At 66.4% G+C, this 112766-nt stretch carries 105 protein-coding genes, 1 tRNA gene and 1 pseudogene (2 of these 107 only partly in view); 71 read left to right on the top strand and 36 right to left on the bottom strand.

Features of this window, described 5'->3' with window-relative positions; all coding sequences use genetic code 11:
* Positions 1–53 carry the final stretch of a DUF945 family protein gene (locus tag C4S71_RS04210; RefSeq protein WP_086509428.1) on the top strand. Its footprint begins 1186 nt before the window's first position, so only the last 53 of its 1239 coding nucleotides appear in the window; the start codon falls outside the window, past its left edge; the stop codon is at positions 51–53.
* Between the two features lie 102 nt (positions 54–155).
* The gene (gene lon / locus C4S71_RS04215; RefSeq protein ID WP_086509429.1) at positions 156–2591 is read left to right on the top strand and encodes an endopeptidase La; all 2436 of its coding nucleotides are present in this window, start codon (positions 156–158) and stop codon (positions 2589–2591) included.
* A 20-nt stretch (positions 2592–2611) separates the two neighbouring features.
* Here lon and C4S71_RS04220 read toward each other — a convergent pair whose 3' ends face one another.
* Entirely contained in the window at positions 2612–3340 is a 729-nt protein-coding gene (locus C4S71_RS04220; protein WP_160113353.1) for an SDR family NAD(P)-dependent oxidoreductase, read from the bottom strand.
* Between the two features lie 139 nt (positions 3341–3479).
* Between C4S71_RS04220 and C4S71_RS04225 the strand changes: the two genes are divergently transcribed.
* From C4S71_RS04225 to C4S71_RS04245, 5 genes are all read left to right on the top strand, one after another.
* Positions 3480–4457, top strand: coding sequence for a TAXI family TRAP transporter solute-binding subunit (locus C4S71_RS04225; protein ID WP_086509431.1), 978 nt, complete (start codon positions 3480–3482; stop codon positions 4455–4457).
* 60 nt (positions 4458–4517) lie between these two features.
* Positions 4518–6323, top strand: a complete 1806-nt coding sequence (locus C4S71_RS04230; protein WP_086509432.1) for a TRAP transporter permease — start codon at positions 4518–4520, stop codon at positions 6321–6323.
* Positions 6324–6347: 24 nt separating this feature from the next.
* Positions 6348–6893, top strand: coding sequence for a hypothetical protein (locus tag C4S71_RS04235; protein WP_103968303.1), 546 nt, complete (start codon positions 6348–6350; stop codon positions 6891–6893).
* Between the two features lie 115 nt (positions 6894–7008).
* Positions 7009–8853: a dihydroxy-acid dehydratase gene (gene ilvD / locus C4S71_RS04240; protein WP_103968304.1), complete on the top strand. Its 1845-nt coding sequence runs from the start codon at positions 7009–7011 to the stop codon at positions 8851–8853.
* Between the two features lie 70 nt (positions 8854–8923).
* A complete protein-coding gene (locus tag C4S71_RS04245; protein ID WP_103968305.1) occupies positions 8924–10012 on the top strand; it encodes an oxidoreductase in 1089 nt (362 codons plus the stop codon).
* 45 nt (positions 10013–10057) lie between these two features.
* On the opposite strand, the gene nudE is transcribed toward C4S71_RS04245, so the two are convergent.
* Positions 10058–10645, bottom strand: a complete 588-nt coding sequence (gene nudE / locus C4S71_RS04250; RefSeq protein ID WP_010627185.1) for an ADP compounds hydrolase NudE — start codon at positions 10643–10645, stop codon at positions 10058–10060.
* 117 nt (positions 10646–10762) lie between these two features.
* On the opposite strand from nudE, the gene yrfG reads away from it, so the two are divergent.
* The 5 genes from yrfG to msrB all read left to right on the top strand — a co-directional run bounded on the left by yrfG (position 10763) and on the right by msrB (position 15225).
* Positions 10763–11476 carry a GMP/IMP nucleotidase gene (gene yrfG / locus C4S71_RS04255; RefSeq protein ID WP_086509437.1) on the top strand — a complete coding sequence of 238 codons (714 nt, stop codon included), beginning with the start codon at positions 10763–10765 and terminating at the stop codon, positions 11474–11476.
* On the top strand, positions 11469–11855 hold the full coding sequence (hslR, locus tag C4S71_RS04260; RefSeq protein ID WP_010627187.1) for a ribosome-associated heat shock protein Hsp15: 387 nt from the start codon (positions 11469–11471) through the stop codon (positions 11853–11855). The genes yrfG and hslR overlap by 8 nt, the downstream gene beginning before the upstream one ends.
* 17 nt (positions 11856–11872) lie before the next feature.
* Positions 11873–12748: an Hsp33 family molecular chaperone HslO gene (hslO, locus tag C4S71_RS04265; protein WP_086509438.1), complete on the top strand. Its 876-nt coding sequence runs from the start codon at positions 11873–11875 to the stop codon at positions 12746–12748.
* A gap of 315 nt (positions 12749–13063) precedes the next feature.
* A complete protein-coding gene (locus C4S71_RS04270) occupies positions 13064–14620 on the top strand; it encodes a phosphoenolpyruvate carboxykinase (protein ID WP_103968306.1) in 1557 nt (518 codons plus the stop codon).
* Positions 14621–14721: 101 nt separating this feature from the next.
* On the top strand, positions 14722–15225 hold the full coding sequence (msrB, locus tag C4S71_RS04275; RefSeq protein ID WP_086509440.1) for a peptide-methionine (R)-S-oxide reductase MsrB: 504 nt from the start codon (positions 14722–14724) through the stop codon (positions 15223–15225).
* On the opposite strand, the gene C4S71_RS04280 is transcribed toward msrB, so the two are convergent.
* Positions 15218–16069 (bottom strand): LysR substrate-binding domain-containing protein, encoded by an 852-nt coding sequence (locus C4S71_RS04280; RefSeq protein ID WP_103968307.1) that lies wholly within the window; start codon positions 16067–16069, stop codon positions 15218–15220. The genes msrB and C4S71_RS04280 overlap by 8 nt on opposite strands.
* A 147-nt stretch (positions 16070–16216) precedes the next feature.
* On the opposite strand from C4S71_RS04280, the gene C4S71_RS22580 reads away from it, so the two are divergent.
* The 5 genes from C4S71_RS22580 (at position 16217) to C4S71_RS04305 (ending at position 22082) form a co-directional block, all read left to right on the top strand.
* Entirely contained in the window at positions 16217–16471 is a 255-nt protein-coding gene (locus tag C4S71_RS22580; protein WP_235014187.1) for a DUF1127 domain-containing protein, read from the top strand.
* A gap of 71 nt (positions 16472–16542) precedes the next feature.
* Positions 16543–18912: a Tex family protein gene (locus C4S71_RS04290; RefSeq protein ID WP_103968308.1), complete on the top strand. Its 2370-nt coding sequence runs from the start codon at positions 16543–16545 to the stop codon at positions 18910–18912.
* 117 nt (positions 18913–19029) lie between these two features.
* Positions 19030–20646, top strand: coding sequence for a glutamate--cysteine ligase (gene gshA, locus C4S71_RS04295; protein WP_086509443.1), 1617 nt, complete (start codon positions 19030–19032; stop codon positions 20644–20646).
* Positions 20646–21194, top strand: a complete 549-nt coding sequence (locus tag C4S71_RS04300) for a disulfide bond formation protein B (RefSeq protein ID WP_086509444.1) — start codon at positions 20646–20648, stop codon at positions 21192–21194. The genes gshA and C4S71_RS04300 overlap by 1 nt, the downstream gene beginning before the upstream one ends.
* A 36-nt stretch (positions 21195–21230) precedes the next feature.
* Positions 21231–22082 carry an alpha/beta hydrolase gene (locus C4S71_RS04305; protein ID WP_103968309.1) on the top strand — a complete coding sequence of 284 codons (852 nt, stop codon included), beginning with the start codon at positions 21231–21233 and terminating at the stop codon, positions 22080–22082.
* Here the strand turns inward: C4S71_RS04305 and C4S71_RS04310 are convergent, their stop codons facing one another.
* The 13 genes from C4S71_RS04310 to C4S71_RS04370 all read right to left on the bottom strand — a co-directional run bounded on the left by C4S71_RS04310 (position 22083) and on the right by C4S71_RS04370 (position 34943).
* Complete coding sequence (locus C4S71_RS04310) at positions 22083–22496, bottom strand: RidA family protein (RefSeq protein WP_086509446.1); 414 nt, start codon at positions 22494–22496, stop codon at positions 22083–22085.
* Positions 22489–22914, bottom strand: a complete 426-nt coding sequence (locus C4S71_RS04315) for an acyl-CoA thioesterase (protein ID WP_103968310.1) — start codon at positions 22912–22914, stop codon at positions 22489–22491. The genes C4S71_RS04310 and C4S71_RS04315 overlap by 8 nt, the downstream gene beginning before the upstream one ends.
* Positions 22915–22926: 12 nt before the next feature.
* Positions 22927–23607: an ABC transporter ATP-binding protein gene (locus C4S71_RS04320; protein WP_086509448.1), complete on the bottom strand. Its 681-nt coding sequence runs from the start codon at positions 23605–23607 to the stop codon at positions 22927–22929.
* Positions 23601–24353 carry an ABC transporter ATP-binding protein gene (locus C4S71_RS04325; RefSeq protein ID WP_086509449.1) on the bottom strand — a complete coding sequence of 251 codons (753 nt, stop codon included), beginning with the start codon at positions 24351–24353 and terminating at the stop codon, positions 23601–23603. The genes C4S71_RS04320 and C4S71_RS04325 overlap by 7 nt, the downstream gene beginning before the upstream one ends.
* Positions 24346–25392 carry a branched-chain amino acid ABC transporter permease gene (locus C4S71_RS04330; protein ID WP_086509450.1) on the bottom strand — a complete coding sequence of 349 codons (1047 nt, stop codon included), beginning with the start codon at positions 25390–25392 and terminating at the stop codon, positions 24346–24348. Before C4S71_RS04330 ends, C4S71_RS04325 begins: the two co-directional genes overlap by 8 nt.
* On the bottom strand, positions 25385–26299 hold the full coding sequence (locus tag C4S71_RS04335; RefSeq protein ID WP_103968311.1) for a branched-chain amino acid ABC transporter permease: 915 nt from the start codon (positions 26297–26299) through the stop codon (positions 25385–25387). Before C4S71_RS04335 ends, C4S71_RS04330 begins: the two co-directional genes overlap by 8 nt.
* Positions 26300–26422: 123 nt before the next feature.
* Positions 26423–27565, bottom strand: a complete 1143-nt coding sequence (locus C4S71_RS04340) for an ABC transporter substrate-binding protein (protein WP_103968312.1) — start codon at positions 27563–27565, stop codon at positions 26423–26425.
* A 103-nt stretch (positions 27566–27668) separates the two neighbouring features.
* The gene (locus C4S71_RS04345; protein WP_235014189.1) at positions 27669–29372 is read right to left on the bottom strand and encodes a benzoate-CoA ligase family protein; all 1704 of its coding nucleotides are present in this window, start codon (positions 29370–29372) and stop codon (positions 27669–27671) included.
* A gap of 109 nt (positions 29373–29481) precedes the next feature.
* Positions 29482–30630 (bottom strand): acyl-CoA dehydrogenase family protein, encoded by a 1149-nt coding sequence (locus tag C4S71_RS04350; protein ID WP_103968313.1) that lies wholly within the window; start codon positions 30628–30630, stop codon positions 29482–29484.
* On the bottom strand, positions 30630–31439 hold the full coding sequence (locus tag C4S71_RS04355; RefSeq protein ID WP_103968314.1) for an enoyl-CoA hydratase family protein: 810 nt from the start codon (positions 31437–31439) through the stop codon (positions 30630–30632). The genes C4S71_RS04350 and C4S71_RS04355 overlap by 1 nt, the downstream gene beginning before the upstream one ends.
* The gene (locus tag C4S71_RS04360; RefSeq protein WP_103968315.1) at positions 31436–31903 is read right to left on the bottom strand and encodes a MarR family winged helix-turn-helix transcriptional regulator; all 468 of its coding nucleotides are present in this window, start codon (positions 31901–31903) and stop codon (positions 31436–31438) included. The genes C4S71_RS04355 and C4S71_RS04360 overlap by 4 nt, the downstream gene beginning before the upstream one ends.
* Complete coding sequence (locus tag C4S71_RS04365; RefSeq protein WP_103968316.1) at positions 31900–32655, bottom strand: SDR family NAD(P)-dependent oxidoreductase; 756 nt, start codon at positions 32653–32655, stop codon at positions 31900–31902. Before C4S71_RS04365 ends, C4S71_RS04360 begins: the two co-directional genes overlap by 4 nt.
* A 2-nt stretch (positions 32656–32657) precedes the next feature.
* Entirely contained in the window at positions 32658–34943 is a 2286-nt protein-coding gene (locus C4S71_RS04370; protein ID WP_103968317.1) for a bifunctional salicylyl-CoA 5-hydroxylase/oxidoreductase, read from the bottom strand.
* 211 nt (positions 34944–35154) lie between these two features.
* Here C4S71_RS04370 and rsd point away from each other — a divergent pair, with 211 nt between their 5' ends.
* Complete coding sequence (gene rsd, locus C4S71_RS04375) at positions 35155–35643, top strand: sigma D regulator (protein ID WP_103968318.1); 489 nt, start codon at positions 35155–35157, stop codon at positions 35641–35643.
* A gap of 131 nt (positions 35644–35774) precedes the next feature.
* On the opposite strand, the gene C4S71_RS04380 is transcribed toward rsd, so the two are convergent.
* Both C4S71_RS04380 and C4S71_RS04385 read right to left on the bottom strand, forming a co-directional pair.
* Positions 35775–38858 carry an efflux RND transporter permease subunit gene (locus C4S71_RS04380; protein WP_103968319.1) on the bottom strand — a complete coding sequence of 1028 codons (3084 nt, stop codon included), beginning with the start codon at positions 38856–38858 and terminating at the stop codon, positions 35775–35777.
* Between the two features lie 2 nt (positions 38859–38860).
* On the bottom strand, positions 38861–40012 hold the full coding sequence (locus C4S71_RS04385; protein WP_103968320.1) for an efflux RND transporter periplasmic adaptor subunit: 1152 nt from the start codon (positions 40010–40012) through the stop codon (positions 38861–38863).
* A 353-nt stretch (positions 40013–40365) separates the two neighbouring features.
* On the opposite strand from C4S71_RS04385, the gene C4S71_RS04390 reads away from it, so the two are divergent.
* The gene (locus C4S71_RS04390; RefSeq protein ID WP_103968321.1) at positions 40366–41340 is read left to right on the top strand and encodes a malate dehydrogenase; all 975 of its coding nucleotides are present in this window, start codon (positions 40366–40368) and stop codon (positions 41338–41340) included.
* Positions 41341–41471: 131 nt separating this feature from the next.
* Here the strand turns inward: C4S71_RS04390 and C4S71_RS04395 are convergent, their stop codons facing one another.
* Positions 41472–42128: a histidinol-phosphatase gene (locus C4S71_RS04395; RefSeq protein WP_103968322.1), complete on the bottom strand. Its 657-nt coding sequence runs from the start codon at positions 42126–42128 to the stop codon at positions 41472–41474.
* A gap of 197 nt (positions 42129–42325) precedes the next feature.
* On the opposite strand from C4S71_RS04395, the gene C4S71_RS04400 reads away from it, so the two are divergent.
* From C4S71_RS04400 to fnr, 11 genes are all read left to right on the top strand, one after another.
* Complete coding sequence (locus C4S71_RS04400) at positions 42326–42817, top strand: RNA pyrophosphohydrolase (RefSeq protein ID WP_026037963.1); 492 nt, start codon at positions 42326–42328, stop codon at positions 42815–42817.
* A gap of 128 nt (positions 42818–42945) precedes the next feature.
* Positions 42946–45207 carry a phosphoenolpyruvate--protein phosphotransferase gene (ptsP, locus tag C4S71_RS04405; protein WP_103968446.1) on the top strand — a complete coding sequence of 754 codons (2262 nt, stop codon included), beginning with the start codon at positions 42946–42948 and terminating at the stop codon, positions 45205–45207.
* A gap of 9 nt (positions 45208–45216) precedes the next feature.
* Complete coding sequence (locus tag C4S71_RS04410) at positions 45217–46011, top strand: NRDE family protein (protein ID WP_103968324.1); 795 nt, start codon at positions 45217–45219, stop codon at positions 46009–46011.
* A 59-nt stretch (positions 46012–46070) separates the two neighbouring features.
* Entirely contained in the window at positions 46071–47438 is a 1368-nt protein-coding gene (locus C4S71_RS04415) for a response regulator (RefSeq protein ID WP_103968325.1), read from the top strand.
* 105 nt (positions 47439–47543) lie between these two features.
* On the top strand, positions 47544–48338 hold the full coding sequence (gene lgt, locus C4S71_RS04420) for a prolipoprotein diacylglyceryl transferase (RefSeq protein ID WP_103968326.1): 795 nt from the start codon (positions 47544–47546) through the stop codon (positions 48336–48338).
* Positions 48339–48586: 248 nt separating this feature from the next.
* Positions 48587–49360, top strand: coding sequence for a thymidylate synthase (locus C4S71_RS04425; protein WP_235014204.1), 774 nt, complete (start codon positions 48587–48589; stop codon positions 49358–49360).
* Complete coding sequence (locus C4S71_RS04430) at positions 49357–49875, top strand: dihydrofolate reductase (RefSeq protein WP_103968328.1); 519 nt, start codon at positions 49357–49359, stop codon at positions 49873–49875. Before C4S71_RS04425 ends, C4S71_RS04430 begins: the two co-directional genes overlap by 4 nt.
* A gap of 121 nt (positions 49876–49996) precedes the next feature.
* Positions 49997–51151 carry a ProQ/FINO family protein gene (locus C4S71_RS04435; protein ID WP_235014197.1) on the top strand — a complete coding sequence of 385 codons (1155 nt, stop codon included), beginning with the start codon at positions 49997–49999 and terminating at the stop codon, positions 51149–51151.
* A 406-nt stretch (positions 51152–51557) separates the two neighbouring features.
* Positions 51558–52700, top strand: coding sequence for a porin (locus C4S71_RS04440; protein WP_160113354.1), 1143 nt, complete (start codon positions 51558–51560; stop codon positions 52698–52700).
* Positions 52701–52881: 181 nt separating this feature from the next.
* Complete coding sequence (locus C4S71_RS04445; RefSeq protein WP_103968330.1) at positions 52882–53685, top strand: sulfite exporter TauE/SafE family protein; 804 nt, start codon at positions 52882–52884, stop codon at positions 53683–53685.
* A 158-nt stretch (positions 53686–53843) separates the two neighbouring features.
* Entirely contained in the window at positions 53844–54590 is a 747-nt protein-coding gene (gene fnr / locus C4S71_RS04450) for a fumarate/nitrate reduction transcriptional regulator Fnr (protein WP_103968331.1), read from the top strand.
* Here the strand turns inward: fnr and C4S71_RS04455 are convergent.
* Positions 54565–55458, bottom strand: a complete 894-nt coding sequence (locus C4S71_RS04455) for a LysR substrate-binding domain-containing protein (protein WP_086509472.1) — start codon at positions 55456–55458, stop codon at positions 54565–54567. The two genes, fnr and C4S71_RS04455, sit on opposite strands and share 26 nt — an antisense overlap.
* Before the next feature lie 175 nt (positions 55459–55633).
* Between C4S71_RS04455 and C4S71_RS04460 the strand changes: the two genes are divergently transcribed.
* The 7 genes from C4S71_RS04460 to C4S71_RS04490 all read left to right on the top strand — a co-directional run bounded on the left by C4S71_RS04460 (position 55634) and on the right by C4S71_RS04490 (position 62421).
* Positions 55634–56449, top strand: a complete 816-nt coding sequence (locus C4S71_RS04460; RefSeq protein ID WP_103968332.1) for a citryl-CoA lyase — start codon at positions 55634–55636, stop codon at positions 56447–56449.
* Positions 56446–57588 (top strand): CaiB/BaiF CoA transferase family protein, encoded by a 1143-nt coding sequence (locus C4S71_RS04465; RefSeq protein ID WP_103968333.1) that lies wholly within the window; start codon positions 56446–56448, stop codon positions 57586–57588. Before C4S71_RS04460 ends, C4S71_RS04465 begins: the two co-directional genes overlap by 4 nt.
* Positions 57589–57676: 88 nt before the next feature.
* Positions 57677–58618, top strand: coding sequence for a dioxygenase family protein (locus C4S71_RS04470; protein ID WP_103968334.1), 942 nt, complete (start codon positions 57677–57679; stop codon positions 58616–58618).
* An 81-nt stretch (positions 58619–58699) separates the two neighbouring features.
* Positions 58700–59821, top strand: a complete 1122-nt coding sequence (locus C4S71_RS04475; protein ID WP_103968335.1) for a C4-dicarboxylate TRAP transporter substrate-binding protein — start codon at positions 58700–58702, stop codon at positions 59819–59821.
* Positions 59822–59870: 49 nt separating this feature from the next.
* Positions 59871–60452, top strand: a complete 582-nt coding sequence (locus C4S71_RS04480) for a TRAP transporter small permease subunit (protein WP_086509476.1) — start codon at positions 59871–59873, stop codon at positions 60450–60452.
* Positions 60449–61789 carry a TRAP transporter large permease gene (locus C4S71_RS04485; protein ID WP_103968336.1) on the top strand — a complete coding sequence of 447 codons (1341 nt, stop codon included), beginning with the start codon at positions 60449–60451 and terminating at the stop codon, positions 61787–61789. The genes C4S71_RS04480 and C4S71_RS04485 overlap by 4 nt, the downstream gene beginning before the upstream one ends.
* Positions 61790–61821: 32 nt before the next feature.
* Complete coding sequence (locus tag C4S71_RS04490; RefSeq protein ID WP_103968337.1) at positions 61822–62421, top strand: malonic semialdehyde reductase; 600 nt, start codon at positions 61822–61824, stop codon at positions 62419–62421.
* Positions 62422–62478: 57 nt separating this feature from the next.
* On the opposite strand, the gene C4S71_RS04495 is transcribed toward C4S71_RS04490, so the two are convergent.
* Positions 62479–62736, bottom strand: coding sequence for a hypothetical protein (locus C4S71_RS04495; RefSeq protein ID WP_103968338.1), 258 nt, complete (start codon positions 62734–62736; stop codon positions 62479–62481).
* Positions 62737–62922: 186 nt separating this feature from the next.
* Between C4S71_RS04495 and C4S71_RS04500 the strand changes: the two genes are divergently transcribed.
* Positions 62923–63666 (top strand): Crp/Fnr family transcriptional regulator, encoded by a 744-nt coding sequence (locus tag C4S71_RS04500; protein WP_103968339.1) that lies wholly within the window; start codon positions 62923–62925, stop codon positions 63664–63666.
* A gap of 31 nt (positions 63667–63697) precedes the next feature.
* Here C4S71_RS04500 and C4S71_RS04505 read toward each other — a convergent pair.
* Positions 63698–63774 (bottom strand) — tRNA-Arg (locus C4S71_RS04505).
* A gap of 119 nt (positions 63775–63893) precedes the next feature.
* On the opposite strand from C4S71_RS04505, the gene C4S71_RS04510 reads away from it, so the two are divergent.
* From C4S71_RS04510 to C4S71_RS04520, 3 genes are read left to right on the top strand one after another with little or no spacing between them, the layout of a single operon-like run.
* Entirely contained in the window at positions 63894–65402 is a 1509-nt protein-coding gene (locus tag C4S71_RS04510; RefSeq protein ID WP_103968340.1) for an amidase, read from the top strand.
* 34 nt (positions 65403–65436) lie between these two features.
* Complete coding sequence (locus tag C4S71_RS04515; RefSeq protein ID WP_103968341.1) at positions 65437–66243, top strand: methyltransferase domain-containing protein; 807 nt, start codon at positions 65437–65439, stop codon at positions 66241–66243.
* Positions 66240–67247, top strand: coding sequence for a methyltransferase (locus C4S71_RS04520; RefSeq protein ID WP_103968342.1), 1008 nt, complete (start codon positions 66240–66242; stop codon positions 67245–67247). The genes C4S71_RS04515 and C4S71_RS04520 overlap by 4 nt, the downstream gene beginning before the upstream one ends.
* 9 nt (positions 67248–67256) lie before the next feature.
* On the opposite strand, the gene C4S71_RS04525 is transcribed toward C4S71_RS04520, so the two are convergent.
* Genes C4S71_RS04525 through greB form a run of 3 tightly spaced genes read right to left on the bottom strand, consistent with a single transcriptional unit; the run spans position 67257 to position 68294 of the window.
* On the bottom strand, positions 67257–67511 hold the full coding sequence (locus C4S71_RS04525; protein WP_086511928.1) for a DUF2442 domain-containing protein: 255 nt from the start codon (positions 67509–67511) through the stop codon (positions 67257–67259).
* Positions 67480–67737 (bottom strand): DUF4160 domain-containing protein, encoded by a 258-nt coding sequence (locus C4S71_RS04530; protein WP_086511927.1) that lies wholly within the window; start codon positions 67735–67737, stop codon positions 67480–67482. Before C4S71_RS04530 ends, C4S71_RS04525 begins: the two co-directional genes overlap by 32 nt.
* Positions 67738–67754: 17 nt before the next feature.
* Positions 67755–68294 (bottom strand): transcription elongation factor GreB, encoded by a 540-nt coding sequence (gene greB, locus C4S71_RS04535; RefSeq protein ID WP_086511926.1) that lies wholly within the window; start codon positions 68292–68294, stop codon positions 67755–67757.
* Positions 68295–68459: 165 nt separating this feature from the next.
* Between greB and C4S71_RS04540 the strand changes: the two genes are divergently transcribed.
* From C4S71_RS04540 to C4S71_RS04610, 15 genes are all read left to right on the top strand, one after another.
* Complete coding sequence (locus C4S71_RS04540; RefSeq protein ID WP_103968343.1) at positions 68460–69095, top strand: tetratricopeptide repeat protein; 636 nt, start codon at positions 68460–68462, stop codon at positions 69093–69095.
* 188 nt (positions 69096–69283) lie between these two features.
* Positions 69284–69928 (top strand): NUDIX domain-containing protein, encoded by a 645-nt coding sequence (locus tag C4S71_RS04545; RefSeq protein ID WP_086511924.1) that lies wholly within the window; start codon positions 69284–69286, stop codon positions 69926–69928.
* A 1-nt stretch (position 69929) separates the two neighbouring features.
* A complete protein-coding gene (locus C4S71_RS04550; RefSeq protein ID WP_086511923.1) occupies positions 69930–70379 on the top strand; it encodes a DUF1249 domain-containing protein in 450 nt (149 codons plus the stop codon).
* Positions 70376–71113 (top strand): phosphodiesterase, encoded by a 738-nt coding sequence (locus tag C4S71_RS04555; protein WP_103968344.1) that lies wholly within the window; start codon positions 70376–70378, stop codon positions 71111–71113. Before C4S71_RS04550 ends, C4S71_RS04555 begins: the two co-directional genes overlap by 4 nt.
* A gap of 120 nt (positions 71114–71233) precedes the next feature.
* A complete protein-coding gene (cysD, locus tag C4S71_RS04560) occupies positions 71234–72202 on the top strand; it encodes a sulfate adenylyltransferase subunit CysD (RefSeq protein WP_103968345.1) in 969 nt (322 codons plus the stop codon).
* Entirely contained in the window at positions 72202–73641 is a 1440-nt protein-coding gene (gene cysN, locus C4S71_RS04565; protein WP_103968346.1) for a sulfate adenylyltransferase subunit CysN, read from the top strand. Before cysD ends, cysN begins: the two co-directional genes overlap by 1 nt.
* A 149-nt stretch (positions 73642–73790) precedes the next feature.
* Positions 73791–74873 (top strand): App1 family protein, encoded by a 1083-nt coding sequence (locus tag C4S71_RS04570; RefSeq protein WP_103968347.1) that lies wholly within the window; start codon positions 73791–73793, stop codon positions 74871–74873.
* A gap of 182 nt (positions 74874–75055) precedes the next feature.
* Positions 75056–75538 (top strand): 20S proteasome subunit A/B, encoded by a 483-nt coding sequence (locus C4S71_RS04575; protein WP_103968348.1) that lies wholly within the window; start codon positions 75056–75058, stop codon positions 75536–75538.
* A 134-nt stretch (positions 75539–75672) separates the two neighbouring features.
* A complete protein-coding gene (locus C4S71_RS04580) occupies positions 75673–76347 on the top strand; it encodes a zinc metallopeptidase (protein WP_103968349.1) in 675 nt (224 codons plus the stop codon).
* 665 nt (positions 76348–77012) lie between these two features.
* Positions 77013–78086 (top strand): HlyD family secretion protein, encoded by a 1074-nt coding sequence (locus C4S71_RS04585; protein WP_479688557.1) that lies wholly within the window; start codon positions 77013–77015, stop codon positions 78084–78086.
* Positions 78083–80875: a ribosome-associated ATPase/putative transporter RbbA gene (gene rbbA, locus C4S71_RS04590; protein WP_103968351.1), complete on the top strand. Its 2793-nt coding sequence runs from the start codon at positions 78083–78085 to the stop codon at positions 80873–80875. Before C4S71_RS04585 ends, rbbA begins: the two co-directional genes overlap by 4 nt.
* A gap of 3 nt (positions 80876–80878) precedes the next feature.
* On the top strand, positions 80879–82000 hold the full coding sequence (locus C4S71_RS04595; RefSeq protein ID WP_103968352.1) for an ABC transporter permease: 1122 nt from the start codon (positions 80879–80881) through the stop codon (positions 81998–82000).
* Positions 82001–82090: 90 nt separating this feature from the next.
* Complete coding sequence (locus tag C4S71_RS04600) at positions 82091–83467, top strand: alpha/beta fold hydrolase family protein (RefSeq protein WP_146064582.1); 1377 nt, start codon at positions 82091–82093, stop codon at positions 83465–83467.
* The gene (locus tag C4S71_RS04605) at positions 83464–84405 is read left to right on the top strand and encodes an MlaA family lipoprotein (RefSeq protein ID WP_103968354.1); all 942 of its coding nucleotides are present in this window, start codon (positions 83464–83466) and stop codon (positions 84403–84405) included. Before C4S71_RS04600 ends, C4S71_RS04605 begins: the two co-directional genes overlap by 4 nt.
* Before the next feature lie 152 nt (positions 84406–84557).
* A complete protein-coding gene (locus C4S71_RS04610) occupies positions 84558–85649 on the top strand; it encodes an alkene reductase (protein ID WP_103968355.1) in 1092 nt (363 codons plus the stop codon).
* A gap of 51 nt (positions 85650–85700) precedes the next feature.
* Here the strand turns inward: C4S71_RS04610 and C4S71_RS22865 are convergent, their stop codons facing one another.
* Genes C4S71_RS22865 through C4S71_RS04625 form a run of 3 tightly spaced genes read right to left on the bottom strand, consistent with a single transcriptional unit; the run spans position 85701 to position 87121 of the window.
* Positions 85701–86198, bottom strand: coding sequence for a MarR family winged helix-turn-helix transcriptional regulator (locus C4S71_RS22865; protein WP_103968356.1), 498 nt, complete (start codon positions 86196–86198; stop codon positions 85701–85703).
* A gap of 1 nt (position 86199) precedes the next feature.
* A complete protein-coding gene (locus C4S71_RS04620; RefSeq protein WP_103968357.1) occupies positions 86200–86685 on the bottom strand; it encodes a glutathione peroxidase in 486 nt (161 codons plus the stop codon).
* A gap of 19 nt (positions 86686–86704) precedes the next feature.
* Positions 86705–87121, bottom strand: coding sequence for an organic hydroperoxide resistance protein (locus tag C4S71_RS04625; RefSeq protein ID WP_103968358.1), 417 nt, complete (start codon positions 87119–87121; stop codon positions 86705–86707).
* Between the two features lie 165 nt (positions 87122–87286).
* Between C4S71_RS04625 and C4S71_RS04630 the strand changes: the two genes are divergently transcribed.
* From C4S71_RS04630 to C4S71_RS04645, 4 genes and pseudogenes are all read left to right on the top strand, one after another.
* On the top strand, positions 87287–88318 hold the full coding sequence (locus tag C4S71_RS04630; RefSeq protein WP_103968359.1) for an aldo/keto reductase: 1032 nt from the start codon (positions 87287–87289) through the stop codon (positions 88316–88318).
* 64 nt (positions 88319–88382) lie between these two features.
* A pseudogene (locus tag C4S71_RS04635) lies at positions 88383–88688 on the top strand (zinc metallopeptidase); the annotation flags it as partial.
* A gap of 63 nt (positions 88689–88751) precedes the next feature.
* A complete protein-coding gene (locus C4S71_RS04640) occupies positions 88752–88991 on the top strand; it encodes an AbrB/MazE/SpoVT family DNA-binding domain-containing protein (RefSeq protein WP_103968360.1) in 240 nt (79 codons plus the stop codon).
* Positions 88979–89305: a type II toxin-antitoxin system PemK/MazF family toxin gene (locus tag C4S71_RS04645; protein WP_200825229.1), complete on the top strand. Its 327-nt coding sequence runs from the start codon at positions 88979–88981 to the stop codon at positions 89303–89305. The genes C4S71_RS04640 and C4S71_RS04645 overlap by 13 nt, the downstream gene beginning before the upstream one ends.
* 7 nt (positions 89306–89312) lie before the next feature.
* Here the strand turns inward: C4S71_RS04645 and cmoB are convergent, their stop codons facing one another.
* Together cmoB and cmoA are read right to left on the bottom strand one after the other, a co-directional pair.
* A complete protein-coding gene (cmoB, locus tag C4S71_RS04650; protein WP_103968362.1) occupies positions 89313–90305 on the bottom strand; it encodes a tRNA 5-methoxyuridine(34)/uridine 5-oxyacetic acid(34) synthase CmoB in 993 nt (330 codons plus the stop codon).
* Between the two features lies 1 nt (position 90306).
* Positions 90307–91050, bottom strand: a complete 744-nt coding sequence (cmoA, locus tag C4S71_RS04655; protein ID WP_086511908.1) for a carboxy-S-adenosyl-L-methionine synthase CmoA — start codon at positions 91048–91050, stop codon at positions 90307–90309.
* A 200-nt stretch (positions 91051–91250) separates the two neighbouring features.
* Here cmoA and pgi point away from each other — a divergent pair, with 200 nt between their 5' ends.
* The 6 genes from pgi to C4S71_RS04685 all read left to right on the top strand — a co-directional run bounded on the left by pgi (position 91251) and on the right by C4S71_RS04685 (position 99401).
* Positions 91251–92927, top strand: a complete 1677-nt coding sequence (pgi, locus tag C4S71_RS04660; protein WP_103968363.1) for a glucose-6-phosphate isomerase — start codon at positions 91251–91253, stop codon at positions 92925–92927.
* A 55-nt stretch (positions 92928–92982) separates the two neighbouring features.
* Entirely contained in the window at positions 92983–93612 is a 630-nt protein-coding gene (locus C4S71_RS04665; RefSeq protein WP_086511906.1) for a YqiA/YcfP family alpha/beta fold hydrolase, read from the top strand.
* Between the two features lie 85 nt (positions 93613–93697).
* A complete protein-coding gene (gene parE, locus C4S71_RS04670) occupies positions 93698–95578 on the top strand; it encodes a DNA topoisomerase IV subunit B (RefSeq protein WP_103968364.1) in 1881 nt (626 codons plus the stop codon).
* A 7-nt stretch (positions 95579–95585) separates the two neighbouring features.
* The gene (gene parC / locus C4S71_RS04675; protein ID WP_086511904.1) at positions 95586–97838 is read left to right on the top strand and encodes a DNA topoisomerase IV subunit A; all 2253 of its coding nucleotides are present in this window, start codon (positions 95586–95588) and stop codon (positions 97836–97838) included.
* Positions 97835–99055, top strand: coding sequence for a phosphoserine phosphatase SerB (serB, locus tag C4S71_RS04680; protein WP_086511903.1), 1221 nt, complete (start codon positions 97835–97837; stop codon positions 99053–99055). Before parC ends, serB begins: the two co-directional genes overlap by 4 nt.
* Positions 99056–99140: 85 nt before the next feature.
* Complete coding sequence (locus C4S71_RS04685) at positions 99141–99401, top strand: TIGR02647 family protein (protein ID WP_103968365.1); 261 nt, start codon at positions 99141–99143, stop codon at positions 99399–99401.
* 72 nt (positions 99402–99473) lie between these two features.
* Here C4S71_RS04685 and C4S71_RS04690 read toward each other — a convergent pair whose 3' ends face one another.
* On the bottom strand, positions 99474–100328 hold the full coding sequence (locus C4S71_RS04690; RefSeq protein WP_103968366.1) for an SDR family oxidoreductase: 855 nt from the start codon (positions 100326–100328) through the stop codon (positions 99474–99476).
* A 376-nt stretch (positions 100329–100704) separates the two neighbouring features.
* Between C4S71_RS04690 and C4S71_RS04695 the strand changes: the two genes are divergently transcribed.
* The 5 genes from C4S71_RS04695 to leuA all read left to right on the top strand — a co-directional run bounded on the left by C4S71_RS04695 (position 100705) and on the right by leuA (position 105021).
* Positions 100705–101535, top strand: a complete 831-nt coding sequence (locus tag C4S71_RS04695) for an ion transporter (RefSeq protein WP_103968448.1) — start codon at positions 100705–100707, stop codon at positions 101533–101535.
* A 65-nt stretch (positions 101536–101600) separates the two neighbouring features.
* Positions 101601–102644 (top strand): M4 family metallopeptidase, encoded by a 1044-nt coding sequence (locus C4S71_RS04700; RefSeq protein ID WP_103968367.1) that lies wholly within the window; start codon positions 101601–101603, stop codon positions 102642–102644.
* Complete coding sequence (locus C4S71_RS04705; protein WP_103968368.1) at positions 102641–102982, top strand: protealysin inhibitor emfourin; 342 nt, start codon at positions 102641–102643, stop codon at positions 102980–102982. The genes C4S71_RS04700 and C4S71_RS04705 overlap by 4 nt, the downstream gene beginning before the upstream one ends.
* A 145-nt stretch (positions 102983–103127) precedes the next feature.
* The gene (locus C4S71_RS22455; protein WP_160113355.1) at positions 103128–103274 is read left to right on the top strand and encodes a hypothetical protein; all 147 of its coding nucleotides are present in this window, start codon (positions 103128–103130) and stop codon (positions 103272–103274) included.
* Between the two features lie 40 nt (positions 103275–103314).
* Positions 103315–105021, top strand: a complete 1707-nt coding sequence (gene leuA / locus C4S71_RS04710; RefSeq protein ID WP_103968369.1) for a 2-isopropylmalate synthase — start codon at positions 103315–103317, stop codon at positions 105019–105021.
* Between the two features lie 142 nt (positions 105022–105163).
* Here the strand turns inward: leuA and atzF are convergent, their stop codons facing one another.
* The 5 genes from atzF to C4S71_RS04735 all read right to left on the bottom strand — a co-directional run.
* Positions 105164–106990, bottom strand: coding sequence for an allophanate hydrolase (gene atzF, locus C4S71_RS04715; protein ID WP_103968370.1), 1827 nt, complete (start codon positions 106988–106990; stop codon positions 105164–105166).
* Positions 106987–110595: an urea carboxylase gene (gene uca, locus C4S71_RS04720; protein ID WP_103968371.1), complete on the bottom strand. Its 3609-nt coding sequence runs from the start codon at positions 110593–110595 to the stop codon at positions 106987–106989. The genes atzF and uca overlap by 4 nt, the downstream gene beginning before the upstream one ends.
* 87 nt (positions 110596–110682) lie before the next feature.
* Positions 110683–111321 (bottom strand): urea amidolyase associated protein UAAP2, encoded by a 639-nt coding sequence (locus tag C4S71_RS04725; protein ID WP_103968372.1) that lies wholly within the window; start codon positions 111319–111321, stop codon positions 110683–110685.
* A 15-nt stretch (positions 111322–111336) separates the two neighbouring features.
* Complete coding sequence (locus tag C4S71_RS04730; RefSeq protein ID WP_103968373.1) at positions 111337–112074, bottom strand: urea amidolyase associated protein UAAP1; 738 nt, start codon at positions 112072–112074, stop codon at positions 111337–111339.
* A protein-coding gene (locus C4S71_RS04735; RefSeq protein ID WP_103968374.1) for an ABC transporter ATP-binding protein crosses the window boundary here: on the bottom strand, positions 112071–112766 show its 3' portion. The gene runs 99 nt beyond the window's last position; only the last 696 of its 795 coding nucleotides appear in the window; the start codon falls outside the window, past its right edge; the stop codon is at positions 112071–112073. The genes C4S71_RS04730 and C4S71_RS04735 overlap by 4 nt, the downstream gene beginning before the upstream one ends.

A 112766-nucleotide genomic window follows, 5' to 3' on the forward strand; every position in this document is an offset into this window, starting at 1 on the left:
GCCGTGGTCAGGTGCGTGTCAACAGTCGTCCGTTGCCACCTTTATGGCGTTAACCGCCGTCCCGATCGCTCGCTCGACTTGAAGTTCGACTATGCTGCCCGCATTCCACAGGGCAGTGAACAATCCGGCTTCAACAGCTTCAGGATGAGATCTTCATGAGCGAACACGATCAGGACGAGCACAGCTGGCAGGCGCGAAGGGAATCCGACGAGGCGCTGGGGTCCGACGGTGAAATGGACGAGGTCGCCAACCACGCCGTGGTGCCGGCGAGCGACTACCTGCCCGAGCGTATCTATCTGCTGCCGATCCACAACCGCCCGTTCTTTCCGGCCCAGGTCCAGCCGCTGGTGATCAACCGCGAACGCTGGGAAGAGACCATGCGCCGGGTCGGCAACACGCCCCACCACACCTTGGGCGTTGCCTTCGTCGGCGACACCTCGGTCGACGAGCTCGGCCACGATCATTTCCCCGAGATCGGCACCGCCGTCAAGGTGCACAAGATGCACGGCGAGGAGGGGCAGCTGCAGTTCATCGCCCAGGGTCTGCGCCGCTTCCGTATCCAGCGCTGGCTGTCGAAGAAGCCGCCCTATCTGGTAGAGGTCAGCTATCCGCGAGAGCCGGTCAAGGCCGACGAGGACGAGACCCGCGCCTATGCCATGGCGATCATCAACGGCATCAAGGAACTGCTGCCGATCAACCCGCTCTACGGTGAGGAGCTCAAGCACTATCTCAACCGCTTCAGCCCCCATGAGCCGGGACCGCTGACCGACTTCGCTGCCGCCATCACCTCGGCCAAGGGGCGTGAACTACAGACCGTGCTGGAGACGCTGCCGGTGCAGGCGCGCATGGAGAAGGTGCTGCCGCTGCTGCGCAAGGAGATCGACGTCGCCCAACTGCAGACCGAGATCAGCGAGCAGGTCAACGCCCAGATGCAGGAGCGTCAGCGCGAGTTCTTTCTGCGCGAGCAGCTCAAGGTGATCCAGCGCGAGCTGGGCATCTCCAAGGACGACCGCGAGAACGACGTCGACACCTTCCGCGACCGTCTCGAGGGCCTCGTCGTGCCGCCCAAGGTGCTGACCCGCATCGAAGAGGAACTCGACAAGCTCTCGGTGCTGGAGACCGGCTCGCCGGAGTACGGCACCACGCGCAACTACCTCGACTGGCTCACCTCGATGCCGTGGGGCGTGCGCAGCCAGGATCAGCTCGACCTGACCCATGCCCGGACGGTACTCGACCGCGACCACGACGGCCTCAAGGACGTCAAGGAGCGCATCATCGAGTTCCTCGCCGAGGGCACCTTCAAGGGCGACGTGGGTGGCTCCATCCTGCTGCTGGTCGGCCCGCCCGGGGTGGGCAAGACCTCCGTGGGCCGCTCCATCGCCGAGGCGCTGGGCCGGGAGTTCTATCGCTTCTCGGTGGGCGGCATGCGCGACGAGGCCGAGATCAAGGGCCACCGGCGCACCTACATCGGTGCCATGCCCGGAAAGCTGGTGCAGGCGCTCAAGGAGGTCGAGGTCGAGAACCCGGTGATCATGCTCGACGAGATCGACAAGCTGGGCAAGTCGTTTCAGGGCGACCCGGCCTCGGCTCTGCTCGAGGTGCTCGATCCCGAGCAGAACGTCGACTTCCTCGATCATTATCTCGACGTGCGCCTGGACCTCTCCAAGGTGCTGTTCGTGTGTACCGCCAACACCCTCGATTCGATCCCGGGGCCGCTGCTCGACCGCATGGAGCAGATCCGTCTCTCGGGCTACATCGCCGAAGAGAAGGTGGCCATCGCCAAGCATCACCTGTGGCCGAAGCTGCTGGCGCGCGACAATATTCCGCGCAAGCGCATCAATCTCACGGATGCAGCCCTGCGCCAGGTGATCGAGGGCTACGCCCGCGAGGCCGGCGTGCGTCAGCTCGAGAAGCAGCTGCATAGCATCGTGCGCAAGTCGGCGGTCAAGCTGCTGGAGGGCGATCAGGCCTCGGTGCGCATTTCGGTCAAGAACCTCGAGGAGTTTCTCGGTGCTCCGCTGTTCCGTCAGGAGCAGGTGCTCAAGGGGGAGGGGGTGGTCACCGGGCTGGCCTGGACCTCGATGGGCGGCGCCACGCTGCCGGTGGAAGCCGGCAAGGTGCACTCGCTGACCCGCGGCTTCAAGCTCACCGGCAAGCTCGGCGAGGTGATGCAGGAGTCGGCCAACATCGCCTACAGCTACACTCTGGGCCATCTCGCCGAGTACGGCGTCGATCCCGACTTCTTCGATTCGGCCTTCGTGCATCTGCACGTGCCGGAAGGTGCCACGCCCAAGGATGGCCCCTCGGCCGGGGTGACCATGACCACGGCGCTGCTGTCGCTGGCACGGCATCAGGCCATTGGCCGGCCGTTGGCGATGACCGGCGAGCTGACCCTCACCGGCCAGGTGCTGCCGGTCGGCGGCATTCGCGAGAAGATCATCGCCGCGCGGCGCAGCAAGATCTTCGAGGTGATCCTGCCGGAGGCCAACCGCCGCGACTACGACGAACTGCCCGACTTCCTCAAGGAGGGCATGACGGTGCACTTCGCCAAGCGCTACAAGGACGTGGCCAGGGTCGCTTTCGGTATCTGACGTCGTGGCGTCGGCGCTCTCTACATGGCAGCGTTGGCGCCACCATCCACGACAAGGGTCTCGCCGTTGACGAAGGTGTTCTCGGCCGAGGCCAGGAAGGCCACGGCCGCGGCCACTTCCTCGGCGGTGGCCACCCGGCCGAGCGGGGTGGCCGCCTGCCAGCGCCGGCGTGACTCGGACTCGGCGTCCTGCATGCCGGCGCTCACCGGGCCGGGTGCCACGGCGTTGACCAGGATGCCGTGGGGGCCGAGTTCCACCGCCAGCGCCCGGGCGAGGGCCAGCATGGCGCCCTTGCACATGGCGTAGGCCGAGCGCTCGGCGGTAGTGCGCAAGCCATGGGCCGAGGCGAGGATGACCAGGCGTCCGCCGTTACCCTCCATCATCAACCTGGCGGCGGCCTGCAGCGCCAGATAGGCGCCGCCGACGTTGACCTGCAGCATCTCCCCGAGCTCTTCCCTCGGCACCTCGATGAAGCGCCCGCGGCGAATTACCCCGGCAGCATTGATACAGGCATCGAGACCCGTGCCATGGGCCGCGATACGGGAGAAGGCCGCCTCGATGCTGGCCGGTTCGGCCAGGTCGCAGGCAAGAAAGGCAGATTGATTCGGCCATTCATCGAGCAGGGCGCTGGCTCGCGCTTCCGTGCTGGCGTGATCTAGCAGATAGACGAAATTGCCCGCCTCCAGCATCTTGCCCACGACGGCGCTGCCGATTCCCCCGGTGGCGCCCAGTACGGCCGTGATTCGCATGTCATGTCCTAGGTATTCTTCGCTGGAAAAAATCGGCATTATAGACGTTTGCACGACATTTCTTTATAACGAATCGACCACTACAACAAAACACACGAGCCATCGCGCCGCGATGCTGGACGCCATAAGGGAGAGACCGATGTCAAACCGCAAGCTCACCTTCCCCCGCACCCTGCTGGCCACGGCCACGGCCGTACTGCTGGGTGCCACTGCGCTTTCCGCCCAGGCCGAAACCCGGGTCACCTACAAGTCCGCCTCGGCGGGCACCGCTTACTATCAGATGGGGGTCGAGCTCTCCGAAGCGATACGTCGCGGTACCGGGGGCGAAGTCGTGCTGACCCTGGAGGAGAGCCAGGGCTCGGTGCAGAACGTCATGGAAGTGATGGCGCGCCAGGGCAACTACGTGTTCACCACGCCGCCCGGCCTGGTCGATCAGGCCATGGCCGGCGAGGGACCGTTCGCCGAACGTCAGAGCCCGCGCTTCCAGGAGATTCGCGGTCTGTTCCCGATCCCCTCCATCACCATGCATTTCGTGGCGGCAGGCGATGAGGGCGTGATCGGCCTCGAGGATCTCGAAGGCAAGCATGTCCTGATCGGCCGCGGCACCTTCGGCGCGCGCGAGGCGGAGCGCTACCTGGAACTGTTCGGCATGCTGGACAAGGTGCGTGTGGCCAACGCCGAGATCGGTAGCGGTCCCGACGCGCTGAAGAACGGTCAGATCGATGCCTTCGTCACGGCCAGCTCCTTTCCCACGCCCAACGTGATCGAAACCGCCGCCAGCATGCCGATCAGCCTGGTCAGCCTCACCGACGAACAGATCGAGCAGACCGGCGCGGCGCGCCAGACCATCCCGGCCGGCACCTATTCCGGCATCGATCAGGACGTGGAAACCACTTCGCTGCCGGTGATCGCCTACACCACTACCGGCATGGACGAGGAGACCGCCTACACCCTGACCAAGACCTTCTGGGAGCGTCGCGATGCCATGGCCGACGAGACCGCCTGGTGGGGCAGCATCACCCACGACATGATCGGCAACATTGCCGGCACCCTGCATCCCGGTGCTGTGCGCTACTACGACGAAGCCGGCATCGAGATTCCCGACGAGCTGCGTTAACCACGGCTGACGGCGAGGGCAGGGAGGCCCCCGCTGCGGTCGCAAGGCATCCCCATTTTCATGCTATCGACACTCGCTTCTTCAACGACGGCCGGCGCCGCCGAGGGCGTGCCTCGCCTGCACCCCGCCTGGGTGGTGCTCGGCGCCGTCACGGTCTGCTTTCATCTCGGGCTGATCTTCTACGGCCTGACGCCGGCCCTGGTCAGCCGGCCCATTCACCTGGCGCTGGCGCTGCCGTGGATACTCATCCTGGCCGCCCGCACCCCCTTCGAGCGCTGGAGCGGCTGGCTGCTGACGGTGCTCGGTATCGCCGCCTGCGGCTACATCGCCTTCAACGAGGAGGCACTGGCCAACCAGTACGGCTTCATCGACAACAATTTTCAGATGGCGCTGGGGGTCTTCCTGATCGTGCTGACCCTGGAGACCGCGCGGCGTGCCATCGGCTGGCCGCTGCCGCTGGTGGCGGTGGCGGCGCTGGCCTACGCGGTGTTCGGTGAGCACATCCCCGGCCAGTTCGGTCATCCGGGGCTGCCGATGCAGAGCTTCGTCGGCACCCTGACCATCGCCGAGAGCGGCCTGTGGGGCTCGCTCACCGGGGTCAGCGTCGGCGTGGTGGCGATCTTCGTCATCTTCGGTGCGGTGCTCAACGCCGGCGAGGCGGGGCGCGGCTTCATGAACATGGCCAGCGCCTTCGCCGGACGCCTGACCGGCGGCGCGGCCAAGGTCTCGGTGATCTCCTCGGCGCTGATGGGCTCCATCTCCGGCTCCGCCTCGGCCAACGTGGCTTCCACCGGCGCCATCACCATTCCCTCCATGGTGCGCCTGGGCTATCCGCGTACCCTTGCCGGCGGCGTCGAGGCGGTGGCCTCCTCGGGCGGACAGATCATGCCGCCGCTGATGGGGGCGGGCGCCTTCGTCATGGTGGAGCTCACCGGCACACCCTACACCCAGATCATGGCGGCGGCGCTGCTGCCGGCGATCCTCTACTTCGCTACCGTGTGGATGGGCATCAACGCCTACGCCACCCGTCACGACCTGCGCCCCATGGCAGCGGAGGACCGCGCCAGCGGCAAGGAGGTGGCGATCACCTCGCTGTTCTTCGCCGTGCCCTTCGTGCTGCTGCTCGAGCGCATCTTCCTCGGCGGCTACACACCGCAGTACGCCGCCAGCATCGCCATCTTCGCCGGCATGCTGCTGCTGTTCTTCGACGTGACGCTCACCTTCTCCCTGCGCGGCTTCGCCTCGCGAATGGCCGAGGCGATGGTCACTGCAGGACGTCAGGTGGCGGTGATCGGCGCCATCATCATCTGCGCTTCGCTGGTGATCGGGGTGCTCTCGCTGACGGGGCTAGGGGTCAAGATCACCTCCGGGATACTGTCGCTCTCCAACGAGATGCTGTGGCCGGCGCTGTTGCTCACGGCCCTGGCCTGCCTGGTGCTGGGCATGGAGGTGCCGACCACGGCGGCCTACGTGATCTGCGTCTCGGTGGCGGGGCCCGCACTCACCGCGCTGGGCCTCGAGCCGCTGCTGGCGCACCTGTTCGTGTTCTGGTTCGCGCTGCTCTCGACCATCACGCCGCCGGTCTGCGGCGGGGTGTTCATCGCCGCCGGCATGGTCGGGGAGAACTGGCTCAAGGTGGCGCTGAAGGCCATGGCGCTGGGCATCGGGCTCTACATCATCCCGCTGGCCATGGTCGCCAATCCCGACGTGATTCGTCTGGCCTTCGACCCGTTCGGCGCCATCTTCGATGCGGTGAAGATCGCGCTGGGCCTGATGGCGATTTCCTACGGCGTGATCGCACGGCGTGCGGCCTGGCTGCGGGTGGTGCTGGTGATTGTCGGGGCGCTGGTGATCTTCGCCTTTTGAGATGGGTTCCTGGAGGAAAACAAGATGATCGTTGCCACGCTGGGGCCCGAGGGAAACAACCATGTACTGGTGCTGGGCCGCTACCTCGAGGCTCGCGGTCTGGCCGAGGCCGAGGTGAAGTTCTACGACGACTTCCCGACGGCCTTCGCGGCGCTGGTGGCGGGCGAGGTGGACCGGGTACTGCAGTGCACGGCCCACTTCAGCCACGCCGACTGTGTAGGGCGATACATGCACCGTGTCTTTCCTGTGGATGTCTTCGTCGCCGGCAGCCACCCGCTGGTGCTGCTGGCGCAACGCGACCTCGCCACGCCGCGCCAGGTGGCGCGTCAGCCGGCCACCCGCTACTACACCGATCTCTCGGGCTTCGCCGAGGAGATCGACGCGCCCACCACCGTGGCGGTGGCCGAGGGGCTGCTGGAAGGGCGCTTCGAGGCGGGTATCTGCGCCCGTCAGACCCTGGAAGCCCACCCGGACAAGCTGCGCCAGGTCGAGGAGCTGGGCCCGGCGCTGGACGTCTGGGTGCTCTACGGCACCGAGCCGCTTTCGGACGCTCATCCCCTCGTGGTCTAGCCGCCCCGGCTCGTGCATGACAGAATCGGGGCAGACTCGATACCTAGACCGTCGCCGCCCGCTGGTGGCAGAGACGGCATGAACCATATGGCGCAATGCGCACGAAGAGGACACCATGCCCCAATATCGCTCCCGTACCACCACCGCCGGCCGCAACATGGCTGGCGCCCGCGCCCTGTGGCGCGCCACCGGCATGAAGGACGAGGACTTCCACAAGCCGATCATCGCCGTGGCCAACTCCTTTACCCAGTTCGTGCCCGGGCACGTGCACCTCAAGGACATGGGCCAGCTGGTGGCGCGGGAGATCGAGAAGGCCGGTGGGGTGGCCAAGGAGTTCAACACCATCGCCGTGGACGATGGCATCGCCATGGGCCACGACGGCATGCTCTATTCGCTGCCGAGCCGTGACATCATCGCCGACAGCGTCGAGTACATGGTCAACGCCCACTGCGCCGACGCCCTGGTGTGCATCTCCAACTGCGACAAGATCACTCCCGGCATGCTGATGGCCGCCATGCGCCTCAACATCCCGGTGATCTTCGTCTCCGGCGGCCCCATGGAGGCCGGCAAGACCAAGCTGCTCGATCACGGTCTCGATCTGGTCGACGCCATGGTCATGGCCGCCGACGACTCGGTGGATGACGAGACTCTGGCCGAGGTGGAGCGCAGCGCCTGCCCCACCTGCGGCAGCTGCTCCGGCATGTTCACCGCCAACTCGATGAACTGTCTGACCGAGGCGCTGGGCCTGGCGCTGCCGGGCAACGGCACGGTGCTGGCCACCCATGCCGACCGCCGCCGCCTGTTCGAGACCGCCGGCCACCGCATCGTCGAGCTGGCCAAGCGCTACTACGAGGGCGATGAGGCGCACTTGCTGCCGCGCGCCATCGGCTCCAAGGCGGCGTTCAAGAACGCCATGACTCTGGACATCGCCATGGGCGGTTCCACCAACACCATCCTGCACCTGCTGGCCGCCGCCCAGGAGGCCGAGATCGACTTCACCATGGCCGACATCGACCGGCTATCGCGTGAGGTGCCGCAGCTGTGCAAGGTGGCACCCAACACCCAGAAGTACCACATCGAGGACGTGCATCGCGCCGGCGGCATCATGGCGATCCTCGGCGAGCTGGATCGTGCCGGGGTGCTCGATACCCGCGTGCCCACCGTCTACGGCGACAGCCTCAAGGAAGCGCTGGACGAGTGGGACATCATGCGCAATCCCTCGCCCGAAGTGGTGGAGTTCTTCAAGGCCGGCCCCGGTGGCGTGCCGACCCAGGTGGCGTTCTCACAGAGCGCGCGCTGGCCGACCCTCGACGGCGACCGGGCCAACGGCTGTATCCGCGACCTCGAACACGCCTTCTCCAGGGAGGGGGGCCTTGCGGTGCTCTACGGCAACATCGCCGTGGACGGCTGCGTGGTAAAGACCGCGGGCGTCGACGACTCCATCCTGGTGTTCGAGGGGGCGGCCCACGTGGTCGAGTCCCAGGACCAGGCGGTGGAGCACATCCTGGCCGGCCAGGTGAAGGAGGGCGAGGTCGTCGTCATCCGCTACGAGGGACCGAAGGGTGGTCCGGGCATGCAGGAAATGCTCTATCCCACTTCGTACCTCAAGTCGAAGGGGCTGGGCAAGGCCTGCGCACTGCTCACCGACGGTCGCTTCTCCGGCGGCACCTCGGGCCTCTCCATCGGTCACGTCTCACCCGAGGCGGCTGCGGGCGGCGCCATCGGCCTGGTGCGCAGCGGCGACATCATCCGCATCGACATTCCCAATCGTCGCATCGACGTGAAGCTCTCCGACAGCGAGCTGGCGGCGCGGCGCGAGGCGGAAGAGGCGCGCGGTAGTCAGGCCTGGAAGCCCAGCATCCAGCGCGTACGCAAGGTCTCGGCCGCGCTCAAGGCCTATGCGCTGCTGGCCACCTCCGCCGACAAGGGGGCGGTGCGCGACCTCAGCAAGCTCGACTGACGTATGCGACGAACCGGGCCCAGGCCCGGTTCGTCGTCCTGGGCTCTCCTCAGCAAGAAGGAACGACGACATGCGCAAGCAGACCTTCGGTGTCGGCCTGATCGGCTTCGGCACCGCCGGCCGCTTCTTTCATGCCCCGCTGATCCAGGCCACGCCGGGCCTCGAACTGCTGGCCGTGGTCAGCAGTGCACCCGAGCGAGTGCATGCCGTACTGCCCGACGTCGAGGTGCTGCCCAAGGTGGCGGCGTTGCTGAGCCGGCCGGACATCGATCTGGTCGTGGTGGCCAGCCCCAACGCTACCCACTATGCGTTGGGCAAGGCGGCGCTCGCCGCCGGCAAGCACCTGGTGGTCGACAAGCCGTTCACGGTGTCGCTCTCCGAGGCGCGGCTGCTCAAGGCCGAGGCCGACAAGGCCGAGCGGCTGGTCAGCGTGTTCCACAACCGCCGCTGGGACAGCAACTTCCGCACGTTGCAGGCGCTGGTGAAGGAGGAGGGCGTCGGCCGGCCGGTGTCGCTGGAGCTGCGCTTCGACCGCTTTCGCCCGCAAGTCGCCGAGCGCTGGCGCGAGCAGCACAAGCCCGGCAGCGGTATCTGGTACGACCTCGGCTCGCACCTGCTCGATCAGGTCCGCACGCTGTTCGGCATGCCGCGGGCGATACTGCTCGACCTGATGGCGGCCCGCGACGGCGCCGAGGTGGACGACGACTTCCACGCCCTGCTCGATTACGACGGACTCAGGGTCACCCTGCGCGCCAGCTCGCTGGTGGCGGAGCCGACGCCCCAACTGGCGCTGCACGGCACCCGCGGCAGCTTCGTCAAGTATGGCCGTGACCCGCAGGAGAACTGGCTGCGCGAGGGGCGTACGCCGGCCCGCGACTGGGGCATCGATCCGCGTCCGGGCCAACTGACGTTGGTCGACGAAAGCGGCGAGGGGGGCATGGTGCGTCGCGAGCACGGCGGCCTGCCGGGAGATTATCTGGCCTACTACACCGGCATCGTCGAAGCGCTGGAAGGCGGTGGCCCGCCGCCGGTCAGCGTGGAGGAGGGGATCGAGGTCATGACGCTGCTGGAGGCCGGGCTCGACAGCTACCGTCAGAGTCGCTGGATACGCTTCAAGGAGAACGGCGCCACGCTACCTCATCTGCATCGCCACGGCTGAGCGCGACGCTGAACAGCGCCGCCATCGCCCATGCGGCAGCAGGTGCTACCAGCCCAGGCGTGGTTCGTCGTAACGGCGCTGGCGCAGGGTGTCCCGGGCGATGAACAGCGCGGCGATGGCCCTGGCCTCGTGGAAGTCGTCGCGCATCAGCAGGGCCGGCAGCTCCTCCAGCGCATGGGTTTCGACCACCAGTGGCTCCGGCTCGTCGCCCGGCAGGCGTTTGGGATAGAGTTCGGTGGCCAGCAGTACCTGCATGCGGTGACGCATGTAGTTGGGGGCCAGCGACAGTTCCACCAGCGGTTCGATGCGCCGGGCGCCGAAGCCGCACTCTTCCATCAGTTCGCGATTGGCCGCGGTGACGATGTCCTCGCCCGGGTCGACCAGCCCCTTGGGCAGGGTCAGCACGTAGTCCTCGAAGCCCGCAGCATACTCGCGAATCAGCAGCACGTGGTCGGGGTCGGGCATGGCGATGATCATCACCGCGCCCTGGTCGCTGCCGGTCAGGCGCTCGAAGGTGCGCTCGGCGCCGTTGGCGAAGCGCAGCTCCAGCGACTCGATGTGGAACAGGCGGCTGCGTGCCACCGACTGGCGGGAGAGTACCTGGGGTTTTTGCAGGGGCAGCTTGTCTGACATGAAGACTCCGTTTCGTGCAGGTGGCCGTCGGCATGGCATCCTGCCGGGAATGCGCTGCCATTGTCCTTTGGGTACAATACCACGCCTTCCACCGCTCAGATGCTACCGGGAGTCGCCATGATCGACTGGCGCGCCATCGATACCGTTCTACTGGACATGGACGGCACACTGCTCGACCTTCACTTCGACAGCCACTTCTGGCTGGAGCATCTACCCCGCCGCTACGTCGAGCTGCATCGCCTCGACGAGGCCACGCAGGAGCAGCTGCGCTCGCGGATCATCCGCGAGAAGGGCACCTTGAACTGGTACAGCCTGGCCTACTGGAGCCGGGAGCTGGGTGTGGACATCGTCGCGCTCAAGCGCGAGATACAGCACCTGATCGGCCTGCGCGGCGACGCGCTGGACTTCCTCAAGTGGCTCAAGCAGGCCCACCCCAGGGTGGTGCTGGCCACCAACGCCGATCGCGAGAGCCTCGAGCTCAAGCTGCCCCTCACCGGTCTCGAGGAGTACCTGGACGCCATCGTCTCCTCGGCGGATCTCGGCGTGCCCAAGGAGGCGCAGGAGTTCTGGTTCGCGCTGCAGGACGTCGAGCCCTTCGACCCGGCCCGCACGCTGTTCATCGACGACAACCCCGAGGTGCTGGAAAGTGCCCGCGAGTTCGGCATCCGCCATCTGCTGGGTATCAAACAGCCCGACAGCACGCAGCCGGAAAAGGAGTTGAAGGAGTTCATCGCCCTGGACCGCTTCGCCACGATCCTGCCCGAAGCGCTACCCTCCGAGGTACGTGGCGACAAGGACAAGCCTGGCGAGACAGGAGGCGTCGGTGGATAACGTAAGACTCGACAAGTGGCTGTGGGCCGCCCGCTTCTTCAAGACCCGTGCCCTGGCCAAGAAGGCCATCGAGGGCGGCAAGGTGCATTACAATGGCGGCCGCGCCAAGACCAGCAAGAACGTGGAAGTGGGGGCGCTGATTCGCGTACCCCAGGGCTGGGACGTCTGGGAGGTGGAAGTCCTGGCGCTCTCCGACCAGCGCCGCGGCGCCCCCGAGGCCCGCGAGCTCTACCGCGAGACCGACGAGAGCGCCGAGCGCCGGGCGCGCGAAGCCGAAGGTCGGCGTCTGACCAATCAGGCCATGCAGCATCCTCTCAAACGACCCGACAAGAAACAGCGTCGGGACATTCAGCGCTTCCAGCGCCAGCATGACGAATGACTTTTCCGGAACCGACGATGAGCGATCAGATCCAGCGTTTTTTATTCGAACGCACCAATGTCCGTGGCGAAATCGTCACCCTGGAGCGAGCCTACGGCGAAGTGCTCGACCGGCACGGTTATCCGCCTGCCGTCAACCGTCTGCTGGGTGAGCTGCTGGCGGCGGTCGCGCTGCTCACCGATACCGTCAAGCTCGACGGCATCCTCAGCATCGAAGTGCGCGGGCAGGGGGCGCTGTCGCTGCTGATGGCGGAGTCCAATCCCGGCGGCGAGCTGCGTGCCATTGCCCGGCTGGCCGAGGATGCCAGCCTGCCGGAGGGCGAGGCGGCCTTTCGCGAGCTGGTGGGGGAAGGCCACATCGTCATCACTCTCGACCCCCGCGAGGGCAATCGCTACCAGGGTATCGTGGCGCTCGACCACGACAGTCTGGCGGGTTGTCTCGAGGCCTACTTTTCGCAATCCGAGCAGCTGCCCACCCAGCTGTGGCTGCGCGCCGACGGTGAGCGTGCCGGCGGGCTGCTGCTGCAGCGCCTGCCGGACGAGTCGCAGAACCAGGACGAGGACGCCTGGGAGCGCACCGTGCAACTGGCCAAGACCCTGAAAGACGACGAACTGCTGGGGCTCGAACAGCGTGAGCTGTTGTACCGTCTCTACCATGAGGAGACGGTGCGGGTGTTCGAGCCCAAGGCGCTGCGCTTCGGCTGCACCTGCTCACGTGAGCGCATCGGCGAAGCGCTGTTGACCCTGGGCGCCGAGGAGTTGCGCAACGTGCTGGCCGAGCAGGGCGAGATCGAGACCCAGTGTCACTTCTGCCATACCCATTACCGCTTCGGCGAGAGCGAAGTCGAGGCGTTGCTGCACGAGCAGGGCGGTGCTGCTCCCACTCTGCACTGATCCGTCTGACCAACATGACGAACGAGATGTCTCGAGGGCGTCTCGTTCGTTCGTCTGACGATGCTGCAATGCACAAGTTCGAGCGTCGTCAACCTGCGGCGATATGTCTCGATGTAGTAGTAAAACTACAAGAACTTCGGTCAAAGTTCTCGTTTCCTGATGGCTTCCTTTTTGCCATAATGGCGCCCGCTTAATGGCCGATCGCCTCATTACAAGACGGCATGCATCCGCACAGGGACGATCGGAAACGCAACGCAACGGCGTATCGACGCCTGGCACACGAGAGAGAACAGGCCGCAAGGCCCAGGAAACGACATGACCACATCCCAAGCCGCTCCTCAAGCACACGTCAATCTCAGCAGCGCCGAGCTCATCGAGCGTGCCGTGGCACGCGGAGAGGGCCACCTGGCTGCAAACGGCGCCCTGGTGGTGAACACCGGCCTGCGTACCGGCCGTTCGCCCAAGGATCGCTTCATCGTCGACGAGCCTTCCACCAGCGGCGACATCGACTGGGGCAGCGTCAACCGTCCCTTCGATGCCGGCAAGTTCGATGCTCTCTGGGCGCGTGTCGAGGACTACCTGAACAGCGGCGAACGCTTCGTTTCCGAACTCCACGTGGGCAGCGACCCGACCCACTACCTGCCGGTGCGGGTGACCACCGAGACGGCCTGGCACAACCTCTTCGGTCGCACCATGTTCGTGCGTCCCGAGGGCTACAACCCCTCGGCCAAGGAAGAGTGGACCATCCTCAACGCGCCCCATTTCGAATGCGACCCGAACCGTGACGGCACCAATTCCGACGGCACCGTGATCATCAACTTCGCTCAGCAGAAGGTGTTGATCGCCGGCATGCGCTACGCCGGCGAGATGAAGAAGGCGATGTTCTCGGTGCAGAACTTCCTGCTGCCGGCCTCCGACGTGCTGCCCATGCACTGCTCGGCCAACGTCGGCGAGGACGGCAATACGGCGCTGTTCTTCGGCCTTTCCGGCACCGGCAAGACCACGCTCTCCGCCGACCCGGCACGCTACCTGATCGGTGACGACGAGCATGGCTGGGGCCCCGGCACCGTGTTCAACGTCGAGGGCGGCTGCTACGCCAAGTGCATCGACCTTTCCGAGAAGAACGAGCCGGTCATCTGGAATGCCATCAAGTTCGGCACCGTACTCGAGAACGTGGTGCTCGACGACCGTCGCGAGCCCGACTACACCGACGACAGCCTGACCCAGAACTCCCGCGCCGCCTATCCGCTGGAGCACGTGGAGAAGCGCGTACCGGAAAACCGTGCCGGCGAACCCAACGCCATCATCTTCCTGACCTGCGACATGTCCGGCGTGCTGCCGCCGGTGTCGGTGCTGTCCAAGGAGGCGGCGGCCTACCACTTCCTCTCCGGCTACACCGCCAAGGTGGGTTCCACCGAGATGGGCTCTTCCGAAGGCCTGTCGGCGACCTTCTCCACCTGCTTCGGTGCGCCGTTCTTCCCGCGCCCGGCACGTGTCTATGCCGACCTGCTGATCAAGCGCGTCGAGGCCAAGGACGCTCAGGTCTACCTGGTCAACACCGGCTGGACCGGCGGATCTTACGGTGAAGGTGGCTCGCGCTTCTCCATCCCGACCACTCGCGCCATCATCAGCGCCATCCAGTCCGGCGTGCTGCGTGAAGTCGAGACCAAGCGCATCGAGGGCCTCAACCTGGACGTGCCGGTTGCGGTACCTGGCGTCGACTCGAGCCTGCTCGACCCGCGCGAGACCTGGGAAGACCAGGCCGCCTATGACCGCAAGCTGCGCGATCTGGCAGCCAAGTTCGTCGACAACTTCAAGAAGTTCGACGGCGTCAGCGAAGCCATCGTCAAGGCCGGGCCCAGCCTGACCTGAACCCGCGCTTCCTGCAGCGGTCTGAAACGGGGAAGAGGCATGTGCCTCTTCCCCGTTTCGTTCATGGGCATGCTGCGGCAGGCACGGGGGGGGCAAATCCGATGAAACGTCGTCACTTTCTCGGCGCGCTGGGTGCGGGTGGTGCCGCCTGGCTGCTGCCGGGGGTTGGCTGGGGGTTCCCGAGGCTCAGCCTCGAGCCGGCGCCGGGCCTGGAGCGAATCGAGCTGTCACGCGACGAATGGCGCGAGCGCCTCACGCCCGAGCAGTTCGAGATCCTGCGCGACCACGGCACCGAGCCGCCATTTTCGAGTCCGCTCGACAAGGAGTGGCGCGATGGGGAGTACCGCTGTGCCGGCTGCGATCTGGCGCTGTTCGAGAGCGCCATGAAGTACGACTCCGGCACCGGCTGGCCGAGCTTCTTCGATCACATCGAGGGGCACTTGCTCAGCCAGCTCGATTTCAGCCTGATCTGGCCGCGGCGCGAATACCACTGCGCCCGCTGCGGCGGCCATCAGGGGCATGTCTTCAGCGACGGCCCCGAGCCCACCGGCCTGCGCTGGTGCAACAACGGCCTGGCACTGACCTTCGTGCCGGCGGCTACCTGAACCCCTCGACGATATGCTGCGCCAGGCCATCCACCGCAGGTGAGGTGGCCTCGGGCGAGCGCAACAGCACGATGGAGCCGTCCGGCAGCGGAGGCAGGCCGTCGGTCTCGTCCAGCACGCGCATCCCGGGGGTGACCAGGCTCTTCATCAGCGCGGAGACGGCGAGCCCGGCGCCCACCACCGCCTGTAGCGTGGCCAGGCTGGGGCTGGAGTAGGCGATGCGGTACTGTCGTCCGGCGCGGGTCAGGGCGTTGCAGGCGTGCCTTCGGCAGAAGCAGGGCTCCTCGAACAGCGCCAGGGGCAGCGGCGACTGGCGATGCACCGGATGGCTCTCCGCCACTACCCAGACCGTCTCCTCACGGCGCAGGATGGTGCCGATCTCCTGACCCACTTCGCGGGTCACGATGCTCAGATCCAGGCTGCCCTGCTGCCGCCCGAGCAGCTCCGAGGAGGGGGCGCACTGTACCTCGACGTCCACCAGCGGCCAGGTCTGCGAGAACGATTTCAGAATGCCCGGCAGAAAGCGCATGACGAAGTCGTCGGGCACACCGATGCGCACTCGTCCCACCATGTCCGGCTCACGCAGCATGTTGAGCGCCTCACCTTGCAGCGCAAGGATGCGGCGGGCGTAGCCGAGCAGCGTGGTGCCTTCGCTGGTCAGATGCATCTGGCGTCCCTGGCGTTCGAACAGCGGACGCTGGATGACGTCCTCCTCGAGTCGCTTGATCTGCATGCTGACCGCGGACTGGGTGCGATTGACTGCCTGAGCCGCGCGGGTGAAGCCGCCGTGGTCGACGATGGCGACGAAGGTACGCAGCAGTTCATGGTCGATGGTGTGGAGCATGGTCGTTTCCCACGAGCGATTGCTTGGGGGCTGTGGAGTCAATCCATCAGCTGGGGTGATGGTGGGCATAATTACTATTCGTTGGATTGATTCTAACGCCTCGTCGAGACTTTCTCCATGGCATCATCCACAGGAGAAAAGACGAGCATGAACATGAAGGCAACGATAGCCCGAGAAGACGCCCCGACCCAGCGCGAGTCCAGCCCCCGAGGGCGCTTGCGCTTCATTCTGCAGCTATGGCGCTGGGCGCGGCGCATGGACCGTCTGGTGCAGCTGCGCCATGAGCGCAGCCAGCTGCTCGAGCTCAGCGATCACCAACTGCGCGACATCGGCCTGACCCGGCACGAGGCGGCCAGAGAGTCACGGCGCCACTTCTGGGACGACATCGGCTGGCGGCGTTGATCCAGGCGGCGGGGGCGTGGCGTTTGTGATACCTTGGCGCGATCTTTCGCCGTAGCAATACCAAGGAAGTCATGGACGCCACGACCCGGATCATTTCGCGCCTCGCCGAGGAACTCGCCGTTCGCCCGCAGCAGGTCTCCGCTACCGTGGAACTGCTCGATGGCGGAGCCACCGTGCCCTTCATCGCCCGCTACCGCAAGGAGGTCACCGGTGGCCTCGACGACACCCAACTGCGCAACCTCGACGAACGCCTGCGCTATCTGCGCGAGCTGGAGGAGCGCCGTGCCGCCGTGCTCGCCGCCATCGACGAGCAGGGCAAGCTGACGCCGGAGCTGGCCGGGCAGATCCAGGCTGCCGATACCAAGCAGCGCCTGGAAGACCTCTACCTGCCGTACAAGAAGAAACGCCGCACCAAGGCGCAGATCGCCCGCGAGGCCGGCCTCGAGCCGCTGGCCGATGCGCTGCTGGCCGATCCCACCCTCGACCCCGAGGCCGAGGCCGCCAACTATCTTCGTCCCGCCGAGGGCGACATCCCCGCCATCGAGGATGCCAAGGCGGCGCTGGACGGTGCGCGCCAGATTCTCATGGAGCGCTTTGCCGAGGATCCCGAGCTGGTCGGCGCGCTGCGTGAGCGGCTGTGGAGCGAGGGCGAGCTCAGCGCCCGGGTGATTGCCGGCAAGGAACGCGAGGGTGCCAAGTTCTCCGACTACTTCGAGCACGACGAGGCGCTGGCCAAGACGCCGTCGCATCGCGCGCTGGCGATGTTCCGCGGACGCAACGAGGGCGTGCTGACCCTGGCCATCCGTCTGCCCGGCGAGGACGAGGCGCCGGTCCATCCGGCTCAGGTGGCCATCGCCAGACACTTCGACATCCGCGACGAGGCCCGCGCCGCCGACAAGTGGCTGGCCGACGTGGTGCGCTGGACCTGGCGGGTCAAGCTCTACACCCACCTGGAAACCGAGCTGATGGGAAGGCTGCGCGAGCGCGCCGAGCTCGAGGCCATCGAGGTCTTCGCCGCCAACCTCAAGGATTTGCTGCTGGCCGCCCCGGCGGGGCAGAAGGCGACGCTTGCCATCGACCCGGGCCTGCGCACCGGCTGCAAGGTGGCGGTGGTGGACGCTACCGGCCAGTTCCTCGAACACGCCACGATCTTCCCCCATGCGCCGCGCAATGCCTGGGCCGAGTCCCTGGCGCTGCTGGCCAAGCTGGTGGAGAAGCACGACGTGGCACTGATAGCCGTGGGCAACGGCACGGCCAGCCGCGAGACCGACAGGCTGGCCGGCGAGCTGCTCAAGCTGTTCTCTTCACAAGAAGGGCGGGGCAAGAAACAGCTCTCCAAGGTGATGGTCAGCGAGGCCGGCGCTTCGGTCTACTCCGCCTCGGAGTACGCCTCGAAGGAGCTGCCCGATCTCGACGTCACCATCCGCGGTGCGGTCTCCATCGCCCGGCGCCTGCAGGATCCGCTGGCCGAGCTGGTCAAGATCGAACCCAAGTCCATCGGCGTGGGTCAGTATCAGCACGACGTTTCGCAGCTGCAGCTGTCGAAGAGCCTGGAAGCGGTGATCGAGGACTGCGTCAACGCCGTCGGCGTCGATCTCAACACGGCGTCGAGTGCGCTGCTCTCGAGGGTGGCCGGTCTCAACCCGGCGCTGGCCGAGGCCATCGTCGCCCGGCGCAACGTCGAGGGCGCCTTCAAGAGTCGCCAGCAGTTGCTCGACGTCAGCCGCCTGGGTCCCAAGACCTTCGAACAGTGCGCCGGCTTCCTGCGCATCATGAACGGCGACAATCCGCTCGATGCCAGCGCCGTGCACCCGGAGGCGTACCCGGTGGTGGAGCGCATCGCCAGCCGCAGCGGCCGCCCGGTGGCGAGCCTGATCGGCGACAGCGCCACGCTGAAGACGGTCAAGCCCGCCGAGTTCGCCGACGAGCGTTTCGGTGTGCCGACCATCAGCGACATTCTCAAGGAGCTCGACAAGCCGGGCCGCGACCCACGCCCCGAGTTCAAGGCCGCCGAGTTCCGCGAGGGGGTGGAGACGCTCCAGGACCTGGAGCCGGGCATGATCCTCGAAGGCAGCGTGACCAACGTCACCCACTTCGGCGCCTTCGTCGACATCGGCGTGCACCAGGATGGCCTGGTCCACATCTCGGCGCTGTCGGACAAGTTCGTCGAGGACCCGCGCTCGGTGGTCAAGGCCGGCGACATCGTCAAGGTCAAGGTAATGAGCGTGGATCTCGAGCGCGCGCGCATCGGGCTCTCCATGCGGCTCGACGATCAGCCGGGCGAGGCCGAGGGCGGCAGATCGTCGCGTGCTGGCCAGGGCGAACGGCGTGGCGGTCAGGGCAAGGCGCCGCGCAAGAGTGCGCCCCGCGAGCCGTCTCAGCCCAACCAGATGGGTGCGCTGGGGGCGGCTCTGCTCAAGGCCAGAAAGGGCAAATCTTGATCCTGGCGCCTGTGTCGCCATACTCTCGACATCATTGGCGTGTTCGGCCGTCCTGGGCGGCCGGCATGCTTCGACCGAGAGGCCCGTTGAAGGCCTCCTAGACACGGGGTCCACGCCTTGTCTGAGAATTACACTGCTACCGTTACACGCCTCACCGAGCTGGCGGCTCAGGGTCGCTTCGGGCGCCTGCGCCGCGGCCTGGAGAAGGAGGGGTTGCGGGTCGATGGCACGGGGCGTATCGCCGCCACGCCGCACCCGTATGCGCTGGGCTCCAAGCTGACGCATCCGCACATCACCACGGATTACTCCGAGGCGCTGCTGGAGTACATCACCCCGGTCTACTGCCGCCCCGGCGATGCCGTCGACTTCCTCGCCGACCTGCACCGCTTCAGCTATCGCCACCTGGGCGAGGAGCTGATCTGGCCGGCCAGCATGCCGGCCAGGCTCGACGGCAACGACAGCGTGACCATCGCCGACTACGGCAGCTCCAACGTGGGGACAATGAAGCACGTCTACCGCAAGGGGCTCGACGTGCGCTACGGCCGCATCATGCAGGCCATTGCCGGTATTCACTACAACGTCTCGCTGCCCGACGAGCTGTGGACGCTGCTGCGCGAGCGCGATGGGGCCCACGACGTCGATCTCGACGACTACCGCTCCAGCCGCTATTTCGGCCTGATCCGCAATTTCCGCCGTCACAGCTGGCTGCTGCTCTACCTGTTCGGTGCCTCCCCGGCGCTCGACCGCAGCTTCCTGCCCGAGGGCAACATTCCCGACAAGCTCCACGCGCACGGGCGCGATACCCTGGTGTCGCCCTATGCCACCAGCCTGCGCATGTCCGACCTGGGCTACCAGAACAAGGTGCAGGCGCAGTTGAAGATCTGCTTCAACTCGCTGTCCAATTATGTCGGTACGCTGCGCCATGCCATCCAGACGCCGTGGCCCGCCTACGAGGCATTGGGAGTGCGCCGCGGCAGCGACTGGCAGCAGCTCAATGCCAACATCCTGCAGATCGAGAACGAGTACTACAGCGACATCCGGCCCAAGCGCGTCACCCGTCACGACGAGACGCCGAGCCAGGCGCTGGAGGCGCGCGGCGTCGAGTACATCGAGGTACGCTGTCTCGATCTCGACCCCTTCCTGCCGCTGGGTATCGATGAGGCGCGGCTGCGCTTCATCGACGCCTTCCTGGTGTGGTGCCTGCTGGCCGAGAGCCCCTGGATTCCGGATGACGAATGCGACCGGCTTGACGACAACCGGCGCCTGGTCGTCGAGCGCGGCCGCGACCCCGAGCTCAGGCTGATGCAGAACGGGCGGCAGCGCAGCGTGGCCGATTGGGGTGGAGAGATCTTCGCCGAGATCGCTCAGGCCGCCGAACTGCTCGATTCACTGGAGCAGGGCACGCCCCATGTGGACGCCGTGGCGGCGCTGGCCCCCTGGCTCGAGGACCCGTCGCTGACGCCCTCCGGCCGGCTGCTGGCGCGGCTGGAGTCGACCGGCGAGGAGTTCATCGAGGCCTGCCTGGCCATCGCCGGCGAGCATGCCGAGCGGTTTCGTCGGGAACCCATCGAGCCGGCACGAGCGGCCAACTTCGAACAGCTGGTCGGTACTTCGCATCAGCAGCAACGCGATATCGAAGACGCCGATACGGTGCACTTCGACGCATTTCTCGATGAGTACTTCGCCAGCGCCCGCGAACCCCGGGTGGCCATGGCGAGTCAGGGAGGCAGATGATGCCCGATACCTTGCGGCGCCTCTCCGTGCGCCAGTGGAGCCTGGCCGGGCTGGCCTTCTGCGCCTTGATGATGGGCGTCGCGCTGGGCCTGGAGCACATCGGCGGGCTCGAGCCCTGTCCGCTGTGCATTTTCCAGCGGGTCGCCGTGCTGGCGGCGGCGGCGGTGTTCCTCGTGGCCGCCATCCACAACCCCCGTGGGCGAGTCGGCGCTGCGCTCTACGGCGGTCTGTCGCTTGCCGCGGTGCTGGGCGGCATCGGCGTGGCCTGGCGCCACCTGTGGCTGCAGTCGCTGCCGCCGGACCAGGTGCCGAGCTGCGGGCCCGGTCTCGACTACATGATGGACATCCTGCCCATGCGTGACGTGGTCGCCATGGTGCTCTCCGGCTCCGGCGAGTGCGCCGAGATCGATTTCCTCTTGATGGGCATCTCGCTGCCGGGCTGGACGCTGATCGGCTTCGTGATCCTGGCCGTGGCGCCCCTGGGCATCCTGCTCGGCGCCTTTCGCCAGCCTCGCTCGAGCCTGAACGGCAGCCACCGCCCGGCGTGACCGGGGCAAAATGACACAACAAGAACAAGGAAACGCATGCTCTACCGGGACTTCACCACCCAGGAAGCCATCGACCGGGAGTACGATCCCATGCGCGGCCGCGACCCGGCCGCGCTGCTTGGCGATTGGCAGGCACGCAGCGACGCGCTGCGCAAGCGCTGCCGCGTCACCGAGAACCTCGCCTTCGGGCCGACCCTGGCCGAATGCATGGACGTCTACCACGCCGAGGCCGAGGGTGCGCCGCTGCACCTGTTCTTCCACGGCGGTTACTGGCGCTCGCTGGGCCATCGGGAATTCGGCTTCGTGGCCGAGGGTCTGCTAGAGGCGGGCATCAGCGTGGCTGTGGTGAACTATGCGCTGTGCCCCACGGTGGCGTTCGGCGAAGTGGTGAGGCAGGCGCGCGCCGCGGTGGCGTGGGCCTATCGCCATGGTGCCTCGCTGGGCGTCGATCCTTCACGACTGAGCGTCTCGGGCCACTCCGCCGGCGGCCACCTGACCGCCATGCTGCTGGCCACCGACTGGCAAGGCGTGTACGGCCTGCCCGACGACCTGCTCGAAGGCGCCCTGTGCGTCAGCGGGCTCTATGACCTGCGGCCCTTTCCCTGGTCGTGGCTGCAGCCCAAGCTGCAGCTCACCGGCCGCGACGTCACCGACTACAGTCCGCTGTTCCAGCCCTGTCGGGTAGCCGCGCCGGTGCATCTGGTCGCGGGCGGCGAGGAGTCCACGGAGTTCGCCCGTCAGATGCATGCCCACGCCGAGCACCTCGAGGCCCAGGGCATGGCGGTGAGCGCCGAGCTCTCGCCCGGCGACGATCACTTCACCATTCTCGACCACTACGTGCCGGGCGGGCGCTTCGTGCAGCGTATCGCGGCCTTTCACGGCGGCTGATCAGGCGCTGGGGATGACGGCGGTCGCTTCTATCTCCACCTTGGCTCGATCCTCGATCAGGTCGGCTACCTGGACCATGGTCATGGCCGGGAAGTGCTTGCCCACCACCTCGCGATAGGCGGCACCCACCTCCTTGAGCCGGGACAGATACTCCTGTTTGTCGGTGACGTACCAGGTCAGCCGCACCAGGTGCTGGGGGCCGGCGTCGGCTTCCTTCAATACCTCGACGATATTGGTCAGTGCCTGATGCACCTGGGCGACGAAGTCGTCGCTCTCGAAGACCTGATCGCCGTTCCAGCCGATCTGACCGCCGACGAAGATCGTACGGCCGGTGGCCAGCACGCCGTTGGCGTAGCCCACGGCAGCTTTCCAGTGAGAGGGGTGAAGCAACTGGTGCAAGTTGGCGTCATTCATCTTGAGATCCTTGTTGGCAGTCCTTGGCGAAGTGCCGGCGCATGTCATCGGGCCAGAGCAGGGGGCGGCCACTGGCCAGGTCGACGAATACCAGGGTGGAATGGCAGGTCAGGCGCGGTTCGCCGTTGCAGTGGGCCACAGTGCGCAGGGTCAGGCTGGTGCGGCCGACGTCACGCAGCGTGAGCTCGAAGGTGAGCGTGTCGCCCAACCGGCTGGGGGCATGGAAGTCGGTCTCGATATGCGCCGTGGGCACGCCGGTACGGCTCTCCACGTGGAGCCGATTGAAGTCGTGGCCCACCGATTCGGCGAAATAGTCCTCCACCACCGAGTTGAGCATCTCGTAGTAGCGCGGATAGAACACGATGCCTGCCGGGTCGCAGTGCTGGAAGCGCACCTTGCGCTGAGTGACGAATGGCATGGCGGCTTCCTCTCAGACGCCCAGGTAACGGTCGCGCAGACCGTCGTCGAGTGCGGCCGGCTCTCCCGTCCACACCGTGCGTCCTTTCTCCAGGATGGTGCAGCGGTCGGCCACCGGCAGCAGCTCGGCCAGCGACTTGTCGACGATCAGGGTGGATTGCCCCTGGGTCTTGAGCTCGCGAATGGCGGCCCAGATCTCCTGACGGATCACCGGGGCGAGACCCTCGGTGGCTTCGTCGAGCACCAGCAACCTGGGGTTGGTCATCAACGCGCGACCGATGGCGAGCATCTGCTGCTCGCCGCCGGAGAGGGTGCGCGCCATCTGGGTGCGCCGCTCGGCCAGGCGGGGGAAGAGCTTCTCCACCCGCGCCAGGCTCCAGTAGCCGGGACGCGCCGTGACCACCAGGTTCTCGCGCACCGAAAGGTTGGGGAAGCAGCGCCGCCCCTCCGGCACCAGACCGAGGCCGGCCTGGGCGATGCGATACGACGGCAGGCGCCGCAGATCCTGCGACTCGAAGGTGATGCTGCCGCTGCGTGCCGGGGTGAGGCCGAAGATGGAGCGGATGGTGGTGGTCTTGCCCATGCCGTTGCGCCCCATCAGTGCCATCATCTCGCCGGCCCGAACGCTCAGGTCGACGCCGAACAGCGCCTGGGAGGGGCCGTAGAAGGTCTCGATCGCGGTGACGTTCAGCATGTCGCCTCTCCCAGATAGGCTTCGCGGACTTGCGGGTTGGCGCGGATCGCGGCGCTGTCGCCCTGGGCGATCACGCCGCCGGCCACCAGCACCGAGATGCGGTCGGCCAGGCGGAACACGGCGTCCATGTCGTGCTCGATCAGCAGGATCGGTACCTCGAGCTTGAGCGCCTCGAGCAGCTCGGTGAGGTGTGCCGTGCCCTCCGGCCCGAGCCCGGCCATGGGTTCGTCGAGCAACAGTACCCGGGGCTTGAGTGCCAGCGCGCAGGCCACCTCGACCTGGCGGCGCTCGCCGTGGGAGAGTTCGGCCACCTGGGTGTCGGCACGGTGGGTGAGCGCCATGCGCTCCAGTGCTTCCAGCGCCGGGGCCAGCAGGCTTTCGTCGCGCTGCACCGGTTTCCAGAAGCGGAAGCTGTGGCCCTGCAGCGCCTGTACGGCGATCATCACGTTGCGCTTCACCGACAGCGGCTCGGCCAGCGACGAGACCTGAAAGCTGCGCCCCAGCCCCAGTCGGGCCCGCTGGGCCACGCTGAGTGAGGTGATCTCCTGACCGGCCAGCACGATACGGCCGGAGTCGGGTTTCAGGCTGCCGGCGATCTGGCCGATCAGGGTCGACTTGCCGGCGCCGTTGGGACCGATCAGGGCATGGATCTCGCCGGGGTACAGATCCAGCGAGACGTCGCGGGTCGCCTGCAGGGCGCCGAAGCGCTTGTTGAGATCGATGAGTTCGAGCACGGCTTCACTCATGACGCTCCCTCCCGGCCAGCCAGCCCATCACGCCATGCTTGGCGAACAGCACCACGAACAGCAGCACCAGGCCGAGGAACAGCTGCCAGTACTCGGTCATGCCGCCCAGCAGGGTCTCCATCATCACGAACAGCAGCGCGCCGGCCAGCGGTCCGTAGAGCCGGCCCACGCCGCCGAGTATCACGATCACCATCAGCTCGCCCGACATGTGCCAGCTGAGCATGGTAGGGCTGACGAAGCCGTTCAGATCGGCGTACAGCGCTCCGGCCAGCCCGGTGATCATCGCCGAGATGACGAAGGCGACCAGGCGGATGGGGTAGGGCGAGATCCCGGCGGTGGCCAGGCGCGTGTCGTTGAGCCGCGCCATGGTGAGGGCGGCGCCGAAGCGCGACTTCATGATCCGCGAGGTGAGGGCGAGCGAGAGCACCAGTCCGCCGAAGCAGATCAGGAAGAAGGTCAGGGCGTCGTTGGTGTCGACCCACGGCAGGCCGTTGCGCAGGAAGATCGGCAGGCCGTCCTCGCCGCCGTAGGTGGGCCAGGAGTTGGCGAAGTAGTACATCATCTGGGCGAAGGCCAGGGTGATCATGATGAAGTAGACCCCGGTGGTGCGCAGCGAGATGGCACCGATGGCCAGCGCCAGCAGCCCGCACAGCAGGATCGCCGCGAGCCAGATCACCAGCATGCTGTCGCTGCCGGGAATGGCGATGGGCCAGCCGATCACCGGGGTGAAATCGAAGGCATGATAGGCGCTGATGCCGGCCACGTAGCCGCCCAGACCGAAGTAGGCGGCGTGGCCGAAGCTGATCATGCCGCCGTAGCCGATGGCCAGATTGAGGCCCACCGCGGCCATGGCGATCAGGGTGATGCGCGAGGCCAGATTGACGTAGTAGATGTGGCCGAGGAAATAGAGCGCCAGGGGCGCCAGCAGCAGGAAGGCCAGCAGGCCGATCTGCACCAGCCCCTTGCGGTCGTACCAGCTGGCCGCCGGTGTCGGCAGCCCCGGCTGGGGCGCGAGCGTCGAGGTATCGGACTTATTCATTGGCGGCAAACAGTCCCTTGGGTTTGAAGGCGAGGATGGCGGCCATCATGATGTAGATCAGCATGGCGGCGATGGCCGAGCCGACGCCGGCGGCCTCCGAGGGGCTCATGAACTGGCGGAAGAAGGCGGGCAGGAACACCCGCCCCAGGGTATCCACCACGCCGACCAGGATGGCGCCGTAGAGCGCGCCCTTGATCGAGCCGATGCCGCCGATCACGATCACCACGAAGGCCAGGATCAGCACCGGCTCGCCCATGCCCACCTGCACCGACTGCAGGGCGCCGACCATGGCGCCGGCCAGGCCGGCCAGCGCCGCGCCCATGGCGAACACCAGGGTGTAGAGCCGGGCGATGTTGACGCCCAGGGCGCCGATCATCTCGCGGTCGCTCTCGCCGGCACGGATGCGCATGCCGAGCCGGGTACGGGTGATCAGGAAGTACATGCCCACCGCCACGGCCACGCCCACGGCGATGATCACCAGCCGGTAGATGGGGTAGCGCAGCCCGCCGGGCAGGGTGACCGAGCCTGCCAGCATGGCCGGCGGGTTGAGCCAAAGCGGCGAGGAGCCGAACAGCCAGCGCGTACCTTCCGAGAAGATCAGGATCAGGGCGAAGGTGGCCAGTACCTGGTCGAGGTGCGGACGGTGATAGAGCCGGCGGATCACGATCAGCTCCACCAGCGCGCCCACCGCGGCGGCCACGGCGATGCCCGCGGCCAGGCCGACGAAGAAGGAGCCGGTGGCGGCGGTCACCAGCGCCGTGGCGTAGGCGCCCACCATGTAGAATGAGCCATGGGCCAGATTGATCAGCCCCATGACCCCGAACACCAGGGTCAGGCCGCTGGCCATCAGGAACAGCATGGTACCGAGCTGAAGGCCGTTGATGAGCTGTTCGATGAATAGTGTCATGAGATCGTCAGGCTTGGAGCAACGCTGCACGAAGCTCGGCGCTTCAGGCCGCTAGGTGCTTTACGCAGCGCTGCACGGGTTGGTGAAAGCACGGCCGGTCCGAGAGGGGCCGGCCGCGCCGGGTCACATCTGGCACTGTTCGTGATAGATGTCCTGGATGTCCTCCACGGCGATGCCAATCAGACGGTTGGTGGGCTGGCCGTCGTCACCCTCGACCACCTCGCGTACGTAGATGTCCTGGATCGGATGGTGGTTGGGGCCGAAACGGAATTTGCCGCGCACCGTGTCGAAATCGGCTTCGCGCAGGGCTTCGCGGAAGGCATCCTGATCGCTCGGGTGGGCCTTGTCCAGCGCGCTCAGGATCAGGTTGGCGGTGTCGTAGCCCTGGGCGGCATACAGCGTCGGCGTGCGGCCGTAGGCCTCACGGAACGCCTCGACGAAGGCGTGGTTGGCCTCGTTGTCGAGATCGTAGGCCCACAGCGAGGTGTTCATGGCGCCGATGGCGGCGCTGCCCACTGCCTTGATGATGGTCTCGTCGAAGGAGAAGGCGGCGCCGAACACCGGCAACTCGACGCCGGAATTCTCCCACTGCTTCATGAACGAGATGCCCATGCCGCCCGGTAGGAAGAAGAACAGACTGTCTGCGTTGCTGGCGCGAATCTGGGCGATCTCGGCGGCGTAGTCCGTCTGGCCCATCTGGGTGTAGATCTCGTCGACCACTTCACCTTCGTAGAGGTGCTTGAAGCCAGCCAGGGCATCGGTGCCGGCGGGGTAGTTGGGCGCCAGCAGGATGGGCCGCTCGAAGCCCTGTTCGCGCATGTAGGCGCCCATGGCCCCGTGCAGGTTGTCGTTCTGATAGGCGACGTTGAAGTAGTTCTCGTGGCACATACGCCCGGCCAGATCGGAAGGCCCGGCGTTGGGGGAGATGTAGAAGGTGCCCTGGCGCACCGCCGCGGGCACCACCGCCATGGCCAGATTGGACCAGATGATGCCGGTGAGGATGTCGACGTTGTCGCGCTGCATGAACTCGTTGGACAGGCTGCGGGCCAGGTCGGGGCGGTTGGCGTCGTCCTGGATCAACACGCGCACGTCATCGCGCCCCGAGCGCTCCATGGCCAGCATGAAGCCGTCGCGTACGTCCACGCCCAGGTGCGAACCGCCACCGGAGAGCGTGGTGATCATGCCGATTCTGACCTCATCGGCCTGGGCCGCCGTCATGCCGGCGGTCATCAGCAGGCCGAGGCCAAGGCTGGCTAGTCTCTTCATGGGGATAACCCTCTTCGTTCTCGTTTTTGTCTCTTCGGCGCAGCGTGTCCAGCGCCTCGTCATGTTGGCCTGTCAGCCATGGCTGTCGGGCCGATCTCCGCCTTCAAGCCGCTCCACTGCCGGGCCGCTTCCCGCTGTCTGGCCTTCCATCGTCTGGCCCGCCACTGTCCGGCCCGCTACGGTCTGGATAGTGCTCCTGACGCAGCCGGAAGCGCTGCACCTTGCCGGTGGCCGTCTTCGGCAGCGCCTCGACGAAGCGCACCGAACGCGGATACTTGTAGGGGGCGATGCGCTGCTTGACGAACGTCTGCAAGCGCTCGACGCACTCGGCATCCGGCTCGACCCCGGGAGACAGTACCACGAAGGCCTCGACGATTTGCCCACGCTCTCCACTCGGTGCGCCGATTACGGCACACTCCGCCACCGCCTCGTGGGCCAGCAGGGCGGCTTCCACCTCGGGACCGGCAATGTTGTAACCCGCCGAGACGATCATGTCGTCGTTGCGGGCGGCGAAGTGGAAGTAGCCCTCCTCGTCCTGAACGAAGGCATCACCGGTGATGTTCCAACCGTTGATCACGTACTTGCGTTGACGTGCATCGTCCAGATAGCGACAGCCCGTGGGGCCGCGCACCGCCAAGCGTCCCACTTCGCCGCGGGGCAGCTCGTTCATCTCGGCATCGACGACCTTGGCCTCGTAGCCGGCTACCGGCTTGCCGGTGCAGGCCGGGCGATGGTCGTCCAGATGGTTGGAGATGAAGATGTGCAGCATCTCCGTGGCCCCGATGCCGTCGAGGATCGGCTTGCCGGTCTTCTCGATCCATTCATGGTAGATCGGTGCCGGCAACGTTTCGCCGGCCGAGACCGCCAGGCGCAGGCTGTCGAGTTCCTCGCCGCTTTCGAGCGAGGCGAGCATGGTGCGATAGGCGGTGGGGGCAGTAAATACGACGGTGGCACGATGCTCGCGGATGATCTCCATCATGTTGGGCGGCGTGGCCTTCTCCAGCAGCACTGCGCTGGCGCCGAAGCGCAGCGGGAAGATGGCCAGCCCGCCGAGGCCGAAGGTGAAGGCCAGCGGCGGCGAGCCGACGAAGACGTCGTCCGCACTCACTTGCAGCACTTCGCGGGCGTAGCCGTCGGCGATGATCAGCAGATCGCGATGGAAGTGCATGGTGGCCTTGGGCTGGCCGGTGGTGCCGGAGGTGAAGCCGAGCAGGGCGACATCGTCGGCGGCGGTGGCGACCGCCTCGAACTCGGTGGGCTTGTCCAGCGCCAGTCGGTCGAGTTCGGCATCGTGGTTGGCCGTGCCGTCGAAGCCGACCACTCGCTTCAGGAAGGCGCTCCCGGCGGCGCAGGCCTCGAGCTCGTCGAGCAGGCGGGTATCGCACAGGGCCAGAGCGATCTCGGCCTTGTCGACGATCTGGGTCAGTTCGCTCGCGCGCAGCATCGGCATGGTGTTGACCACCACCGCGCCGGCCTTGGTCGCGGCCAGCCAGCAGGCGACCATGGCCGGGTTGTTGGCCGAGCGGATCAGCACCCGGTTGCCGGGGCGCACGCCGAGCTCTTCCACCAGGGCGTGGGCCAGGCGGTTGCTCCACTCGGCAAGCTCGCGGTAGCTGCGTCGTCGGCCGTTGCCGATCAGCGCCACGCGTTCGCCATGGCCACGCTCGAGCCAGCGGTCGCAGAGCTCCACCGCGGCGTTGAGCCGCTCGGGATAGTCGAAGCCGTCGAGCCTGAGCTCGGGCCATTCATGCACGGGAGGCAGGTTGTCCCGGGCAAAGGTATCGGCGTGAGCCGACGGTGCGTTCATGACCATTCTCCGTACGTCGTTGTTGTTGTTCGGCGCCGAAGCGTCGACAGGGGATACGGGTCTGGCTGGCGTGTCTCGTCGCTTTGGTTATTGGTCTTGTTTCGTTTGCTCAGTTCGTGCCCGGTCGGTTCTCCGCCAGTGCGCTGCGGGCGATCACCACCTTCTGCACGTCCGAGGCGCCTTCGTAGATGCGCAGCGCGCGGATCTCGCGATACAGGCTCTCGACGATGTGGCCCTTGCGCACGCCGTCGCCGCCGTGCAGCTGCACCGCCTGGTCGATCACCTGCTGAGCGCGGTCGGTGGCGTAGAGCTTGGCCATGGCCGCTTCGCGGGTGACCCGCTCGGCGCCCATGTCTTTGGTCCAGGCGGCGCGATAGACCAGCAGCGCGGCGGCGTCCACGTCCAGCGCCATCTCCGCCAGGTGGCCCTGCACCATCTGCAGGTCGGCCAGGCTGGCGCCGAACAGCTCGCGGTTCCTGGCCCGGTCCAGCGACTCGTCCAGCGCGCGGCGGGCGAAGCCCAGGGCGGCGGCGCCCACCGTGGAGCGGAACACGTCGAGCACCGCCATGGCGATGCGAAAGCCCTGGCCGGGCTGGCCGATCATGGCGCTGGCCGGCAGGCGCATGTCGGCGAAGCCGAGCCGGGCCAGCGGGTGGGGCGAGATGGTCTCGAGCCGTTCGCGGATTTCGAGCCCCGGCGTGTCGGCCGGCACCAGGAAGCAGGAGAGCCCCTTGGCCCCCGGCCCCTCGCCGGTGCGGGCGAACAGGGTGTACACATCGGCGATGCCGCCGTTGGAAATCCAGGTCTTCTCGCCGTTGATGCGGTAACCGTCGCCGTCGCGCTCGGCGGTAGTATCCAACTGGGCCACGTCGGAGCCCGAGCGCGGCTCGCTAAGGGCGAAGGCGGCCAGCGCCTCGCCGCGGCGGGTCCTGTCCAGCCACTGCTTTTGCTCGGCGCTGCCGAACAGGCTGATGGCCCCGGTGCCGAGCCCCTGCATGGCGAAGGCGAAGTCGGCCAGGCCGTCGTGGCGGGCCAGGGTTTCACGGATCAGACACAGGCTGCGTACGTCGATGGCGTCCCCCGCAGTGCCCTCGAGGAAGCCCGCCCGACCCAGGTCGCGCACCAGCTGGATGCAGGTAGCGTCGACGTCGGCGTGGTCGCGGGGCAACTCGCGCTGGCACCATGCTTCCAGGCGCTTGGCCAGGTCGCGATGGCGGGCCTCGAAGAAGGGCCAGTCGAGAAAGCTCGTATCGCTCATCAATCCCCCTCGAAGACCGGCTTCTGTTTGGCGGCGAAGGCGCGGTAGGCGCGCTCGAAGTCGCGGGTCTGCATGCAGATCGCCTGGGCCTGGGCCTCGGCCTCGATGGCCTGCTCCAGGCTCATCGACCACTCCTGGTTGAGCTGGGTCTTGGTGATGCCGTGGGCAAAGGTCGGGCCCTGAGCCAGACGGGTGGCGTAGGCGATGGCCTCGGCTTCCAGCGCATCGGGCTCGACCAGACGATTGTAGAAGCCCCACTGATGGCCCTCTTCCGCGCTCATGCTGCGCCCGCTGTAGAGCAGGTCGGCGGCGCGGCCCTGGCCGATGATGCGCGGCAACATGGCGCAGGCCCCCATGTCGCAGCCGGCCAGGCCCACCCGGGTGAAGAGGAAGGCGGTGCTGGCTCGAGGCGTGGCGAAGCGAATGTCCGAGGCCATGGCGATGATGGCGCCGGCGCCGACGCAGACGCCGTCCACCGCGCTGATCACCGGCTTGCCGCAGTGGATCATTGCCTTGACCAGGTCGCCGGTCATGCGGGTGAATTCGAGCAGCCCCTTCATGTCACGTCCTACCAGCGGGGCGATGATTTCGTGGACGTCGCCGCCGGAGCAGAAGTTGCCGCCGTTGGCGGCGAACACCACGGCCTTGACGTCCTCGGCATAGACCAGATTGCGAAAGGTGTCGCGCAGCTCGGCGTAGCTGTCGAAGGTAAGCGGATTCTTGCGTTCGGGGCGGTCGAGGCGGATCACCGCCACTTCGCCCTCCATGCGCCACAGGAAATGCCTGGGCGTCAGGTCGGCCAGTTTCATGGTCGTGCTCCCGTGTCGGCCGGCAAGCGGTGCAGCAGCTCGCCGATGTGGTGGGCATCCTCGGCATCGACGCCATCCAGCAGTTCGTCGACCCAGCCCTCGTGGGCCTCGGCCATGACGGTGAAGGCATCACAGCCGGCGGAGGTGAGGCGTACCAGGGTGGCGCGGCGGTCCCCTTCGATGGCGATGCGCTCCACCAGGCCGTCCTCGGCCAGGCGGTCGACGATACCGGTGACGTTGCCGTTGGAGACGCGCAGCCGCTTGGAGAGCTCGTTCATCTTCAGCCCCTCGCGGTCGCGATAGAGCGCGGCCATGACGTCGAAGCGCGGCAGGGTGGAGTCGAACTCCAGGCGCAGCTTCTCGCGCAGCGCCGCTTCCACCTGACGGGTCACTCTGAGCATGCGCAGCCACAGGCGCAGGCGCTCCTTGCTCAGGGCGTCGGATTTTGCCTTTGGTGCGCTCATGTCTCGCCTCCCGAAATGGAGATCGCCTGGCCATGGATGGCGCTACTGTGCGGGCCGCACAGCCACAGCGCGGTGGCGGTGACCTCGGCGGGCTGGATCAGCCGGCCGCTGGGGTTGGTCGACTGCAGGTGGGCGCGGGCCTGCTCCGCCGTCTGCCCGGTCTTGGCGACGATGGTGGCGATGCTCTCTTCCAGCAGCGGGGTCTCGGTGAAGCCGGGACACAGTGCGTTGACAGTGATGTCGCGTCCCGCCACTTCCTGGGCCAGGGCGCGTACCAGGCCCACCACGCCGTGCTTGGCGGCGCAGTAGGGCGCCACGTAGGGGTAGCCCTTGAGCCCGGCGGTGGAGGCCACGGCGATCAATCGGCCGCCGTCGCGCACGTGCTTTAGGCCCTCGCGCAGGGTCAGGAACACGCCGGTCAGGTTGACGTCGAGCATGCGCTGCCACTGATCGAGCCCGGTTCTGGCCAGCGGCGCGCTCTCGGCGGCCCCGGCGTTGGCGATCACGATATCGACCTCGCCCAGGCGCTCGAACAGGGCGACCATATCGGCCTCGCGGGTTACGTCGGCGACAGCGGTAGCGATGTTGGGATGGCGTTCGGCCAAGGCGTCGAGCGCAGCGATACGGCGCCCGGTGATGGTCACCTTCGCGCCGGCCTCGGCGAAGGCCAGCGCCATGTCGGCACCGATGCCGCTGCCGCCGCCGGTGATCACCGCGCGCTTGCCGTCGAGGGGGGGCAGGGTGGTGCTCATGGTCACACCCACCCCTCGCCGCGCTCGGCCAGGCGTTGCAATTGATCGCGCCCGGCACCATAGGGGGCCGGCCACTCGCATTCGCCATCCTGGATGCCGGCGGCGGCATGCAGCGTCCAGTAGGGGTCGGCCAGGTGCGGGCGGGCCAGGCACACCAGGTCGGCGCGGCCGGCCATCAGGATCGAGTTGACGTGGTCGGCCTGGTAGATGTTGCCCACCGCCATGGTGGCCATGCCGGTCTCGTTGCGGATGCGATCCGAGAAGGGCGTCTGGAACATGCGCCCGTACTGCGGCTTGGCCCGGGTCGAGGTCTGCCCGGCGGAGACGTCGACGATGTCGACCTCGACGGCCTGGAGCAGGCGGGCGATCTCGACCGCCTCATCGGGGGTGACGCCCTCGTCGCCGACCCAGTCGTTGGCCGAGATGCGCACCGAGAGCGGCTTGTGGGCCGGCCAGGCGGCGCGCACTGCGCGGATCACCTCCAGCGGATAGCGCATGCGGTTCTCGAGCGAACCGCCGTACTCGTCGTCGCGGCGGTTGGTCAGCGGCGTGATGAACGAGGAGAGAAGGTAGCCGTGGGCGGCATGCACCTCGAGCATGTCGAAGCCGGCGCGCTCGGCCATGCGGGCGGCGGCGACGAACTCGTCGCGCACCCGCTCCATGTCGGCGCGAACCATGGCCCTGGGCACCTGGTTGCGCGCCGACCACGGCACGGCGGAGGCCGCCATGATCGGCCAGTTGCCCTCGGCGAGCGGCGCGTCCATCTCCTGCCAGCCGAGCTGGGTCGAGCCCTTGGGTCCGGAGTGGCCGATCTGGGCGCACAGCTTGGCCGGCGTCTCGGCGTGGACGAAGTCGCACAACCGCTTCCATGCTGCCTCGTGCTCGGCAGTGTAGAGTCCCGGGCAGCCGGGGGTGATACGGCCCTCCGGCGAGACGCAGGTCATCTCGGTGTAGACCAGCCCGGCGCCGCCCTTGGCGCGCTCGGCGTAGTGCACGAAGTGCCAGTCGCTGGGGCAACCGTCCACCGCCTTGTACTGGGCCATGGGCGAGACCACCACCCGGTTGACGAGCCGCATGTCGCGCAGCCGGTAGGGGGCGAACATCGGCGCCCGTGCACTGCCCTCGTTGCCGGCTCGGGCCTGGAACCAGCGCTCGGCACTCTCGAGCCAGGCCGGGTCGCGCAGGCGCAGGTTCTCGTGGCTGATGCGCTGGGAGCGGGTCAGCAGCGAGTAGTTGAACTGCACCGGGTCGAGGTCCAGGTAGCGCTCCACCTGCTCGAACCACTCGGTGGAGTTGCGCGCCGCCGACTGCAGGCGCAGCACCTCCAGGCGGCGCTCCTCCTCGTAGCGGGCGAAGGCGCTGGCCATGTCGGGCTCGCTGTGCAGGTAGTCGGCCAACGCGATGGCGCTCTCTAGCGCCAGCTTGGTGCCCGAACCGATGGAAAAGTGGGCGGTGGCGGCGGCATCGCCCATCAGCACCACGTTGTCGAAGCTCCAGCGCGCGCACAGCACCCGGGGGAAGTTGATCCATGCCGAGCCGCGAATGTGGTTGGCATTGCTCATCAGCGTGTGGCCGTCGAGGTGCCTGGCGAAGATGCGCTCGCATACCGCGATGGACGCCTGTTGGCTCATCTCGCCGAAGCCGAAGGCGCGCCAGGTGGCTTCGCTGCACTCGACGATGAAGGTCGCGGTATCGGCGTCGAACTGGTAGGCGTGAGCCCACACCCAGCCGTGCTCGGTCTTCTCGAAGATGAAGGTGAAGGCGTCGTTGAAGGTCTGGTGAGTGCCGAGCCAGACGAACTTGCAGGCACGCACGTCGATGTCGGGCTGGAAGTGCTCGGCATAGCGCTGACGGGTGCGCGAGTTGAGGCCGTCGGCGGCCAGCACCAGGTCGAACTCGCGGCGCAGTTCGTCGATGGCGGCTTCGGGCACGTCACTCTCGAAACGCAGCTCGATGTCGAGCTCCCGGGCGCGCGCCTGCAGCAGCAACAGCAGTTGGCGACGGCCGATACCGCAGAAGCCATGACCGGTGGAGACGGTCTTGACGCCGTCGTGGATCACGGCGATGTCGTCCCAGTAGGCGAAGTGCTCGCGGATGCGCGCAGCACTCACGGCATCGTTGGCGGCCAGGTTGTCCAGGGTCTCGTCGGAGAGCACCACGCCCCAGCCGAAGGTGTCGTCGGGACGGTTGCGCTCTATCACCACGATCTCGTGCGCCGGGTCGCGGCGCTTCATGCTGATGGCGAAGTAGAGGCCGGCGGGGCCGCCGCCCAGGCAGGCGATTCTCATGAGGCGGAACCGTTTGGTTGTTGTAGTTGATATCAGGCTAGACCCGCCGGGGAGATACTTCAAGCTTAAAATTTCAAGCTTGAAGTAAATCGTTGAAGTGCGTTTTTCCCTCGACCAAGGATTGACACTCAGGCTGGCAAGGGCGAGTCTGGGGTTTCGGGTTCGGCAGGGTCCGGGCTGCAACCGGCTTCACAGGGGAAGGAGGCTCACCATGCTGGAAGAGTGCAAGACTGCCAGGGAACGCTGGGGTGGCGTGCATCAGTTGATCGATCGCTGGCTCGACGAGCGCCGTGAACTGCTGGTCAGTTTCATCGAGCTCAAGGAGGCCTGCGATACCGAGCTCGAGGCCGTGGGCAAGCCCCAGATCGATCGTTTCAGCGAGCTGCTGATGGATTACATCAGCGCCGGCCACTTCGAGATCTATCCTCAACTGCGTGAGGAGGCCAACGCCTTCGAGGATCACGAAGCGCTGGAAATCGCCGCCAAGCTGCTGGAGCGCCTGGAGCTCTCCACCGAGCTGGTGCTGGCCTTCGACGCCGACTTCTCGACCCCGGTTCGCTGTCAGCATTTCCTGCCGCGCCTGCCCGCCTGGCTCGATCGTCTCGCCAAGGGTCTGACCGAACGCTTCGCCCTGGAAGACCAACTGATCGCCAGGCTGCACGCAGCGCATACGCCGCGCCCGGAAACCGAAACCGAATAGCGCTACCGAACAGTTCTGGTTCTACGAACCGTTCTCTAGCAGGCCTGCGGGCCGACCCATTTCGACGCCGCCCCGGTTTGTCCCCGGGGCGGCGTTTTCGTGTGCGCGCTTTCTATGCGCCACGATGTGGTTTAGGCCTTGGCGGGCTCTGCCGCTTCCTGCTTCGAGCGACGCTGCCACAGTACCAGCATGCACGGCGTCAGCAGTAGCGTCAGTCCGGTGGCGAACACCAGGCCGCCGGCGATGGCGCTGGAGAGCTGGGTCCACCATTGGGTGGAGGGGGCGCCGAAGCCCAGGCTCGGGGCGAACAGATTGACGTTGATCTCCAACACCATCGGCATCAGCCCGAGCACGGTGGTGATGGCGGTGAGCAGCACCGGGCGCAGGCGCAGGCCGCCGGCCTCCAGGGCGGCGTCGTAGGGCGCCAGCCCCGCGCGGCGCAGCTCATTGTAGGTGTCGATCAGCACGATATTGTTGTTCACCACGATACCCGCCAGGGCAATGATGCCCATGCCCACCATGACGATGCCGAACGGCTGGCCGTTGATCAGCAGGCCCATCAGCACGCCGGCGGTGGAGAAGACGATGGCCGAGAGCACCAGCAGCGCCTGATAGAGGCTGTTGAACTGGGTGACGAGGATCAGCAGCATCAGCCCGATCGCAACGAGGAAGGCGGTGATCAGGAAGCGGCTGGCTTCCTCCTGGTCCTCCTGTTCGCCGGCCACGTTGACGCGCACGCCCTCCGGCGGTGGGCCCAGCGCCGCCAGGAGGGCGCGCAGCCGCTCGTCGGGCTGGTAGCCTTCGGCCACGTCCGCCTCCAGAGTGATGGCACGCTGGCCGTCGATGCGGTGCAGGGTGCCGACTCGCGGTGCAGGCTCGAGGCTGGCGAAGTGGGAGATCGGCACCTGCCCGCGGGCGGTATTGAGGGTCAGCCGGTCCAACTGATCGATGCTGCGCCAGTCATGGGGGAAGCGCACGCTGATGTCGACTTCGTCGGGGGCATGGGCGGGCCGGTAGCTCGCCACCTGCAGGCCGTTGGTGACCAGCTGCACGGCGCTGCCCACCGCGGCCACGTCGGCACCGAGCCGGGCGGCGGCGGCACGGTCCACGTTGAGCCGCCACTCGATGCCGGGCAGGCTGCGGTTGTCCTCGATGTCGCGGAAACCACCCAGGCGTTCCATTTCACGCCGGATGGTTTCCACCGTGGCCTCGCTGTCGGCCTCTTGCTGGGCGCTCACCTCCAGTACGATCGGCTTGCCGGCGCCGGGGCCCATGTCCTGCTCGCGAAACTCCAGCACCACCCCGGGCAGGTCGGCGGTGCGCGCGGCCATTTCGTTCATGATCACCCGGGCCGGGCGGCGCTCCTGCCAGTCGATCAACTGGAACTGCACCGTGCCGATCACGTCGCTGCCGAGCTGCTCGTTGGGGATGGCGTAGGAGCGGGCGTAGAGCGCCTGCACCTCGCTCATGCCGGCCAGCCGCGCTTCCACCCGGCGCACGATGGCGTCCTTCTCCAGCGCGGAGAAGTCGCCACGAGCACGCACCATCACCTGGGCGTTCTCCGGTTCGACGTCGGGAAAGAACTCGACGCCGTGGTTGAAGCGACCGTAACCGACGAAGATCAGCGCCATCAGCAGCAGCGCGATCGTCAGCGTCATGCCGGGCCAGGCCAGCAGTCGGGCCAGGGTGGTGCGATACAGGCGCCCGCCGGCGGTGATCATCTCCTCGCCGTGCACGGCCCGGCTGGCGCGCACGCTGAACACGCCGCCCAGGGTGGGCAGGAAGATCAGCGCCATGGCCAGCGAGGCCAGCAGGCACAAGATCACCGTGGCCGGCAGGTACTTCATGAATTCGCCCACCACGCCGGGCCAGAACAGCAGCGGGAAGAACACCGCCAGGGTGGTGGCGGTGGCGGCGATCACCGGCCAGCTCATGCGCGAGGCGGCGTTAACCCAGGCCTGCCGCGGCGGCTGGCCCTCGCGCAGGTGGCGGTCGGCCAGCTCGCTGACCACGATGGCGCCGTCCACCAGCATGCCGGCGACCAAGATGAGGGCGAACAGCACCACGATGTTGAGGGTGTAACCGATGGCCCAGATCAGCAGAATGCCGGTGAGGAAGGCGCCGGGAATGGTCAGCCCCACCATCAGCGCCGAGCGTACGCCCATGGCGGCCAGGATCACGATCAGCACCAGCACCACGGCGGTGAGCACGTTGTTGAGCAGCTCCGAGAGCATCTGATCGACGGTCACCGACTGGTCCATGATGGTGGTGATCGAGAGCTCTTCGGGCAGCAGCGGTGCGGCCTGGTCGAGGATCTCGCGCACCCCCTCGATGGTGGCGATCAGGTTGGCGCCGGCACGCTTGGAGATCTCCAGTACCAGGGCCGGCTCGTCGTCGATACGGGCGAAACCGGTCGGGTCCTTGAAGGTGGGGTGAATCCAGCCCACGTCGGAGAAGGTGACCACCCGGTCGCCGTCGACCTTCACCGGCATGCCGAGCACGTCGTCCAGCGACTCGATGATGCCGGGAACCTTGACCGGGCTGCGGCCGGCGCCGGTATCCAGGCTGCCGGCGGCGACCAGGCGGTTGTTGCGGGTGATGAGGTTGAACAGGGTATCGAAGTCGACGCCGTAGCTGTCGAGCACCAGCGGGTCGATGACGATCTCCATCAGCTCCTCGCGCTCGCCGCCGATCTCCACCTCGAGCACTTCGGGCACGCCTTCGAAGGCATCCTGCAACTGGCGGGCGATGGCCAGCTGCCGGGTCTCCTCGATGGGACCCGAGAGCCCCAGGGTCAGCACCGGGAAGAGGCCGACGTTGACCTCGAAGACCCGCGGCTCCTCAGCCTCGTCGGGCAGCGAGGCGTTGGCGATGTCGACCCGCTCGCGCACGTCGGCCAGCGCCTGGCGCGGGTCGAAGCCGGCGTCGAATTCCAGGGTCACCGCAGCGTGACCTTCGCTGGCCTGGGAGGTCATCTTGCGCACGCCCTCGATGGTGCGCAGTTCCTGTTCCATGGGCCGCACCAGCAGCCGTTCGCCATCCTCGGGGCTCACCCCCTCCAGTGCCAGCGAGACGTAGATGATGGGGATCGGTACGTCCGGATTGGCTTCCTTGGGCACCGCCTGCCAGGCAGCAAGGCCCGCCAGCAGCAGCGCCAGCAGCAACAGCAGGGTGGTGCGCGACCGGTCCAGTGCGGCCTCGATCAGGGTGCGCATGGTCAGGGGGTCTCCTGCTCTGCGCGCTCGCCGCTTGTGTCGTCTTCGCTGGCGCTGGCTTCAGCGGCACCGTTGTCGGTCTCACTTGGCGCCGGTACGGCGATGACCTCATCGCCGGGGGCGACGAAGCCGCTGCCCAGGGTGATCAGGCGAATCGTCTCGGGTAGCCCGGCCACCCGGGCCTGAGTGGCGTCGGCGGCGACCAGGCTGACGGGGGTGCTCACCACCCGGTCCGCCTCGTCCAGATGCTTGACCCGCAGCCGGCCCTCATCGTCCAGCTCGAGCAGCGCGGGGGAGAAGTGATGTACCTCGCGCTCGGGCAGGGTGATCGCCAGGGTCGCGCTGGCGCCGGCCAGACGCCGCCGCTCGGCGTTGTCGAACTCGGCTTCGATATAGAAGGAGCGAGTGGACTCGTCGGCACGGCTGGCGACGTGGGTCAGTTCGCCGGCGAGGCGACTGCCGTCCAGCAGGCGCGCTTCGACGGGCAGCCCGGGGGCAAGGTCGGGCGCATCGCGCTGGGCCACCCAGGCGCTGGCCTTGAGACGGCGGTCGTCGACCAGGCGGGCATAGGGGTCGCCGATCTGCAGCACCTCGCCGAGCTCCACGTGAAGGCGGTCCACGACGCCGTCGAAGGGGGCCGCAGGGCGCGTCTCCTCCAGCGCCTGGCGCAGCTCGGCCAGCTCCGCCGCCGCCACGCTGACGCTGCTCTGCAGGCCCAGCAGTTCGGGCTGAGAGATCAGGTTGCGCTGACGTAAACTGTCGGCCCCGGCCAGCTCTGCCCTGGCCAGTTCGAGCCGATCCTCGGCGCGCTGCAGCTGCGCTTCCAGGGCGTCGCGCGACAGCGCCAGCAGGGGCGAGCCGGCTTCCACCGCGCTGCCCTGGGTTACCGGCAATTCGACGACCCGGCCGGCATGGCGGGTGCGCAGCTCGACCTCGCGAAAAGCCACCAGCTGACCCTGCACCACCCGCTGTGGCTGGTAGGCGACGGCCCGGCTGTGACGGTACTCGACCCGGGGCAGGGTCTCGGCGGGCGGCGCTTCCGCAGTGGGCGCCTGTTGCTGGAAGCGCTGCACGTCGCCGAGTGCCAGCCACAGCAGCAGAGCCAGCAGCACCATAGCGGCCAGCAGCGCGGAAATAGGGGGACGTCTCAGCATGCGGCCTTCCCTGGTTCGATAGCAGGAGTACGGTAGACGAGCCTGCGCAGCGAGTGCTGCGTCGCGCGGAGCCGAGCCGGCTGAATCGTGTAGCCTGCTCGGCTAATCAAGCATTGCATGATAGCGCATGATCGCACATAGGGCAGTGGTCATGCGTGGCCGTCCTTCGAGGAGCACCTAGTCGGAGGTCGGATTGAGTTTTGTGCACTGCAAGCATACCATCTTGCGGTCCGAATCCCGGCCAGGGCGGGCAAGCGCTCGCAAGGCTCATCCTCAGGAAATGCTGAACGATTCGCTCGCGCAGCCATTCGTAGCAGCGTTTTCCTCACGGCGGCTCAACCGAAGGAGCAACGATGAAAGATCCCGTACGTATTGCCATTACCGGCGGTGCCGGCCAGATCAGCTACTCCCTTATCTTCCGTATTGCCGCAGGCGACATGCTGGGCCCGGATCAGCCCGTCATTCTCCAGCTGCTCGAGATTCCCCAGGCCATGGACGCGCTCAACGGCGTGGTCATGGAAGTGAACGACTGCGCCTTCCCGCTGGTGCAGGACATCGTCGCCACCGACGACCCCAACGTCGCCTTCAAGGATGTCGATTTCGCCCTGCTGGTCGGCGCTCGTCCGCGCGGCCCGGGCATGGAGCGCAAGGACCTGCTGGAAGCCAACGCGGCGATCTTCTCCGTGCAGGGCAAGGCGCTCAACGACAATGCCAGCCGCAACGTGCGCGTGCTGGTGGTGGGCAACCCGGCCAACACCAACGCCCTGATCGCTTCCTGCAACGCCCCGGATCTCGATCCGCGCCAGTTCACCGCGATGACCCGTCTGGACCACAACCGTGCCCTGACCCAGCTGGCGCAGAAGACCGGCAAGCGCGTCACCGACGTGGAAAGCATGATCATCTGGGGCAACCACAGCGCCACCCAGTACCCGGACCTGGCCCACACCAAGGTGGCCGGCAAGCCGGCCTTCGAGCTGGTCGAGCGCGACTGGTACGAGAACGACTTCATCCCCACCGTGCAGCAGCGCGGCGCGGCGATCATCAAGGCGCGCGGTGCCTCTTCCGCCGCTTCCGCCGCCTCCTCCGCCATCGACCACATGCGCGACTGGGCGCTGGGCACCGATCAGGTGGTGAGCATGGCGATTCCTTCCGACGGCAGCTACGGCATCGCCGAGGGCATCATCTACTCCTACCCGGTGCGCTGCCAGAACGGCAACTACGAGATCGTCCAGGGTCTGGAGATCGACGAGTTCAGCCGCGCCAAGATGAAGGCCACTGAAGACGAGCTGCGGGAAGAGCGCGCCGCCGTCGAGCATCTGCTGGGCTAAGCGTGTAAGAAATAAGAAGTAAGAGCCAAGAAAAACCCCGAAGGTCTCAGGCCTTCGGGGTTTTTGTCTTTCGTCTTCGCTCTTCCAGGCGCGAAGCGCCGTTCTTACGACTCATGAACTGGCGAAGCCGCTCAGTCCCGCAGGCTCATGATGCGCCAGCCGCGGCGTTCGGCCACTTCGCGAAGAGTGGCGTCGGGGTCCACCACCACCGGATGCTCCACCAGCTCCAGCAGCGGCAGGTCGTTGTGGGAATCGCTGTAGAACCAGGCGTCGTCCAGTGTCAGATCCTTGTCCGCCAGCCACTCTTCCAGGCGCTTGACCTTGCCTTCACGATAGCTCGGGGTGCCGCTGACCTGGCCGGTATAGCGGCCGTCGCGCACCTCCGGCTCCACCGCGATCAGATGATCCACCCCCAGCCGCTCGGCGATGGGGCCGGTGATGAAGCGGTTGGTGGCGGTGATGATCAGCAGAGTGTCGCCGCGGCTGCGGTGGCGTGCCAGCAGTTCCTCGCCCTTGGCCAGGATGTTGGGTTCGATCTTGCTGGCCATGAACTGCTGATGCCAGGCCGCCAACTGCTCGGGACTGTTGTCGGCGAGCGGCTTGAGCGCCACGGCGAGAAAGGCGTGGATGTCCAGCGTTCCCGCCTCATAGTCGGCCATGAAGCGGTCGTTGGCTTCACGGTAGGCCTTGGCATCCACTGCTCCCTGTTCGAGCAGAAACTCGCCCCAGGCGTGGTCGCTGTCGATGGCGAGCAGGGTATTGTCCAGGTCGAAGATGGCCAGACTCACGGCTTACCCCTTGCGATTTGGTGAGTAATGACTTGCTAGGTTTCGTGAAAGCTGGCGATTATGTCAGACAACGTCCTCGCTGCTAAGCCTGCCTGAGCTTTTTCTCCTGTCGCCGATCCGGCCCCATCGTTGTATTGATGCGCTTCACGCCCTTGTGGAAGAATGCAAGCAACGATGAATTTCACAAGGTGACGTCCGTGATCGACGCTGACGGCTTTCGCCCCAACGTTGGCATCATCATCGCCAACGCCAGGGGGCAGCTGCTTTGGGCGCGTCGGGTAGGACAGAATGCGTGGCAGTTTCCCCAGGGAGGCATCAAGTCAACCGAAACACCGCAACAGGCGCTCTACCGAGAGCTGGAGGAGGAAATCGGCCTCACCGCCGATGACGTCGAACTGCTTGCCTGTACCCGGGGGTGGCTGCGCTATCGCCTGCCACGACGCATGGTGCGCATGAATTCGAGGCCGGTGTGTATCGGCCAGAAACAGAAGTGGTTCCTGCTGCGGATCCGCTGTCAGGAGAGCCGCATCTGCATGGATGGCTCGGAGAAGCCCGAGTTCGATAACTGGCGCTGGGTCAGCTACTGGTATCCGCTGGGCCAGGTGGTGCCGTTCAAGCGCGAGGTGTATCGCCGCGCGTTGAGCGAGCTGTCGCCGCGGGCGCAGCGGCTGGCGCTGGAAGGGCGCTGAGCGAAGAATCCGCGGTTCGGTACGAGTGGGGCAACGCAGGGCCCCGTGTGAGCTCCGCCGCACTGGCGGGTGCTTGGCCTTGACTCCTCAGCAGGCGAGGGACGACAACGATGGAAAGCAAGACGCCGATGCTCGAGGTGCTACGCCGGGTCATCCAGGAGGTCAACGGGGCACGCAATCTCGATGCGGCGCTGGCGACCATGGTTCGCCGTATCCGCAAGGCCATGCGCACCGACGTATGTTCCTTCTATCTCTACGATGCCGAGATCGAGGCGCTGGTGCTGATGGAAACCATCGGCCTGCACAGCCAGGCGGTGGGGCAGGTCACCCTGCGGGTAGGCGAGGGCCTGGTCGGTCTGGTGGCCGAGCGCGAGGAGCCGCTCAACCTGGAGGACGCACCGTCGCACCCGCGCTTCCGCTACTTCGAGGCCACCGGCGAAGAGCGCTACTCCAGCTTTCTCGGCGTGCCCATCATCCATCAGCGGCGCATGCTCGGCGTGCTCGTCGTACAGCAGGCCGAGAAGCGCCGCTACGATGAGGAGGACGAAGCCTTTCTCATCACCATGGGCGCGCAGCTGGCCGGCGTGCTGGCTCACGCGTTGGCCACGGGCAGTCTCAGCAAGCCTACGCTGCCTGGCGGGCAGGCCATGTTCACCGGCGTTCCCGCCTCGCCCGGCATGGCCATCGGCGAGGTGGTGGTGGTGGCGCCGCTGGCCGATCTGGACAGCGTTCCCGACCTGATTCCCACCGACGTCGAGCACGAGATCGCGCGCCTCAAGGAGGCCATCGAGTGCGTGCGCGAGGAGATTCGAGCCGCGGGCGAGCGCCTGGCCAACCGCATCTCCTCCCAGGAACTGGCCCTGTTTGAGGTCTACCAGCAGATGCTCAGCGAGGCGGCGCTCTCCCAGGAAGTGGAGAAGCGCATTCGTGAAGGGCAGTGGGCCCCGGGGGCGCTGGCCGACGTGGTGCGGCGTCACGTGCAGTACCTGGAGCGGGTCGACGACGACTACCTGCGCGAGCGGGCCGCCGACGTGCGTGACCTGGGCCGCCGGGTGCTGGCGCATCTGCAGGAGGAGACGCCCCAGACGCCGGCCAACTTCCCCGAGAGTACCATTCTGGTCGGCGACGAGATCAGCGTCGCCACGTTGGGCGAAGTGCCGCGAGAGCGTCTTGCTGGGCTGGTCTCGCTGCGCGGCTCGAGCACTTCTCACGTGGCGATCGTGGCGCGAGCCATGGGCATTCCCACCGTGTCGGGCATGGTCGACCTGCCGTTGCCGCGGCTCTCCGGCGCCGAGGTGGTCCTCGACGGGCACCGGGGGCGGCTTTTCGTGCGGCCGTCCGACGAGCTGAAGGCCCGCTACGGCAGCCTGATCGCCGAGGAGATCGCGCTCACCGAAGTGCTGGAGCATGAGCAGGACCTGCCCAGCGAGACGCCGGACGGTCACGTGATGCCATTGATGGTCAACACCGGCCTGGCCATCGATACCGCGGTGTCGTTGAAGAAGCGCATCAGCGGCGTGGGGCTGTACCGCACCGAGGTGCCATTCATGATCGCCGAGCGCTTTCCGAGCGAGCAGGAGCAGGCACGCCTCTACCGCGATCAATTGCAAAGCTTTGCGCCGCTGCCGGTGGTCATGCGCACGCTCGACATCGGCGGCGACAAGGATCTGCCCTACTTCCCCATCGAGGAGGCCAACCCCTTCCTCGGCTGGCGCGGCATCCGGGTCACGCTCGACCATCCCGAGGTGCTGATGGTGCAGCTGCGCGCCATGCTGCGCGCCGCCCAAGGGCTCGACAACCTGCAGATTCTGCTGCCCATGGTGACCAACGTCGACGAAGTCGACGATGCGCTGCGCCTGCTGGATCGCGCCATTCGTGAGCTGGGCGAAGAGGGCGTCGTCTCGCCGCGGCCCCGGGTCGGCGTGATGCTGGAAGTTCCCGCCACGCTCTATCAACTGGATGCGCTGGCCGAACGGGTCGACTTCTTCTCCGTCGGCAGCAACGACCTGACCCAGTACCTGCTGGCGGTGGATCGCAACAACCCCCGGGTGGCGAGCCTCTACGACTCCTGTCACCCCGCCGTGCTGTGTGCCATGGCGTGGCTGGCCGAGGAGTCCCGGCGGCTGAAGAAGCCGATCTCGGTGTGCGGCGAACTGGCCGGCGACCCGGCCGGTGCGCTGCTGCTGATGGGCATGGGCTTCGATTCCCTTTCCATGAACGCCCCCAGTCTGCCCCGGGTCAGAGCGGCCATTCGTCGGGTGTCGATCGACGCCGCCAAGGCGCTGGTTCAGGAAACCCTGGCGCTCAATACGCCGGTGGCGGTTCGCAGCCATCTGTTCGGGCGTCTCAGCGAATGGCAGCTGGCGCACTTGCTGCCGCCGCGGGACTGAGTGCGGTTCATGTGTCTCATCGCTTTCGACTTTCAACCCCAGGCGCCGATAGCGCTGCGGCTGGTGGCCAACCGCGACGAGTTCCATCAACGACCGACGGCTGCACTGGCGGCGTGGCAGGATGCGCCCGACATCGTCGGCGGCCGTGATCTCGAGGCCGGCGGCAGCTGGCTGGCGGTGCATCGTCGCGGGCGCGTCGCGGCGGTGACCAACGTGCGCGACCCCTTGCTCGACGTGTCGCCGGATGCACCGAGCAGGGGGCAGCTCGTGCGCGAGGCGCTGGAGTGCCCCGACCTCAGCGCCTGGCTGCTCCGGCTTGCCGGGGGCGAGGGCTGGCGCTATGCCGGCTTCAACCTGCTGGCGGGGGATGGCGAGCGCCTCTGGCATCTGCATCGCGGCCGAGACGAGCTGCTGCTCACCCAGGTCGCGCCCGGCATCCACGGGCTTTCCAATGCCACCCTCGATACGCCCTGGCCCAAGCTGGTCGTCGCCCGGCAGGGGCTGGCGGCTGCGCAGCGTCGCCGCTGGCCGGAGGACGCCCTGGAGGCGTTTGGCGATACCCGGCCGGCCGACGATGGCCATCTGCCCGATTCCGGCGTGGGGCTGGAGCTGGAGCGTCGGCTGTCGCCGCCTTTCATCGTCGGCGAGCAGTACGGCACCCGTGCCACCACCTGGCTGGAGTGGGACGCCGGCGCGGGCGTCGTGGTGCTGGAAGAGCGTCGCTTCGGCCCCGGTGGGCAGCCTCAGGGCGTGACGCGGGAGCGAATTGCCTTGCACCGCAACTCGTTCCCGGTGTCGCCATGACAGCCAGGACGTAGCGGCGTAAACTCACCCATCGGCATTCGGCACAGGGACGCACGCCCGTGGTAGCACACAAGGACCGCTTATGGTCGTACCTGATATGGCCTCTGCTGTGGCCGCTGTTGCTGGCCCAGGCGGCCCTGGTACTGCTGTGTCTGCTGGCTGCCGCCGTGCTGTGGCTGGCCACCCCCGATCCTGCCACCTGGACGGGACCCGCCTGGCTGCTGCTGGCTCTGCTGGTCGGCACGACCCTCACCACCTCGGCCTTTCTCCTGCAATTACGCCACCGCATTCGCGAATGTGAGGCTCAGACCGAGAGCCGGCTCGAGCGTATCGAGCGTCTGCTGCTGGAAGCCGAACAGATGCTGCCGGGTTGGCTGGGACAGCCGGAACGGCTCGAGACCCATGACGACTCGATGATGGGGCGCATGGAGCGTCTGCATGACGGCATGATCGAGCTGCAAACGCGACTCGAGCTGGTGCCGAGCCCCGATGCGCTGCTGGCGAGCAGTCAGCGGCCGGCGCTGCTGCTCTACCAGGGGCGCATCGTCGGCGCCAACCTGGCCATGGAGCAGCTGCTGGGAGAAGGCCTGGCCACGCTGAGAGGACAGGACCCCGCGACGCGACTGATCGAGCGAGGCGATGCGGGAGACAGGCTGGTCGAGGTGCAGGTGCTCGATGGAGAGGGGCGCTGGCGCTCCTTCCGGGCGGAGTGGCTGGAAGCCTCGCCCTATCAATTGCTGCTCTTCGAACGCGCCGGCATGCACGAATTCGGCAACCTGCTGGCGGCCCGCGAGCGGGCGAGGGAGGACTCGCGGCTCAAGTCGCACTACCTGACGTTGCTGCAGCGCGAGCTGGAGCCGCTGCTGAAGGAGTTGACCGATAGCATGAAGACGGCATCCGGCAACGGGAGTTCGTTGCGCTACGCGCACCTGCGCGAGCGTATCGCCGACATTTTGCTGCTGGTCAACAGTCTGGCCGGAGAGCGGGGCGAGCTGATGCCCGCGGCCAGCGCCGGCCAGGACGAACCGTTGCGGGTGCTGGTGGTCGATGACGGCCCGGTCAACCGCATGCTGGCCAGCCAGCTGCTCGAGGCCCAGGGGCTTCGGGTCGACAGTGTCGCCAGTGGCCCGGAAGCCCTGGAACAGCAGCAGCGTCTGTTCTACGACCTGGTGCTGATGGATATCTTCATGCCCGACATGGATGGCATCGAGGCAGCCCGGAGCTGGCGCGAACAGGAGACGCTCGCTCCCGAGGCCGGTCGCAGCATTCTGGTGGCGCTCACGGCCAACGCCACCGACAGCGACCGCCAGCGCTTCGTCGAGGCCGGCATGGACGACTACCTGGCCAAACCCTATGGCCCGCGTGAGCTCATCGATCTGCTTCGGCAGTGGCGGCCGGACGCCTTTCAAGATTCCGCATCGACATGACCCTGTTTCTTTCATCGACGGCGGACTGATCATCATGCCGGCCCCGGTCTGCGCCTTCGGCCTGCAGACCAGCGTGGGGCTCCGTTTTTTCGTTCCGAGGTGCACATGAACTATCCCGATATCGATCCCGTCGCCATCACGCTCGGCCCTTTCCAGGTGCACTGGTACGGTCTGATGTACGTGATCGGCTTCGTCGGGGCCTGGTGGCTGGGACGCCGACGGGCCCATCGCTTCGGCCTCACCCATGACGATGTCGGCGACCTGCTGTTCTATCTCGCCATCGGGGTGGTGGTCGGCGGTCGCCTCGGCTATGCGCTGTTCTACGGCATGGGCCAGTGGGCCGCCGACCCGCTGTGGGTGTTCCGCGTCTGGGACGGCGGCATGAGCTTTCACGGCGGGCTGATCGGCGTGCTGCTGGCCGCCCTCTGGTTCGCCCGCAAGAAGCGCATGGCCTTCTTCAGCCTGACCGATTTCTTCGCTCCCATGGTGCCGATCGGCCTGGGCGCCGGGCGCATCGGTAACTTCATCAACCGCGAATTGCCCGGTCGGGTCACCGAGATGCCCTGGGGCATGCCGTTCCCCGGCATGGGGCCGGAGCCGCGGCATCCGACGGCGCTGTACGAGGCCTTCCTCGAAGGCCTGGTGATGTTCGTCATCCTGTGGTGGGTGTCGGCCCAGCCGCGTCGGCGCGGGCTGGTGTCCGGCCTGTTTCTGCTGCTCTATGGGGTATTCCGCTTCGGCGTGGAGTTCTACCGCCTGCCGGACGCCCACATCGGCTACCTGGCCTTCGGCTGGTTCACCATGGGCATGCTGCTGACCCTGCCGATGATCCTCTTCGGTATCGTACTCATCGCCTGGTCGCGGCGTCAGCCGCTGGTGGGCGACAAGGCGATACAGTGAAACTCGATGACAGCGGGGCAGCGAAACTCGACGGGAGCTACGCAGCGATACTCGCCGAGAGTAGGAGTGCGTGAGCGGAGGCGGTAGACTCACGGGTCAATCGATCGACTGCCAATCGACCATCTTATAGATAGAGCCTTGCCAAGATGCCTGACGACAACGCCCAGCTCGGACGACCCGCTACCGAGCGGGCCGCCCTTCAATCGCCACCCGAGCGACCCGCTCTCGAGCAGCCGTATCTGGACCTGATGCGGCAGGTGCTGGAGCAGGGCGTGGAGCGCGGCGACCGCACCGGGGTCGGTACGCGCTCGCTGTTCGGCCACCAGATGCGCTTCGACCTTTCCCGCGGTTTCCCGCTGGTGACCACCAAGAAGCTGCACCTGCGCTCGATCGTCCACGAGCTGCTGTGGTTCCTGCGTGGCGATACCAACATCGCCTATCTCAAGGAGAATGGAGTCAGCATCTGGGACGAGTGGGCCGACGCCAACGGCGATCTCGGCCCGGTCTACGGCTATCAGTGGCGCAGCTGGCCCGACCCCCGCGGCGGCCATGTGGATCAGATCGCCAAGCTGCTCGAGCAGTTGCGTACCAACCCCAGCTCGCGGCGGCTGATCGTCTCCGCCTGGAACCCGGCGCTGGTCGACGAGATGGCGCTGCCGCCGTGCCACTGCCTGTTCCAGTTCTACGTCGCCGAGGGGCGGCTCTCCTGCCAGCTCTACCAGCGCAGCGCCGACATTTTCCTCGGCGTACCGTTCAACATCGCCAGCTACGCGCTGCTGACGCAGATGGTCGCCCAGGTTTCGGGGCTGGAACCCGGCGACTTCGTCCACACCCTGGGCGACGCGCACCTCTATCTCAACCATCTCGAGCAGGCCGAGCTGCAGCTCTCGCGCACCCCGCGGCCGGCGCCTCGGCTGGTGCTGGACCCCGGCGTCGACGACCTGTTCGCCTTCCGCTTCGAGCACATCGCCATCGAAGACTACGACCCCCACCCTCATATCAAGGCCGAGGTAGCGGTATGACCGACGAGACCCTGGTGCCGGTGGCGATGATCGCCGCGGTGTCGCGCAACGGCGTGATCGGCGTCGACAACAAGCTGCCCTGGCATCTGCCCGAGGATCTCAAGTTCTTCAAGCGCATGACCCAGGCCAAGCCGCTGATCATGGGGCGCAAGACCTTCGCCTCCATCGGTCGGCCGCTGCCGGGGCGGCTCAACATCGTGGTGACCTGCGATAAAAACTTTCGCCACGACGGCGTGCGGGTCTGCCACGATCTCGAATCGGCGCTGTTCCTGGCCGACCAGCAGGCCACCATCGATGCCAGCGAGGAGATCATGGTGATGGGGGGCGGCGAGATCTATGCCCAGGCGCTGCCCCATGCCAGCCGCATCTACCTCACCGAGGTGGATGTCGAGGTGGAAGGCGACGCCCGCTTTCCCGAGCTGGACGAACGCGAGTGGCAGGAGGTGCAGCGGGTACCGGGTTCGCCCAGCCCGGGCCAGCCGAGCTACAGTTTCGTGCAGTACCAGCGCCGCTGAACTGCACATTTGTCAGCGCCTCGCTTGTGGCACACACTAGGCTGAGGCATGGAGCTGCCCCGTTCTCGCCACCCGTTCGATCGTCGTGTCGTCAACGTGAGCCCGCCAGGAGGATGCCGGTTTGACCGAAGAGCGTTCACGTCAACTGTTCGATGTCTTGGAGACCTGTGCCGACACGGCGCTCCATGAGCTGCGCCGCTATCGCGCAAGAATCCAGGAGCTGGAGTCCCGTCTTGCCGAATCCGAAGCGCGGCAGCAGGAGCTCGAGGCGGCGCGCCTGGAGCTGATGGAAGAGAATCGCGAGCTGGACGAGCAGAACCGCGAGCTCGAGGAGGACAACGCCCGCCTGCGCGAACGCCTGCGCAAGGGCGAGCCGACCCCGGCATTCCCCGGCCCCGCGCGGCGCGCCCAGGGCCTGGCGGCGCTGATCGGGCAGCGACCGCGGGCGGAGGCCGCTCAGCACGGCGAGTCGCCCGACTCCCAGGCCGCTGGCGGTAAAGACGATATAGACAAAGCGTCGGCAGCCGGCGGTAAAGGCGATGGCGGTAAAAATGGTGGCGGTAAAGATAAAGAAGCAGCAATCAAGCCATCGACAGCGTTCGCTCCGGCAGGGGGAGTAGCCGTCGCTCCCTTCGCTCCGGCGTATGCTTCGGCCAGGGTGGCCTCGACTGAGCGCACCGCCGACGAGCGTCAGGGCCAGCTTGCCATCGAGCAGGCGCCCTCCGCCGATGCCCTGCTGAAGCAGTGGTACCAGCGCTATCCCCATACCTTCTTCAAGGGGCATACGCGACCGCTCAAGGTCGGCATTCATCACGATCTTGCCGTACGCGAGCCCTGGCCCGAAAAGCTGGTGCGCCGCGCGCTGGCCGGCTACGTCAACCTGCCGCGTTATCTGAAGGCAATGCGTGAAGGCGCCGAGCGTATCGACCTCGACGGTGCGTCCGCCGGCGATGTCGATGCCCAAGCCGCCGAGCATGCCAGGCGCAAGCTGGAGCGGCTGCAGGACGAACGGCGTGAGCGCGGCCGTCCGGCAGGTGCCGCGCCGAAGCGGGGCAATGGCAAGGCGAACTCCGGCCGCAGCCGCGCCGTTGCAGCAGGCGATCAGTCAGCCGACAAGGTCCCCCGTCTGACGCACGAGAATGTCCCACCCAAGGCGGCCGGCCCCGCATCGGAAGCGGCCGATCCCATCGCCGCAACGGCGGACCCCGAGGAGCGCATGGAGGCCAAGCTATCGGCGCTACTGGCCAAGCATGGCAGCAGTCGCAAGGGGCGCTGACTTCGCTGTCACCAAAGCGTAGAAAGCCCGTCACTTGCCAGCGGTGTATCAGCGGGGCATGATGTGCGGGCTCATCGCTGCCAGGCAGATCGACTGCCATGCCTTGCGGCACGCGGTCCCGGGGGCGTCCGGACCGCACCAGCAGGGAAAAGTTCCGTCGGAGGGTCGAGCGTCGTAGGAAAACAGTGTTTTTTCTTATTGCGTTCCGATTTTTCCCGGTATAGAGTTATACCTGCGAGCATTGGACTATAACAAGGCTTCGCTGCGGTCATGACCGGCCCCCGGCACTTCCTGGGAAGGAACCGAGCCAAGCACGGCGGGACCCATGCCCGGCAAGCTACCTGCACCGATCACCGATCCGTGCAGTAACGATCGAAACAGTAAGCTAGTGAAAGGAACTATCGCGATGAAAAAGACACTGTTAGCGACTGCCATTGCCGGTGCCATGGTTTACGGCGCCACCGCTGCTCAGGCAGCTACCGTTTACGACCAAGACGGCACTCAGGTCGACGTCTACGGCCGTCTCGTTATGGGCCTGACCAGCGGTGGGGTGGAAGACGAAGGTGTGAAGAGCTCTGGCTCTGAATTTGAGGACTTTGGCTCCCGATTCGGCTTCCGCGCTCGTAACCAGGTGAACGCCGATCTGTCCGTATTCGCCAACGCGGAGTTCCGTTTCGACGCCAGTGACCGTAATTCTGATCCGATCACCAACAACCGCCAGACTTTCGTGGGCGTTCAAAGCCAGCAGCTCGGTCGCCTCTGGGTCGGTAACTTCAACAGCGTCTATTACAATGCCATTGGCGCCGTGTTCGATGTGCCGGAAAACGAAGGCTGGTCTACCTTTGGTAGCGTAGACAATAGCTCGCACGGTAACGCGCTGGCCTACTCTACTCCGGTGCTGGAAGGCTTCCAGGTCCACCTGCAGGTCAAGCACTACTCCGGCAACGGTGAAGAACAGGGCGATGGCGACAACAGCTCCACCACCAGCTCCCAGGCGGTGGTGAGCTACACCTGGCAGGATCTGTACCTCGCCCTCGGTTTCGACGAGAACCGCGACTACAACCGTGTTGATGGCCCTGGCCACTCAGCTGGCGATGGCCCCGGTTCGAGGCTGGCCAATGCCGGTCGCCATTCGGGCGAAGCGCTGTGGGGCGGCGTGGTTCAGTACCAGTTCACGCCGGCCTTCAGCGCGCGTCTGGGCTACGAGACCAGCAGCTCCAACGATTCCCGTCTGAGCGAACAAATGGAAGCTGGTGAGGATGGCAAACCGTTCCAGTACCTGGGTCGCGATATCGTCAGTGTTGGCGCTACTTTCGACTACGGCACGGGCGAGATCTACGGCCAGTACTCTTATGTCAGCTGGGACGACAACGAAGCGACCGGCGACATCAGCTCTTCCAATCAGTGGATGCTGGGCGCCAACTATCGCTTCAGCCGTCCGATGTATGTTTTCGCTGAAGTCTACGACTCCGATTTCGATAGCGACAACAGCATCAGCGATCTTAACGACGATCTGCTCTACACCGTCGGTGTACGCTACGACTTCTAAGTCGAGCCGAAGCTGACTGCAAGACACGTCGCTTCCAGCGACGACGAAACCGGCCCTTCGGGGCCGGTTTTTTTTCTCTGTAGTCGGGTCTGCCAATCAGCCGTGCTGCATTTGGGCCGCCGATGACGCTTTTCTGATAGACTGGCTCGCCTTGTGGGTCCTGATCCGGAGAGGAGTGGCCGTGGAGCTTATCTGGCTGGCCTACGTGGCCTTGGGCGGGGTGGTCGGCATCATGGCCGGCCTGTTGGGCATCGGCGGCGGCGGTATCATGGTGCCGATTCTGACCGCGCTGTTCCTCACCCAGGGGGTGCCCCTCGAGCATCTGGCTCACCTGGCGCTGGGTACCTCGATGGCCGCCATCATTCCCGCTTCCACGGCGAGTCTGCTCTCCCACCGCCGCCACGGTGCCGTGCGCTGGGAGATCGTTCGCTACCTGACCCCCGGCATTCTGGTAGGTACCTTTCTGGCCACCTTCATTGCCGCCTTGCTGCCGACCCGGGGCCTGGCGATCTTCTTCGCCTGCTTCATGATCTTCATGTCTCTGCAGATGCTGGCCAACCTCAAGCCCAAGCCGACGCGGAACCTTCCAGGGGCGGTCGGCCTCGGCGGGGCGGGGCTGGGAATCGGCGGCATCTCGGCGCTGGTGGCCATTGGCGGCGGCTCGCTGACCGTACCGTTTCTGACCTGGTGCAACGTCAGGCTGCCCCAGGCCATCGGCACCTCCGCCGCCGTCGGCCTGCCCATTGCCCTGGCCGGTGCCCTGGGCTACGTGATCAACGGCTGGGGTACCCCCGGCCTGCCCGGCGCCGCGCTGGGTTTCGTCTACCTGCCCGCACTGCTGTTGATGGCTCCCTTCAGCATGCTGATGGCGCCCGTGGGGGCCAGGCTGGCGCATCGCCTGCCGGTGGCACTGCTCAAGCGGATTTTCGCGGTCATGATGATGGGGCTGGCGCTGCAGATGGTGTACACCGTGTTCACTGCCTGATCCCGCTGCTTTCGTTCCATGAAGCTCTTGATGCAGGTCAATGGAAGTAACATTTTGTCGCGCTGCGGGACGGCGCGGCGGGACAAGCGAAACGCAGCAGGCCAGAATCGAAGTCTCCCAGTGTGACCCTACGTGAGACCGAGGTAAGGAGTGCGCTCATGAAACCCCGGCCCGCCCAGCGGCCAGGCTCCGCCGTGCCCCGCTGCGAGCGCTGCACCCTGCATGCCCGCTGCCTGCCGCTGGGGCTCGAGTTCGATGCCCTGCAGTCCTTCGATGACATCATCCGGCTGCCGCAGGCGCTCAAGCGCGGTCAGGCACTGATGCTCCAAGGGGCGCCCTTCACCAGCCTCTATGTGGTGCGCTCCGGCAGCCTCAAGCAAACGGTGGCGCAGCCCGGCCAGCGCGATCAGGTCACTCACTTTCATCTGCCGGGGGAGATCGTCGGTCTGGATGCCATCGGCGAGGCGAGCTGCCATGGCAGCGTGGTGGCGCTGGAGAGCGCCTTCGTCTGCGAGCTGCCGTTCACGCGACTGGAAGTTCTCGCCGAGCGGCTGCCGGAGCTGCGCGGGCGACTCTATCGTTGCATGAGCCGCGAGCTGCGCCGCGATCAGCGCATGATGTGCCTGCTCTCGGGGCGCACCGCCGACCAGCGCCTGGCGAGTTTCCTGCTCGGCCTCTCCGAGCGCTTCAGCGCCCGGGGCTTGTCGCCTTATCGTTTCTTTCTCTCCATGTCGCGCTCGGACATCGGCAGCTACCTCGGCCTGGCGCTGGAAACCGTCAGTCGGGTGTTGGCACGCTTTCAGGAGCAGGGCGTCATTGCCGTGGCCGGTCGCGAACTCACCATCAGCGACATCGAAGCGCTCGAAGGTCTGGCGCTGGCTAGCGCCCCCATGACGCCTGCTTGACCACCTGCCGAATCGTCTCGGCCATGAAGCGGCTGGCGGGGGAGCGCTGTGCCTGTTGCGACCACAGCAGGCCCGGCGTGCGTACCGGGGTGGGACTCTCCAGCGGGATGGCTTTCACTCCGGGCTCGTTGCCCAGCGCGTTCTCCGCCACGATGCTGCACAGATCGGTGCGCCGCACCAGTTCGATCATGGGGGAGATGGCGTTGAGTTCGGCGACGATCTGCGGACGCGCGCCGGCGGCGGCGAAGCACTCGTCGAGCATCTGGCGGGTCGAGAAGTGTGGCGCCAGCAGCGTCATACGCGCGCCGTTCAGCTCGACCATGCGCAGCCGCTTGCGCCGGGCCAGCGGATGGTCGTTGGCCACGATCAGCTTCAGCTCCTCGTTGTAGAGCGGCTCGAAGCGCAGGCCGCGGGGAATGGCCGGACGGTAGGAGATGCCCAGATCCAGGTAGCCGTCGACCAGCCCCTCGCTGATCCGATCTCCCGAAAGCTCTTCCACTACCACCTTCACACGCGGCAGGCGCTGCATGAAACGCGAGAGGCAAAGCGGGATCAGCTGCACGTTGAAGCTGTGGGTGGCGGCGATGCGCAGCTCGCCGCTCAGGTCATCGGGGGCTTCCTTCAAGGCGCCCACGGCCTGATCGACCTGGCGCAGGATAGGCACCACGTGCTCGTGAAAGCTCTGGCCCGCCTCGGTGAGCGTCACCCGCTTGCCGATCCGCGCGAACAGCGGCTGGCCCAGCTCCTCTTCCAACTGACGGATCTGGTGGGAAAGCGTCGATTGGGTGACGTGCACCTTTTCGGCGGCCCGGGTGAAGTTGAGCGTCTCCGCAATGGCCAGAAAGTACCGTATGTGGCGCAGTTCCATGCAAGCTCCGCTGTCGTGGCGTCATCAATCGATCGTGTCACTCGTTTTTATGTAAATTTATCATTTCTGTCCATCGTGATGGCGTCTTATGTTGTTCCAACACAAGCGTTACACATCACGAGCGTGGGTGCCGCTCCGGCATGACTCGCTCGCATCTGCCAAGCGGAGCCAAAGCATGAAGATCGGGCGCGAGACAATTCCAAGAACCGCCATCAGCACCTCCAACGCCGACACCATCGTAGTGCGCGGCAAGGACCTCAGCGCCGAGCTGATCGGCCACACCACCTTCACCGACTACTTCCTGATGCTGCTCGACGGCAAGCCGGCCAGCGACGTCCGCCGCCGGGTACTGGACGCTACCCTGGTGGCCATCGCCGAGCACGGCCTGGTACCCAGCGTGCAGGCCAGTCGCATGACCTATGCCGCCGCCCCCGAGGCGCTGCAGGGTGCGGTAGCGGCGGGGCTGCTGGGCTGCGGCTCGGTGATCCTCGGTGCCTCGCAGGCGGCGGGGGAGCTGTTCGACGAGATCGCCGGTGAGATCGACGGGGGCAAGTCCCTCGAAAGTGCCGTACACGATGTCGTCAGCGCGCGTCGCGCCCGCCGCGAAGCGATTCCCGGCTACGGCCACCCGCTGCACAAGGCCCGCGACCCGCGCGTCGAGGCGCTGTTCGGCGTGGCGCGGGAGGCGGGCGCCGAGCTGCGCTACGTGGAGATTGCCGAAGCCGTTGAGCGGGCCATTCCCGCCATCGTCGGCAAGCAGCTCAAGCTCAACGTCTCCGCTGCCATTCCCGCCGTGCTGCTGGGGGCGGGCTTTCCGCTCAAGGCGCTGCGCGGCGTGCCGCTGTTGGCACGCACCGCCGGGCTGATCGCCCACCTGCTGGAGGAGGCCGAGCAGCCCTGCGGCTTCGCGCTCTCCTATCAGGCGGCGCAGCGGGTCGAGTACACCGGTGAGGTGCCGCCGGGCTTCACCCAGGAAGGGGGGCAGCCATGAGCAAGGTACTCGAAGGCATCACCGTCATCGAGCAGGGCACCTTCATCACCGGCCCCGCCGCCGGCATGCTGCTGGGCGACCTGGGCGCCAACGTGATCAAGATCGAAATGCCCGGCAAGGGCGACCCCTTCCGCGCTTTCAAGGGCGGGCTCTACAGCCCCCACTACCAGACCTACAACCGCAACAAGCGCAGCATCGCCCTCAACACCAAGGAGCCGGAGGATCTCGCCACCTTCGATGCGCTGATCCGCGATGCCGACGTCTACATCCAGAACTTCCGCCCCGGTACCGCCGAGCGGCTGGGGGCGGGGGAAGAGCGCCTGCGCGAGCTCAACCCGCGGCTGATCTACTGCGCCATCAGCGGTTTCGGCAACGACGGCCCCTACGCCGGGCGCCCCAGCTACGACACCGTGGCCCAGGCCGCCAGCGGTTTTCTCAAGCTGCTGGTCAATCCCGAGAATCCGCGGGTGGTGGGGCCGGCCATGGCCGATGCGCTGTCGGGCTTCTACGCCGCCTACGGCATTCTCGGCGCGCTGGTGGAGCGCGGCCGCACCGGTCAGGGGCGTCGGGTCGACGTCTCCATGCTGGAGGCGATGTGCCACTTCAACCTCGACGCCTTCACCCACTATCTCTCCGAGAACGAGATCATGGGCCCCTACAGCCGGCCGCAGGTGTCGCAGTCCTACGTGATGGAGTGCGCCGACGGCAAGTGGGTGGCGCTGCACATGTCCTCGCCGGAGAAGTTCTGGCAGGGGCTGGCCAACGCCATGGAGTACCCCGAGCTGTTGCAGGACGAACGTTTCGCCACCCGCGAGGGGCGCATCGACCACCAGGAGCAGATGATCGAAGTGCTCAAGCAGGTGTTCCGACGTCACGACCGAACGGAGTGGTGCCGGCGCCTGGAGGCCGAGGACGTGCCTCATGCCCCGATGTACGACACCGACGAGGTGCTCGAGGACCCTCAGGTCAAGCATCTGCAGCTGGAGGTGAGCACCGAGCACCCCACGGTGGGCACCTTCCGCACCCTGCGCTCGCCGGTCTCCTACGACGGCGTGAAGCCGCTGGAGGTCACTGCACCCCCGGTGCTGGACGAACACCGCGAGGAAATCCTGGCAGAAGTGAAGCGCCGCCAGCGTTGAAGGGCGCATGCGGCGCAGTGGCACCATGACACAACGATAAACAGCCGGTCGGGCGGCGCTGCCAGCCCAGGCCGAACAGGAGCCAGTCATGTTCGAATTGCCCAATAAAGAAGACATCGTTCCGCATGGCATTCCGCAGACCCCGGACGACATCACCGAGATCGTGCTCAAGGCGATGAGCCACACCAGGGACGAGCGGCTGCGCGAGATCCTCACCGCGCTGGTCAAGCATCTGCACGCCTTCGGCCGCGAAGTGAAGCTGAGCGAGGAGGAGTTCATGGCCGCCATCAATGCGGTTACCCGGCTCGGCCATCTCACCCGCGACCGCCACAACGAGACCATGGTGATGTCCGACGCCCTGGGCTTCTCCACCCTGGTGATGATCCTTAATCAGGAGCGCGCGCCGGAGCAGATCTCGCCGGCCCTGCTGGGGCCCTTCTACAGCCGCAAGGACCCGGAGTATCCGCTCGGCTTCAACATCTCCCGCGATACGCCCAAGGCGAGCGACATCCCGCTGTTCGTCTCCGGCCGGGTGACGAGCCGCGACGGCACGCCGCTGCCAGGCGCCCTGGTGGAGGTGTGGCATGCCTCGCCGGAGGGGCTCTACGAGAACCAGGACGACAGCCAGCCGCACCTCAACCTGCGCGGCAAGTTTCGCACCGACGCCGAGGGGCGCTACCACTTCCGCACCATTCGTCCGGCCAGCTACCCGATTCCCACCCACGGCATCGTCGGCGAAATGCTCGAGGCGCAGAGTCGCCATCCGTTCCGCGCCGCACATCTGCACTTCACCGTCTCCGCCGAGGGGCATCGGACCCTGGTGACGCAGATCTTCCCCAAGGACGATCCCTTCCTCGAATCGGACTGCGTGTTCGGCGTCACCAGCGCCGACCTGGCCATGGAGTTCCCCATCCACGACGACGGCCAGGCACCCGACCCCGACGTGCGCGGTCGCTACTGCACGCTGGAAGTGGATTTCGACCTGTCCCCCGGCGTTTCGCGTCTGCCGGCATCGCCCATCGATTCGTGATGCCCCCACGCTGAAGCGCCGTTGCCACGCCAATTGCCATAACCGGTTTCCATAACAACAACCCCAATACGAGACGCCAACATGACACATCCAAAGCACAACACCATCAAGTCATCGACTGTCTTCCCCCTCAAGACTCTCACTGCCGCGACGCTGGCTGCCGCGCTGCTTCCCGCCAGCGCGTCGGCGGTGGAGACCATCGATTTGACCGTGGGCTCGAGCCACCCGACCACCATCCCCTGGGTGGGCATGATTCCCCAGGTATTCATTCCCAAGGTCAACGAGATCCTGGCGGAAGAGGGCGAATACGAGGTGCGCTGGACGGAAGCCTATGCCGGCCAGCTCTATGGCACCAACGCCACCCTCACCTCGATCCAGGACGGCATCGCCGACATCGGCTGGGTGTTCAGCTACCTGGAGCCCTCGCGCATGCCGTTGGCTCAGATCAGCGCCTATACGCCCTTCACCACCAGCGACCCCGAGCTGATGCTCGACGTGATGAACGACCTGGTGCGCTCGGTACCGGAGTTTCGCGCCGAGTGGGAGGACCACGACCTGGTGTTCCTCGGCGCCACCGCCTCGGATACCTACGACATCTACACCAACTTCCCGGTGGAGAGCCTCGACGATCTGGAAGGGGCGCGCATCTCCGCCCCCGGCGTGCTCGGCGTATGGCTCGAGCCGGTGGGTGCCGTGCCCGTGGACGGCACCCTGGCGAGCTATTACACCGACATCCAGACCGGTGTCTCCCAGGGCGTGGTGGGGCTCGCCACCGGCAACCTGCCGGCGCGCATCTACGAGGTGGCGCCCTACGTCACCCAGGTGAACCTGGGCGTGGTGTTCTCGGGCGGGCTCGCCATCAACCAGTTCACCTGGGACGGCTTGCCCGAGCCGGTGCAGCAGGCGCTGATGGAGGCGGGCGAGGCCTACACCCGCGCCCACGGCCGCGACCTGGCCGAGCGCTACGAGAGCTCGCTGGAGCGCATGGTCGAGCTGGGCGCCGACCAGAGCACGCCGGTGCAAGTTCAGGCGCTCTCCGACGCGAAGCGTCAGCAGTGGATCGACGGCATGCCCGGCCTGGCCCAGCAGTGGGTCGAGCGCAACGAAGGGCGCGGGCTGCCGGCCCGCGAACTCCTCAGTACCTACATGGATGCCATGCGCGAACGCGGTCACGAGCCGGAACTGGCCTGGGACCGCAACTGATCGGCAATGCCCGGCCGGCGATGCCGACCGGGCCTGAGGAGTCGGGGCAATGACCTTTTCTTTCAAGACGCTGGTGCTGGGGCGCCGGCTCGGCGGCGGCCGCCACAACAGCCTGTTCGGCTACCTGGTGGACGGCCTCAACGCGGTCGGCTCACTGCTGATCTTCTCGATCATGGCGATGATCGTGGTGGACGTGCTGTCGCGCAATCTGCTCAACAAGCCCATTGCGGGGGTGGCGGAGCTGGTGGCGGCCTCCATCGTCATGATCGTGTTCCTGCAACTGCCCAGTACCCTGCGACACGGCCGCATGGCCCAGGCCGACATCTTCATTCAGGGTTTCACCGAGCGTCACCCGCGCCTCGGCCACGGCTTGCAGACCCTGTTCTACCTGGCCGGTGCCTACATGCTGATGGTGATCTACCAGGGCACGCTGCCGACCTTCCTGCGCGCCTGGGAACGCAACCAGTTCATGGGCGTGGAGGGGGTGTTCACCTTTCCCGTCTGGCCCATCCGCCTGGTGGTGATCGCCTGTGCGGCGATCACGCTGCTGCAGTATTTGCTGCTGGCGGCCCAGGCGCTGGTGTGGACGGTCAAGGGTGGAGCGCCGCACGCCGAGGAGGATCGCCCATGAGCGGTATCGAAATCGGCATCGTGGCGGTGGTCATGATGCTGGCGCTGATCTACTTCGGCATGCATATCAGCATCGCCCTGATGCTGGTCTCCTTCCTGGCCATCTCGACCCTGCGCAATCCGGAGCTGGCTACGCGCATGGTGGCCGCGGCGGCCAACGACTCGCTCAGCAGCTACCTCTACGGTGTGGTACCGCTGTTCGTGCTGATGGGGTTGCTGGTGGTGATATCGGGGGTAGGGCGGGACACCTTCGACGTCTTTCAGTGGCTGACCCGCCGGATCCGCGGCGGACTGGGGGTGGCCACCGTCGGCGCCAACGGCATCTTCGCCTCGATCACCGGTATCAGCGTGGCCTCGGCGGCGGTGTTCACCAAGGTGGCGGTGCCGGAGATGCGCCGGCATGGCTATACGCCCAAGTTTGCGGTGGGTGTGGTGGCGGGCAGCTCGGTGCTGGGCATGTTGATTCCCCCTTCGCTGCTGATGATCGTCTACGGTGTGCTGGCCGAGCAGTCGGTGGGTCGCATGTTCATCGCCGGCATCATACCGGGCATCCTGCTGGCGGCGACCTTCTGCATCACGATCCTGCTCCTCGCCTACCTGCGCCCCGGCTTCATGATGCAGGGAGCGGCCGGCATGGGCAACGTTTCAGCGCCGGCGCCCACCGCGGGCGAAGCGGAATCGGGCATGGCGCTGGCGCTCAAGCTGGTGCCCATCCTGGCGCTGATGGCGCTGGTACTGGGCGGCCTCTACAGCGGTTTCTTCACGCCGACCGAGGCGGGTGGCGTGGGCGCCTGCGGTGCGCTGCTGCTGGCGCTGCTCAAGCGTCGCCTGAGCCCGGCCAAGTTCTACCAGGTGCTGGGCGAGACCGGGCACGTGGCGGTATCGATCCTGTTCCTGATTCTCGCTGCCTCGCTCTACAGCCGCATGCTGGCGCTGACCGGGTTGCCGATGGCCATCGCCCAGTGGGTCACGGCCATGGAGTTGACCGCCTACCACTTCCTGTTTCTCTACCTGCTGGTGGTGATCCTGATGGGCTGCATCATCGACTCGGTGTCGATCATGCTGATCGTGTTGCCCATCGTGCTGCCCATCGCCCAGTTCTTCGGCATGGACCTGATCTGGTTCGGCGTCATCACCGTGGTGGCGGTGGAAATCGGCCTGATCACGCCGCCGTTCGGCATATCGGTCTACACGGTGAAGGCAGCGCTGAACGACCGCAGCGTGCCGGTCAAGGAGATCTTCAAGGGCGTGGTGCCGTTCTTCGTCGCGATGCTGGTGGTGCTGTTCATCCTCACGCTGTTCCCCGTGCTTTCCACCCATCTGGCCTACCGCTACTGAACCGTAAAGACCGACGACAAGGGAGAGAATTCATGACTTCAGGCGTCTTGAGCCAGCCGGTGCTGGACCAGCTGTTCCACGAGGCGAGAAGCCACGCCTACTGGCAGGACCGACCCGTGGACGACGCTACCCTGCGCGAACTCTACGACCTCGTGAAGATGGCGCCTACCAGCGTCAACTGCAATCCGCTGCGCATCCTGTTCCTGCGCACCCGGCAGGCCAAGGAGAAGTTGATGCCCGCGCTGAAGGAGGGCAACCGGCGCAAGGTGGAGGAGGCTCCGGTCACGGCCATTCTGGCCTACGACCGACGCTTCCACGACCACCTGCCGGCGCTCTTTCCCCATGTGGATGCCAGGGCCTGGTTCGTCGGCGACGAGCCCTACCGCGAGGAGACCGCCTTTCGCAACGCCAGCCTGCAGGGCGGCTACTTCATTCTCGCTGCCCGCGCGCTGGGGCTCGACGTGGGGCCGCTATCCGGCTTCGACAACGATATGGTCGACGGGCGGTTCTTCGCCGAGCGCTACCCCAACTACCGCAGCAACTTCCTGTGCAATCTGGGCTACGGCGACCCGGCCAAGCTGCATCCGCGCGGCCCGCGGCTCACCTTCGAGCAGGCCTGTCAGCTGCTGTAGCGCTGACTTGGGCGGGAACGAAAACGGCCACCCTGAAGGTGGCCGTTGCGTTCGAGTTCAAGCGCTGGGCCTGGGCTCGGTCGCTGCCAATACGGCCTTGAGGTGAGCGAGGTCTCGGGAGACGTCGACTTCGACGAACTCCGCGAGCAGCCGCTCCGCTTCACGCTGGGCCGCCTGTTCCACATAGTCGGCATAGGTAGTCACAACGGCATCACAGAAGCGGCAGTGAAGCACGTCCGTTGGCTTCGGGTTGCCGTTCCAGAAATTGCTGCCGTTGCATTCGGGACACGCGACCTTCCTTGAGCGTTGAAACATTCTGGCCTCCTGCCTGAAAGTTCACCGTTATTGGCCATCTCATCCTACCACGTATCGGATGACCGTCATGTTACCGCTCATGAGTGATGTGTAGCCGTACGCAGGTTTCTTGCCGAGTTGTTCGTTGCCATCGCTTTGAATGGCCTAGGGTGAGGGTAATGCCAAGACGATTACAGGAGTGACTACATGGCTCTCATGCCGCACCAACCCAACGACCTGATGATCCGCAAGCTGGATAGTATTTTTCCCCTCTCCGATGAAGAGAGGGGCGCGCTCCAGCAACTGCCGATACTGCTCAAAGGGATCAAGGCCGACCGGGAGATCGTCGGCATAGGCGAGCGTCCTGCTCAGAGCTGCCTGATTCTGGAAGGCTTTACCTGTGCGTACAAGCTGAGCCATCTGGGCAAACGCCAGATCATGGCTTTGCACGTTCCCGGCGACATGCCGGATCTGCAGAGTCTGCACCTGGCGGTCATGGATATGAGCATTGCTTCGATCAGCGCCTGTACGGTGGGGTTCATCCAGCACGAGGACTTGCGTCGTCTATGCGAACGATACCCACGTCTTACGGCCGCATTCTGGCGCGAGACGCTGGTTGACGCTTCGATCTATCGGGAGTGGCTGCTGAACGTCGGCCAGCGCAGTGCTTATACCCGCATGGCTCACCTGGTTTGCGAGATACTGATACGCCTGAAAGCGGTGGGACTGGTGGAAGAATGGTCTTTCCAGTGGCCAATCACTCAGGAGAAGCTGGCGGATGCGCTGGGCATCACTGCCGTGCACGTCAGCCGCACGCTGCAGGCACTGCGTGCCGACGGCCTGATTCGGATGGAGAAGACCCAGGTGAGCGTACCTGACTGGGAGAAGCTGAAGGAGGCCGGAGAATTCGACCCGCTCTACTTGCATCTGCAAGTACGGAAGGGGGCTTGAGCGGGCAGCACGGCATGAGCGACCGAAAGACTGGCGCCCCCATCAGGATTCGAACCTGAGACCTTCCCCTTAGGAGGGGGACGCTCTATCCAGCTGAGCTATGGGGGCAGCACGGCTGCGCATTATAAGGGCTTGAGTGAGCAAGTTAAACCGCCCGCTTGGGTGCGGTTGCCAAGAATGGTCCCGAGCCGCCATTATCGAGCGACATTGGGTGGCAGGGAAAGCGGATGGATATCGAAGAGTATCGGCGCCACGATGGCCTGGGTCTGGCGTCGCTGATTCGCAGCGGTGAAGTGAGCCGGGGCGAGGTGTTCGCTGCGGCCTGTGCGGCCATCGAGCGCGACAACCCGCATCTGCGAGCGCTGGTGCGAACACGCTTCGAACGCGCCAGGAGCGAGGCGGAAAGCGTCGATCCGGAAGCTCCCCTGGCGGGTGTGCCGACCCTGACCAAGGACCTGCTGATGGCGTTGGAAGGCGAGCCGCTGGCCTTCGGCAGCGCCGCCCTGGCCGAGTGGAAGGCGCCGGTGGAGTCGACGCTGGTCGCCCGCGTGCGGGAAGCCGGGCTGGCCATCCTGGGCCAGACCGCCACCCCCGAGCTGGGGTTGATGGGCATCACCGAGCCGCGCGCCTTTCCCCATCCCGTCAACCCGTGGAACGCGGAACATTCTCCCGGCGGCTCCAGCGGCGGGGCGGCGGCGGCGGTGGCCGGCGGGCTGGTACCGCTGGCCATGGCCGGCGACGGCGGCGGCTCGATCCGCATTCCCGCAGCCTACTGCGGGCTGTTCGGTCTCAAGCCCTCGCGCGGTCGCGTGCCCCAGGGGCCGCTGCATGGCGAGGTGTGGCGGGGCGCCGTGGTAGAGCACGCCGTGACCCGCTCGGTGCGCGACAGCGCCGCGCTGCTCGAAGCGATCAACGGCATGGACGAGGGCGGCCCCTACCCGGTACCCCGTGAGCGGGGTTTTCTCGCTGCGCTGGAGCGCCCCCCCGAGCCGCTGCGCATCGCCGTCTCGTTGGGCGAGCCGCTGAGCAAGCCGTTGGGCACCCGGCTCGATCCCGAGGTGCGCCTGGCGGTGGAAGGGGCGGCACGAACCCTGGAGGGGCTCGGCCATCACCTGGAGTGGGCCGATCCGCCCGTTGACGGCGAGCGCCTGGCCAACGCCTACCTGACGCTCTACCTGGGGCATGTTACCGCAGATCTGGCCTGGATCTCCCGCGAAACCGGCGTGCCGGTGTCACGCCTGGACATCGAACCCTCGACCCGGGCGATTGCCCGCCTGGGGCAGCACCTGCCGGTACGCGACTACGAACTGGCCAAGCGCGACTGGAACGCGGCGGCGCGGGCCATGGGGGCGTTCCACCGCCGCTTTGATCTGCTGCTGATGCCCGTCACGGCGGCACCGGCACCGCGCCTGGGCGAACTCTACCCGCCGGCGTGGCAGCAGCGTTTGATGACGCTGCTCGCCATTCCCGGCCTGCCCAGGCTGGCGCTCAAGGCGGGCATGCTCGGTCAGCTGGCGCGGGATGCGCTGTCACGCACGCCTTATACCCAACTGGCCAACCTCACCGGTCAGCCGGCCATGTCGCTGCCGCTGCACGTCACCCCACAGGGCCTGCCGGTCGGCGTCCAGGTGGTGGGCTCCATGGGCGACGAGCGTCGCCTGCTGGCGCTGGCGGCCCAGCTCGAGGCCGAGGTGCAGTGGCAGCGGCATCTGCCCAGGGTGGCGCAAGGCGGGTAGAATGCGCGCCACATGCCTTGCATCAGGTCAGGAAATGTCAGACTCCGCTCCTCTTTCGCCTGCCGGGGACCGTCATTTCGACGGCCTGGCCGACAAGTTCGCCGGCAGCCTCTACGGCGGCCCGCGCGGTGAGCTGCGCCTGGCCCTGCTCGACGAGCTGCTGCCGCGCATGCTGGAACTCGACGGCCAGCCGCTGCTGGACGTCGGCGGTGGCCTGGGCCAGCTTTCCGCCTGGTTCGCCCGGCGCGGTCACAGAGTGACCCTGCTGGAACCGGCCGGCGACATGCTCGCACAGGCTCGACAGGAGCTGGCTGGTCTGCCGGTGAGCTTCGTGCAGGCGCCGCTGCAGGCGCTGCCCGAACGTGCCGCCGGCCGCTGGCCGCTGATCGCCTGTCATGCCGTGCTGGAGTGGTTGAGCGACCCCAAGGCGGCCTTCGCCACCCTGGCGGAGAACCTGGCCCCCGGCGGCCAGCTGTCGCTGATGGTGTTCAACCGCGATGCGCTGCGCTTCTCCAACGTAGTGAAGGGCAATCTGCAGAAGGCGCTGGAGGACCGCCTCGAGGGTACCGGCAAGCGTCAGCGCCTGACGCCCATTTCGCCGCTGTGTCACGAGCAGATCGTCGCCTGGAGCCGCGAAAGCGGTCTGGCGATTCGTTCGGTGGCGGGCATTCGCGTTTTCCATGACTACCTGCGCCAGCCGCCCTCCAGCGAGGCCGACTGGCAGCGCCTGGTGGAACTGGAGCGCCGCTACTGCCAGGTCGACCCGCACTGGCGGCTGGGGCGCTACCTGCTCTACACGCTGGTCCACGAGACACGCTCGCCCGAGGAGACGCCCCGATGAGTGCGCAAACGCCGGTCTGCCAGCTGCTCGAGCGCCAGGATTGCGACTATCGCGGCTGGCTGTGGGTGGCTCCGCCGCGTGATGCGTGGCTCGAGCAGGGGCGGGGCAGTGCCGTCAGCGCCGATCATGGCGTGCTCGAGGCGTGGCGGGAACATGGTCGTGCGGCCTTCTCGCCGTTCGATGCCGGCTCCGTCGGCGAGCCCCCCGGGGCGGTGCTGTTCTGGCCCAAGGCCCATGCCCTGGGCGAGTGGTGGCTGCTGTGGCTGTGCGCCAACCTGCCGTCTGGCACGCGGCTGCAACTGGTGGGTGAGAACCAGGGGGGCATCAAGCGAGTGCTCAAGGTGCTGGCGGCACTGGGGCTGGGCTGTCGCAAGCTCGACAGTGCGCGGCGCTGCATCCTGTTCGAGACCCGCCTCGGCGATGTCGGCATCGACCCGGATGCGGCCTGGACCACCTTCGAGGCCGAGGGGTTGGTGCTGGCCACGCATCCTGGCGTGTTCGGCCACGGCAAGCTGGATGCAGGAACCAAGCTGCTGCTCGAACGCCTCGAGGCCGGGCTGCCGGGGCCCGACAGAGCACGCGACGTGCTCGACATGGGCTGCGGCGACGGCATCCTCGCCGCCTGGCTGGCCCGTCGCGGCCACGCCGTGACGGCGGTGGACGTCAACGCCTTCGCCGTGGAGGCCACCCGGCGCACCCTGGCGGCCAACGGCCTGGAAGGGCAGGCTGTGGCCAGCGACGTCTACTCGGCACTCGGCGATAGGCGCTTTGCCGCCATCGTCAGCAATCCGCCGTTCCACCAGGAGCGCAGTATCGACTACGGTCCCGCTGGGCGCCTGATTCGCGAGGCGCCGGGACACCTGCAGCCGGGCGGGGAACTGTGGCTCGTCGCCAACGCCTTCCTGCCCTATCCGGACCTGCTCGAGAGCGCCTTCGGCGGCTTCCAGATCGTTGCCGACGACCGGCGTTTTCGGGTTTATACGACGAAGCAGGCAATACGCTAAGAAGTGTCGTCAGGCGACACGCCCATGGTGCTGGGCCGTGTCGCCTCGACCGGCAATGAGCCCTTCCACGGAAATGTCTTCATCCAGATCGTCCCAGTGCAAGCCCTTTCCGGAATAGCTGATACGACACTGCTTGCGCTCTTCAGCACTGGCATGCAGGAGGCGGGGGAACCATGCCAATGGGATGCCGAGGGTCCGACCGTCGCTGAGTTCGACCCACATGGTGTGTTCGTCAAAGCTGACGGTCTTGGCAGAAATGCTCATTCCAGGCCCTCTCGATCTCGCTACGGTGTTCTTCAACTAACTGCATGAGCTGTGCAAGTTGCTTTCTATTGTAGCCACTGCTGTTGGCGATAGCGATTTGCGGCAGCACCCATATCTTGGCTTCACCGTCTCCGCTCTCGGCATGGATGTGCATGGGTTCCAGAGGATTTCCTTCATTCGAGTAAAAGAAGAAGCGAATTCCCTTGTAGCGGAAAACGACGGGCATCGTACCGTCTCCATGTTCTATAGCTGTGGGCTCCGATAGGCGATATCGGTGATGACGTAGACGCTATCGCCCGCCGGCGCCTTCACCGTGACCTCGTCGTCCAGCGCCTTGCCCAGCAGCGCCTTGGCCAGAGGAGCATCGACGCTTATCCAGCGCTTGGAGGTGTCGGTCTCGTCGTGGCCGACGATGCGGATCTGCATCTCTTCGCCCTCATCGTCCTCGAGGGTGACGAAGGCGCCGAAGTACACCTTGTCGGTAGCCGCCGGCAGGCGGTCCACCACCTGCAGCTCGTCGAGCCGCTTGGTCAGGTAGCGAATGCGCGCGATGACCCGGTTGAGCTCCTTCTTGTTGTAGGTGTAATCGGCGTTCTCGCTGCGGTCGCCCAGCGCTGCGGCTTCGCCCACCTTGGCCGAGAGCTCCGGCCGCTTGACCCGCGAGAGATGATCGAGAATGCCGCGCAGGCGCGCCGCTCCCTCGGCGGTGATCAGGTTGCTCCTGGGCTCCTGGCGCGGATCCTTGGCCGGATCGCGCCAGCGCGTCATGTTGCGGCCCTTCATGCACGGCTCCTTCGTATGGCGAGAAGGGCAACATACGCCATTCGTCGCTAACGCGACAGTATCTCGCCGTTTGGGCTGGCGTATCATTCAAACGTTCGTTACATTTTGGTTGACGGCTCCACGCCGGGATCCAACAACAATCCTTTTCGAGAAAGGAGTCTGGACATGTTTCGACGCCAGCTACTCGCCGCCGCCCTCGGCACGGCGCTTCTGATCGCCCCCTTCACCGTTGCCCAGGCCTGGGAGAGCGAAGTCGAGGCGCTCAAGCAGCGCTGGGAGCAGATCACCACACTGCGGGCGGAAGGGCAGCGCCGCCATTCGCTGAAATCGCTCTCCGACGAAGCCGAGCGGCTGGTTCAGGCCAATCCCGGCGAGGCGCAGCCGCTGATCTGGTACGGCATCATCGAGGCTTCGCACGCCCGTGAGCGCAGCGGCCTGGGTGCGCTGGGCAGTGCGCGCTCCGCCCGTGACGCCCTGGAGCGTGCCATCGAGATCGACCCTCAGGGCGGCAACGGCTCGGCCTACGTCACATTGGGTGCGCTGTACGACCGGGCTCCGGGTCGCCCCGTGGGTTTCGGCAACAGCGCGACCGCCGAGCGCATGTTCCAGCGCGCGCTGCAGATTCGCCCCGACGGCATCGACGTCAACTACTACTACGCCACCTTCCTCGAGGACGAAGGCCGACGCGACGAGGCGCGTGAGCACGCGCAGCGTGCCGTCGACGGCACCGCCCGCGAGGATCGTCAGGCCTCGGACGAGGCGCTGCGTGAGCAGGCCAGGGCGCTGCTCTCTCAGCTCTAACCTCAGCGCCAGGATCTCCCCCTTCTGAGGTCTCCGAGCGCCGAGGGCTTTTTGCTCGGCTCTATCGGCTCTGAGACTGCCAACCGCCATGCGCTTCGACTGCGGAGCGCATGGCGTCGGCATGCATAGGTTGGCATTCCCGGCTCCGCTCACGATAATGGTCGCCATTCGCAGACTCGGAGGCCTGCATGACCGACAATGACGATAGCGGCCGGGATGCCGCCCGCCTGCCCGCCTTCAGCGGTGCCGATGTCGAACTGATCGAACGTCGCTGCCTGCATCAGGGCTTCTTCCGGCTCGATGAACTGCACCTGCGTCATCGCCTGTTCGAGGGCGGCTGGAGCCGTGAGATGACGCGCGAAGTGCACGTGCGGCACGATGCCGTGGGCGTGCTGCTCTACGATGTCGAGCGCGACTGCGTGGCGCTGGTAGAGCAGATCCGCGCCGGTGCCCTGGACGATCCGGAATCGCCGTGGAAGCTCGAGATCGTCGCCGGTCTGGTCGAAGCGGGCGAGAGCGCAGCCGAAGTGGCACGCCGCGAGGCCATGGAGGAAGCCGGCTGTGCGGTCGACGAGCTGATCGAGCTGCACACCTACTATCCCAGCCCCGGTGCCTGCACGGAGCGGGTCACGCTGTTCTGTGGTCTGGTCGACTGCGAAGGGCTGGGCGGTGTGCACGGCCTGGACGAGGAACATGAAGACATCCGCGTCCACGTGTTACCGTTTACTCGGGCCTGGGAACTCTTGCAGGCCGGAAGACTCGACAATGCCATGTGCCTGATCGCCTTCTACTGGTTGGCGGCCGAACGGGCATCTCTACGAGCAAGGGGGTAGCGTGGCGAGAACCGCCTATGTCACCGATCTGAAAGGGCTGCAGGGCGAATGCAGCGCCAACTACCTGCGCCTGATCCGGCTGCTGGGTGACCTTGGTGCGGGCGAGACGCGCGAACTCGAGCTGACCGGCCAGCGTGGACGCTTCGGCACCCTGTGGCTGTCGGTGCTTGAGCGGGCACCCTATACCACCATCGCCCGGGTCAGCCAGAGCAGCTTGATGGATGGCGTCATCGAGCCGCCGCGCATGCGGGTGCATCTCTATCACGACGTGCGCATGGCCGAAGTCACCGACTTCCAGCGCGAGCGCCACTTCAACGGCCGCTATCGCTATCCCAACGTGCGCATGTTCCAGCCCGACGAGAAGCTGCAGCTCAACCGTTTTCTCGGCGAATGGCTGGCCCATGGGCTGGAGCACGGTCATCCCACCAACCTGACGGAACTGCCGGGATGATACGCCTGGTACAGCTCACCGACTGTCACTTGCATGCCGATCCCCACGCTCGCTCCCGTGCCGGCTTTCCGCTGCGCCAGCTCGAAGCCGTGGTGGAAGCGATTCGCACCGAGCGTCCGGATATCGTCATCGCCAGCGGCGACATCAGCCAGGACGAGACGTCGGCCTCCTACGAACATGCCCATCGCGTTCTTTCGACGCTGGAGTGTCCCTGGTTCTGGCTGGGTGGCAACCACGACCGCCAGGAGCTGATGAAGGACCTCAAGGCCATCCACGACGACATCGAGCTGGGCGATTGGCGGCTCGTGGTCGCCGATACCTGCGTCAAGGGACACGCTCATGGCGAGCTGGGGCAGGAGCGCATCGATCGACTGGTCGAGCGGCTGTCGGAGAGCGAGCGCCCCACGCTGCTGGTCATGCACCATCCGCCGCTTGCCGTCGGCTCGGCCTGGCTCGACGCGATCGGACTCAAGGACAGCGATGCCCTGTGGCAGGCGTTGATGCCGTTCCCGCAGGTCAAGGCCATTCTCTGCGGGCACGTGCACCAGGCCTTCGTCGGTCGCCAGCCGCTCGAGCAGGGCGTGGTGACGGTCTATGGCTGTCCTTCCACCACCGACCAGTTCCTGGCCGGCTCCGATGACTTCGCCATCGACGAGGCGTCTCGCCCGGGCTATCGGGTGTTCGATATCCGCGGCGACGAGTGGCTGACTTGGATCGAGCGCGTCGATATCTGAAGCTTCGATTCGTTTTTGATCTAAAAAGATAGGTAATCATTCTTTTACGTTATTATCGGCCCGGCGTTACCCTGTCCGCATGATTCTTACTGCCCATCGTCATGCGAGGTACCCGGGCCGATGACCAGTCTCAAAGCTCCCGAGCAACAGCCGGTATCCCAGGCGGCCGACAAGAGCGTCGTGTCGCCACGCCGGCTGACCCACCTGCAGCAACTGGAAGCCGAATCGATCCATATCATCCGCGAGGTGGCCGCCGAGTTCTGCAACCCGGTGATGCTCTACTCCATCGGCAAGGACTCCTCGGTGATGCTGCATCTGGCGCGCAAGGCCTTCTTCCCCGGGCCGCCGCCGTTCCCGCTGATGCACATCAACACCACCTGGAAGTTCCGCGAGATGATCGCCTTCCGCGACCGCATGGCCGGTGAGGTGGGCATGGAGCTGATCGAGCACATCAACGAAGAGGGGCGTGCCGCTGGCATCAACCCCTTCGATCACGGTTCCAGCGGCTACACCGACGTGATGAAGACCCAGGCGCTCAAGCAGGCGCTGGACAAGTACGGTTTCGATGCCGCCTTCGGCGGTGCCCGCCGCGACGAGGAAGCCAGCCGCGCCAAGGAGCGGGTGTTCTCGTTCCGCGACAAGTTCCACCGCTGGGACCCCAAGAGCCAGCGCCCGGAGCTGTGGAATCTCTACAACGCCCGGGTCAACAAGGGCGAGTCGATCCGCGCCTTCCCGCTCTCCAACTGGACCGAGCTGGACATCTGGCAGTACATCTACCTCGAGCAGATTCCCATCGTACCGCTCTACTACGCCGCGCCGCGCCCGGTGGTGGAGCGCGACGGCATGCTGGTGATGGTCGACGACGAGCGCCTGCCGCTGGCTCCCGGCGAGGTGCCGGAGGAGCGCTGGGTGCGCTTCCGCACCCTGGGCTGCTACCCGCTGACCGGCGCGGTGGAGTCCAGGGCCGACACCCTGCCCGAGATCATCCAGGAGATGCTGCTGACCCGCACCAGTGAGCGCAGCGGCCGGGCCATCGACCATGACCAGGCGGGCTCGATGGAGAAGAAGAAGCGCGAGGGGTACTTCTGATGGCACACCAATCGACACTGATCGCCGACAACATCGAGCAGTACCTGCACGAGCACGAGAACAAGGACCTGCTGCGCTTCATCACCTGCGGCAGCGTGGATGACGGCAAGTCGACCCTGATCGGCCGGCTGCTGCACGACTCCAAGATGATCTTCGACGATCACCTGGCGGCGCTGACCCGCGACTCCAAGAAGAGCGGCACCACCGGCGACGCCGTGGACCTGGCGCTGCTGGTCGACGGCCTGCAGTCGGAGCGCGAGCAGGGCATCACCATCGACGTGGCCTACCGCTTCTTCTCCACCGACAAGCGCAAGTTCATCATCGCCGACACCCCGGGGCACGAGCAGTACACCCGCAACATGGCCACCGGCGCCTCCACCGCCAACCTGGCGATCATTCTGATCGACGCTCGCTACGGGGTGCAGACCCAGACCCGGCGCCACAGCTTCATCGCCGACCTGCTGGGCATCAAGCACCTGGTCATCGCGGTGAACAAGATGGATCTGGTGGGCTTCTCCCAGGCGCGCTTCGACGAGATCGTTGCCGACTACCGGCGCTTCGCCGAGCAGCTCTCGGTCAAGGATCTGCGCTTCGTGCCGATGTCGGCGCTGGAGGGCGACAACGTGGTCAACCGCAGCGACCGTACGCCCTGGTACCAAGTCGCAGGCGAACAGGGCCCGGCGCTGCTGGAGCTGCTGGAAAGCGTCGAGGTCAGTCGCGACCGCAACCTCACCGATCTGCGTTTCCCGGTACAGTACGTCAACCGCCCCAACCTCGACTTCCGCGGCTATGCCGGTACTCTGGAAGCCGGTGTGCTGCGCCCGGGTCAAGCGATCAAGGCGCTGCCTTCGGGCAAGACCAGTCGGGTCGAGCGTGTGGTGACCTTCGATGGCGATCTGGAAGCGGCGTGGCCGGGTCAGGCGGTGACCGTCACCCTGGAGGACGAGATCGACATCTCCCGCGGCGACTGGATCGTGGCCGAGGACGCCGAGGTCACGCTGACCAACGCCTTCGATGCCGACATCGTCTGGATGCACGAGCAGCCGCTGACGCCGGGCCGGCAGTACGACATTCGTCTGGCCGGTCGCTCAGTGGCAGGGCGTGTGGAGACGATTCACCACCAGAGGGATGTCAACACTCTGGAGCGACATCCGGCCGACCGGCTCGAGCTCAATGCCATCGCTCGCTGCCGGGTCGAGCTGACCGCCGAGGTGCCGCTCGATACCTACGACCAGAGCCCGGGTACCGGCAGCTTCATCGTCATCGACCGCCTCTCCAACATTACCGTCGGCGCCGGCATGGTGCGAAATACTGCCGAGGCGGCGGGGGGCAGCGGTCATCAGGTGGATTGGGCCGCCTTCGAGCTCGAGCTCAATGCGCTGGTGCGCCGCCATTTCCCGCACTGGGAGGCGAAGGACGTACGCGACCTGCTAAAGTAGGTCAGTACAAGCGAAGCCTAGGCGGTTGATTCTGCGATAAGATCCTCCACACTATAGACAGGGTCCGGCGTAAGCCGGACCCTGTCGAGTTTCAGGGAGGAAACGATGGCGTATTGCCAGGATCGGCTGTCGTTGCTTGGGGGGAGCCCATGAGCGGCCTTCTCCGGCGTCTGCTGCGCATTGCCGCCCGCCCCATGCGGCGCGATCACGGACAGGGCGGTTACGTGGTGCACCCCTATCGCGGCTACGGCTCCCGGCACGAGGTGCTGCTGATGGGCCGCGTGTTTCGTCAGGCCGCATTGGGCGAGGTGATACCTCGCTACGGCGTGCTGCGCGATCTGGCCGATGTGATTCGGCGGGTCTTTCGCCGCGGGCTGCCGCAGGTCACCGTCGAGGTCACTTTGGGTGAGAACGTCACCACGGTGACCACCGACCGTGACGGCTACTTCGACGTACTCCTGCCGATCGAGCATCCCCTGCCGCCGGACAGCGCCTGGCACCATGCGGAGCTGCACGTGGTATTGCCCGGCGTGGAGCCGGTGCACTCCTTCACCGAGGTATACATTCCGCCGGCCGAAGCCGACCTGCTGGTGATCAGCGACATCGACGACACGGTGATGTACACCGGCGTGGCCAACAAGCTGCGCATGCTGCATCGCCTATTCGTCAAGCAGGCCCATCAGCGCATGGCGTTTCCCGGCGTGGCGGCGTTCTATCAGGCGCTGCACGTGGGCCGTAGCGGCAAGGCCAAAAGGCCGATTCTCTATGTCTCTCGCGGCCCCTGGAGCATTTACGAGATGCTCGAGGAGTTCTTCCAGCTCAACCGTATTCCCGTGGGGCCGATCCTGTTCCTGCGCGAGTGGGGCATTTCATGGCGCAAGCCCTGGCCGCGTCGCGCGGAAGACCACAAGTACGATCTTATCCAGCACATGCTGGAGATGCGCGATGAGCTGCCCTGCGTGCTGATCGGCGACAGCGGGCAGCACGACCCGGAGGTCTATGCGCGCATCGTGCATGAATTCCCTGAGCGAATCCGGGCGGTGTACATTCGCCGGGTCGAGCGTAAGCCTGACCGAGAGAGGGCCATCCAGGCGCTGCGCGAAGAGATCAGCCATACCGGCTGCGAGCTGGTGCTGGCCGAGGATAGCGTCGCAATGGCCGAGCATGCCTGCGCTCAGGGGTTGATCGGAGAGGAAGGCCTGGAGCGGGTGCGCCGGACGTCGCAGCTTTAGGTCGCACTCATGGGCTGATCTGGCGCTGCCCCCGGGCGCTACTCCATCGCTTTGGTGGGTTACAAATTCGTTATTCTGTGTGTCGATTTCTTGCGTATTTCGCTCCTACCCTGCGCCTGACGCAAGGGTCTCGTTTAAATCTCGTTGAGGCCCGCGCCCTTCATCACCCCGAGGTATCCAGCATGACCACAATCGTATGGGATGGAACGACGCTTGCGACGGATTCGCTGATCAGTGTCAACGGCTCGACTTACAACCATGCGCAGAAGCTGTTCCAGCTCGACAACGGCGAGTGGGTTGCCTTCGCCGGCGAGCAGCAGGAGTGGTGGGAAGTGCTGGAGTGGCTGCAGGCCGGGGCACCGCGTAACGACAAGCCGAACGTCAGCCGGGTCGAGATGATCATCGCCGGCCCCGACGGTGTCTTCGAGATGTTCAACAAGCTGGTGCGCATTCCCGTCAACGGCCCCGTCGCCTACGGTACCGGCTGGAAGTGGGCGCTGGCCGCCATCGACCACGGCAAGAGCGCCGTCGAGGCGGTGCAGTACGCTATCGGTCGCGATCACGACAGCGGCGGCGAGGTGCAGTCGGTCACACCCAGGGTCAAGGCCTCGGTGCCCTTCGACGCCCTGCTGCGCGACGTCGAGGCGGCCTCCGCCTCGGTCTGAAGCGCCGTGTCGCATACGCCGCCCCGGCCCTTGGCCGGGGCGGCGGCGTTTGGGGGCCGGGACAGGCGACGCATGAACCCGAAACGGGTAGGCTTGGTCCAAATTCAAGACGCTGAAGCGAGACCCGATACGCCATGATCGTGCTGCTGATCGCCTTCCTGCTGGCCATCTTCGTGCTGCCCAACGTCTGGGCCAAGTGGGTGCTGGCGCGCCACGCCCGCGGCCGCGACGACTATCCCGGCACCGGGGCCGAGCTGGCCGACCATCTGCTGCGGCGCCTGGGCATCGAGGGGGTCGAGGTGGAGATGACCGAGCAGGGCGACCACTACGACCCGGAGGCGCGCCGGGTACGGCTCTCCCGAGAGCACTTTGAAGGCCGCTCGCTCACCGCGGTGACCGTGGCCGCCCATGAGGTGGGGCATGCCATTCAGCATCATGAGGGCTATGCGCCGCTGATCGCTCGGGCGCGCATGGTGGGCGTGGCGCAGCGGGCCGAGAAGCTCGGTGCGCTGCTGATGATGGCCGCACCCTTCCTGTTCATCCTGACCCGCCTGCCCGGCGGGCTCGCCATCGTCATTGCGGCGGCGGTGATCAGCTTCGGCGCCGCGGCGCTGGTGCACCTGGTGACCCTGCCGGTGGAGTTCGACGCCAGCTTCAATCGCGCTCTGCCGCTGTTGCGCGAGTACGTACCGCCCTACGACATGCCCGGCGCCCGCCACGTGCTCACCGCCTGCGCCTTCACCTACGTGGCCGCCTCTTTGGCGAGTGTGTTGAACCTGGGGCGCTGGCTGGTCATCCTCAGGCGCTAGCAGTCCGCCGTGTTGTCGGTAACGACGTGAGATGCTCCCGACATGCCGCCACAACGGGAACGTCGCCGTGAGTCTCTTCATCCCCGTAGATGACCAGACCGACTCCGCGTGATGAAGCTGCTCAAGCTCGGTACCATCGTCCTGGACGGCACCAGGTTCATGGCCAACGCCAGCAGGCATGAGGCTCTGCCGTATGGCCACGCCAACACGCCAACACGCCAACACGCCAACACGCCAACACGCCAAGAAGCGGGAGGCGCAGTTTAGGGCGTAAGTGAAAGCGCTGACCGAGCGGGCCGAGTCAGCGGACAGGGACGAGGCGAGCGACGGCATGGATATCCCCGCCGAGATTGCCCGCCGTGAAGCTCGCCTGGTGGAGATAGCCGCAGGATCGAGGTGCGGGTGGAGAGAAGATACCTCGCCTGGCCCCGCATGACGAAGGTAGAATCGACGCAGGGAGAGTCGACAGCGTCCTTCCAGTCGCTTGGCCGATTACCCGGCGCGAAAACCAGCGTGATGGCATTGGTGCTACGATTCATGCTCCCCAATCCGACAGGCTCCTGGCGACAATGAGCTGAATGGCGACCAGCCAGGTAGTGGGCATCGCAATGCAATTCAAAAAGGTGCTTGCTGATCACTGAGATATGGCATGGAGGATGATGTCATTGAACGCAACGTTGAAAAAATGGGGCACGGGCGCATTGATACTTGGCCTGGGAGCGGTATTCGTTCTGTTCCTTTGGCGGTATTTCAATGATGAGGCACTTGAGGGGCGAATCACCAGCGGCAATGGCCGTATCGAGGCCACCGAGATTGACATCGCCACCAAGGCGCCGGGGCGAGTGGCGGACATCCTGATCCAGGAGGGCGACTTCGTGAGCACCGGTCAGGTGCTGGCGCGCATGGACATCGAGATCCTTCAGGCGCAGTTGCGCGAGGCCGAGGCCGGGTTGGCGCGCGCCCGCATCGGGGTGCAGACCGCGCATAGTCTGGTCGCCCAGCGCGAAGCGGAGCTGGAAGCGGCGACAGCCTTCATCGCTCAGCGCGAGGCAGAGCGTCGCGGCGCCCAGGCGCGCTTCGTGCGTACTGAAAACCTGGCTGCCCGTGATGCCATTTCCCAGCAAACGCTCGATGATGACCGCGCCCGCCTGGAAGGCGCCCGCGCCGCAGTGGCCGCCGCTCGGGCGCAGCGGGCGGGGGCGGAAGCCGCACTGGGTACCGCGCGCGCCCAGGTGATCTCCGCCGAGACCGAGGTCGCCGCGGTCAGCGCCACCATCGAGCGCATCGCCGCCGATATCGCCGATAGTGAGCTCAAGGCGCCCCGTGACGGGCGCGTGCAGTACCTGGTTGCTCAGCCCGGCGAGGTGCTGCCGGCGGGCGGCGTGGTGCTGAACATGGTCGATCTGAGCGATGTCTACATGACCTTTTTCCTGCCGACGGAACAGGCCGGTCGCGTCGCGCTCGGCGCAGAAGCGCGGCTCGTGCTCGACGCCGTCCCGCAATACGTGATCCCGGCCCAGGTCTCCTTCGTTGCCGATGTCGCCCAGTTCACACCCAGAACCGTGGAAACGGCGGAGGAGCGCCAGAAACTGATGTTCCGTATCAAGGTGCGCATCGACCCTGAGTTGCTTAAACAGCATTTGCATCAGGTCAAGACCGGCCTGCCGGGCATGGCCTATGTGCGACTCGATCCGCAGATCGACTGGCCCCCTGAATTGCAGGCCCGGCTGCCGCAATGAACATGGATTGGCGTGTGATGGAAAACGGGCCGGCAGCCCCGCCGGTGGCGCGATTGAGCGAGGTAGGCGTGCGCTATGGCAAAGTCCAGGCGCTCGATGCGGTTAGCCTCGATGTCCCGGCCGGTTGCATGGCCGGGCTGATCGGCCCGGACGGGGTGGGCAAGTCCAGCCTGCTGGCGCTCATTGCCGGCGCGCGCGCCATTCAGACCGGCCGGGTCGAGGTGCTCGGCGGCGACATGGCCGATGCCGGCCATCGCCGCCGAACCTGCCCGCGCATCGCCTACATGCCGCAAGGGCTGGGTCGCAATCTCTACCCCACCCTGTCGGTGCGGGAAAATCTCGATTTTTTCGCACGACTGTTCGGCCATGACAGGGCCGAGCGTCAACGGCGCGTCGAGGCGCTGACCCGTGCCACTGGTCTGTTCCCGTTTCTGCAGCGTCCTGCCGGCAAGCTCTCGGGCGGCATGAAGCAGAAGCTCGGCCTGTGTTGCGCGCTGATCCACGATCCCGAGCTGCTGATCCTGGATGAGCCCACCACCGGCGTGGATCCGCTCTCGCGGCGGCAGTTCTGGGAACTGATCGACGCGATCCGGGCAAATCAGCCCGGCATGAGCGTGGTGGTGGCGACTGCCTACATGGAAGAGGCGGCGCGCTTCGACTGGCTGGCGGCGATGGACGGTGGGCGGGTGCTGGCCACCGGCAGCCCGCAGCGCCTGCTCGAGCACACCGGCGAAACCTCGCTGGAAGCCGCCTTCATCCGCCTGTTGCCGGAGGAAAAGCGCCGCGATTACCGGGCGGTGGAGATCCCGCCTCGCCCCGGGGGCGACGGCGACATCGCCATCGAGGCCGAAGATCTGACCATGCGTTTCGGCGATTTTACCGCGGTGGACCGCGTGAATCTGCGTATTCCTCGCGGCGAGATCTTCGGCTTTCTGGGCTCCAACGGTTGCGGCAAGACCACCACCATGAAGATGCTCACCGGCCTGCTGCCGCCGACCGAAGGCCGAGCCTGGCTGTTCGGGCAGGAAGTGGACCCGCACGATCTGGCCACCCGCCGCCGGGTCGGCTACATGTCGCAGTTTTTCTCGCTCTACACCGAGCTGACGGTGCGGCAGAACCTCGAACTGCACGCACGGCTGTTCCAGGTACCCGCCGCGGAGATCCCGCGGCGCGTCGAGGAGATGGCAACCCGCTTCGATCTGGGCGCGGTGCAGGGTAGCCTGCCGGACCAACTGCCCATGGGGCTGCGCCAGCGCCTGTCGCTGGCGGTGGCCATGATCCACAAGCCCGAGATGCTGATCCTCGATGAGCCCACATCGGGGGTAGATCCGGTGGCGCGCGACGCCTTCTGGCGCCTGCTGGTCGAGCTGTCGCGCCAGGACGGGGTGACCATCTTCATCTCCACCCACTTCATGAACGAGGCCGAGCGTTGCGACCGCATCTCGCTGATGCATGCCGGCCGGGTGCTGGTCACCGAGGCACCGTCATCACTGGTTGAACAGCGGGGCGCGGAGAATCTCGAAGAAGTTTTTATCCATTACCTGGAACAGGCCGCGGCGCAAGCGCGCCGCGATGCGCCGCCGGAGGCGGAAGCGGAGGCTGACGCATCGCTGTCGGGCACGGCGCCGACCCGCCACGCCGAGCCGCAGGGCTGGCGGCGCTGGTTCGACCCGCGGCGTATGGCGAGCTACGCCCTGCATGAAGGCCTTGAGCTGCGCCGCGATCCGATCCGCCTGACCCTGGCGCTGGTTGGCAGCGCCATTTTGATGTTCGTGATGGGCTACGGCATCAGCCTGGATGTGGAAGATCTGACCTTCGCGGTACTGGATCGTGACCAGACCACGGTCAGCCGCGATTACACGCTCAATCTGGCCGGATCCCGGTATTTCATCGAGCGGGATCCGATCGCCGACTACGTCGACCTCGACCGTCGCATGCGCTCCGGCGAGCTGAGCCTGGCCATCGAGATTCCGTCCGGGTTCGCCCGTGACCTCGCCCGCGGCCGGCCCGTCGAGATCGGTGCCTGGATCGACGGCGCGATGCCCGCCCGCGCCGAGACCGTGCAGGGCTATGTACAAGGGATGCATGCCCACTGGCTGGCCACTAGGGCGCGCGAGGCCGGCTACGGCGATGCGTTGGCAGGCCTCGTCGACATCGAAACCCGGTTCCGCTACAACCCGGACGTGAAAAGCCTGGTGGCCATGGTGCCGGCTGTGATCCCGCTGCTGCTAATGATGATCCCGGCCATGCTCGCGGCGCTCAGCGTGGTGCGGGAGAAGGAGCTCGGCTCGATCACCAACTTCTACGTCACGCCCACCACGCGGCTGGAGTTCCTACTCGGCAAGCAGTTTCCCTATCTGGTGCTGTCCTTCCTGAGCTTCCTGTTGCTTACGCTGCTGGCGGTCACCGTCTTCGGCGTGCCTTTGAAAGGCAGCTTCGCGACGCTCGCGGCGGGTGCGCTGCTCTATGTCGGCGCCGCCACGGCTGTCGGCCTGTTGATATCGACCTTCACGCGCAGCCAGATCGCGGCGCTCTTCGGCACCGCCCTGCTGAGCATCCTGCCGGCGGTCAACTACTCCGGGTTGATCGACCCGGTGTCGTCGCTGGAGGGCGCGGGGCGGGTGATCGGCGAGCTCTACCCGACCACGCATTTCGTCACCATCGCCCGCGGCACCTTCTCGAAGGCGCTGGGCTTTGCCGACCTCCGGGCTGCCTTCGTGCCGCTGGCACTGGCCGCGCCGATCCTGCTCGGGCTGGCCGCCATGCTGTTGAAGAAGCAGGAGCGCTAACACATGCGCCTGACCAATATCCTGCACCTGGGCATCAAGGAACTGCGCAGCCTCGTCCGCGACCCGATCATGCTGGTGCTGATCACCTATGCCTTCACGGTCGGCATCTACACCGCCGCCACGGCCATGCCGGAAACCCTCAACAAGGCGCCGATCGCCATCGTCAACGAGGATCAGTCGCCGCTGTCGTGGCGCATCGTCAGCGCCTTTTATCCACCCTATTTCATGCCCCCCGAGCTGATCGATCAGGCCGAGATGGACGCGCGCCTGGACGCCGGGCTGGCGACCTTCGCCCTGGACATCCCGCCCAATTTCCAGCGCGACCTGCTGGCCGGGCGGCGCCCGACCATCCAGCTCAACGTCGACGCCACGCGCATGAGCCAGGCCTTCACCGGCAGCGGCTATGTCCAGGCCATCGTCGGCGACGAGGTGCGCGCCTTCGCACAGCGCTATGGCGACGTGGCGGAGTTGCCGGTCGAACTGGCGCTGCGCGCGCGTTTCAATCCCGAACTCGATCAATCCTGGTTCGGGGCCATCATGGAGGTCATCAGCAACGTGACCATGCTCTCCATCGTGCTCACCGGCGCGGCACTGATCCGCGAACGCGAGCACGGCACCGTGGAACACCTGTTGGTCATGCCGGTCACCCCCTTCGAGATCATGACGAGCAAGGTCTGGGCGATGGGGCTGGTCGTGCTGGCCGCCACAGCGGTCGCCCTGACCGTGGTGGTGCAGGGCTTGCTTGCGGTGCCGATCGAAGGCTCACTGTCGCTGTTCCTGGCCGGGGCGGCGCTGCATCTGTTCGCCACCACCTCCATGGGCATCTTTCTCGGCACCGTCGCCCGCTCCATGCCCCAGTTCGCCCTGCTGCTCATGCTGGTGCTGCTGCCGCTGCAGATGCTATCGGGCGGCTCCACGCCGCGCGAGAGCATGCCGGAGTTCGTCCAGTTCGTGATGCTGGCCGCGCCCAACACCCACTTCGTGATGCTGGCCCAGGCGATCCTCTACCGGGGTGCCGGTTTGGCGGTCGTCTGGCCGCAGTTCCTCGCCATCGCCGCCATCGGGTCGGCGCTGTTCGGCCTCGCGCTCCTGCGTTTCCGCCGTACCATCGGCGCCATGGCCTGAACATGCTAGGAGAAGCGGTGTATGCTGGCATTTGAATCACTTTGCCGTGACGGTTGAGGGCCATTTTGTCGCATGAGTGATGGAGCAGCCGTGTTGCCGACCAAGAAACCCCGGGCCACCCAGACAGTTGCGTGGCGTGGGCTCCTCGTCGGCCTGCTGCTCTCGACCGCGACGGCGACCGCCGGCGCCGCCGACACACCTGTCGTGCCCGACTCCTATCCGGCCGGCGGCGTCTCCGAGGGGCTGATCACCTCCGCGGGGCTGCGCGCGACGGTGTTCGGACCCGACGACGACGCGCTCGCCGAGCTGCCCGAGCGCGTCCCGGCACGCGAGATCGCTTTCCGCGTCGATGGCGCTCGACCCACGCCAGATCTCTACTGGTTCAATCGCAAATTGCGCGTGTGGGCGTCACTGCAGCCCGAGCCGGCCGAGCTGGTCGTCGTGATCGCCGGCACCGGCGGCGGCGCGAACACCGCCAGTCAGCGGCTGCTGCGTCGGGCGCTGTACGCGGCCGGCTACCACGTGCTGACGGTACCGTCTCCGACCTCGCCGCGTTTCCTCGTCGCGGCGTCGGACACCGGGGTCGGCGGCGATCTTACGCAGGATGCCCTCGATCTGCGTCGCGCGATCCACCAGTCGCTGCAGCACTTGCCGCGCGGTACCGAGATCACGGGGCTGCACGCGGTGGGTTACAGCCTGGGCGGTAGTCACGCGGCGGTGATCAAGGCCCAGGACGACGGGCTGGCGCCGCTGGATGTGCACCGGGTGGTGATGATCAACCCGCCGGTCAGCCTGTTCGCATCGGTCGAGCGCCTCGACCGGCTGTTCGAGCGTGCCATCGGCGCCAACGATGACGCGATCGAGCGCTTCTACCAGCGACTGTATGCTGACCTGTCTGCGCTCTACCGGCAGTCCGACACGGTCGCGATTGACGAATCGTTCCTGTTCGCCGCCGCCTCACGGCTGCTGACCAGTGACGACGAGTTCGCGGCGGCTATCGCGCTCTCGTTCCGGCTCGCGCTGATCGACCTGTTCTTTGCCGGCGACCTGTTCGCGCGCAGCGGCGTGGTCGTCGACCCCGCGCGCCCGCCGCGCGTCCGCGACAGCCTCGACGGATACCTGCGCGAGCTTCGCACGATGTCCTTTCGCGAGTACTTCGAGCGCGTGTTCGCGCCCTTCTACCTCGATGCCCGCCCGCACTGGACGCGCGAACGGCTGATCCGCGACAACAGCCTCACACTCATCGCTGACGCCTTGCGCGACGGGCCCGACTACTACGTGCAGCACAACGCCGACGACCTGATCCTCGGCGCCGACGAGCTCGCCTGGCTCGAGGAAACCCTTGGCGAACGCATCGTCGTCTACGACAGCGGAGGCCACCTCGGCAACCTCGGCGAGCGCCGCCAGATCGAGGACATGCTGGCGATGCTCGCGGGCCGATGGCCGCCTGAGGAGGGGCAGCCATGAGCGGGACGCAGGGGTACCGAGCAGCGGTCCTGGTGCTGATCGGGCTGCTGGCCGGTTGCGCGACGCCGGCATCGATGCCCGGCAGTACCGCGCCCGCCCCGCCGCCAGCTGATCCCGGCCCCGTGGCCGCCGGGGCGAGCGAGGTTCCGTCCCCGGACGGCTCCGGCGACCCCGAGGATGCCGCCGCAGCGCCACCAGCCGACCTCGGCGCGACACTCGACACCTGGGACCCGTGGCACCGGTTCAACCGCGGCGTCTACCGCTTCAATGCCCGCTTCGACGAGGCGATCCACCTGCCCGTCGCGGCCGGTTATCGCCGCGTCGTCCCCCGCGAGGTGCGCACCGGCATCGGCAACTTTTTCAGCAACCTCGGCGAGATCGGCAACACCGCCAACCACCTGCTGCAGGCGCGCCCCGGCCAAAGCGTGCGTACCGCTGGACGCTTCCTGATCAACTCCACGCTCGGGATCGCCGGGCTGTTCGACGTGGCCGACCGCTTCGGGCTGTCGCCGCACCCGACCAGCTTCGGTGACACGCTGGGCCGGTGGGGCGTCGGTCAGGGGCCCTACCTGGTGCTGCCGATACTGGGGCCATCGACACTGCGCGACGGCCTGGGCGCCGGCGTCGATCTGGGCATCGACCGTTCGGTGAACGTCGCCGATCTGTACAGCGGCGACTCGGCGCTGGTGCTGGGCACGGTATTAGCCATCGACGCCCGTTCGCGGATTTCGTTCCGCTATTACGAGAGCGGGTCGCCGTTCGAATACGAGCTCGTGCGGTTCCTGTACACGCGCAAGCGCGCGATCGAGACCGGGGCGATGCGGGCGCCGGCACCGACGGAGGCCGAGCCCCGCGCCGGAACCGAGACTGACCTGCCCGCCAGCAAGCATGACGGGTCCGACGACCCGGCTCGCGAGGCTGGCATCACGCAGCGCTGATCAGAGCCGGCACCGGATCGGAGACACGGCTGACCCGCGGTTTGGGTGCCCATGGCCGTTAGTGTTCCGAGCTGTGCAAAAAGACTCGAGCTTAATTCCCTTTCGATTCGGGTGATCCAAAATCAACATCATCGTCAAAGGAGAAGAAAAACATGAGTCGTAACGAGCGGGATTTATTCTCACCGGCAACGGTTGCGGGCCATCAGTTGCAGAACCGCATCGTGATGGCGCCGATGACGCGCAACCGCGCCATCGGCAACCTCCCCAACGCCCTGATGGCCGACTACTACGCCCAGCGCGCTTCGGCCGGCCTGATCGTCACCGAGGGCACCAGCCCTTCACCCAACGGCCTGGGGTATCCGCGCATCCCCGGACTGTTCTCCGACGCACAGGTACAGGGCTGGAAGGCCATCACCGACGCGGTGCATGCAAAGGGCGGGAAAATCTTCGCCCAGCTCATGCATACCGGACGCATCGGCCATCCGAACAACCTGCCGGAGGGTGCGCGGCTGATGGCGCCTTCGGCAATCGCCGCCGCCGGCGAAATCCACACCGACAACGCCGGCCCGCAACCGCATCCTGTGCCCCATGAGATGCGCCCCGATGAGATTGCCGATACCCGCGAGGAGTTCGTTCAGGCAGCGAAGAACGCGATGGCGGCAGGTTTCGATGGGATCGAGTTGCACGCGGCCAATGGCTATCAGCTGGAGCAGTTCATTCGCCCCACCTCCAACCGGCGCACGGATGCCTATGGCGGGCCCATCGAGAACCGCGCCCGCTTCGTGCTGGAGGTCGCCAGGGCCGCGGCCGAGGCCATCGACGCCTCAAGGGTCGGCATCCGCCTCTCGCCCCACGGCGTGTTCAACGACATGCCGCCTTATCCCGAGATGGACGCGGACTACACGTATCTCGCCGGGCAACTCGGCAAGCTCGGGCTCGCCTATCTGCACATCGTGGATCACTTGGCCATGGGCGCGCCGGAGGTGCCGGAGCGCATCAAGGACGCCATGCGCGAGGCTTTCGGGGGGGCGATCATCCTGTCCGGCGGCTACGATCCCCGGCGCGCCCAGGCGGATCTCGATGCCGGCAGGGCGGAGCTGATTGCGGTGGGGCGCGCCTTTTTGGCCAATCCGGATCTGCCCCGGCGCTGGCGCGAGAACCTGCCGCTCAACGCGCCGGACATGGAGAGTTTTTATACGCCGGGAGAAAAAGGCTACACGGACTATCCGGCCTGTTCGGCATAAGCCATTCTCGACCCACCCGGAGGTCGCCTCGCTCGACCTTCGGGTGATCAGTCATTCGGCCGTCAGTGCAACCAGCGATGGATCACGCAACCCGGCTAGCAACTCATCCAGTAGTGTGGCGAGCGCCATGGCCTTTTCGAGCGGTAAATGTGTGGCGCTGGCGATTTCGGCGGGAATGCAGTCGCAGTGTGAGCGCAGCGCATGGCCGGCCTCGGTCAGGTGAATCTCGACGATGCGTTCATCATCTTGGCGGCGCTGACGCTGCACCAGACCCTGCTGTTCGAGCCGCTTGAGCAGCGGAGTCAGGGTGTTGGTGTTAAGCAGGGCGCGCGCGCCGATGCGAGACACCGAGCAGGGCGCCTCTTCCCACAGGATCATCAGCACGATGTACTGCGGGTAGGTCAGCCCGTGCGGCTCCAGCATGGGCTGATAGAGCCGCGTGATCAGACGCGAGGCGGCGTACAGGCGAAAGCACAACTGAAGATCGAGGCGCAGCGGATCCTCGGGCAGGGCATCGCCGGGAGGTGCTGATGGTGACCGTCTCTCCATCTCAGGCCGCTCCGAGAGCCTTGGCAAGGTGCTGATCGTTCTTGTCCGGAGGCGTGGTCGGGGCGAAGCGGCGCAGCGGCTGACCGTCCCGGCCGATCAGGAACTTGGTGAAATTCCACTTGATCTGGCGACCGACGAGGCCAGGGAGCTGCATGCTCAACCACTTGAACAGCGGATGCGCGTTGGGCCCCTTGACCTCGACCTTCTCGAACATCGGGAAGCTCACGCCGTAGTTGACAAGGCAACTGCCTTCGATGGTATCGGTGTCGCCGGGCTCCTGATTGCCGAACTGGTTGCAGGGAAAGCCCAGCACCACGAAGCCCTCATCGGCGTATTTGCGATACAGGGACTCCAGGCCCGCGTACTGGGGCGTAAAGCCGCATTTGCTGGCGGTGTTGACGACCAGCGCTACCTGCCCGACGTACCGGGAAAGCTGAACCGGCTCGCCGCGCAGAGAGCGGGCCTGAAAATGATGAAATTCGCTCATGGCATTCTCCGGGGAAGGCTCAGCGCAGCTCCAGCGCGACGTCGACGTTACCGCGTACGGCATTGGAATACGGACAGACGGCATGCGCCTGGTCCACCAGCGCCTGGGCCTGTTCCCGCGGCAGTCCGGGCACGGTCACCGCCAGTTTGACCGCCAGCGCGAAACCGCCCTGGTCATTGGGCCCGATGCCCACCGTGGCGTCGACGCGGGTTCCCTCCAGGGTGATCTTCTGCTGCCGGGCGACGTGGATCAGCGCGTTCTCGAAGCAGGCGGCATAGCCGGCGGCGAACAGCTGCTCGGGGTTGGTGCCTGTGCCGCCACTGCCGCCAAGGCTCTTGGGCAGGCTCAATTGAAAGTCCAGCGCGCCATCGTCGGTGGTCACGTGGCCGCTGCGGCCGCCGGTGGCCGAGGCATGGGCTTCATAGAGGATGTTCATCGCGTGTGCTCCTGAAGATGATGCATTGACAATCATATCGCACACGATATAGTCGTACAAGACACCTGTCGCGTTTCATGATGGTCAAGCGGTTGAGTCGTTGTCTGTCGGTTTCGATCGGCAACGGGGCTGAACACGAGTCTTTTGATAAAAAGGAGAGTGGTCATGCAATATCGTCAACTGGGTCAATCCGGGCTGCTGGTATCGGAATTGTGCTTCGGCACGATGTCGTTTGGTGCCAAGGGCTACTGGGAAGTGGTCGGTGGCCTGGATCAGGCGGCGGCGCAGCGCCTGATCGATATCGCCTTCGACGGCGGCATCAATTTCTTTGATACGGCGGATGTCTATTCCCACGGCCTCTCGGAGGAGATTCTCGGCAAGACCCTGAAGGGCAAGCGTGATCAGGTGGTGTTGGCCACCAAGGTGCGTGGCCGCATGAGTGCCAACATCAACGACGTGGGTCTGAGCCGACACCACATCATCCAGAGCTGCGAGAACAGTCTGAAGCGTCTGGCCACCGACTACATCGATCTCTACATCGTGCACAGCTTCGATTTCATGACGCCGCTGGAGGAAACCCTCTCGGCGCTCGATGACCTGGTGCGACAGGGCAAAGTGCGCTATCTGGGCTGCTCCAACTACTTCGCCTGGCAGCTCATGAAGGCGCTGTCGATCTCCGAGCGCAAGCACCTGGAGAAGTTCATCTCGCTGCAGGCCCACTACTCACTCGTTGCCCGCGACGTGGAATATGAACTGGTGCCGCTGTGCGAGGACCAGGGCCTGGGGCTGACGCCTTGGTCGCCGCTGGCCGGGGGCTTCCTGACCGGCAAGTACCCGCGCGACAACCCGAAGGCCCACGAAGGCCGCCGTAGCCGGGAAGAACAGAACTTCCTCCAGCTCGACGAGGACCGCGCCTACGCCATTTTGGACGAAGTGCAGCGAATCGCGACTGAGCGCGACGTAAGCCCTGCCCAGGTGTCACTCAACTACCTGCTGCGCAAGCCGGCGGTGAGCTCGGTGCTGATTGGCGCCACCAGGCCGGAGCAGCTCAAGGACAACCTCAATACCGTGGCGTGGTCGCTAACGCCCGAGGAAGTGGCCGGGCTGGATGCGGTCAGCGAGCCGCCGCGCATGTATCCCAAGTGGATGCTGGATTTCACCCGTCTCGATAGGGACGATCCCAACATGATGCTTTGATCATGTCCGGATCCTCGGGCAGAGCGCTACACAAGGAGAGTAGTTCATTACAAGGGGAGTAGTTCACTACGACCCCGAGGCGCGCCGGGTGCGGCTCTCGCCGGAGGCCTACGGCGGACGCTCGCTTACCGCAGTGACGATGGCGGCCCACGAGGTGGGCCACGCCATCCAGCATCATCAAGGGTATGCGCCCTTGCTGGCCCGAACCCGCCTGGTGGCAGTGGCCCGGCAGGCCGAGAAACTCGGCGCGGTACTGATGATGGCCGCCCCCTTCCTGTTCGTGCTTACCGCCTGTGCCTTCACCTATGTGGCGGCGTCGCTGGCCAGCATCCTCAACCTGGGGCGCTGGCTGGTGATCCTGCGGCGTTGACATCCTGGCAGGCTGGGAGTAATAACTAAGTTATTACTACTGCGGCGAGGCTGGAGGCGTGAAATGCGCACACATCTCAGGAAGATCGGCAATTCGAAAGGCGTGCTGATTCCGGCGGCCATGCTGGCTGAGCTGGGGATCAGTGATGAGGTCGAGATTCACCTGGAGGGGCAGCGGCTGGTGGTCGAGCCCGTCAAGCAGCCGCGCCGTCACTGGTTCAATGGTTATGATGCCAGTCGCGACGAGGCGGCCTGGGAGGATCAGGTCGAAGCCGAGGTGGATGAGGATGAGTGGCAGTGGTAGGTCGCGATATCCGCCGTGGCGAGGTCTACTGGGTCAACCTCGATCCGACGATAGGCACCGAGGTCCGCAAGACCCGACCCGCGCTGGTCATCTCGCCCGACGACATGAATGCCGCGCTGCCCAGAATCATCGTGGCACCGGTCACCAGCATGGGGCAGCCACTTGGCTGCCGACCCGCTCTGCGCTTTCAGGGCAAGCCGGCACGGATACTGCTCGATCAGCTGCGCTGCATCGACAAGCGTCGAGTCCTGGGTAAGATGGGAGAGATCCCGCCATCCATCTGGCATGCCACCCTGCTGGAGATGTTCCGATAGGGGATCCTCATCTGGGCCGGTTGGCCATCACCACCGCGCGGCGCGGGGCGGGGTAGCCCTCGCGGGTCTTGTTCGGATTGTGCGCATCGAGGAAGTCGGCCAGCGACTGGAAGGTCATCCACTCGGTAGAGCGCTGCTCCTCCAGGGAGGTGAATGCTTCGTCCACCACCCGCACGTTGACGAAGCCGCAGCGCTCGAGCCACTGGCACAGCGCCAGGGACGACGGCAGGAAGTAGACATTGGGCATGGCGGCGTAGCGCTCGCCGGGTAGCAGCACCGTGGTGGCGTCGCCTTCCACCACCAGTGTCTCCAGCACCAGCTCACCGCCGGGGCGCAGGGCGTCCTTCAGCTGCAGCAGATGCTCCAGCGGGGAAGGGCGGTGGTAGAGCACGCCCATGGAGAACACCGTGTCGAAGAACTCGAGCCGTTCGGGCACGTCCTCGATGCCCACCGGCAGGAAGAGGGTGCGGCCGCCGTCGGCATCGCCGACGAAGTGACGCAGCGCCTGGAACTGGTAATAGAAGCGCGGCGAGGGGTCGATCACCAGCACGAAGGCGGCACCGGCGCCGGCCATGCGCCAGGCGTGGTAGCCGCTGCCGCCGCCCACGTCGAGCACCCGCCTGCCGGTCAGCGGAGCCAGGTGGGGGGAGACTCGCTGCCACTTCCAGTCGGAGCGCCACTCGGTGTCGATGTGAATGTCGGCGAGCCGGTAGGGGCCCTTGCGCCACGGCGCGAGCTTGCGCAGCAGGTTCTCGCACTGGCGCCGCCGGCTGTCGTCGAGGGGGCAATCCACCGTTACGGTATCGACGTCCAACCGGACGTCGCGAGCCTCGGGCAGGTCGGGCAGCTTGGCCACCGCCTTCTCCCAGGCCGGCAGATCGCCGTAGCGCTTGCGGTCGAGGCCGCGGGCCAGCTGTTCCGGCAGGCGGGCGAGCCAGGAGTCCAGCCCCTGATCGATGAAGGCGCGATAGAGCGGGCGGTGTTCGGCAGGGATCGCCACCTCAGGCCTCCTTGAACGCGATCAGCGAGGCGAAGTTGAGGTACTGGAACCAGGTCAGCGAGCGCGGGAAGCCGGCCCGCGCCAGGCGCGCATGGTGGGCTTCCAGAGTGTCCGGCACCAGCACGTTCTCCAGCGCCGTACGCTTCTGGCTGATCTCCAGCTCGCTGTAGCCGTTGGCGCGCTTGAAGTCGTGGTAGCGCTCCACCCGCCAGGCGTTGTCGCGTTCGTCGGGATCGACCACCTTTTCCGAGAGTACTAGCACTCCGCCCGGTTCCAGCGCGGCATAGAGTCGAGCGAGCAGGGCTTCGCGATCCTCGGGGGGCAGAAACTGCAGGGTGAAGTTGAGGATCACCAGACCCGAGGGGCAATAGTCGAGGGCACGGATATCGCCCTCGATCACCTCGATGGCGTGTTCGGGACACTCCGCGGCGAGGGTCTCGCGGGCACGCTCCACCATGGCCGGGGAGAGGTCCACCGCGGTCAGCCGGAAGGCGTCCGGCGGCAGCTGGCCGGCCAGGGCCAGGCTGGCGGCGCCCAGCGAGCAGCCCAGGTCGTAGACGTGAGCGCCGTGGCGCAGGTGGCGGGCCGCGATCAGCCCCAACATGCCCAGAATCTGGCCGTAGCCGGGCACCGAGCGACGGATCATGTCGGGAAAACAGGCCACCACCTGCTCGTCGAAGGAGAAGCGCGCCACCCGGTCCAGGGGTGTCGAAAAGATCGCGTCACGATAAGATGCGTCACTCATGAGCAGGTCAGGCCGGTAGCGTGGAACAGGCGGACATTCTACGCTTGCTGCCGGCCGGCTGCACGGATAGCGCCACAGCGACGCAGCGGTGGATTTACAGGCGGATACAAGGCTAGCCTGAGAGCGGTGGAACTTTGCCCAGTTTCGACGGGAGCCTTGCCTGATGCGGCGGCTCCCGCAAGACGTCAAGGAGGATTGCCATGAACCAAGCACCCATCGACCGGACCGGTGCCTGGCAGCGGCTGATGGAACATGCCGAGGAGATGCGCGGCGCTCACCTGCGCCAGCTGTTCGTCGACCAGACGCGAGGCAGCGCTTTCACGCGACGGGCGGCGGGGCTGACCCTCGATCTGTCGAAGCAGCGCTGGAGCGATGCCACGCTTGCGCTGCTGCTGGACCTGGCGCGAGAGGCCGGGGTGCCGGAAGGCATTCAGGCACTATTGAGCGGTGCGCACGTGAACGTCAGCGAGGATCGTCCGGCGCTGCACACGGCGCTGCGCCTGCCCCCCGAGGCCTCGCTACTCGTCGAGGGCGAGGACGTGGTGCCCGGCGTGCACGCCACCCTGGATCGCATGGCGACCATGGTCGAGCGGCTGCATGCCCGCCAGTGGCGCGGCGCCACCGGCCGGCCGATTCACGACGTGGTCAATCTCGGCGTCGGCGGCTCCGACCTGGGCCCGCTGATGGTGACCCACGCCCTGGCCGACTATCGCCCCGCCGATGCCCATCACGTCGAGGTGCACTTCGCCTCGACCATGGATGGCTCGCAGCTTGCCGACTACCTCACCCGCTTCAACCCCGAGACCACGCTGTTCGTGATCTCGTCGAAGTCCTTCACCACCATCGATACGCTGTCCAACGCGCGCACCGCCCGCGACTGGCTGATGGCGCGGCTGGTGGAGGATGGCAAGGACGTGGACGAAGCCATGGTGATGCGTCAGCACTTCGTCGGCGTCTCGGCCAAGCCCGAGAAGATGAGCGAGTGGGGCATCGCCGAGGCCAACCAACTGCTGTTCTGGGAGTGGGTCGGCGGCCGCTACTCGCTGTGGGGCGCCATCGGGCTGCCCATCGCCCTGGTGATCGGCATGGCCAACTTCCGCGAGCTGCTGGCTGGCGCCCATGCCATGGACGAGCACTTCGCCCAGGCGCCTCTGGCCGACAACCTGCCGGTGCTGCTGGCCCTGGCGGGGATCTGGAACGTCAATTTCCTCGATATCCGCGCCCACTCGATCCTGCCCTACGACGGTCGCCTGGAGCACTTCGCCGCCTATCTCGAGCAGTTGGAGATGGAGTCCAACGGCAAGTCGGCCACCCATGATGGCCGTCAGGTGAGCTACTCCACCTGTCCGGTGCTGTGGGGGCAGCTCGGCCCCAACGCCCAGCACGCCTTCTACCAGCTGCTGCACCAGGGCACCCAGCCGGTGGTGTGCGATTTCATCGCACCGCTCACGCGCTACGACGACGTCGAGGACGCGGCGACCCGCGATCACCTGATGGCCCAGCATCGTCTGACGCTGGCCAACTGTTTCGCTCAGTCGCGCCTGCTGATGCTCGGCGACGACGCCATCGACGAGCCGGGCGAGCGGCCCGGACACAAGCGCTACCGCGGCAACCAGCCCTCCACCACGCTGCTGCTCGACCGCCTGACGCCCGCCACGTTGGGGGCGCTGATCGCACTCTACGAGCACAAGGTGTTCGTCCAGGCCGCCATCTGGGGCATCAACCCGTTCGATCAGTGGGGGGTGGAGCTGGGCAAGCAGATCGCCGGCGAGACCGAACGGATCCTGGCCGAGCGCGACGGCCTCGACAGAATGGATGCCTCGAGCCGGGCGCTGATCGAAGCGGTGTGGCGCGCCGAGCAGGAGGGTGAGCGTTGAAGCGATATCCGTACCAGGCTGCAGTAGGGCTGGTAATGTATACAGTGGCTTGGGTATGCTGAGCACGCCGCTGGCAGCGCCACCGGCCAGCGGTGTGCTCTATCTGCATGGCTTCAACAGCGGCTACGGCTCACCCAAGGCGGTGCTGATGCGCGCCGCCTGTGCCGTCCTGGCGCTACCCTGCGAGACGCCGCAGCTGTCGCATCGGCCCTTGGCGGCTCTGCAGCAGGCCGAGGCGCTACTGCAGGGGCTGGGGGAGAGGCCGCTGCTGGTGGGCAGCTCCATGGGCGGTTTCCTGGTCACTTGCCTGGCCGAGCGTCACGACCTTCGCGCCGTGTTGATCAATCCGGCGGTACGACCGGCGCGGCTGGTATCGGAGTGGGTCGGCGAAGCCTTCGTCAACGAGCATACCGGCGAGCGCTTCACCATCGAGACGGCTCATCGCCAGGAACTCGATGCACTGACGCCGCAGCGGGTGACGCCCGAGCGCTATCTGCTGCTGCTGGGCAGCGCCGACGAGACGCTGGATCCGGCGGACGCCTTTGCGCTCTATCGGGGTGCCAGGACCGTGCTGCACCCGGGCGGCGACCATGTGTTCCGCGCCCTGGAGACGTATCTGCCGGCTATCCTGGCCCATGGTGGACACGACCTGCCGCCGGAACGGGTATCATGCCGGCAGGGGTGAACCGCGCGGCAGCAGGGCGGGCGACAGGGATGCGCAGAGATCACGCTGGGAGCGCAATCGAATTCGTAATGGCTTTGGGACACGCATGACACAGTACAGTGCCAGCTCAATCGAAGTACTCTCCGGTCTCGATCCGGTGCGCAAGCGCCCCGGCATGTACACCGACACCACCCGCCCCAACCACCTGGCTCAGGAAGTCATCGACAACAGCGTCGACGAGGCACTGGCCGGCCATGCCCGGGAAGTCAGCGTGCGCCTGCTGGAGGATGGCGGTATCGAGGTGGCCGACGACGGCCGCGGCATGCCGATCGACATCCACCCCGAGCACGGCGTCTCCGGGATCGAACTGATCCTCACCCGGCTGCATGCCGGCGGCAAGTTCTCCCAGTCCAGCTATCGCTTCTCCGGCGGTCTGCACGGCGTCGGGGTGTCGGTGGTGAATGCCCTGTCGCGCCGTCTGGAGGTCGAGGTGATGCGCGACGGCGCCCGCCACGCCATGGCCTTCGAGCACGGCGACAAGGTCTCGGAGCTGGCCGAGATCGGCAGCGTGGCCAAGCGCACCACCGGCACCCTGGTGCGCTTCTGGCCCGACGAGTCCTATTTCGACAGCCCGAAACTGGCCATAGGGCGGCTCAAGCATCTGCTGCGGGCCAAGGCGGTGCTGTGCCCGGGGCTCAAGGTCACCCTGGTGGAGGCCGACGGCGCCGAGAGCGTGTGGCAGTACGAGGATGGCCTGCGCGACTACCTGGCCCAGGCCACCGACGGCTTCGAGGTGCTGCCGGCTTCGCCCCTGGTGGGGCACTTCGCCGACGACGAGCAGGCGGTGGACTGGGCGGTGCAGTGGCTGCCCGAAGGCGGCGAGACGCTGATGGAGAGCTACGTCAACCTGATTCCCACGCCCCAGGGCGGCACCCACGTCAACGGGCTGCGCTCGGGCCTGCTCGAGGCGCTGCGCGAGTTCTGCGAATACCGCAACCTGTTGCCGCGGGGGGTCAAGCTCACCGCCGAGGACCTGTGGGAGCGCGTCGCCTACGTGCTGTCGGTGAAGATGCTCGACCCGCAGTTCGCCGGCCAGACCAAGGAGCGCCTCTCCTCGCGCACGGTGGCGGCATTCGTCTCCAGCGTGGTGAAGGACGCCTTCTCGCTGTGGCTGAATCACCACGTCGATCAGGCCGAGGCCCTGGCCGAGCTGGTGATCAGCGCTGCCCAGCGGCGCCAGAAGAGCGCCAAGAAGGTGGCGCGCAAGAAGGTCACCGCCGGCCCCGCGCTGCCCGGCAAGCTGGCCGACTGCTCCGGTCAGGACCCGGCCCAGAGCGAGCTGTTCCTGGTCGAGGGCGACTCGGCCGGCGGCAGCGCCAAGCAGGCGCGCAACCGCGAGACCCAGGCGATCCTGCCGCTGCGCGGCAAGATCCTCAACACCTGGGAGGTCGACAGCCACGACATCTACGGCTCCCAGGAGGTTCACGACATCGCCGTGGCGGTGGGCATGGACCCGGGCAGCGACGACCTCAGTCAGCTGCGCTACCACAAGATCTGCATCCTCGCCGACGCCGACTCCGACGGCCTGCACATTGCCACGCTGCTGTGCGCGCTGTTCGTGCGCCACTTCCCGGCGCTGGTGGATGCCGGCCACGTCTACGTCGCCATGCCGCCGCTCTACCGCATCGACCTGGGCAAGGAGGTGCACTACGCCCTGGATGAGAGCGAGAAGGCGGCGATCCTGCGCAAGCTCGAGGGCAAGCGCGGCACGCCCAACGTACAGCGCTTCAAGGGCCTCGGCGAAATGAGCCCGCTGCAGCTGCGCGAGACCACCATGGCGGTGGAGACCCGGCGCCTGGTACAGCTCACCCGCGAGGTCGGCGACGGCACCATGGAGATGATGGACATGCTGCTGGCCAAGAAGCGCGCCGCCGACCGCAAAAGCTGGCTCGAAGATTATGGCAACCTCGCAGACATAGAGGTCTGATCCCCTTATGACCATGGATATCCAGGTGGCGGAGGGCGACGTCGAGCGCCTCTCGCTGCGCGAATACACCGAGAAGGCGTACCTCGACTACTCGATGTACGTCATCCTCGACCGGGCGCTGCCCCACATCGGCGACGGCATGAAGCCGGTGCAGCGGCGCATCGTCTACGCCATGCGCGAGCTGGCGCTGAACGCCAGCGCCAAGTACAAGAAGTCGGCGCGTACCGTCGGCGATGTGCTGGGCAAGTTCCACCCCCACGGCGACAGCGCCTGCTACGAGGCGATGGTGCTGATGGCGCAGCCGTTCAGCTATCGCTACCCGCTGGTGGACGGCCAGGGCAACTGGGGCAGCCCCGACGATCCCAAGTCGTTCGCGGCGATGCGCTACACCGAATCGCGGCTCTCCAGGTTCGCCGAAGTGCTGCTCGCCGAGCTGGGCCAGGGCACCGTCGACTGGACCCCCAACTTCGACGGCACCATGAATGAGCCGGTGGTGCTGCCGGCGCGTCTGCCCCACGTGCTGCTCAACGGCGGTACCGGCATCGCCGTGGGCATGGCCACCGACATTCCGCCGCACAACGTGAACGAAGTGGTCGAGGCCACCTGCCACCTGCTGCGCCATCCCGAGGCCACCACCGCCGAGCTGATGCAGCACCTTCCGGCGCCGGACTTCCCCACCGCGGCGGAGATCATCACGTCCCGCGACGACCTGCACAAGCTCTACGAGAGCGGCCGCGGCTCGGTGAAGCTGCGCGCGCGCTACGTGATGGAAGAGGGCAAGGTGGTGGTCACCGCGTTGCCCTACCAGGTCAGTGGCTCCAAGGTGCTCGAGCAGATCGCCGCCCAGATGCAGGCCAAGAAGCTGCCCATGGTCGACGACCTGCGCGACGAGTCGACCCACGAGGAGCCGACCCGGCTGGTGATCGAACCGCGCTCCAACCGCGTCGACATCGAGGCGATGATGGCGCACCTGTTCGCCACCACCGACCTCGAGAAGAACATCCGCGTCAACCTCAACGTGATCGGTCTCGACGGCCGGCCGCGGGTGATGCCGCTGCCCGACATGCTCGGTGAGTGGCTCAGTTTCCGTCGCAAGACCGTGCGCCGGCGCCTGGAGCATCGTCTGGGCAAGGTCGAGGACCGCCTGCACATTCTCGAGGGCCTGCTGGTCGCCTACCTCAACATCGACGAGGTGATCCGCATCATCCGCGAGGAGGACGAGCCCAAGAGCGCGCTGATGGCCGCCTTCGGCCTCTCCGACCGCCAGGCCGAGGCGATCCTCGAGCTGCGTCTGCGCCACCTGGCCAAGCTCGAGGAGATGAAGATCCGCGGCGAGCAGGACGCGCTGGAAGCCGAGCGCAAGCGCCTCAAGGAGCTGCTCGGCAGCGAGGCCAAGCTCACCGACCTGATCGAGGAGGAGCTGCGCGAAGCCGCCCGCGAGCACGGCGACGAGCGCCGTTCGCCCATCGTCGAGCGCGAGGAGGCCAAGGCGCTCTCCGAGGTCGAGCTGATGGGCGCCGACCCCATCACCGTGGTGCTCTCCGAGAAGGGCTGGATCCGTGCCGCCAAGGGTCACGACATCGATCCGGAAGGGCTCTCCTACAAGTCCGGCGACCGCTTTGCCCTGGCCGCTCGCGGCAAGACCAACCAGCCGCTGGTGCTGCTCGACGACACCGGCCGTGCCTATACCCTGGCCGCCCATAACCTGCCCAGCGCCCGCAGCCAGGGCGAGCCGGTCACCGGCCGGGTCAACGTGGTGGCCGGTGCGCACATGGCCGGACTGATGCTGGCTCCGCCCGAGAGTCGTTACCTGCTGGCCAGCGACGGCGGCTACGGTTTCGTGGCCAAGCTCGAGGAGCTGATCGGCAAGAACAAGTCGGGCAAGGCGGTGCTCTCGGTGCCCAAGGGCTGCCGTGTGATGGCGCCGGTGCGCGTGCCTGAGGGCGAGGACATCTGGGTGGCGGCGGTCTCCAACGAAGGGCGACTGCTGCTGTTCCCGCTCGAGCAGCTGCCCGAGCTGGCCAAGGGCAAGGGCAACAAGATGATCGACATTCCCGGCGCCCGCGCCGCCCGACGCGAGGAGCTGGTGCGCGACATCGCGCTGCTGCCCGCGGGGGCGTCACTGATCATCCATGCCGGCAAGCGGCATCTGACGCTGAAAGACGCCGAACTGGACTATTATCGCGGCGAGCGCGGTCGACGCGGCAGCAAGCTGCCTCGCGGCCTGCAGAAGGTCGACCGCCTGGAGAGTGGGGAATGACACGACGACTGCTGATCCGCGCCACCGGCGCGGCACGACCCGGCCAGCTGGCCGGCCTGGGCCAGGCCCTGGCGCGCAGCGGCGCGCGGCTGCTCGACATCAATCAGAGCGTGACCTTCGGCATGGTCTCGCTGGAGGCGCTGGTCGGCCTCGAGCACGACAGCGACCTGGAAGGGGCGCTCAACGAGGTGGGCGACAGCCTGGGCCTCGACGTGCAGGCGATCCAGGTCAGCGCCGAGGACTACCAGCGCTGGAGTAGCCAGGCCAGCGAACCGCGACTGATCCTGACGCTGCTGGCACCGCACCTGCCCGCCGGCATCCTGGCCGAGGTGGGGGCGCTGACCGCCGAGCACGGCCTCACCGTGGAGCTGATCCATCGTCTCTCGGGCCGTGAACCGCTGGACGGCGGCGTGCCGCGCTTCGGCTCCTGCGTGGAGTGCTGGCTGCGCGGCGAGGAGATCGATCTCGACAGCCTGCGCGAGAAGGCCCTGGCGCTGGGCGCCATGCACGGCGTCGACATCGCCATCCAGGAGGACTCGATCTGGCGCCGCCACCGTCGCCTGGTCTGCTTCGACATGGACTCGACCCTGATCCAGGCCGAGGTGATCGACGAGCTGGCCCGTCGTCATGGCGTCTACGAAGAAGTGGCAGCGGTGACCGAGCGCGCCATGCGCGGCGAGCTCGATTTCCAGCAGAGTTTCCGCGAGCGCATGGCCAAGCTCAAGGGGCTGGACGAAGCGGTGCTGGCCGAGATCGCCGAAGAATTGCCGCTGATGGATGGCGTCGAGCGGCTGATGAAGCACCTCAAGCGCCTGGGCTACCGCACCGCGATTCTCTCCGGCGGCTTCACCTACTTCGCCCGCCACCTGCAGGAGACGCTCGGCTTCGACGAGATCCACGCCAACGAGCTGGTGATCGAGAATGGCAAGGTCACCGGCGAGGTGCGCGAGCCGATCCTGGATGCCAGCCGCAAGGCCGAGCTGCTGCGCGAGATCGCCGCCCGCGAGGGGCTCGCCATGGAACAGACCATCGCCGTGGGCGACGGCGCCAATGATCTCAAGATGCTGGCGGCCGCCGGTCTCGGCATCGCTTTCCGCGCCAAGCCCCTGGTGCGCAGCCAGGCGCGCCAGTCGATCTCGACGCTGGGCATCGACGCCGTGCTCTACCTGATGGGCTATCGCGAAGGGGATCTGGAGGACGACAGCCGCGCGGGCTAACCGACGAAAGGGGTAAGGCGAGAGCACTGGTGCCGCAGTGGGAACTGGCGTACCTTCGAAGAACCCCATTGAATCGGAGGTCGCCATGGCCCAAGCGCATTTCTCCGCCGAGCTGCTGGACGAGCTGAACCTGCTCTGCCTGTACAACCTCGATACCACCCAGGCAGGCCTCAAGGTGCATGCCGGTAGCGCATCTCCCAGCGCTGTGGCCGCCGCCGAGCGGCTGTATGAGAAGGGCTTGGTGACCCAGGCCGACGGTGGCTACCTGACCCCGCGCGGGCGCGAGGCCGCCCACCACGCCCAGGAACTCACCGGACTGCTGGATCCTGCCGAGCTGACCACCTGAGCTGACTCCGATCCGCCCAGAACGACGAAGGCCGCCCGAATGGGGCGGCCTTCGTGCGTCGGGCGCTCGGGCTCAAGTGTTCAGCACCACGCCGCCGTTGAGGTGCAGCGTCTGGCCGCTCATGTAGGAGGACTCCTCGCAGGCCAGGTAGACGTAGGCCGGCCCCATCTCGGAGGGCTGGCCGGCGCGATTCATCGGCACCTGGCCGCCGAAGGAGGCGACCTTCTCGGCGTCGAAGCTGGCCGGGATCAGCGGCGTCCACACCGGACCCGGGGCCACCGAATTGACGCGAATCCCTTTCTCGGCCAGCGGTACCGCCAGCGAGCGCACCAGGCCCTGGATCGCGCCCTTGGTGGCGGTGTAGTCGATCAGCGTCGGGTTGCCCTTGAAGGCGTTGATCGACGAGGTGCAGATGATGCTGTCACCCTCGCCCATGTGGGGCAGGGCCGCCTTGGTCAGGTAGAAGTGGCTGAACACGTTGGTCTGGAAGGTGCGCTGCAGCTGATCCGGGGGGATCTCGGTGATGTCGTCCCAGTCGTACTGCTCGGCGGCGTTGTGTACCACGATGTTGAGCTTGCCGAATTCCGCCAGGGTCCTGTCGACGATCTCGTCGCAGAACGATGGCTCGCCCACGTCGCCCTTGAGCACCAGGCAGCGGCGCCCCTCGGCCTCGACGAGTTGCTGGGTGTCGCGGGCGTCGGTGTCCTCTTCCAGATGCACGATGACGCAGTCGGCGCCCTCGCGGGCGTAGTGCACCGCCACGGCACGACCGATGCCGCTGTCGCCGCCGGTGATGATCGCCACCTTGTCCTTGAGCTTGTCGGCGCCGCGGTAGCTGTCGTGGATGTACTCCGGCTGCGGGTCCATCTTGTACTCGGCGCCGGGCTGGTGGGACTGCTCCTGTGGGGGTTGCTTCTCATCGCTCATGTACTGAACTCCTTTTCCTTGGGAAGCACTTCATAAATGTCTGCGCGTGCGAATCACTGCGTTGCGCGGTGCTCGAAATCCTCACCTATAGCCCATAGGCTCCGGTTTCTGCGCTCCGTGCGCCTTGTGCTTCATCCCGCTCGCCGATTTATCAGCGCTTCCCTTGCACGTGATGACTAGAAAGTAGGCAGGAGGGTGGAAGCAGGACAAGGCGGGGAGCGTGAATAAAGGTTTCGTTGTCGTAACGTCCGGTGTTGCCATTCTCCGTGATGGGCGTTGCGCGCTTCGTGCTCGTGATACCATCGCTGCGCCCGGCCGGCGGTCCGGCGAGTGGCATCGAGTTGGAGTTTCCCAGAGCGTGTTTCCGAGAATGTCCATGAGCGCTTCCTTCGATACCTGGCGCGAGCGCTTCGAGCGTCTGCGTGCCAACAAGATCTTCGAACTCACGGTGATTGCGATCATCGTGCTCTCGGCCCTGCTGATCGGGGCGAGAACCTACGACGAGATCACCCATTTCCAGCAATGGCTGCGGGTGCTGGACGTGGCGGTCACGATCTTCTTCCTGGTGGAGATCCTGATCCGCATGGCGGCGGAGCGGCGGCTGACCGACTTCTTCAAGAAGGGCTGGAACGTCTTCGATTTCCTCATCGTCACCGCCAGCCTGATCCCCATGGACGATTCCGAGATGGTGCTGCTGGCGCGGCTGCTGCGCATCTTCCGCGTGCTGCGACTGGTGTCGATGATTCCCGAGCTGCGCCTGCTGGTGGCGGCGCTGTTCAAGTCGATCCCGCGCATGGGCTACGTGGCACTGCTGATGTTCATCATCTTCTACATCTATGCGGCCATCGGCAGCTTCCTGTTCAGCGACGTCGACGAGCGGCTGTGGGGCAACATCTCGCTGGCCATGCTGACGCTGTTCCAGGTCGCCACCTTCGAGAGCTGGGCCACGGCGGTGCTCTATCCCACCATGGAGCATTACCCCTACGCCTGGATCTTCTTCCTCACCTTCATCTTCCTCAACGCCTTCATCTTCCTCAACATGATGATCGGCATCGTACTCGACGTGATGCAGAAGGAGAGTATCCAGATCGAGCTGGAGAGCGGCGAGGGCGAGGCGGCGGAGCTGCACGGCCTGCGCGACGACGTGCGCCAGCTGCGCGATCAGCTGTCACGCATGGAGGCGATGCTCGAGCGGCGCGAAAAATAGCGCTTCCGCTATGCTCAGATGAGCGGGCTCGATGGCCGAGCCAGGTGGCAGAAGGAGAGTAAGGGATGACCGATCATTCAGCCTCGGAGGCGCGCAGCTTTCTGCCGCCCTATCTGCTCGAGCGACTCGCCAGCAGCGGCTCGGCTCACCAGCGGGAGTGTGCACGCCAGACCCTGCTGGCGGACGGCCGCTTTCGCGCCCGGGCGGGCAGCACGGCCCTGCCGCAGGGCAGCGCCCGGCGCGGCGAGCCGGCTCGCTTCGTACACTCCGCCGAGCAGCGTCAGGTGCTGCCCGGCCGGCTGGTGAGGCGCGAAGGGCAGGGAGAGAGCGGCGACCCCGCCGTCGACGAGGCGTATCAGGGGCTGGGAGCGACCTACCGGCTGTTCTGGGAAGTCTACGAACGGCACTCCATCGACGATGACGGCATGGCGTTGCTGGCCACGGTCCACTACGGTCGTGACTACGAGAACGCCTTCTGGGACGGCCGTCAGATGGTGTTCGGCGACGGTGATGGCGAACTGTTCAACCGCTTCACCATCGCCCCGGACATCATTGCCCACGAGCTGACCCATGGCGTCATCCAGCACGAAGCCGCACTGGCCTATGCGGGGCAGTCCGGGGCGCTCAACGAGTCGCTGTGCGACGTGTTCGGCAGCCTGGTCAGGCAGCGTGAATTGGGGCAGAGCGTCGACCAGGCGGACTGGCTGATCGGCAAGGGGCTGTTCACCGAGCGGGTCGCCGGCCGCGCCCTGCGCTCCATGGCCAGGCCAGGCACTGCCTACGACGACCCCCTGCTGGGGCGCGATCCGCAGCCCGATCACATGGAGGCTTTCGTGGTCACCGAAGCGGATCATGGCGGGGTGCACATCAACTCGGGCATTCCCAATCACGCCTTTCATCTGGTGGCCATGGCACTGGGCGGTCATGCCTGGGAGCGGGCCGGGCGGATCTGGTACGACACCCTCGTCGATCGCCGCCTGAATCAGGACAGCGACTTCGTCACCTTCGCCGCGCTGACCCATGACAACGCCGAGCGTCGCTATGGCGCCGCAAGCCGGGAGGCGACAGCGGTGCGCGAAGGCTGGCGGCGCGTGGGGGTGTCGCCGTGAGCCAGCCGCCGCCCCTGACGCCGACCAGTGTGGTTCGGCTGCGTCGCGAGGGGGGCGTGGCGCATTTCCCCGGCCTGGCGCGACCGCGCTGCATCCGCTGTGCCCGCGTCAGCGAGGCGCAGCGCGACGAGCTCTGGCGCCTGCTGTCCTGTGCAGAGGCCGAAGCGGGGCTGGAAGAGGGGCCCGGTGCCGACCGGCGCCGCTTCTGCCTGAGCGTGGAGGATGCCAGCGGTACCACTCTTTGGGGGCTCACCGTGGCCGAGGAGACGGTACCGCCGGCTTTGATCGAGTGGTGGCGGCGGGCCGATGACGAAGCCAAAAACGAGGGCGACCCTTGACAAGCGTCACGCAGGCTGATTTTCTAGAGGGTATGAACACGACATTTTGCTACCTCAGCCTGAACCTACGACTACTACCCGGCCTTTGAGCGTCGGGCGATGCGCTGCGCATCGCGTTTTTGTCCAGGTCAGTCGAGGTACCGAGATGTCCACCAACCGAATTGCTTTCCGCTACGTACGCCGTTTTGCCGTGACCGTGTTTGCCGTGACGGTAAAGGGTTGCGTGCGCCGTTCCGTCTATCGCCACGACGCCCCGGTATGCTCCATGCAGCCGGGGCGTTGTCGTTTCTGAATGCCGCCTATCAGAGCCGCCAGCTAGGGAGACCACCGCCATGATGCTCGACAACCCCGCCGCCAAGTACCGCCCCTTCGTCGCCGTCGATCTGCCCGACCGTCAGTGGCCGAACCGACGCATCGAAACGCCACCGCTGTGGTGCAGCGTCGATCTGCGCGATGGCAACCAGGCGTTGATCGATCCCATGGATCAGGAGCGCAAGCAGCGTTTCTTCGACCTGCTGGTGAGGATCGGCTTCAAGGAGATCGAGGTGGGCTTCCCCTCGGCCTCGCAGACCGACTTCGACTTCGTGCGCTCGCTGATCGAGAACGGCCGGGTACCGGATGACGTCACCATCCAGGTGCTGACCCAGGCGCGTCCGCACCTGATCGAGCGTACCTTCGAGTCGCTCAAGGGCGCCAAGAACGCCATCGTGCACGTCTATAACGCCACCGACCCGGTATTCCGCCGCGTGGTGTTCAATGTCAGCAAGGAGGAGTGCATCGGTATCGCGGTGGACGCCACCACCCAGATTCGCGAACTGATGGCGGCGGCGCCGGAAACCAACTGGACCTTCCAGTACTCGCCTGAGCTGTTCACCACCACCGAGATGGACTTCGCCAAGGAGGTGGTCGAGGCGGTGATGGAGGCCTACGGCGCCACGGCCGAGAAGAAGATGATCGTCAACCTGCCGGCCACGGTGGAGGCGGCCACGCCCAACAACTACGCCGATCAGGTCGAGTGGTTCTGTCGCAACGTGAAGAACCGCGATCACCTGATCGTCAGCGTGCATCCGCACAATGACCGTGGCACCGGTGTGGCGGCGGCAGAGCTCACCGTGATGGCCGGCGCCGACCGCGTCGAGGGCACGCTGTTCGGCAACGGCGAGCGCACCGGCAACGTCGACATCGTCACCTTGGCCATGAACCTCTATACCCAGGGCGTGCACCCGGGGCTCGATTTCTCCAACATCACGCCGATCATGCGTGAGGTGGAGTACTGCAACCAGCTGCCGGTGCATCCGCGCCACCCCTACGTGGGCGACCTGGTGTTCACCGCTTTCTCCGGCTCCCACCAGGATGCGATCAAGAAAGGCATGGCCGAGCGCCGCGCCAATCCGGAGGCCATGTGGGAGGTGCCCTACCTGCCTATCGACCCGCTGGACGTGGGGCGCAGCTACGAGGCGGTGATTCGCGTCAACAGTCAGTCGGGCAAGGGCGGAGTCTCCTACCTGCTCGAGCAGGAGCACGGTATCGAGCTGCCGCGCCGGCTCTCCATCGAATTCAGCCAGGTGGTGCAGGAAGTGGCCGACCGTACCGGCAAGGAGATCACCTCGCAGATGATCTACCAGGCCTTCGCCGACGAGTACCTGGAGCGCACCTCACCCTATGCGCTGGTCAACCATCGCCTCGCTTCCGAAGCCGATAGCCCCCGGGTCAAGCTCGAGGCCAACATCGACGAGCACGGCGGGCGGCGCGCCATCGGCGGCGAGGGCAACGGTCCGCTGGCGGCCTTCATCAAGGCCCTGGCAGCGGCCGGCCATGACGTGGAGATCATCGATTACCACGAGCACTCCCGCGGCCAGGGATCCGACGCCGAGGCGATCGCCTACGTGGAGGTACGCATCGACGGCAAGGCGGTGTTCGGTGTGGGCACCGACGAGAGCATCACCAGCGCCTCGATGAAGGCGGTGATGAGCGCCATCAACCGCCACGTCTCCACCCAGCCGGCGGCGGCCAACGTGACGGCAGCTTCGCTGGCTTAACAGCGCCCTTAGGCAACGAATGCCAAGTGCCTGGGAAGCAACCGGAGCCCCCGTCGACATTGCTTCGGCGAGGGGCTTCTTGTTGACGCCTGGCAGGGAGCAGAATGCATCACGCTAGGCGCTAGGCGCTAGGCGCTAGGCGCTAGGCGCTAGGCGCTAGGCTGCTGGCCAGCCAGGCCTTCCAGCCCCCGAATTGGGTGACGTCTCGGGCTTCACCACTCTCATGCAGGGCCCCGGCGCTGCAGATGAAACCACTCTTCCACTCGCCGCTGGCGAGTTCCACCTGACCCAGCCCGAGTGGCGCGGGAATCCCGGCCAGGAAACTCCCCACGCTCTCGATCGGCAGGCGCCACACTTCCACCTCGATGGCGGCGCCGCTGTCGGCATCGCGGGTCATGGCCGGGCGTGCCGGCGGCCCTCCGGCCAGCGCGTAGAGGCGGTAGCGCGGGGCGCTGGTGGTTGCCTCGACCAGCACGCCGCCGCGCTCGGTGAGCTGATGATTGAGCGGCAGGCCGTCGAGGTGTGCGCCACACACCACCAGCTCCAGAGTGCCGTTCCGGGCTGGGGGAAGGGGCGGCAGCGCCGGGCGTGGAAGACCGGTGGCGCCCAGCGGCAGGTCGAGTCGCTGCTCCAGGGCGCGACCCAGGCTGAGCAGGTCGAGGTCGGCGTAGGTTGGGCCGAACAGCGTCACCCCCACCGGCAGGCCACTGTCGGCAAAGCCGACCGGTACTGCCAGCGCGCTGTAGTCAAGCAGATTCATGAAGTTGGTCCAGGTGCCCAGCCGCGAGTTGACACTGATGGGATCGGCGGCCACCTCGGCCTTGCTGGGGTGGGTCACGGTGGTAGGTGAAAGCATCACATCCACCTTGGCGATCAGCGCATCGGCCTGGCGCTGATACTCGGCCAACTGATAGCGGGCGTCGAAGGCGTCCACGGCCAGCGGCGTGGCGCCGCCCAGGGTGATCTCACGGGTCACCGGGTGCACCGCCTGTGGGTCGCGCTCGAGCAGGTCACGGATGGCGTGGTAGCGCTCGGCCACCCAGGGCCCTTCGTAGAGCAGGCGAGCGGCGGCCAGCAACGGGCTGCAGTCGAGTTCGACCTTCTCGCCGCCCAGCGCCTCCAGTTGGGCGATGGCGGTATGCATGGCGGCGCTGTAGGTGGCATCGGTCTGCCACTGGTTCTCCTGTGGCACGCCGAAGCGGAAGCGCGCCGGGGCCTCGCCGTAGGCCTTGCCGTGGACCGCGAAGTCGTGGCGCCGCGACCAGGCGCAGTGCGGGTCGAAGGCCGCGGCGATCTCGAGCACCGCTGCGGCGTCATCGGCAGTGAGGGTGAACAGGCTGATGGTGTCGAGGGTGGCACAGGCCGGCACCACGCCGCGGGTGCTGAGCAGTCCGAGACTCGGCTTGACGCCGAACAGGTTGTGGAAGCAGGCCGGCACCCGGCCGGAGCCGGCGGTGTCGGTGCCCAGGGCGAAGCTCACCTGGCCGGCGGCGGTGGTCACCGCCGAGCCGCTGCTGGAGCCGCCGGGGATATAGGCGGCGTCGAAGGCGTTGGCCGGCACCCCGTACGCCGCCGGGGCACGCTCGCCGACCAGCCCGGTAGCGAACTGGTCGAGATTGGTCTTGCCCAGCGGCAGGGCGCCGGCGTCGATCAGCCGCTGGACAACGAAGGCGCTCTCCTCGGGGGTATAGGTGAAAGCGGGGCAGCCGGCGCTGGTCGGTACCCCGGCCAGGTCGATATTGTCCTTGATGGCGAAGGGGATGCCGAACAGCGGCAGGCTGTCAGGGGATTCCCCCGCGAGGCGCGCCAGATAAGGTTCGAGCTGATCGCGATCGAGGCGGGTGATCCAGGCGGGATCATGGCCGCGTGCATCGGCGTCGCCGAGCAGCTGTTCGACCAGCGCACGGGGTGTCAGCTCGCCCTGGCGATAGGCGGCATGCAGGCTGGCAATGGTGAGTGGTGTGGTCATGCCGTCTTCTCCTCTGCGGGTTGCAGAATCACGATGGGCTGGCCCGGGGCTACCGAGGCGCCCACCTTCAAGGGCAGGCGCGTCACGCGCCCGCCCTCGGCGGCGGTGATCTCGACTTCCATCTTCATCGACTCCACCAGGGCCACCGCCTGGCCAGCAACCACCGAGTCGCCCTCGGCGACCAGCAGCTTCCACAGGCTGCCGGTCACCGGGCTGTCGACGCCCAGCTCATGGTCGGCGAGTTCGGCGGCGTCGGCCGCCTGCGGCGCCTGGTCCTCGAAGGTGAACTGGCCGTTGGCCCGCCACTCGGCCATCTCCGCCTGGAAGGCGGTTTCGCGCCGCTCACGGAAGCGGGCGATGGCTGCCGCTTGGCGCTCCAGCTCGGCCTGGTAGTCGGCGAGCTTGAAGCGGGTGGTCTCGACCTGGAGTGGATAGCGGCCGTGAGGGAAATCGCGTCGGATCTTGGCGAGTTCCTCGTGGCTGACCTCGAAGAAGCTCAGCTGGTCGAAGAAGCGTAGCAGCCAGGGCTGGGCGAAATGCTCGGTGACCCGGTAGCGGTTCCACATCTGCAGGGTGCGGCCGACGAACTGGTAGCCGCCGGGCCCCTCCATGCCATAGACGCAGAGGTAGGCGCCACCGATGCCCACCGAGTTCTCCGCGGTCCAGGTGCGCGCCGGGTTGTACTTGGTGGTGACCAGGCGCTGGCGCGGGTCCAGCGGGGTGGCTACCGGCGCCCCCAGATAGACGTCGCCCAGCCCCATCACCAGGTAGCGGGCATCGAAGACGATATCGCGCACCTCGCGCTGGTGCTCGAGGCCGTTGATGCGGCGGATGAAGTCCAGGTTACTGGGGCACCAGGGGGCGTTCGGGCGCACCGAGCGCTGGTACTTGTCGATGGCCTCATGGCAGGCCGGATCGTCCCAGGAGAGCGGTAGGTGCACGACCCGCGACTCGACCTCCAGGGTCTCGACGTCGCGCAGCTCGCGCTCGGCCTGGGTCAGGTGGGCGAGCAGGTCGTCGAGGGCCAGCTCGCGTGGCTCGTAGTGCACCTGCAGCGAGCGGATGCCTGGCGTGAGCTCGCGCAGCCCTGGCAGCGGGTGCTCGCCGAGCCACAGCATCCAGGCATGGACCCGAAAGCGCAGCGCGATATCCAGCTCCATGGCGCCGAACTCGATCAGCAGGAAGTCGTCCCCGGCGCGGCGATAAAGTATCCGCTCGCCGGCCTCTGCGGCGGGCACGTCGCGCAGCAGCGGGGTGTCGCGCTGCTCGGCAAGAGCAGCAGCCGGTTGCGCGATCAGGTTGTCGAGCTGGGCCAGCTGGCGCGCCTCGAGCTGACGCGCGGTGGCCAGGCTGACCGGCACGAAGCGCACTTTGTCGCCCGCGGCCAGCTGGCCGAGTTTCCAGCGCTCGGCACGCACCACCGTGGCCGGACAGACGAAGCCGCCCAGCGACGGGCCGTCCGGGCCGAGGATCACCGGCATATCGCCGGTGAAATCGATGGTGCCGAAGGCGTAGGCGTTGTCGTGAATATTGGAGGGGTGCAGCCCCGCTTCGCCGCCGTCGGCCCGGGCCCATTCGGGACGTGGACCAATCAGCCGCACCCCGGTGCGGCTGGAGTTGTAGTGGACTTCCCAGTGGTGCTCAAAGAACGCATCGATATCACCCTCGGTAAAGAAGTCCGGGGCGCCGTGGGGGCCGTAGAGCACCGCAATCTGCCAGGTCTGGCCCTCTTCGCCGATGGCCGGTATCAGGCGACTATCGAGCCGACGGTGCTCGATGGCGACTTGCTCGGGCAGGTCGAGCATATCGCCGCTGCGCAGGGCGCGACCGCCGTGGCCGCCGAACTGCCCGAGGGTGAAAGTGCTGCGCGACCCCAGGTAGAGCGGGCAGTCGATGCCGCCGCGTACCAGCAGGTAGGCGCGGGCGCCGGCACTGGCCTTGCCCAGCTTGAGGGTGGCACCGGCGGGGATATCGAGCACCTGCCAGAAATCCACCGGCTCACCGTCGAGAGTGGCGGGCAGCGCCGCGCCGGCGAGTACCACCTGGGTAGCGCGATGGAAGCGCAGGGTGGGTCCGGTAAGGGTGATCTCCAGGCCGGCGGCCTCGGCGGGGTTGTCGAGCAGGCGGTTGCCGAGCCGGAATGACCAGTCGTCGAAGGGCCCCGACGGCGGCACGCCCACGTCCCAGTGGCCCTGGCGACCCGGATGATCCTGAATCGTGGTCATGGTGCCTGGAGCCAGCACCTCGACCACCGGCGGTGCCCAGTCGAGATCGGCCAGCCAGCGGGTGTGGATCTCGGCGCCCTGGAAGCGCGGGTCGCGCAGCACATGAGAGAGCCAGCGACGGTTGGTGGCGATACCGTAGACGCTGGCGGCATCCAGCGCCTTGGCCAACCGTGCGCAGGCCGTCGCCCGGTCTTCGGCGTGAACGATGACCTTGGCCAGCATTGGGTCGAACAGCGCCGAGATCTCGAGGCCCGCCTCGATGGCGGCGTCGACGCGCAGGCCCTCTCCACGGGGGAAGCTGACCTCGGTGAGCAGGCCGGCGCTGGGGCGGAAATCGTGCAGCGGGTCCTCGGCGTAGAGCCGCGCCTGCACGGCGTGACCGCGGGGTGCCAGGTCGCGGCTCAGCGCCAGCAGGTTGGGCAGCTCGCCGGCGCCGAGTCGCACCATCCACTCGACGATATCCACGCCCCACACCTCCTCGGTGACGCCGTGCTCGACCTGCAGCCGGGTGTTGACCTCGAGGAAATAGAAGGTCTGGCGCTGGGCGTCGTAGATGAACTCCACGGTGCCGGCGCTGCGGTAGGCCACCGCCTTGCCGAGGCGAACGGCGGTGGCGTGCAGTGCCTGGCGCACGCTGTCGGGCAGGTCGGGGGCGGGGCACTCCTCGAGCACCTTTTGGTGGCGACGCTGGGTCGAGCAGTCGCGCTCGCCAAGCGCCACCACCCGGCCCTGGCCGTCGCCGAACAGCTGTACCTCCAGATGGCGGGCGCGGGGGATATAGGCCTCGACGAAGACACCGCCATCACCGAAGTTACGCTCGCCGAGGCCGCGCACCGAATCGAAGGCGCGGGCCATCTCGGCGGCATCCTGGCACACCTGCATGCCGATCCCGCCGCCGCCGGCGGTGGACTTGAGCATCACCGGGTAACCGATGCGCTGGGCCTCGGCGAGGGCCGCTTCGGCGTCGTCGAGCAGCCCGGAGCCGGGCACCAGCGGCACCTCGGCGCGCTCGGCGAGCAGCCGCGCCTCATGCTTGAGGCCGAAGCCGCGGATCTGTTCGGCGGTTGGCCCGAGGAATACCAGCCCGGCGGCCTCGCAGGCGTCGATGAAGCGAGTGTTCTCGGAGAGGAAGCCGTAGCCGGGGTGCACCGCCTGGGCGCCGCTGTCGCGGGCGATGGCGATCAGCTTGTCGATATCCAGGTAGGTGTCGGCGGCCGCGCCGTCGCCCAGTGAGTAGGCCTCATCGGCCTGGTAGACATAGGGCGCGTCGCGATCGGCTTCGGCGTATACCACCACCGAGCCGACGCCGAGCCGCTTTAGGGTGCGCAGGATGCGGGCGGCGATGGCGCCGCGATTGGCAATCAGAACCTTGCTAAACATATTGCCTTGTCCATCAACGGTGCGGGTCGTCCCGCGTCCGAGAAAATAGCCGCCGGGGTCGTCCCCGGGGTCAACGCCAGCAGGTGACTAGTCCCACACCAGCAGCTCGACGGGAGTCGGGTTGTAGCCGTTGCAGGGATTGTTGAGCTGCGGGCAGTTGGAGAGCAGCACGATCACGTCCATCTCGGCGACCATCTCCACGTACTTGCCGGGGGCCGAGATACCGTCCTCGAAGGTCAGCCCGCCCTCGGCGGTTACCGGTACGTTCATGAAGAAGTTGATGTTGTGGGTGATGTCGCGCTTGGTCAGGCCATACTCCGGATAGTCGGCGATGGCTTGCATCCAGTTGTCGCGGCAGGAGTGCATATGCCGCTTCTCGAGGTCGTAGCGCACGGTATTGCTCTCGCTGGCGCAGGCGCCGCCCAGGGTGTCGTGGCGGCCGCAGGTATCGGCGGTGATGGTCAGCATGGTGCGGCCTTCACTGGAGATCAGCCGGGTGCCCGCCGTTAGGTAAACCGCCCCCTGTTCGCGCAGGGTGTCCATGGCGCTGTAGCGCTCGCTGGTGTCGTGGGCGTTGTAGAACAGGGTATCGGCGGCCTGGTTGCCCTCCAGGTCGAGGATGCGCAGGGTCTGGCCGGCCTTAATGGTGCCGATGTAGTGATCGCCGGCGTCCACCGTGATGCGACTCACGGCGTTGTCGGGGCGCAGGGTGCTTTCGATGATCATGCGGTGCATCCTCCCTCAGAGGCCCAGGTGGTAGAGGCGGTTGTTCTCGAAGCCGCGGGCGTTCTCGGGCCGCGAGCGGTAGCAGACGTCGTGCTCGTCCGGCGGCGCTGCGACGCCCAGGCGGATATCCACGCCGCGGCGTGGGTAGTCGGGGCTGGGGTCGAGCGGATGAGGGCAGGTGTGCAGCAGCACCAGGGTGTCCATCTCGAAGCGCAGCGTGACGCTGTCGCCGGCCTGGCAGTGGTCGGGCACATAGTGCAGCTGGCCGTCGGCGTTGCTCTCCACCCGCGAGAAGAGGTTGAGGTTGGCGGCGAGATCCCGGCGACCCAGCCCATACTTGGCCAGCTCCACCAGAAAGGCGTCGTGGCCGCTGCGGGTCCAGTCGTTGTGGGCCTGCTGGTAGCTCACCGGCTGCCAGCCCTTGGCGACCAGGTGGTGGCGCATCAGGTTGCCGCCGACGCTGTCGTGCCAGCCCAGGTCGTCGTGGATGATCGAGGCGAAGATGCGCCCCATGTCGGAGTAGAGGCAGTGGCCCTGGGTCAGTTTGAAGGTGTGCTGGCACTTCAGGGTGTCGGGCAGATTGAGGCGCTCGAGCAGGTTCTCGGGGTTGTAGCAGAGTAGGCCGACATTGGCGTTGGTCGCGCCGGCGGCAAGCGTCAGGGTGGTGCCACGGCGCAGGCGCAGCGACCAGTGGTGGCCGCCGGGCAGGTGGGTGGTGTAGAGCGCGTCGCTTGGCTCAGCGGGGCGTGTCATAGCAGCGTCTCCTGGGTTAGGGTCTTAAGGCCGCGCTCGGCGAAGCGGGCCGACAGGTCCGCCGGCGGCTGGCGCTCGCCGATCGGCAGGTCATAGGTGATGGTGGCGCCGAACGCCTCGGGGGCCTGTGGGTCGTGGCGCAGCTTGTCGAACACCCACAGCCGGGTGCCCAGCGCGAAGGCTTCCTTGAGGTCGTGGGTGATCATGAAGATGGTCAGCTGCTGCTCCTTCCACAGGGTCAGGATCAGCTCGTGCATGTCCCGGCGGATGCCCGGGTCGAGGGCGCCGAAGGGCTCATCGAGCAGCAGGATACGCGGACGCATCATCAGTGCCTGGGCGATGGCCAAGCGCTGCTGCATGCCGCCGGAAAGCTCGTGGGGGTACTTGCCGAGGGCGTTGGCCAGGCCGACTTCTTCGATACGCGCCATGGCCTTGTCCCGCGCCTGGCGACGGGCGGTGCCGAAACTCTTGCCCAGCCAGCGCGACTGGCTGAGCTCCTCGGCGATCATCACGTTGCCGAGCACGGTGAGGTGGGGGAACACCGAGTACTTCTGGAACACCACGCCGCGGTCCGGGCCCGGCTCTTCCGGGATCGGCCGCTGGTCGAGGGTGAGCGATCCGCGGGAGATGCGCTCGGTGCCCAGCAGCATCTTGAGGAAGGTGGTCTTGCCACAGCCCGAGGCCCCCACCAG

Origin of the sequence: Billgrantia desiderata (genome assembly GCF_900108215.1) — a bacterium.
In the GTDB taxonomy this organism is placed as follows: Bacteria; Pseudomonadota; Gammaproteobacteria; order Pseudomonadales; family Halomonadaceae; genus Halomonas; species Halomonas desiderata.

What these genes read in the sequence shown, in the direction of transcription:
- pgi (WP_103968363.1), top strand. Translation starts at nt 91,251, where the DNA reads ATGAACCAAGCACCCATCGACCGGACCGGTGCCTGGCAGCGGCTGATG.
- C4S71_RS04580 (WP_103968349.1), top strand. Translation starts at nt 75,673, where the DNA reads ATGATCGTGCTGCTGATCGCCTTCCTGCTGGCCATCTTCGTGCTGCCC.
- C4S71_RS04455 (WP_086509472.1), bottom strand. Translation starts at nt 55,458, where the DNA reads ATGGAACTGCGCCACATACGGTACTTTCTGGCCATTGCGGAGACGCTC.
- C4S71_RS04595 (WP_103968352.1), top strand. Translation starts at nt 80,879, where the DNA reads ATGCGCCTGACCAATATCCTGCACCTGGGCATCAAGGAACTGCGCAGC.
- ptsP (WP_103968446.1), top strand. Translation starts at nt 42,946, where the DNA reads ATGCTCGAGGTGCTACGCCGGGTCATCCAGGAGGTCAACGGGGCACGC.
- C4S71_RS04385 (WP_103968320.1), bottom strand. Translation starts at nt 40,012, where the DNA reads ATGCTGAGACGTCCCCCTATTTCCGCGCTGCTGGCCGCTATGGTGCTG.
- C4S71_RS04410 (WP_103968324.1), top strand. Translation starts at nt 45,217, where the DNA reads ATGTGTCTCATCGCTTTCGACTTTCAACCCCAGGCGCCGATAGCGCTG.
- C4S71_RS04235 (WP_103968303.1), top strand. Translation starts at nt 6,348, where the DNA reads ATGATCGTTGCCACGCTGGGGCCCGAGGGAAACAACCATGTACTGGTG.
- C4S71_RS04425 (WP_235014204.1), top strand. Translation starts at nt 48,587, where the DNA reads ATGCGGCAGGTGCTGGAGCAGGGCGTGGAGCGCGGCGACCGCACCGGG.
- cysN (WP_103968346.1), top strand. Translation starts at nt 72,202, where the DNA reads ATGGCACACCAATCGACACTGATCGCCGACAACATCGAGCAGTACCTG.
- C4S71_RS04360 (WP_103968315.1), bottom strand. Translation starts at nt 31,903, where the DNA reads ATGAGCGCACCAAAGGCAAAATCCGACGCCCTGAGCAAGGAGCGCCTG.
- C4S71_RS04495 (WP_103968338.1), bottom strand. Translation starts at nt 62,736, where the DNA reads ATGTTTCAACGCTCAAGGAAGGTCGCGTGTCCCGAATGCAACGGCAGC.
- C4S71_RS04500 (WP_103968339.1), top strand. Translation starts at nt 62,923, where the DNA reads ATGGCTCTCATGCCGCACCAACCCAACGACCTGATGATCCGCAAGCTG.
- C4S71_RS22865 (WP_103968356.1), bottom strand. Translation starts at nt 86,198, where the DNA reads ATGGAGAGACGGTCACCATCAGCACCTCCCGGCGATGCCCTGCCCGAG.
- C4S71_RS04430 (WP_103968328.1), top strand. Translation starts at nt 49,357, where the DNA reads ATGACCGACGAGACCCTGGTGCCGGTGGCGATGATCGCCGCGGTGTCG.
- C4S71_RS04320 (WP_086509448.1), bottom strand. Translation starts at nt 23,607, where the DNA reads ATGCTGAACGTCACCGCGATCGAGACCTTCTACGGCCCCTCCCAGGCG.
- cmoA (WP_086511908.1), bottom strand. Translation starts at nt 91,050, where the DNA reads ATGAGTGACGCATCTTATCGTGACGCGATCTTTTCGACACCCCTGGAC.
- C4S71_RS04310 (WP_086509446.1), bottom strand. Translation starts at nt 22,496, where the DNA reads ATGAATGACGCCAACTTGCACCAGTTGCTTCACCCCTCTCACTGGAAA.
- C4S71_RS04290 (WP_103968308.1), top strand. Translation starts at nt 16,543, where the DNA reads ATGGACGCCACGACCCGGATCATTTCGCGCCTCGCCGAGGAACTCGCC.
- C4S71_RS04625 (WP_103968358.1), bottom strand. Translation starts at nt 87,121, where the DNA reads ATGAACATCCTCTATGAAGCCCATGCCTCGGCCACCGGCGGCCGCAGC.
- lgt (WP_103968326.1), top strand. Translation starts at nt 47,544, where the DNA reads ATGAACTATCCCGATATCGATCCCGTCGCCATCACGCTCGGCCCTTTC.
- C4S71_RS04630 (WP_103968359.1), top strand. Translation starts at nt 87,287, where the DNA reads ATGCAATATCGTCAACTGGGTCAATCCGGGCTGCTGGTATCGGAATTG.
- C4S71_RS04220 (WP_160113353.1), bottom strand. Translation starts at nt 3,340, where the DNA reads ATGCGAATCACGGCCGTACTGGGCGCCACCGGGGGAATCGGCAGCGCC.
- C4S71_RS04480 (WP_086509476.1), top strand. Translation starts at nt 59,871, where the DNA reads ATGACCTTTTCTTTCAAGACGCTGGTGCTGGGGCGCCGGCTCGGCGGC.
- ilvD (WP_103968304.1), top strand. Translation starts at nt 7,009, where the DNA reads ATGCCCCAATATCGCTCCCGTACCACCACCGCCGGCCGCAACATGGCT.
- C4S71_RS04355 (WP_103968314.1), bottom strand. Translation starts at nt 31,439, where the DNA reads ATGAAACTGGCCGACCTGACGCCCAGGCATTTCCTGTGGCGCATGGAG.
- C4S71_RS22580 (WP_235014187.1), top strand. Translation starts at nt 16,217, where the DNA reads ATGAACATGAAGGCAACGATAGCCCGAGAAGACGCCCCGACCCAGCGC.
- C4S71_RS04370 (WP_103968317.1), bottom strand. Translation starts at nt 34,943, where the DNA reads ATGAGAATCGCCTGCCTGGGCGGCGGCCCCGCCGGCCTCTACTTCGCC.
- C4S71_RS04690 (WP_103968366.1), bottom strand. Translation starts at nt 100,328, where the DNA reads ATGAGCGATGAGAAGCAACCCCCACAGGAGCAGTCCCACCAGCCCGGC.
- C4S71_RS04460 (WP_103968332.1), top strand. Translation starts at nt 55,634, where the DNA reads ATGAAGATCGGGCGCGAGACAATTCCAAGAACCGCCATCAGCACCTCC.
- serB (WP_086511903.1), top strand. Translation starts at nt 97,835, where the DNA reads ATGACACGACGACTGCTGATCCGCGCCACCGGCGCGGCACGACCCGGC.
- C4S71_RS04490 (WP_103968337.1), top strand. Translation starts at nt 61,822, where the DNA reads ATGACTTCAGGCGTCTTGAGCCAGCCGGTGCTGGACCAGCTGTTCCAC.
- C4S71_RS04440 (WP_160113354.1), top strand. Translation starts at nt 51,558, where the DNA reads ATGAAAAAGACACTGTTAGCGACTGCCATTGCCGGTGCCATGGTTTAC.
- C4S71_RS04380 (WP_103968319.1), bottom strand. Translation starts at nt 38,858, where the DNA reads ATGCGCACCCTGATCGAGGCCGCACTGGACCGGTCGCGCACCACCCTG.
- C4S71_RS04325 (WP_086509449.1), bottom strand. Translation starts at nt 24,353, where the DNA reads ATGAGTGAAGCCGTGCTCGAACTCATCGATCTCAACAAGCGCTTCGGC.
- C4S71_RS04510 (WP_103968340.1), top strand. Translation starts at nt 63,894, where the DNA reads ATGGATATCGAAGAGTATCGGCGCCACGATGGCCTGGGTCTGGCGTCG.
- C4S71_RS04470 (WP_103968334.1), top strand. Translation starts at nt 57,677, where the DNA reads ATGTTCGAATTGCCCAATAAAGAAGACATCGTTCCGCATGGCATTCCG.
- C4S71_RS04475 (WP_103968335.1), top strand. Translation starts at nt 58,700, where the DNA reads ATGACACATCCAAAGCACAACACCATCAAGTCATCGACTGTCTTCCCC.
- C4S71_RS04525 (WP_086511928.1), bottom strand. Translation starts at nt 67,511, where the DNA reads ATGAGCATTTCTGCCAAGACCGTCAGCTTTGACGAACACACCATGTGG.
- nudE (WP_010627185.1), bottom strand. Translation starts at nt 10,645, where the DNA reads ATGTCAGACAAGCTGCCCCTGCAAAAACCCCAGGTACTCTCCCGCCAG.
- C4S71_RS04230 (WP_086509432.1), top strand. Translation starts at nt 4,518, where the DNA reads ATGCTATCGACACTCGCTTCTTCAACGACGGCCGGCGCCGCCGAGGGC.
- C4S71_RS04340 (WP_103968312.1), bottom strand. Translation starts at nt 27,565, where the DNA reads ATGAAGAGACTAGCCAGCCTTGGCCTCGGCCTGCTGATGACCGCCGGC.
- fnr (WP_103968331.1), top strand. Translation starts at nt 53,844, where the DNA reads ATGAAACCCCGGCCCGCCCAGCGGCCAGGCTCCGCCGTGCCCCGCTGC.
- C4S71_RS04365 (WP_103968316.1), bottom strand. Translation starts at nt 32,655, where the DNA reads ATGAGCACCACCCTGCCCCCCCTCGACGGCAAGCGCGCGGTGATCACC.
- rbbA (WP_103968351.1), top strand. Translation starts at nt 78,083, where the DNA reads ATGAACATGGATTGGCGTGTGATGGAAAACGGGCCGGCAGCCCCGCCG.
- C4S71_RS04315 (WP_103968310.1), bottom strand. Translation starts at nt 22,914, where the DNA reads ATGCCATTCGTCACTCAGCGCAAGGTGCGCTTCCAGCACTGCGACCCG.
- C4S71_RS04305 (WP_103968309.1), top strand. Translation starts at nt 21,231, where the DNA reads ATGCTCTACCGGGACTTCACCACCCAGGAAGCCATCGACCGGGAGTAC.
- C4S71_RS04665 (WP_086511906.1), top strand. Translation starts at nt 92,983, where the DNA reads ATGCTGAGCACGCCGCTGGCAGCGCCACCGGCCAGCGGTGTGCTCTAT.
- msrB (WP_086509440.1), top strand. Translation starts at nt 14,722, where the DNA reads ATGAAACGTCGTCACTTTCTCGGCGCGCTGGGTGCGGGTGGTGCCGCC.
- C4S71_RS04685 (WP_103968365.1), top strand. Translation starts at nt 99,141, where the DNA reads ATGGCCCAAGCGCATTTCTCCGCCGAGCTGCTGGACGAGCTGAACCTG.
- C4S71_RS04390 (WP_103968321.1), top strand. Translation starts at nt 40,366, where the DNA reads ATGAAAGATCCCGTACGTATTGCCATTACCGGCGGTGCCGGCCAGATC.
- C4S71_RS22455 (WP_160113355.1), top strand. Translation starts at nt 103,128, where the DNA reads ATGTCCACCAACCGAATTGCTTTCCGCTACGTACGCCGTTTTGCCGTG.
- parC (WP_086511904.1), top strand. Translation starts at nt 95,586, where the DNA reads ATGACCATGGATATCCAGGTGGCGGAGGGCGACGTCGAGCGCCTCTCG.
- C4S71_RS04575 (WP_103968348.1), top strand. Translation starts at nt 75,056, where the DNA reads ATGACCACAATCGTATGGGATGGAACGACGCTTGCGACGGATTCGCTG.
- C4S71_RS04695 (WP_103968448.1), top strand. Translation starts at nt 100,705, where the DNA reads ATGAGCGCTTCCTTCGATACCTGGCGCGAGCGCTTCGAGCGTCTGCGT.
- greB (WP_086511926.1), bottom strand. Translation starts at nt 68,294, where the DNA reads ATGAAGGGCCGCAACATGACGCGCTGGCGCGATCCGGCCAAGGATCCG.
- C4S71_RS04345 (WP_235014189.1), bottom strand. Translation starts at nt 29,372, where the DNA reads ATGAACGCACCGTCGGCTCACGCCGATACCTTTGCCCGGGACAACCTG.
- rsd (WP_103968318.1), top strand. Translation starts at nt 35,155, where the DNA reads ATGCTGGAAGAGTGCAAGACTGCCAGGGAACGCTGGGGTGGCGTGCAT.
- C4S71_RS04530 (WP_086511927.1), bottom strand. Translation starts at nt 67,737, where the DNA reads ATGCCCGTCGTTTTCCGCTACAAGGGAATTCGCTTCTTCTTTTACTCG.
- uca (WP_103968371.1), bottom strand. Translation starts at nt 110,595, where the DNA reads ATGTTTAGCAAGGTTCTGATTGCCAATCGCGGCGCCATCGCCGCCCGC.
- C4S71_RS04610 (WP_103968355.1), top strand. Translation starts at nt 84,558, where the DNA reads ATGAGTCGTAACGAGCGGGATTTATTCTCACCGGCAACGGTTGCGGGC.
- leuA (WP_103968369.1), top strand. Translation starts at nt 103,315, where the DNA reads ATGATGCTCGACAACCCCGCCGCCAAGTACCGCCCCTTCGTCGCCGTC.
- C4S71_RS04270 (WP_103968306.1), top strand. Translation starts at nt 13,064, where the DNA reads ATGACCACATCCCAAGCCGCTCCTCAAGCACACGTCAATCTCAGCAGC.
- atzF (WP_103968370.1), bottom strand. Translation starts at nt 106,990, where the DNA reads ATGACCACACCACTCACCATTGCCAGCCTGCATGCCGCCTATCGCCAG.
- C4S71_RS04520 (WP_103968342.1), top strand. Translation starts at nt 66,240, where the DNA reads ATGAGTGCGCAAACGCCGGTCTGCCAGCTGCTCGAGCGCCAGGATTGC.
- C4S71_RS04540 (WP_103968343.1), top strand. Translation starts at nt 68,460, where the DNA reads ATGTTTCGACGCCAGCTACTCGCCGCCGCCCTCGGCACGGCGCTTCTG.
- C4S71_RS04300 (WP_086509444.1), top strand. Translation starts at nt 20,646, where the DNA reads ATGCCCGATACCTTGCGGCGCCTCTCCGTGCGCCAGTGGAGCCTGGCC.
- C4S71_RS04330 (WP_086509450.1), bottom strand. Translation starts at nt 25,392, where the DNA reads ATGAATAAGTCCGATACCTCGACGCTCGCGCCCCAGCCGGGGCTGCCG.
- C4S71_RS04485 (WP_103968336.1), top strand. Translation starts at nt 60,449, where the DNA reads ATGAGCGGTATCGAAATCGGCATCGTGGCGGTGGTCATGATGCTGGCG.
- C4S71_RS04335 (WP_103968311.1), bottom strand. Translation starts at nt 26,299, where the DNA reads ATGACACTATTCATCGAACAGCTCATCAACGGCCTTCAGCTCGGTACC.
- C4S71_RS04515 (WP_103968341.1), top strand. Translation starts at nt 65,437, where the DNA reads ATGTCAGACTCCGCTCCTCTTTCGCCTGCCGGGGACCGTCATTTCGAC.
- C4S71_RS04465 (WP_103968333.1), top strand. Translation starts at nt 56,446, where the DNA reads ATGAGCAAGGTACTCGAAGGCATCACCGTCATCGAGCAGGGCACCTTC.
- C4S71_RS04730 (WP_103968373.1), bottom strand. Translation starts at nt 112,074, where the DNA reads ATGACACGCCCCGCTGAGCCAAGCGACGCGCTCTACACCACCCACCTG.
- C4S71_RS04555 (WP_103968344.1), top strand. Translation starts at nt 70,376, where the DNA reads ATGATACGCCTGGTACAGCTCACCGACTGTCACTTGCATGCCGATCCC.
- hslO (WP_086509438.1), top strand. Translation starts at nt 11,873, where the DNA reads ATGAGCGATCAGATCCAGCGTTTTTTATTCGAACGCACCAATGTCCGT.
- C4S71_RS04545 (WP_086511924.1), top strand. Translation starts at nt 69,284, where the DNA reads ATGACCGACAATGACGATAGCGGCCGGGATGCCGCCCGCCTGCCCGCC.
- C4S71_RS04280 (WP_103968307.1), bottom strand. Translation starts at nt 16,069, where the DNA reads ATGCTCCACACCATCGACCATGAACTGCTGCGTACCTTCGTCGCCATC.
- cysD (WP_103968345.1), top strand. Translation starts at nt 71,234, where the DNA reads ATGACCAGTCTCAAAGCTCCCGAGCAACAGCCGGTATCCCAGGCGGCC.
- C4S71_RS04640 (WP_103968360.1), top strand. Translation starts at nt 88,752, where the DNA reads ATGCGCACACATCTCAGGAAGATCGGCAATTCGAAAGGCGTGCTGATT.
- parE (WP_103968364.1), top strand. Translation starts at nt 93,698, where the DNA reads ATGACACAGTACAGTGCCAGCTCAATCGAAGTACTCTCCGGTCTCGAT.
- C4S71_RS04570 (WP_103968347.1), top strand. Translation starts at nt 73,791, where the DNA reads ATGAGCGGCCTTCTCCGGCGTCTGCTGCGCATTGCCGCCCGCCCCATG.
- lon (WP_086509429.1), top strand. Translation starts at nt 156, where the DNA reads ATGAGCGAACACGATCAGGACGAGCACAGCTGGCAGGCGCGAAGGGAA.
- C4S71_RS04350 (WP_103968313.1), bottom strand. Translation starts at nt 30,630, where the DNA reads ATGAGCGATACGAGCTTTCTCGACTGGCCCTTCTTCGAGGCCCGCCAT.
- C4S71_RS04700 (WP_103968367.1), top strand. Translation starts at nt 101,601, where the DNA reads ATGACCGATCATTCAGCCTCGGAGGCGCGCAGCTTTCTGCCGCCCTAT.
- C4S71_RS04725 (WP_103968372.1), bottom strand. Translation starts at nt 111,321, where the DNA reads ATGATCATCGAAAGCACCCTGCGCCCCGACAACGCCGTGAGTCGCATC.
- yrfG (WP_086509437.1), top strand. Translation starts at nt 10,763, where the DNA reads ATGATCGACTGGCGCGCCATCGATACCGTTCTACTGGACATGGACGGC.
- C4S71_RS04620 (WP_103968357.1), bottom strand. Translation starts at nt 86,685, where the DNA reads ATGAGCGAATTTCATCATTTTCAGGCCCGCTCTCTGCGCGGCGAGCCG.
- C4S71_RS04605 (WP_103968354.1), top strand. Translation starts at nt 83,464, where the DNA reads ATGAGCGGGACGCAGGGGTACCGAGCAGCGGTCCTGGTGCTGATCGGG.
- C4S71_RS04225 (WP_086509431.1), top strand. Translation starts at nt 3,480, where the DNA reads ATGTCAAACCGCAAGCTCACCTTCCCCCGCACCCTGCTGGCCACGGCC.
- C4S71_RS04245 (WP_103968305.1), top strand. Translation starts at nt 8,924, where the DNA reads ATGCGCAAGCAGACCTTCGGTGTCGGCCTGATCGGCTTCGGCACCGCC.